The following is a 113,268-nucleotide window of genomic DNA, read 5'->3' on the forward strand; positions in this document are numbered from 1 at the left end:
CTCCCCGGCGCCCCGGCCGCGACCCGGCCGCCGGCGCCGCCGCCGGGGGGGGCCGACAGCGGGACGCCGCCCGCCACGCCCGGGAAACGGCCTCCGGCCAGGGCCTGGACGGCTCCGCCCGAGGCCGCCGGCCGGGCCTGCCCACCCGCCGTCATGGCGTGCCGGGCCGCTGTGCCCGCCTGGCCCGGGGGTGGAGGGATGAGAACCGTTCAGTCGCGGGAAAACGCAGGTGGGCGGCCCTGTCGGCGTTCCTGACCCGGGCGAGGGAGTGGCGCGCGGCCGGCCCGCCTCGGGTCCGCGCGGCCCGATCGCGGGATCGCCGTACGGCGGCGTCCTTCCGAGCGGCCGTCTCCGGCCGGCCACGGTCTGCTGCGGCCTCCCTGCGGTCGCTGCTCGCGCGGGCGGCCTTGAGCGTGGCTTGCCGCGATGGACCGTTCCGAGGTCGCGGGGCGGGTGAGACGTCAGGCGGGTGGCGGGGTTTCACCCCTTCTGCGTGTTTTGCATCACATTTCGGCTTCCGGGCGTGTCGCAGCCCCTTTTCGCGCCCGGAGCACCCGTTCGACGGCCTGATGCGCTCAGAAGCCTGCAGTGTCGGGCGCGTCCAGGCGCGGGACGCGTTCAGGAGCGGGTGCGGCGCCAGCGGTCCACGGCTTCGACCGTCAGGAAGGCGTCGAAGACGGACTCCATGGCGCCGATCAGCGAGCCGCGCCACCCGAGGGCCGAAGGCGCGAGCCGGGGCGGCCGGTCGCGGCGGATCGTCATCAGGCCGCCTCCGAATCCCTCCATGAGCGCCGGCAGCGCCCGCGCGTGCAGGTCCACGCCGAACCCCGACAACGTCACCACCTCAGGGTCGTGCGCGTTCACCAGGGCGGCGACGCCCCGGCCGAGCGCGCCGGCGCAGGACGTCACCGCCCGCACCGCGCTCTCGTCACCGGCCGCCGCGCCGGTGAGCAACCGCTCGGCCTGGTCGCGGCCCCGGCCGCCGCCGTGAGCGAGGCCGAGGTGGCGCAGCAGGGCGTTCGTGCCCACCTCCTGCCCCCAGCACCCGCGGGCCCCGCACATGCAGGGCGCGTCACCGCCGGTGAGCGGCATGTGCCCGAACTCGGCGCCGATCCCGGCGGCCCCGCCCAGCGGCCGGCCGTCCACGATCAGCACCCCGCCCAGGTCGAAGTCCACGTGCAGGTGCAGCCCCACCGCGACGCCGCGCAACTCGCCCCGCCGCGCCTCGGCCAGCCCCGCGAAGGCCGTGTCGTTGCCCACGACGGGCGGCTCGGGAAGCCCGAGCAGGCCGGGCACGTCGACCGAGCTCCATCGCAGGTGGGCGATGTCGACGAGCCCGCCGGGGCGCACCGGGCCCGCGAGGGCCACGCCGGTGCCGACGACGCGGGGGGCCAGGTGTTCGAGACGGCTCCTCAGCGCCGCGCCGAGGGGGACGAGCGCGCCCTCGGGCGTCCCGTCGTGCGGGCGCACCTCCAGGACCGTGGCCCGGCCGCCCAGCTCGCACGCGGCCAGCTCCCAGGCGTCCTCCCGCACGTCCACCGCCAGGGCGAGGGGGCCGTACGGGTGCGGGCCGGGCACCTGCGTCGGCCGCCCGCGCCCGTGCTCGGCGGCCGGCTCCTCGTGCAGCAGAGCGGCCTCGGCCAGCTCGCCGACCAGGACGGACGCCGTGCCGCGGGCGAGGCCGAGGTCGCGGGTGAGCCGGGAACGCGTCAGGCTCGCCCCACAGTCGTGCACGGCCCGCAACAGCCGCACCCGATTGTGCGCCCGCAACGCCCCACTGGTCGTCGCCCCGCCGGCCGTCGTGCCGCTCGTCGCCGAGCCGATGGCCGGACGCGTCACGGACGCCGTGCCGGGTTTCGCGCCAGGACCCGACGCCAGGCTTGGGGGCGGGGGTGGGTTCGGGGTCATCGCCATTGTGTCATCCTCACATCCATGATTATGCTCTTGCCGTGAACATAAGTCTTGCGGTTGCCAGACGTGCCCGTATCGCGGTTTTCGGTTACTTCTTTCTGGCGGGGTTCGTGATGGGGTTGTGGGCCGCCGGCCTGCCGTCCCTCAACGACCGGCTCGAGCTCGGCCCCGCGCGGCTCGGCAGCGTGCTGCTGCTGATCTCGGGGGGCGCGCTGGTGTCCATGCTGGTCGCCGGCCCGCTCGTGGACCGGTGGAGCAGCCGGGCCGTCTGCTGGTTCTCCGGGCCGGTGTCGGCCGCGGTGCTGCTGGGGCCCGCCCTCGCGCCCGGGTACCCGTGGCTGGCCGTGCTGGCCGTGGTGTTCGGCATGGGGCTGGGCGTGACGGAGGTGGCCATGAACACCCACTCCGTCGAGGTCGAGCACGCCTACCGGCGGCCGATCATCTCCGCGTTCCACGGGACGTGGAGCCTGGGCGGGGCCGCCGGCGGCGGGCTGACGGCACTGGTGCTGCAGGCGGGGCTGGACGCGCAGGCGCTGCTCGTGGTGGCGGCCGTGGCGGTGCCGTTCGTGTACATACCGTTCGCGCGGCTGCTCCTGCCCGCGCGGGCGTCCGCGTCCGAGCCTGAGCCGGAGTCCGGGGCTGGGGCCACGTCCGGGTCCGAGGACGGGGCTGCCGGTTCCCAGAGTGACGGGCGTGGCGGCTCCAAGTCCCGGGGCGGCTCCGGGCTGCGGTGGGGGCTGGTGGCGATGCTGGGCGTGGCCGCTTTCGCGGGGCATCTGAGCGAGGGCGCCGCCATCGACTGGGCGGCGCTGCACGCCCGCTGGGTGCTCGGCACCGACCCGGCCGCCGCGCCCATCGCGTACACGATCTTCTCCGTCGCCATGACCACGGTCCGGCTGCTCGGCGACCCCATCCGGGGGCGGCTCGGCTCCGTGCGCACGATCCAGCTCGCCGGCCTGCTCGCCACCTGCGGCTACGCCTTCGTGCTGGTCTCGCCGCTGCTCGGGGAGGCGCTGCGGGTGGTGTGCGCGTGGACCGGGTGGGCGCTGGCGGGCGTGGGGCTCGCCACGGTGGTACCGGTGATCTTCAGCGCGGTCGGGGCGGCGGGCGGCCAGGTCGGCCGGGCGCTGTCGCTGGTGACGGCGTTCGGCTACAGCGGGATGCTGGTGGGGCCCGCCGTGCTGGGGTACGTCGCGGAGGCGTCCTCGCTGCCGGTGGCGCTGTTCGTCCCGGCGGTCCTCGCGGCGGTCGTCGCCCTGACGGGCGCCCCAGCCATCCGCGCACTCGACGCCGAGCACCCGCGTGTGGCGGTTCCCGTCCGTACCTGACGGTCTCCGGCCGCCTTCGCCACGCTCCCGCCCGTGTCCGACGGTCCGCGGGCCTCCCGTGTCCGACGGCCCGCAGCCACCCATCTTTTACGGCAGGCACGCGAGCCCCCACCCGCCGACCGTGGCCGGTGACCTTCCAGGGGGACGCTCCTCCGCCTCACCGGTCGCCCGCCGTGACGCGCGCCCGGTCACCGGGGCCGTGGTGACCCATCACCACGGCCCCACGTGACCCGTTTGTGCCGATTCCATGACCGATTCCCTGCCAAAAGCGCGTCCTGTTCGTCAGGTATCGCGTTGACCTGGCGTTATGTGATCGTGACTTGACCCTCGTGTTGCGTCCAGGTTTCATGTCCGAAACGCCGTAAACGTTTACAGAAGCACGCGGGAAACGTTTACGATCCGGGAAGGACGACCTTGGCACAGGGACCCACGATCACCACGATCGCCGAGCGCGCGGGCGTGTCCATCGCCTCCGTCTCGCGGGTGCTGAACGGCCTGCCCACCCGGCAGGAGACCGTGCGCAAGGTGATGGCCGCGGCCGAGGAGCTCGGCTACGTGCGCAACGCCGTCGCCCGCTCGCTCAAGTCGCGGCGCACCCATCAGGTCGCGTTCGCCATGGCCGACGTCGGCAACCCGGCGTACCTGGCCATGCTGCGCGAGATCCAGCCGGTGCTGAAGGCCGCCGGATACCGCCTCGTGCTCCACTCCACCGGCGCCGTCGTCGCCGACGAGATCGACGTGCTGCACAGCCTCGGCGAGCGCTACGTGGACGGCATGATCATGGTGCCGCTGCGTGTCACCGAGGCGCACCTGCAGATGCTGGCGGCCGCCCGCGCGCCCGTCGTGGTCATCGGCTCGGTGCCCGAGGGCACGCCCGTCGACAACGTGCGGGCCGACTCCCGTACCGGCGTGCGGCTGGCCGTCGACCACCTGCACGGGCTCGGCCGCCGCCGCATCGCCCTGGTGAACGGCCCGACCGACACCGTGCCGGGCGCGGCCCGCGGCGCCGCCTACCGGGAGGCGCTGGCCGAGCTGGGCCTGCCGTACGACGAGGACCTGGTGGAGATCGGCGACTTCTACCGGGCGGAGGGCGCCCGCGCGGTCGCGGCGCTGCTCAACCGGGTGGGCGACGTCGACGCGCTGCTGTGCGCCAACGACCTGATCGCGCTCGGCGCGCTGGACGTGCTGCGCGCGGCCGGCAGGCGCGTGCCGGAGGACGTGGCGGTGGTCGGCATGGACGACACGGACCTCGCCGCGGCCTCGTGGCCGTCGCTCACCAGCGTCTCGCTCGGATCGGCCGAGCGTGGCCGGGCCGCCGCCGAGCTGCTGCTCGACCGGCTCCAGGAGGGCGAGCACGAGCCGCGCGTGGTGACCGTGCCGCCCCGCCTGGTGGTGCGCGCGTCCACGACGCCCGAGCCGCCGGCCGTGAGGCGCGAACCGGAGCGACGCACCGGCACCGGTTCCAGCCCCGGCACCAGCATCGGCACCGACGAAGAGACCAGGACCACGGAAGGAGGGGGCACGTCATGACGGCGACCGCGACCAGGTCCGCGCCGCCCACGCCGCCCGGGCGGCGGGCGCGCCGCAGGGGGATCTCCCGGCAGACCCGCGAGATGTGGGTGCTCATGCTGCCCGCGCTCGTGCCGGTCCTGCTGTTCAGCGTGGGGCCGCTGCTGTACGGCATCGGGCTGGCGTTCACCGACGCGCGCAACACCCGCAACCACGAGACGAGCTTCGTCGGCCTGGAGAACCTCACCGAGCTGCTGACCGCCGAGGACTTCTGGTCGTCGTTCCGGATCGGCATGATCTGGTCGGTCTCGGTGACCGGCCTGCAGTTCCTCGCCGCCCTGGGCCTGGCGTTGCTGCTCAACCAGGATCTCAGGTTCCGCGGGGTGGCCCGGGTGCTGGCGGTGGTGCCGTGGGCGATGCCGCCGGTGGTCATCGGCCTCATGTGGAAGCTCGTCTACCACCCCGACGCCGGCATCCTGAACAGCCTGCTCGGCACCCACGTCAACTGGCTGGCCGACTTCTCGTACGCCCTGCCGGCGATCATCGTGGTCGGCGTCTGGACCGGCATGCCGCAGACGACCGTCGTGCTGCTCGCGGGCCTGCAGAGCGTGCCGAGAGAGCTGTACGAGGCCGTGGAGGTGGACGGGGCGGGCCGCTGGCGCAAGTTCTGGAACATCACGCTGCCCCAGCTCAAGCCCGTCATCGTGGCCATCACCTCGCTCGACTTCGTGTGGAACATCAACCAGTTCGGACTGGTCTACGTGCTCACCCAGGGCGGGCCGGGCGGCCAGACGCGGCTGCCGATGCTGTTCGCCTACGAGGAGGCGTTCCGGTACCGGTTCGCCGGCTACGCCTCGATGCTCGGCCTGGCGATGGCCGTCGTCGTGCTCGCGGTGCTCGGCGTGTACCTGTGGCGCCAGATGAGGGAGGCCAAGTGACCACCACCCGCGGAGCGGCCGCCGGGGTGCGCCGCGTCCCGCAGTACCTCGCCCTGCTCGCCTACGTCGTCTTCCTCGCGTTCCCGCTGCTGTGGCTGCTGTCCACGGCGCTGAAGACGCCGCGCGAAATGGCGCTGGCCGACCCGACGTGGATCCCGCGCGACCCGACGCTGGCCAACTTCGCCGACGCGTTCGGCGAGCAGGACCTCGTCGGCGCGGCCACCCGCAGCCTGGTCGTGGCGCTGGCCGGCAGCCTCGTCACGGTGCTGATCTCGCTGCCCGCCGCCTACGCGATGGCCCGCTACCGCGGCCTGGTCAACCGGATCGCCATCGGGTGGGTGCTGGTCAGCCAGGTCTTCCCGTTCATCCTGATCATCATCCCGCTGTTCATGATCCTGCGGGACCTGGAGCTGGTGAACACGCTGCCCGGCCTGGTGGTCGTGCACGTGACGTTCACGCTGCCGTTCGCGCTGTGGATGCTCCAGGGGTACGTGCGCGCGGTCCCGGCCGAGCTGGAGGAGGCCGCGGCCGTGGACGGCGCCGGGCGGATCACCACCATCGCCCGCGTGGTGGCGCCGCTGCTCGCCCCCGGCGTGGTGGCGACGCTGCTGTTCTCGTTCATCTCGTCGTGGAACGAGTTCCTCTTCGCGCTCGTGATCCTGCAGGACCCCGACGTGATGACGCTCCCCCTGACGCTGGTGCGCTTCACCGGTCCGGAGGGAGTGGCCCGGCTCGGCCCGCTGGCCGCGGCATCGCTCATGGCGACCATCCCGAGCCTGATCTTTTTCGCAATCATCCAGCGGCGACTGAAGTCCGGTCTGATGGCCGGCGCCGTCAAGGGCTAGTAGGAGGCTCTCATGCGTATGAAGTCCGCTTTGGCGGCGGCAGCGATCGTCGCGCTGGCCGCCGGCTGCGGCAGTGGCGGCAGTGGCGACAAGGGCGGCTCCGCGGCCGAGCCCAGCGAGCCGGTCAAGCTCAACTTCCTCAGCCTGGCCTGGCAGAAGGAGTCGGTCGCCGCCAACAAGCAGATCGTCGACGAGTGGAACAAGGCCAACCCCAAGATCCAGGTCACCTACGTCCAGGGCAGCTGGGACAACGTCAACGACCAGCTCGTCACCCAGTTCGCGGGCGGCACCGCGCCGGACGTCATCCACAACGACTCGCCCGCGCTGTCCGGCTTCTCCTCCGACGGCTACCTGCTCGACCTGTCGGACAAGCTGCCCGCCGAGCTGAAGGGCGACATCCCGCAGAAGTCGTGGGACACCGTCACCTTCGACGACGGCAAGGGCAAGCAGGGCGTGTACGGCGTGCCGTTCCTGCAGGAGTCGCAGGTCATCATCGCCAACAAGAAGCTCCTCGACAGCGCCGGCGTGCGCATCCCCACTCCCGACAACCCGTGGACGTGGGACGAGTTCGCCGAGGCGAGCAAGAAGATGACCAAGGGCGGCACGTTCGGTGTGGCCTGGCCGATGAAGTCGCCGGTCAACAAGACCCTCAACCTGGCGCTGAACTTCGGCGGCACGTTCTTCCAGACCGCCGACGGCAAGACCACCGTCAAGGTCGGCCCGGAGGAGAAGCAGGTCCTCCAGCGCATCCACGACCAGCTCTACACGGACAAGTCGGCCGACCCGGCGGCACTCGGCCAGGGCACGGCCGACCCGCTGCCCGCCTTCTACGCCGGCAAGTTCGCCCTGCTGCCCGCCGGTGTCTACCTGCGCCAGCAGGTCGCCGAGCAGGCGCCCAAGGACTTCGACTGGGTGACGCTGCCGCCGCTGAAGGGCACCACCTCCGACCAGGGCGCGGTCTCCCAGACCCTGTCGGTCTCGCAGGACAGCAAGCACCCGGACGAGGCGCTGAAGTTCATCTCCTTCTTCCTCAACCCGGCCAACCAGGCCAAGCTCGCCAAGGGCGACTGGCTGCTGCCGACGTCCGTCAAGGCCGCCGCCGACCCGTCGATGACGGCCAAGGAGAACGGCTGGGACGTGGCCACGGCCTCGGCCAAGAACCTCGTCGTCGCGCCGTTCCTCAAGGTCAACGGGTTCGACGAGTGGAAGAGCAAGGTGGCCACGCCGGCGCTCCAGGAGTACTTCGCCAACAAGATCACCATTGACGACCTGGCGAAGAAGCTCGTCGAGGACGGCAACAAGGTGCTGGAGCGGTACCAGAAGTGACGTATCGCCACCGGGCCCGGGGGTGTCTGCTCGGCCTCGCGGCCGGCGACGCCCTCGGGGCGCCCGCCGAGAACCTCACGCCGTCGGAGATCCGGCGGCGCTGGGGCCGGCTCACCGAGATCGAACGCGGCGGCACCGACGACACCGAGTACGCCATCTTCGCCGCCTCCCTGCTCGTCCGGCACGGGCACGGCCTCACCTCGGCCGACGTGGCGGCCGCCTACCGGGCCGAGATCCTGCCGCGGATCACCGGCCCCATGCGCGGGGCCGGCTTCTCCGAGCTGGGGACCGTCGAGGCGCTGCGCCGCGGCCTCGAACCGCCGATGACCGGCCTGGTCCACCAGCACGGCTGGTCGGACGGGCTGGCCATGCGGGCCGCGCCGTACGGGATCTTCTGCCCGGGCGACCCGGCCGAGGCGGCGCGGCTCGTGGAGGAGGACGGCCGGGTCAGCCAGTCCGGCGAGGGCATCCTCGGCGGGCGGGCCGTCGCGGGCGCCGTGGCCGCCGCCATGGCGGGGCTGCCGCCGCGCGAGGTGGTGGCGGCGGCGCTGTCGGTGGTGCCGCCGGACTCCTGGACGGCCCGCGCCATCGAGCGCGCGGTCACCGCCCTCGACCGCGACACGGACCGCGACACGAGCGCCGGTTCGGCCGGTGATGCCGCCGGTGATGCGGACAGTGATGCCGCCGGTGATGCGGCCGGTGATGCGGATCGTGGGGAGACGGCGCTGGTCGAGGCGCTGCACGAGGCCGTCGTGGTCCGGCACTACCCGTGGACCGACGTCGCGCCCGAGGCCGTGGCGCTCGCCCTGGCCGCCTACCTGACCGGCGGGGGCGACGTGGAGGCGTCCGTGACGTTCGCCGTGGGCCTGGGCCGCGACGCCGACACCATCGGCGCGATCGCCGGCGCGATCGCCGGCGCGGGGCAGGGCGAGGACGGCGTACCCCAGCGGTGGGCCGCCCGCATCGGCCCGGTCGCGGGCACCTGCCTGCCCGTGGTGGCCGGCCGGCACGTCCTGACCGTCGCCGACGAGCTCACGGACGCCGCGGCCCGCCACCGGCCGGGCGCGGAAGCGGGCGCCGTCGCGCCGTCCGCCGCGAGCGACGATCGGGAGGGCCCGCGGGCGAGCGCACCAGTGGACCGACCGGGCGGCCGAAGCCGTACGGCGAAAGGACTGTAGAGACCATGTCGGGGGACAGAATCCGGGGGGCCTTCGTCGGGCTCGCCGTCGGTGATGCCGCGGGCTGGCCCGCCGGCAGGCACCGCTCCGCCCTGCACGCCCCGTGGAGCAGACGCCTCCACCGCGAGCTCGACGCGTTCGCCGAGGAGCACCGGGTCACCACGCTGCCCGTGCCGTTCGCGCTGAACCAGCCCGTCACCCCGCTCGCGCTGGGCCCGTCCGACGACGCCGAATGGCTGGCCTGGACGGCGCTCACGATCGACCGGCCGCGCGCCGGGGCGTTCCGCGAGCTGGGCCCCGACGTGCGGGCGCGCATCTCGGTGGCCACCGCGCTGGACAACCTCGCCCGGGGCGTCGAGCCGCCCGCCAGCGGCCACGACAACCCGCACCACTTCGACGACGCCGCCGCCGTGCGGGCCGTCGCCTTCGGCGCGCTGGGCCGCGACCCCGGCGAGGACGCCCGGGTCACCAACGCCGGCGACGGCGTGCTCGGCGCGCTCGCCATGGCCGCCGCCGTGGCCGCCGCGGTCGCGACCGGGTCCGCCGGGGACGCCGTCCGGGCGGCGCTGGACGTCCTGCCCGGGGACACGGCCATCGGGCACAACGCGCGTCTCGCGCTGAAGGCGGCGCGCGCGGCCGGCGACCCGTTCGCCGCCGTGCCCGCGCTCGACGCCGCCCTGCTCGACCACGTCTACAGCTACGCGGTGGGCGCCGCCCTGACGGTGCCCGTCGCGCTGGCGCTCGCCGAGGTGTCGGGCGGCGCGCTCGGCCGGGCCGTGCCCGCAGCCGCCTGCCTGGCGCCGCTGGCCGACTCGGCGCCCGCGCTGACCGGCGCCATCACGGGGGCGTGCGGCGGGTACGAGGCGATCCCGGAGGGGTGGACCGCCTCGGCCCGCACGCTGGCCGGCTGTTGCCTGCCGAGCCTGGCGGGGACAGATCTCATCGAACTCACGGAGGAACTCGCATGACGCCGCTCGCAGACCAGCCGGCAGGCCGGCCCGCAGACCTGCTCACCGACAAGGCGATGGGCTGTGTGGCGGGAGCGGCGGTGGGCGACGCGCTGGGCGGCGCCACGGAGGGCTGGACGCCGGAGCAGATCACGCAGAGGTACGGCGGGCCGGTCGAGGGCATCGTGCCGCCGTTCAACGAGGACTGGCGCAACGCCCGTCCCATCGCCCCGTACCACAAGGGCGACGGCCACATCACCGACGACACCCTGATGACGCACGCGCTCATCCGCGTCTACGAGAAGGTCCGGGGCCACCTGGACGCGTACGCGATGGCCGAGCACCTGGTGCCCGAGCTGATGGGGGAGCGGCGCTGGATCCCCGAGCTGGAGGCGGAGGCGCTGCCGCTGCACCGGATCTTCCTCGCCGAGAAGTGGATCGTCACGCGCCTGCACTACGGCCACGTCGACCCGCGTGAGGCCGGCGCCGGCAACATCGTCAACTGCGGCGCCGCCATGTACGTGGCGCCGGTCGGCGTGGTCAACGCCGCCGACCCCGACGCCGCCTACGCCGAGGCGATCGACCTCACCGGCGCCCACCAGTCCAGCTACGGCCGCGAGGCCGCGGGCGTGATGGCCGCCGCGGTCGCCGAGGCCATGCGGCCGGGCGCCACCCCCGACTCGGTCGTGGCCGCCTGCCTGCGGCTGGCCAAGGACGGCACCCGGGCCGCCATCGAGGCGGTCTGCGAGGCGGCGCGCGGGCTCGGGCACTGGGAGGGGTCGTTCGAGACGCTGCGCGCCGCGATGCGGCCCTACGACACCGTCGCCGACACCTACCGCGACCAGGGGCTCGGGGCGCGCCGGCCGAGCCGGGTGCACAGCATCGAGGAGTTGCCGCTCGCCCTGGGGTTCCTCGTGGTGGGCAAGGGCGACTTCCGGGAGACGGTGATCGGGGGCGTCAACTACGGGCGCGACGCCGACTCCATCGCCTCCATGGGCGGCGCCATCGCGGGCGCGCTCGGCGGGCTCGCCTCGGTGCCGTCGGAGTGGGTCGAGGAGATCGGGCGGGCCAGCCGTACGGACCTGGTGGAGCCGGGGCGGGCGATCGCCGGGGTGGCGCGGCGCGTCCACGCCGACGACCTGGCCCGCCGCCGCGCCCACGAGAGCGCCTTCGCCGCCCTGGCCGCGGGCGAGGCGGGCGACGCCGCGGACGCCGGGGAGGGCGGCGCGTGATCCGTCTCACCTGGGTGCAGCCCGAGGACCTGGTGGGGCACGAGCTGCGCCAGGCCGCCGAGGACGGCAGGGACGTGCGGGACATCGCCGCCCGCTGGCGCGAGGCGGGCGGCCACGACGCGCCGCCGCGCGCCGGCGCGTCCGAGCCGGGCGCGGCGCTGCTGCGGCCGCTGGCCGAGCGGCTGCTGGACGAGCTGGCCGCCGTACCGTCGCCGCTGGACGAGCCCACCGACCTGGACGCCGTCGTCGCCGCCACCCCCTCCTGGCCCGCGCGCCGCGACAGCCGCCCGGTGGACCCGGCGCGGCTGCTGGGCGCCTGGCAGGGGCGGGCCGCCGGGTGCGTGCTCGGCAAGCCGGTGGAGAAGATCCCCCGCGAGGGCGTCAGGGAGATCGCCGAGGCCACCGGCAACTGGCCCGTCCGCCACTGGTTCACCGCGCGGGGACTGCCGGCCGAGGTGGCCGCCCGCTGGCCGTGGAACCGGCGCAGCGCCGTCAACTCGCTCGCCGAGAACATCGACGGCGTCCCGGAGGACGACGACCTCAACTACCCGCTGCTCGCCCTGACCGTGCTGGAGCGTCACGGCCGCGGCTTCACCACCGAGGACGTGGCCAGGCTGTGGCTGGACGAGCTGCCCGCGGGCCGCACGTTCACCGCCGAGCGCGTCGCGTACCGCAACCTGCTGTCCGGCGTCGAGCCGCCCGAGACCGCCACGCACCGCAACCCGTTCCGCGAGTGGATCGGCGCGCTCATCCGGACCGACGTGTACGGATGGGTCAACCCGGGCGACCCGGCCACCGCCGCCGAGTACGCCTGGCGCGACGCCCGGCTGACGCACACCGCCAACGGCGTCTACGGCGCGATGTTCGCCGCGGCCCTGTGCGCGCAGTCGCTGGTGGCGACCTCCGTGGAGGAGGTGGTGGCCGCCGGCCTGTCGGTCGTCCCGCCCGGCTCGCGGCTGCACGACGCGGTACGGCGGGCGGCCGAGGACGCGTCGTCCGAGCCCGACTTCGAGCGCGTCCTCGACCGCCTGCACGAGCGGCACGCCGGCCTGCACTGGGTCCACACGATCAACAACGCCGCCCTCGTCGCCGCGGCCCTGATCCACGGCCGGGGCGACTTCACCGCCACCATCGCGGGGGCCGTCGCCGGCGGCTGGGACACCGATTCGGCGGGGGCGACCGCCGGCTCGGTCGCGGGGGCGCTGAACGGCGGCGTGCCCGAGCGGTGGAGGATGAGGAACAGCCTGGCCAGCAGCCTGACCGGGTTCGACGGGATCGGGCTGGACGAGCTGGCCCGACGCACGGGGGAGTTGATGACGGCATGATCTCGGTGTTCGGCAGCGCGAACATGGACCTCGTCGCGTACGTGGACCGGGCGCCGAAGCGCGGCGAGACGGTCACCGGCCGCATGTTCCGCACCGTGCCCGGCGGCAAGGGCGCCAACCAGGCGATCGCCGCCGCCCGCGCGGGCACGGAGGTCGCCTTCCTCGGCGCGGTCGGCGACGACGGGTTCGGCGCGGAGATCCGCGAAACGCTCGCGGTCGCCGGCGTGGACGTCGAGCGCCTGCGCCAGGTGCCGGGCCCCAGCGGCATCGCGCACATCGTGGTGGACGACGACGGCGGCAACTCGATCATCGTGGTGCCCGGCGCCAACGGCCTGGTCACCGCGCCCGGCGAGGAGGAGCGCGCCGTCATCGCCGCCTCCCGCGCCGTGCTGCTCCAGCTCGAACTGCCCATGGAGGCCGTCATCGGCGCGGCCCGCGCCGCCCGCGAGGCGGGGGTGCCGGCCGTCCTCACCCCGGCGCCCGCCCAGCCGCTGCCGGACGAGCTGCTGGACGCCGTCGCGCTCATCGTCCCGAACGAGCACGAGGCCGCCGCCATCACCGGCGCCGCCGACCCCGGCAAGGCGCTGTCCCGCCTGCTCGAACAGGTCCCCGAGGTCGTGATCACGCTCGGCTCCGAGGGCGCCCTGTACGGCTCGCGCTCGGGCGAGCGGCTGCGCGTCCCGGCCGTCCTGGTGGAGGCCGTGGACACCACGGCGGCGGGCGACACGTTCGTCGGCGCGCTCGCCGTGGCCCGGGCGGAGGGCCGGCCGGCGGAGGAGGCGCTGCGCTTCGCCTCGGCTGCGGCGGCGCTGTCGGTGCAGCGGCAGGGCGCCAGCACCTCGATGCCGAGCCGCGCGGAGATCGACGCCGCTCTCTAGACTGCTCCCTCATGATCACGATCATGAGGGAGAGCCGATGAGACGGCGACGGCTGTGGGTGACAGCGGCGGTGGCCGTCGCGCTCGTGCTGGTGGCCACCGGCCTGTACCGGCTGGTCAACTCGCGTACGTACCAGGTCGCCGGCGAGCTGGTGTCGCGGGTCGACACGACGGAGAAGGTGGTGGCCCTGACCTTCGACGACGGGCCGGACGAGCACGCCGCCGAGGTGCTCGCCGCCCTCGCCGCCGAGCGGGCCAGGGCGACGTTCTACGTCGTGGGCTCGCAGGTGGAGAAGTTCCCGAAGGAGGCGGCGGCGCTCCTCGCGGCGGGCCACGAGCTGGGCAACCACACGTACACGCACCGCAGGATGGTGTTCGTCACGCCGGGCACCGTCGCGGACGAGGTGGGGCGCACGAACGCGCTCATCCGCGCCGCCGGGCAGCGGGGCGAGATCACGTTCCGGCCGCCGACGGGCAAGAAGCTCGTCGCCCTGCCGATGTACCTGGCCGAGCACGGTCAGCGGACCATCATGTGGGACGTCGAGCCCGACTCCGGCAAGACGCCCACGGCGGACGAGATCGTGGCGGAGGTGCGGGCCCGGACGCGGCCGGGCTCGATCATCCTGCTCCACCCCTGGTACGGGAGCGGGGCGAACACGCGGGCGGCCATCACGGGCGTGGTGTCGGCGCTGCACGCCGAGGGCTACCGGCTCGTCACGGTCTCAGAATTGCTGGCGAAGGGGCGGAAATGATCGGATTCACCCCGCCGCCCGCCACATCAGCGGGGCCGGCGGGGGCAGGTGACCGCTCATGAGCGACAACCACGACGAACGTCCCGAGAATCTGCCCGACACCGTGACCGGACTCAACGCGGAGAGCGACGTCGTCGCCGAGCGGTCCGGCGCCGGCACGTCGCGCTCCGGCCGCCCGATCCCCGCCGATCCGCCCGAGGCCCAGTCCGCCTCCGACACCGACGCGGGTGCCGATGCCGGTGAGGAGGCCGCGGCGGAGCCGGATGGGGAGCGGCAGACCGGTGGTGCCGGAGAGGAGCCGGAGGTGCGCCCCGACGCCGGCCCGACCGGCTGACCACCGCACCCCGGAACGGCCCGTGCCGGTCGGGCGGACGGCCCGTGCCGTCAGGCGGGCGCCCCGGGACGGCAGGCCGGCGTCAGGCGGACAGGTGGTGGGCGCACTCGTCCCGGTAGCGCAGCGTCAGCTCCCGCACGCGGCCCGGGTCCGCCAGCACGGCGCGGGAGACCGACGGCACCACCGTGTGCCGTACCGGATGGAACAGCCGGGCGAGGTCGGCGGGTGAGACCCCGTGCGGGCCGACGCCCGGCACGAGGACGGGACCGTTGAGACGGTCGAGAGGGTGGCCGGCGGACGCGCGAGCGGCATCGCCCGTCGAGCCGGCGACCCCGCTGACCGCCGAGCCGGCCGCCGCGCCGATCACCACGCCGACCGGCCCGAGCGGCGCCCGGCCCGCGTTGGCCGCCTCGACGCCCGCGAAGACCTGCCCGGCCAGAGACTCCTGGAACCGCGCCGCCTCCGGGCCGGAGGCGCCCGCCAGCACGAAGACGCCCGCGTCGTTGGCGACGGCCGAGGTGATCGCCCCCTCCAGCGCGCCGAACCCGAAGTACGGGCTGAGCGTGACCGCGTCGACCGCGAGGGGGCTGCCGTGGTCGAGGTACGCCTCGGCGTAGGCCGCCATCGTGGCGCCGATGTCACCCCGCTTGGCGTCCAGGACGACCAGCGGGCCGGCCTGCCGCAGGTCGGCGATGACCGACTCCAGCACGGCGACGCCGCGGCTGCCCCAGCGCTCGAAGAACGCCGGCTGCGGCTTGACCACCGCCGCCACGTCGCCCACGGCGTCGGCCACGGTCCGGCTGAAGCGCTCCAGCCCCGCCGGCGAGTCGTCCAGGCCCCACGCGTGCAGCAGCCCCGGGCTGGGGTCGATGCCCACGCACAGCGGACCGTACTTGTCGAGCCTGGCCCGCAGCCTGGTCCCGAACGGCTCATTCATCGCCCAGCCCCCCTCGTGAACGTTCGCAGAGTAATCCCCGCCGGTCGGGCGCGGAAGATTTCCGACGCCGCCGGTATGGGACGACGGCGGGGACCCCTCTGCTCACATCCAGGCCGTGGAACCGTCCGGGCGGGTCGGCACCTTCCGGTCCCAGCGCACCCAGTCGTCCTCCCGGAGGGCGTCCTCGTCGATCTCGACGCCCCAGCCCGGCCGGTCCGGGCGCAGTTCGAGATGCCCGTCCACCGGCAGGTAGGGATCGGGGCACCACGACACCTCGTCGGGTTTGTACTCCAGGATGGCGAAGTTGGTGGCCACCGCCGCGAAGTGCACGTTCGCCGCGGTGGCGAGCGGTCCGAGCGGGTTGTGCGGGGCCACGGGGACGTAGTGCGCGTCGGCGATGGCGGCGATCTTCAGCAGCTGCGTCATCCCGCCGACCACGCAGATGTCGGGCTGCACGATGTCGGCTCCCTGAGCCGTCAGCAGCGCGAGGAACTCGTGCGGCGAGTACAGCGACTCGCCCGTCGCCAGGGGCACGGCCAGCTCCGACCTGATCCGCCCCCACGCCGGGAGGTGCTCGGGCCGGATGGGCTCCTCCAGGAAGAGCGGCTGGTGCGGGGCCAGGGCGGCGCCCAGCTCCACGGCCTGGCGGGGCTCCCAGAGGCAGGCGTGCGCGTCGAAGGCGAACTCCCACTCCTCCGGGTGCCCGGCCCGGACCCGGCCGAAGTACGCGCCGAGCTCGTTCGCGACCAGCCCGGACCGCACCCGGTTCGGGTCACGGCGGTACGGGCTCAGCTTGAACGCGGTGAACCCGAAGCGCTCGTGCAGCGCCGCGGTCCTGTCCTGGAGCTCGGCGGGGTCGGGCGCCGAGTACAGGCCGGCGTAGACCCGCACCCGGTCGCGTACGGCGCCGCCGAGCAGCCGGTAGACCGGCACGCCCACGGCCTTGGCGGCGATGTCCCACAGCGCGAGGTCGATCGCGGCGATCGCGGCCAGCCCGAGGGCCCCCTGCGGGAAGCGGCAGGACTGCAGCAGGAACTGGTTGACCCGGCTCGGGCTCCGCGCGTCCATGCCCTTGACCTGCTCGAACAGGTAGTCGAGCAGCGGCGGGTAGGCCAGGTCGGGTCCGTGGTTGTAGACCTCGGACCAGCCCGCGGTGCCGTCGTCGGTGGTGATCCTCACCAGGATCCGGGGGCGGTCGCCCACCCGCTGGCGGAAGGTCTCCAGTGACGCGATCCTCATATGCGCAGCTCCGTCCCCAGCTCGGGCACGGCCGAGCGCCACGGGCTGATCGACTCGGCCACCTCCGCCGCCACGGCGGCGGTCACCGGATGACTGGGCGGGCGCACCTCGCGTCGGCACAGCCCCAGCTGGTGCATCGCCTCCTTGACCACGGAGACGTTGTCGGCGGCGCGGTCGCGGGCCCGCAGCTCCTCGAAGTGCCTGATCCGCCGCCATACCCGCGTCGCCGTGTCGTAGTCGCCGTCCCGCAGCGCGGCGAGCATCTCCAGCGACACGGCCGGGGCCACGTTGACCAGCCCGGAGGTGAACGCCCGCGCCCCGGCCTGCCAGTAGGCGGGGGCGTACGACTCCGCCAGGCCGGCGATCCACAGCAGGCCGTCGCCCGCCCGCGCCTTGGTCGTGGCGAACACGACCGGGTCCGGCACCGAGTACTTCAGCCCGACGACGTTCGGGGCCCGCTCCACGAGCCGGGCGATGTCGGCGCCGGACACCGCGGTGGTGCTGAGGTACGGCAGCACCCCGAGGTCCGGCACGGCGGCGGCGATCGCCGCGTTGTACTCGACCCATCCGCGCGCCGACAGGTACGGCAGCACGGGCTGGTGGATCATGATGGCGTCCGCGCCGGCGTCCCGGGCGAAGCGGGCGTCCGAGACGGCGGTCGGCACGTCCAGCCCGACCCCGGCGACGATCGTCGTCGTGGCGCCGCGGGCGGAGACGACGCTGGCGAGAGCGGCGCGACGCTCGCCGGGGGTCAGCGCGTAGAACTCGCCGGTGTTGCCGTTCGGGGTCAGCGCGGTGATCCCGTTGTCGACCAGGCGGCGGGCCAGCGCCACGGCCCGGTCGTGGTCGATCTCGCCGTCGGCGGCGTAGGGCACCACGGGGATGCCGATGACGGTGCTGAGCCGCTCCTTCAGATCCGCGGTGTCCAGGTCCGCGGTGCTCGGACGGGCGCTCATGACGTGGTCCTCTCGGGAGACGGGGGAGCCGTTCCGGCGGGCTCCGGCGATGGGGTGACGGGCCTGACGCGCACCCAGAACAGATAGATGGCCGCGCTGACGAGACAGCTCGCCGCGGCCCCGACCAGCGGGCCGACGTAGGAGCCGCTGCCGGCGCTCAGGAACAGGCCGATCGCGATCGGGCTGATCAGGTTGCCGAGCTGGGAGCCGAAGTTCTGGAACCCGGCGATGGAGCCGACGCTGGCCGGGGACGACGCCACCTCGGCCGGGAGGCTCAGGATCGCGGCTCCCGCGAACGAGTGGGCGGCGCTGCTGACGGTGAGCACGACCATCAGCAGGACGTTGCTCTCGATGAACGGGGCGAAGCCGATGCAGGCGCTCAGCCCGAGCCCGGAGACGATCGGGATCTTCCTGGCGGCGTTGGTCGACATCCCCGACGCCAGCATGCGGTCCGAGGCGATGCCGCCGAGCACGGTGGCGCCGATGGCGATGAGCGCCGGGATGGCGCCCACCATGCCGAAGTCCTCCTTGCTGAACCCGCGGTCCTTGAGCAGGTAGCTCGGGTACCAGGTGAGGAAGAAGGCCCCGGCGAGCGAGCGGAAGACGTACCCGGTCATCAGCGCCCACACCTGGTTGTCGCGCAGCAGCCGGCCCCACGGCACCTTCTCGCTGGACGCCCCGTCGGCCGTCCCGCTGTCCGTCGCGTCGCCCTGGTCGGAGCGGATGTGGGCCAGCTCCTCGGCCGAGACCCGCGGGTGCTGCTCCGGGTGCCGGTAGACCAGGCGCCAGCCGATGAGCCACGGGATGCCGAGGACTCCGATGACCAGGAACGACAGGCGCCAGCCGCCGAGGACGGCCAGGGCCGTCACCACCGGGACGGACAGGGCGGTGCCGATCTGCTGGCCCATGTCGAACAGGCTCGACGCGAACGCCCGCTCCTTGCGCGGGAACCACTGCGAGACGACCTTCACGTTCGCCGGCTGCACGGGCGCCTCGCCGACGCCGAGGCCGAGCCGGGACACGATGACCCAGCCGAAGCTCTGCGTGAGGGCCATCAGCGCCGTCCACACCGACCACCAGCCGACGGCCATCGGATAGATCACCCTCGGGCCGAACCGGTCCAGCAGCCAGCCGGACGGGATCTGGAACAGGGCGTAGGTCCAGAAGAACGCCGAGAGCAGGACGCCCTGGACGGCGGGGCTGATCTCGAACTCCTCGGACATGAACGGCATCGCGACGCTGAGCGCCGCGCGATCGAGGTAGGCGATCGTCAGGCCGAGGGCCGAGAAGCCGACGATGGTCCACCGCATGCGGCTGCGGGCGCGGGCCGACGGCGCGCGCGTCGGCGTAGAATGGGTCATGGTTGCTCCTCTGACGGGGGTACCAGAGACGCTCCTTGAGGGAGCGTGTGTGTTCTCAGAGACGCGGCCCGGGATCTTGGCGGAGAACGGGCCGCTTCTCGCGCTTCATCGGGTGGCTGCTTCCCTCCTCAGGTGCCTGGCCACGAAGCCTTCGATGTGCCGGCGGACCAGTGTGGCCGCGCCGTCGCCGTCGTTCTCGCGCACCTTGGCGAGGATCGCGGCGTGCTCCTCGGCCTCCTCCTCCCATGACGGGCTGCGCGACCACGACGCGGCTGACACCAGCGCGGTCTGGTCCCGGAGCCCGTCCAGGGTGCGGACGAGAAGCGGGTTGCCGCAGCCCGCGTAGAGACCTCGGTGGAAGTCCCGGTTGGCGATGCTGCGCTCGGACGCGTCGGCGGCCTGCGAGGCCCGGTCGAGGGCCTGCGCCGCCTCGGAGAAGTCGGCGGCGGCGGCGACGCTGCGCCGCACCGCCTCCGGTTCGAGGAGCAGGCGCATGTCGTAGACCTCCAGCGCGTCCTCGTCGCTCAACTGCCGGACCGTGGTGCCGGTGTAGGGACGGATGACGACGAGCCCCGTGCTCTCCAGCGCCTTGAGCGCCTCGCGCACCGGTGTCTTCGAGACGCCGAACTGGCCGGCCAGGTCGCTCTCGACCAGGGGGGTCCCCGGCTTGAACCGGCCGTTGAGTATCGCCGCCTTGATGGTCTCCAGCACGTGTGCCGTACGGGACGGCAACGCGCCGGGACTGAAGACTGGCATCGCCACGAAGACTCCTCCTGAGCTGGCGCATCATATGCGATGTATGAGATGCGACTTTAGGACTAATCTGGGCATACGGCAAGGAAACGATGCCGTGACGTGACCGAAACATCCTCCAGCCGGCCGAGCGCCTGTCTTGTCCGGCTCGCCGCGGGGTAGATCACCCTGCATGTACGAGATCGCCCGCCGGACGCTGACGCTCGGCACCGAGCCGCCGCACGAGGTCACGGTCACGATCGGCGTGCCCGTGGAAGAGCCCACGGGCGAGTGGTCGTGCCCGTACCGGATCGACGGGCTGGCCGGATGGGAGCACGAGCGCAAGGTCACCGGCGTCGACTCGCTGGAGGCGGTGGACCTGGCGCTCGCCATGGTCCGGGCCGCGCTGGCCGGCTCCCACGAGGCCAAGGAGGGGATGCTCACCTGGGACGAGGAGCCGGACGGCCGCCGGCCGCGGACCGTGTACCTCTCCTGGGACAAGGACCACGACATCGCCTACCTCGCGATGAAGCACGAGATCGTGCCGGGTGAGGCGGTGCGCCAGGAGACGGCCGGCCGGGCCGTGCTCGACTACGGCGCCTCCGGTGAGCTGCTCGGCGTCGAGCTGCTGGACGCGGCGACGCTCCTCCCGCCCGAGCTGCGGCTCTAGACGTCCCGCCCGTTCCGGACGCGTGCCTCCTCGTTCAGCGTGCCCGCTACGTGTCCCGGGCCGTGGAGCGAGTGCCGCCGGACAGCAGCCACCGCCAGCGCGGCACCTCGAACACCACGGTCGCCACGGCCAGCACCGACACGACGACCGCCACCGCCGCCGGCCAGGCCACCCACGACGCCGCCACCGCGGCCACGAGCTGGAGCAGCACCAGCAGGATCGTCACGAACCCCGGCACGGGCACGATCACGCTCCGCTTGTCGCCCGGCGTGGAGAACAACGTCGGCAGCCCGATCAGCACGACCACCGACAGGACGGCCAGCGCGACGGAGTGGGGGGCCAGAGCCCACGGGGTGGCGACCCAGGCGATCAGCTCGGTGGCGAAACGCAGCGCGGACCCGGCGGGATCGTCCTGGCGGACAGGAGTGGACACGCGGGCACCCTACAGCCACGCCGTGGCCGGCCGGCAGGCGCCCGCCTGCACCTGTCGGAGGGCACCGTACGCAACTACCTGTCCTCGGCCATCGGCAGGACCCGCACCCGCAACCGCGTCGAGGCCGTCCGCCACGCCCAGGCGCAGGGCTGGCTGTGACGCCCCCGGGACCGCCCGGCCCCGCCGGGAGCCGCCGCCGGGAAGGAGGCGGCTCCGGCGAGGTGAGGGGGCCTAACGACCGCTGGTCACCCCGTAGTACTGGAGGGTCTGCACGGACGGCTTGGCCGTGACCTGCGCCGCCGAGGTGGCCTTGGCGACGACGGTCCCGCCGCGCGACGCCGACGCGGAGACGGCGCCCGTCGCCAGGGGGAAGGTCTTGGCCGAGACGCCCGCCGGCGCGGTGTACGTCTGCTTCTGGCCGCCCACCGTGACCGTGACGGACGCCGAGGCGGTCAGCATCGTCAGCACCTCGACCGTGTCACGCGCCGCGGTGCTGCCGCCGCGCAGCTTCATGAGCTTGGTCTGCGCGTAGGCCGGCGGCGCCGCCGCCGGCTGGACGCGGTGGGTGACGTACAGGACGTCGTTCGTCACCTTGGGGCAGCCCAGCTTGAAGCAGGTGAGGTAGTAGGAGCTGATGTCCAGGTACGTCCAGCCGTTGTTCGCGGACGGGGCGAACTGGGTGCCCTCGGAGTAGTCGTTCCAGGTGGTGAGCTGGACCCAGTCGGCGCCGCCGTCGATCGCGCCCGTCCAGGTGAGGCGGAGGTTCTCGGTGTTGCTCGCCTCGTCGTAGACGCCCTGGTTGGGGCGGGAGTCCTGGGCCGACACCGGCTGCATCCAGATCTTGCCCATGGTGTGGGCACGGCCGATGTTGGTGGACAGGCCGGCGTTGGCGGTGGTGTTGCGGTTGCCCCAGTTGGAGAAGCCGTAGCTGATGGAGGCGAATGCGTCCCGGTTCTTGTTGAAGTCCAGGAACGTCGGCACGAGGGCGACCTTGATCCCGTGGGCGGTCTCCATGGTCTTGATCCAGGCGGACCACCAGGCGGCGGTGCGGTTCTCGGCCTTGAACGGGGCCACGACCAGGCGCCCGTCCGCCAGCTTGTACACCGAGGACGACGCGGCGAGCTTGGCCAGCGACGACGCGAGCGTGGCGCTGTCGACCGAGGCCAGGCCGTTCATGTCCGGCATCAGGACGATCCGGAAGCCGGGGTCGACCGCGGCGGCCGCCTTGACCAGGTTCTGCACCCTGGTCCAGTTGTTGCTGGAGACGGACAGGATGTCCACGGTGAACCCGTCCAGGCCCGCCGCGATCGCCTGCCGCACCTCGGTCTTGAGGTCCTCGACCGCGTAGTCGCCGGTCAGCGGTGACCTGCCGATCGGCCGGTCCCGCAGCAGGCCGCCGTACGCGGAGTGCTTGCCGCTCTCGCCCTCGGGCTTGAGGTAGTTGCGGGCGTAGTAGTCGCTCGCCGGGGCCTGGTTGTCCAGGGAGATCGGGTACGGCGGGAAGTAGTGGGCGAACACCTTCCTGCCGGAGGCGCGCAGCTTCGACGCGGACGCCAGGGTGAACGGCAGCGGGCCGTCCGTGCTCTCGCCGCCCTCGTCGTCGCCGGTGGTGCCCTCCGTGTAGGTGACGGTGAGGCGGGGGCCGTCGCCGGCCGTGGCCTCGGCCGAGTGGAAGACCGCCTGCGCCCCGGCCGTGCCGGTGATCGCGAACGCGTAGGCGCCGTTGCCCGTGAACGCCCCGGAGACGTCGAGCTGGACGTCCTGGCCGCCGGTCAGGCCCTTGGCGGTGGCCAGCGTGGCGCCGAGCGCCGGCCGGTTCGCCCAGGTGGCGGTGTCCGACCACGTGCCGCTCACCCTGCGCGCCGCCACCGAGCTGTCGGTGGTGCGGGTGGCCTGGAGCTTGAGCGTCAGCTTCACGTCGGTCGCGTTCGCCGGCAGGCCCGCCACCGTGAACCTGACCAGTGCCTGCCGCTCCGCGGCCGCCTTGCCGTCGCAGGTGCTCGGGCAGGCCGACAGCCAGGTGTGGGCGGCGTGCTCCTGGGACGGGCTGGCCTGGCTCAGGTAGGTGTCCTGGCTCACGTCCACGGTGACGCTCCTGGGCGCGGCCTGGGCCCCGCGCGCGGCGGTGACGCCCCTGGCCGCCTGGACGCCCAGGGGGGCGCCGGCCTCGGCGTACGCCTGGGGTGCCGTCCCGGCTCCCGCTCCGGCGACCACCACGACGGCCGCCAGCCACGCGCGTAAACGGTTGGGCATCGATCCTCCACTGATCCACGAACCCCGGCCCCGTGATCATGGGCCGTCCTTCAGGGATCAAGACTGGGGCATGTGGGATTCGGTCGCCCGGCATTCCCGATATTTCATGACCACTGGAACGATCTAGCTGGGAACTGTGACCTCCGCCCACATCGCGCGGGTCAGCCGGCGGGCCGTTCCTCCAGCTCACCGGTGCCCTCCCACCGGTCCTGCGCGGCCATCACCTCGTCCGCGTGGTCGAAGGCCCACTCGCCCAGCCGCTCGATCGGCTCCAGCAGGCTCCGCCCCAGGCCGGTCAGCTCGTACTCCACGCGGGGCGGCGCCTCGGCGTACGCGTGCCGCACCACCAGGCCGTTGGACTCCAGCCGGCGCAGCGTCTCGGTGAGCACCTTGGGGCTGACCCCGCCGATCGCCGCGCGCAGCTCGCCGGGCCGCCGGGGCCCGTGCCGCAACGCCCACACCACCACGGCGCTCCAGGTGTTGGCGATCAGGTCGAAGGCCAGCCTGGCCTGGCAGTCGGCGAGGAACACCGTTGACCCCCTCGATACGCACCGAATGGTGTGCGACGGCCTTCGTACCGTCGTCCCGTCACACTTCTACACGGTTGGAGCGCAACATGCGGATCGGCATCCTGGGCGCGGGCGGCATGGCCGACGCCCTCGGCACCCAGTGGCATCGCGCGGGTCACGAGGTCATGATCAGTGGCCGCGACCCGGAGAGGACCGTCGCCCAGGCCGCCCGGATGACCCGGGCGGCACAGGCCCGGGAGCGGGAGGTGCTGACGGGCACATTCGCGGAGGCGGCCGCCTTCGGCGACGTCGTGATGGCGGCCGTCCTGGAGGCGGGCCTGACGGACGTGCTCGCGGCGGCGGGTACGGCGCTGCGCGGCAAGCCGCTCATCGACGTGACCAACGTCCACCCGGACGCGTACGACCCCACGCGTCCGATCGCCGGGGCGGCGGCGGATCTCACAGGGGCACATGTTGTGAAGGCGTTCAACCTGTGCCACGTGGACGTGTGGCGCATGACGCCGCCGGTCTTCGACGGCAGGCCGCTGGCCGTGCCGCTGTGCGGGGACGACCCGGCCGCCCTGGAGCCGGTACGGCGGCTCGTCACGGACCTCGGCTGCACGCCGCTGGACGGCGGGGGACTTGCCAGGGCCACCCTCCTGGAGGCCACGGCCGCGTTCGTCATCGGCCTGTGGTTCGCCGGAGCGGACGCCCAGGCCATCCTCACCCCGAAGGAGCACGCCGGGGTGTGAACCGAACCCGTCAGCCCTGACGGGCGAGGTGGTCGGCGTGGCGGATCGGCTCGGGAAGCCGGTAGCGGGGCGACAGGCGCAGCGCCTGCTCCGTGGCCGTCTCCAGGGAGATGCGATGACCGGGGGAGACGTACACCGGCTTGACCCCCTCCCGCGTGCGGACGGCGCGGCCCACCGTCGAGCCGTTCAGCGTGATCGGCGTCCATGCCCCGCGCTCCGGCCCGGGGGTGGCGTGGTCGCCGACGAACGGGGTCTTGCCCACCCCCATCGCCGGCAGGCCGGTCAGCACGCCCAGGTGGCAGGCCAGGCCGAAGCCGCGCGGGTGCGCCACCCCGTACCCGTCGCACACCAGCAGGCCGGGCGTGGTCGTCAGGCGTTCGAGGGCCCGCACCAGCGCGGGCAGCTCCCGGAAGGCGAAGAGCCCGGGAACGTACGGGAACCGGGCCTCGTCCTCGACGGTCACCTGCTCCAGCACCGTGAGCGTGGCGGCGTCGAGGACCACCACGGCCGCGCGCACCCGGTCGTCGCCGTCATAGTGGACGTCCAGGCCCGCCACCGAGGTGAACGTCGTCGGTCCGGTGAGCTCGACGTGCGGGCGCAGGCGGTCCTGGATGGCCTGCGCCTCCTCGGCGGTGGCCGGCCACGGGTGAAGCTGGTTCACGAGCACATGATCAATCTAGCCGGGCGGCGGCCGGCCTCCGCGTCCGGAGGCCGGCCAGTCTGTCGTGTAGATCTACCGGAATGTCAGCAAGCAACCCGGCTTCGGTGACAAAACGGACAGCCCCTAGCATGTCCTGGTGATCGTCGGAGACGTGCTGGGGCTGCTCGGCGTCGGCGTGGCGGCCGGGGTGGTCAGCACCGTGGTGAGTCTCGCCTCGATCGTGTCCTATCCCGCGCTGCTCGCCTTCGGTCTCCCGCCGCTCGCCGCGAACGTCACCAACACCGTGGCCCTGCTGTTCACCGGCCTGGGCGCGGCGGCCGGCTCGCGGCCGGAGCTCGCGGGGCAGGGGAGCCGGGTCCTCAGGCTGGGCTGGATCACCGCGCTCGGCGGCGCGGCCGGCGCGACCCTGTTGCTGATCACGCCGTCGCGGACGTTCGAGCTGATCGCGCCCTGGCTCATCGGCGCCGCCTCGCTGCTCCTGGTCCGCCCGCCGTCGGCGCGCAAGCACGCCGAGCACGGGACCCTGGCGAGGATCGCGCTGTTCGTCGTGGCGATCTACATCGGCTACTTCGGCGCGGCGGGCGGCATCCTCATGTTCGCGGTGCTGTCGGCGATGCTCGACCAGGCGCCGGCCCGGACGAACGCGGTCAAGAACGTGCTGTCCGGGCTGGCCAACACGGTCGCGGCCGTGGGGTTCGCGCTGTTCGGGCCGGTCGACTGGGGGGCGGTGGCGCCGCTGGCGGCGGGATTCCTGCTGGGCGGGTGGCTCGGACCGAAGATCGCCCGGCGGCTGCCGGGGCACAGCCTGCGCTACCTCGCCGCCGCCTGCGGCCTGGCGGTCGCCGCCAAGCTCGGGTACGACGCGTACGCCTCCTGAGCGGCCCACGTGCCGACCTGGGCGGGGCTGCGAGCCGCCCGGCGGGTCCGCGGGCGGCCGCGCCGGGCGGAGCGGTCCGGGGTCAGGCGACGAGCTTGGCGAAGCGGGTGGCGACCTCGCGCCAGATCGGCGTGGAGACCGGCTCGTCGGCCACCGCCCCCGCGTACACCTCGTCGGGGTCGAACCCGGCCACCTCCCACGTCCGGATCCGCTCCGGCAGCACCTCGGGATGGAACTGCACGCCCCACGCCGCCTCGCCCACCCGGAACGCCTGGTACGGGCAGCGGTCCGTCTCCGCGAGCCACACCGCGCCCGGCGGCAGGGCCGTGATCGCGTCCACGTGGTGCTCGATCGCGGGCACCACCTCCGGCAGGTCGCGGAACAGCGGGTCGGCCGCCGTCTCCGGCCGCAGCGTGACCGGGACGCTGCCGTTCTCCGGCGCCCCCGCGTCGCCGGTCACCTCTCCGCCCGCCACCTCGGCGAGCAACTGCCCGCCCAGGCAGATGCCGAAGAACGGCACCCGGCCGGCCAGCGCCTGCCTCACCAGCCCCCGCGTGGGCGCCAGCCAGGGGGCGCGGTCGTCCTCGCTGGGCAGATAGCCGCCGCCCATCATGAGCATCGCGTCGTGGCGGAGCGTCCCGGGCACGGCCTCGCCGTCGTAGGCGTGGACGACGTCCAGCCGCAGCCCCATGTCCTCCAGCCAGCCGCCGAACCGGCCGGGGCCGCCGCTCCTGCTGTTCTGCACGATCAGGACGTCACGCATGGCTGGTCACCGGCCTCCTGTGGGCGTCGGGGGAGAGGGGCGCCGGCCTCCGGCAGGCGTGGGGAGGGAGGTGCGCCGGCCTCCGGCGCGCGTCGGGGGAGCGGGTCACGTCAGTCCCGCGGCGGTCGCGGTGTGGCGCAGCAGCAGGGCGGTGGTCACCGGGCCGACGCCGCCGGGCACCGGGGTCAGCGCGCCCGCCCTGCCGATGACCGCGCCGAAGTCGACGTCGCCGGTCAGGCCGCCGTCGGCCGTCGGGTTGGTGCCGACGTCGATCACGACCGCGCCGGGCGCCACGTGCTCCGCGCCGATCAGCCCGGCCCGGCCCACGGCCGCGACCAGCACCTCGGCGGTGGAGGTGACCGCGGCCAGGTCGCGGGTGCGCGAGTGGCAGACGGTCACGGTGGCGTGCCGGTCGAGCAGCAGGTGCGCCAGCGGCTTGCCCACGACGGTGGACCGGCCGACCACGACGGCCCTGGCGCCCCGCAGCTCGACGCCGTGCCGGTCGAGCAGCGCCATCACCGCGGCGGCCGTGGCCGGCGCGAACGCGGGCAGCCCGGCCGCCAGCCGGCCGAGCGACAGCGGGTTGGCTCCGTCGACGTCCTTGGCCGGGTCGATCGCGCCGGCCAGTTCCTGCGCCGAGGCGCCCTCGGGCAGCGGGGTCTGCAGCATGACGCCGTGGACCGAGGGGTCGGCGCTGAGCCGTTCGAGCGTGGCGCGGATGCCCGCCACCGGGGCGGCGGGGCCGAGGTCGACGATGTCGCAGGCGACGCCCACCCCGGCGGCGGCCTTGGCGATGGAGCGCACGTACCACAGGGACGCCTCGTCGGCGGTGGCCACCACGACCGCCAGCCTCGGCGCGGTCTCGGCGGCCCGCACGAGCCCGGCGACCTCCTCGCGGAGCGCGGCGGCGAGCTCCCGGCCGCGCAGCTCCACCCCGTTCGCGGGGGTCCCGGTCATCGGGCGAGGTCCTTGCGCACGGCCGCCGTGACCCGCTCGGCCCGGGCGACGGCGTCGTCCACGCCCGCCAGGCGTCCGCGCAGCGCGTCCAGCACCCCTTCCTCCTTGATGCCGCCCATGTTGACCTCGACGTTGACGCGGGCCGTGGTGAGCGCGGCCCGCGCGGCCTCGGCGGCCGCGGCCACGTCGGTGACCACGTTGGGGTTGCCGATCGGCAGCAGCGTCTCGCACAGCTCCACCAGCCGCGCGGCCGTCTCGGCGACCCGGGCGGGCGGCTCGGCCGCGCCGGCGAGGGCGGCGGCGATGGCCGCGCTCCGCTCCTCGCCCTTGGGCAGCTTGTACGCCTCCGTCACGGCCGTGAACGCCGCCGCGTCCTCGGCGGCCAGGCCCAGGGCCCGCTCGCGCAGGGTGTCGGTCTCGGCCGTCACCGCGGCCACGGTCTCCGCGTGCCCGGCGTAGCGGTCGCCGGTGCTGTAACGGGCGACCATGCCCAGCAGCGCCGCCGCCTGGGCGGCGTGCAGGGCCGCGGTCGCGCCGCCGCCGGGCGCGGGCTCGCGGGCGGCCAGCCGTTCGAGGAAGTCGCCGATCTTCATGTCGCGCATGGCGGCATTCTGCCAGCCCGCCGCATCCGGGCTCGCGCCGGACCGCGGGCCCGGCGCGTCACTGCCGGCGGGTCACTCCCGGTGCATCGGCCGGGTCGTGTCGTCGGCCACCTGCCCGTAGGGCGACGGCCCCTGGGACGAGGGCCCGTACGACGACGGACTGGGGGCTCCGTGAGACGGTGCCCCGTACGCCTCGTAGCCGGACATCCCGTACGCCGATGTCCCATGTCCCGGCGTCACCACCGGCGGACGCCGCGAGCGCCACCGCGACGGGAACGCCGACGCCGCGAGCAGCAGGACCCCCACCACCAGGAACATCCCCGTGTACCCCAGCGTCAGGTACCCCGTCCGCATCCACCCCGGTACGAACAGATCCGTCACGGACGAGACGGACAGGATCTCGGCGAACGGCAGCAGCCCGTAGAACGTGAACCCGATCCCGCCCAGTAGCGAGGCGACCGGCGACAGCCGCGAGGAGGCCAGCAGGGCCAGCAGCACACCGGCCACGACGATCGCGGCCACCCCGGTCCACGAGATCCGGAACTGCTGGATGCTCAGCGAGACCTCGCCGACTCCGTACATCAGGGCCACGGCGACCAGCGGTGGCAGCAGGACTCCGGCGACCACTCCCAGTACATGACGCACACCGTTGGACATGACGCCCCAACCCCCGTCGTCCGGTCAGGGCCCCAACCTACCGCGTGGATTCCCGCACGACGAGGTCCGGCTGGAACATGATCTGCTGGTGCGCGTGCGTGTCGGGGTTGTCGCACTCGTCCAGCAGCAGCTCGGTGGCCACCCGGCCGAGCTGGTAGGTCGGCTGCCGGATCGACGACAGCGACACCGTGGAGGCCGAGGCGAAGTCGATGTCGTCGTACCCGATCAGCGACACGTCGTCGGGCACCCGCACGCCCGCCTGGAGCAGGCCCCGCAGCATGCCGAGCGCCAGCAGGTCGTTGGCGCAGAACAGCGCGTCGGGCAGGGTGCCGTCGGCCAGCAGCTTCTCGGCGGCCTGCTGACCGGCCTTGGCCGTCATCGCCGGCATCGCGATCTCGCGCAGCTCCGCCGGGTCGCGCCCGGCCGCGGCCATGGCCTGCTCGGCGCCCCGCCGCCGTTCCTGGCACTGCCGGATGGCGGGGGGCCCGGTCACGTAGCCGAGCCGCCCGGCCCCGCCGCGCAGCAGGTGGCCGGCCGCCATGGCGCCGCCGGTCACGTCGTTGACCGCGACGGCGCACTGGGTGGAGCGCTCGGCCGGGTGATCCACGAGCACCACGGCGATGCCCCGCTCGCGCAGCCGCTCCAGCCGGCCGGGGTCCTCGTCGGAGGGCGTGATGAGCACGCCGCGCACCCGCTGCTCGGCGAAGACCAGCAGGTTGCGCTCCTCCTTCAGCCGGCTGCCCGAGGAGTTGCCCAGGATGACCGCGTAGCCGCGCTCGCTGGCCATGTCCTCCACGCCGGCGGCGACGTCGGTGAAGAACGGGTTGCCGATGTCGATCACCGACAGCCCGATCGTGCGGCTGTGGCCGGCCCGCAGCGTGGAGGCCGAGCCGTGCCGGACGAACCCCAGGTCGCGGATGGCGGCCTCGACGCGGGTACGGGTGCCGCCCGCGACCTTCTCGGGGCGGTTGAGCACGTTGGACACCGTCCCGGGCGACACGCCCGCCCGGGCCGCGACGTCCTTGATGCTCACTGTGGCCATTCACGCCCCCGGGGCTCGTAGGTGCGCACGTCCGCGCTCCGCCGTACCAGATCCCGCATCTCGGCCAGGTCGCCGACCAGGCCGCGGGCTCGCGCCTGCACCAGCGCGTTGCCGAGGGCGGCCGCCTCGACCGGGCCCGCGACCACCGGGAGCCCCGTCGCCTCGGCGGTGAGCCGGCACAGCAACGCGTTGCGCGAGCCGCCACCGACCACATGGACGACCTCGACGGGCCGCCCGCTGAGGCGGGCCGCGTCGTCGACGGCCCTTTTGTAGGCGAGGGCGAGGCTCTGCAGGATGCATCGTACGGCCTGCGCCCGTCCCTCCGGGGGCCGCTGCCCGGTACGGGTGCAGTAGGCGTCGATGCGGGCGGGCATGTCGCCCGGCGGCAGGAACGACGGGTCGTCGGGGTCGATGACCGCGTCGGTGCGGGCGTGCTCGGCCTCGGCCAGCAGCGCCTCCAGGTCGGGGTGGTCCCAGACGCGCAGGCACTCCTGGAGGATCCACAGGCCCATGACGTTGCGCAGGTAGCGGACGGTGCCGTCGAGGCCGGTCTCGTTGGTGAAGTTGGCCAGCCGGCTCTGCTCGGTGAGCACCGGGACGGGCAGCTCGACGCCGACGAGCGACCACGTGCCGCACGAGATGTAGGCGAAGTTCGGGCCGGTGGCGGGCACGGCCACCACGGCGGAGGCGGTGTCGTGCGAGGCGACCTGGGTGACGACCGTGGAGTAGCCCAGCTCGGCGGCCACGTCCTCGCGCACAGGACTCGACTCGGCGTCGGTGATCGGCGGCAGGATGCGGCGGGGCAGGCCGAGCCGGTCGACCAGGTCCCACGCCCAGTCGCGGCGGGTCACGTCGTACAGGCCGGTGGTGGAGGCGTTGGTGCGCTCGGCGGCGATCCGCCCGGTCAGCCAGTAGCCGATCAGGTCCGGGATCATCAGCAGCGTCTCGGCCTCGTCGAGCCGCTCGCGCAGGAGCTGGTTGACCGTGGTGAACGGCAGGAACTGCAGCCCCGTCACCTCGTACGGGTCGATCCGCTCGGTGACCTCGGCCGTGCGCGCGTCGCGGTAGTGGACCGGGTTGCCGATCAGCCGGCCCGTGGCGTCGAGCAGGCCGTAGTCCACGGCCCACGAGTCGACGCCGGCCGACTCGGCGGGCCCCGCCCTGCGCAGGCCGTCGAGCACGCCCTGGTACAGGGAGAGGATGTCCCAGTGCAGGGTCCCGGCCACCCGTACCGGCCGGTTGGGGAAGCGGTGCGCCTCGGCGAGCTCGATCTTGTCGGCGGTGATGTCGGCGGTCATCACGCGCCCGCTGGAGGCGCCGAGGTCCACAGCGGTGAATCGCATGCGCTGATTAAAACGTATCAATCACAATGGCGCCATAGCGGAGGGCGACCCATTGACGGCCGCAGGCGCAGCGCCTACATTCCGGAAACATCCTGTTAAAACGTTTGTCGCGCGGAGGATGTATGGGCGCTCACCCCACGCTCGCACTCGCCGGCGTCAGCAAGTCCTTCGGCGCGGTCCGGGCGCTACGGGACGTCTCCATCGAACTGCACGCGGGCGAGGCGCACGCCCTCGCGGGCGAGAACGGGGCGGGCAAGTCCACGCTCGTCAAGACGCTCGCCGGGGTCCACCGCCCCGACCAGGGCAGGATTCTGCTCAACGGCGAGCCCGTCGTCTTCTCCGGACCGGCCGACGCCCAGCAGGCCGGCGTCGCCGTCATCTACCAGGAGCCCACGCTCTTCCCCGACCTGTCCGTCGCCGAGAACATCTTCATGGGCCGCCAGCCCCGCCGCTCGCTCGGCCGCATCGACCGCGCCGCCATGCGCGCCGAGACCCGCGAGCTGTTCGGCCGGCTCGGCGTCGCCCTCGACCCCGGCCGCCCCACGCGCGGCCTGTCCATCGCCGACCAGCAGCTCGTGGAGATCGCCAAGGCGCTCTCCCGCGACGCCCGCGTGCTGGTCATGGACGAGCCGACGGCCGCGCTGTCGGGCGCGGAGGTCGCCCGCCTCTTCTCCGTCGTCGAGGCGCTGCGCGAGCACGGCTGCGCGGTCCTGTTCATCTCCCACCGGCTCGACGAGATCTTCGCCCTCTGCCAGCGCGTCACCACGCTGCGGGACGGCCAGTGGATCGCCAGCGAGCCCGTCGCCGGTCTCACCCACGACGACCTGGTGCGCCGCATGGTCGGCCGCGATCTCGGCGCCCTCTACCCGAAGCAGGCGGCCGCCGTCGGCGACGTCGCCCTCAAGGTCGAGCGGCTGACCCGCGAGGGCGTCTTCACCGACGTCTCCTTCGAGGTGCGGCGCGGCGAGATCGTCGCCCTGGCCGGGCTCGTCGGCGCCGGCCGCAGCGAGGTGGCCCGCGCGATCTTCGGCATCGACCGGTGGGACGCCGGCACGGTCACCGTGGACGGCCGCGAGCTGCCGCCCGGCAGCCCCACGGCCGCCATGGGCGCCGGGCTCGCCCTCGTCCCGGAGGACCGCCGCCAGCAGGGCCTGGTCATGGAGATGTCGATCGAGCGCAACATCGGCCTGACCGGGCTGCGCTCCCTGCGCCGCGGCCCCACGATCTCACGGCGGGCCGAGCGCGACCGGGCGGCGGACTGGGCGGCACGGCTGCGGCTGAAGTTCGCCCGGCTCGGCGACGGCGTCGGCGTGCTGTCCGGGGGCAACCAGCAGAAGGTCGTGCTCGCCAAGTGGCTGGCCACCGAGCCGTCCGTGCTCGTCGTGGACGAGCCGACGCGCGGCATCGACGTGGGCACCAAGGCTGAGGTGCACCGGCTGCTGTCGGAGCTGGCCGGCCAGGGCATCGCCGTCCTGATGATCTCCTCCGACCTGCCCGAGGTGCTCGGCATGGCCGACCGGGTGCTCGTCATGCGCGAGGGCCGGCTGAGCGCCGAGATCCCGCGCGCCGAGGCCACCGAGGAGAGCGTGATGCACGCCGCCACGAGGAGGGCCGCATGACCGCGACCACGGTGCCGGACCAAGGGCCGGACCAGGGGCGCGGCCGGGAGCTCGGGGCGCGCGGCGCCCGCGCCCTGGTGGACCTCGTCTTCCGCGCCCGCGAGCTGAGCCTGGTCGTGGCGCTGGCCGTGCTCGTCGCCGTGACCGCCGGGGTCAACGGCAACTTCCTGTCCGGCCAGGGCATCGAGGACATCCTGCTCAACACCGCGATCCTGGCCCTGCTGGCCGTCGGCCAGTCGATCGTGGTGATCACCCGCAACATCGACCTGTCGGTCGGCTCCGTGGTGGGGCTCGTCGCGTTCGTCACCGGCGACGTGCTCGCCCGCGGCGCCGGGATCGTGCCGGCCGTGCTGCTCGGCGTGGCCATCGGCGCCGCCTGCGGCCTGGTCAACGGCCTGCTGGTCAGCTTCTGCCGGGTGCCCGCGCTGGTCGTCACGCTCGGCACGCTGTACGTCATCCAGGGCCTCGACCACTACCTCGCCCACGGCCGGCAGATCAACGCGGTGGACCTGCCGCCCGCCCTGCTCGCCCTGGGCAACGGGGCCGTGCTCGGCGTGCCGTACCTGCCGCTCATCACGCTCGTGGTCATGCTCGCGGTCGGCGCCTACCTGCGCGCGTACCCGAGCGGCCGGGAGTTCTACGCGATCGGCTCCAGCCCCGAGGCCGCCCGGCTGGCCGGCGTGCCCGTCCGGCGGCGCGTGCTGGCCGCCTACCTGGTCAGCGGCTGCCTGGCCGGCCTCGCCGGGGTGCTGTGGCTGGCCCGGTTCGGCACGGTCGTCGGCGACTCCGCGGGCGGCTGGGAGCTGCTGGTGGTCAGCGCGGTCGTGGTCGGCGGCGTGGCCATCACCGGCGGCGTCGGCAGTGTGTACGGCGCCGCGCTCGGCGCGCTGCTGCTCACCACGATCGGCAGCGCGCTCGTCGTGCTGCGGGTCAACCCGTTCTGGCAGCAGGCCGTCACCGGAGCGCTGCTGCTGCTGGCCATCAGCGTCGACCGGGTGCTCGCGATCCGCGTCGCCCGCCTGCTCAGGAAGGGGAGCCGCCGATGACCCGGGTGCTGCGCTGGGACGTGCTGGTCGGCGCGCTGCTGGTGGCCGTGTTCGCCGCGGGCTCCTTCTCCGTGCCGGGGTTCGCGACCGTGGACAACCTGTCGTTCGCGCTCGGCGACCTCGGCGAGATCGCGCTCATCGCGCTGGCCATGACCCTGCTCGTGGTGGCCGCCGAGGTGGACCTGTCGGTGGCCTCAGTCCTCGGCCTGTCCAGCGCCATGGTCGGCGCGCTGTGGGACGGCGGCATGGCCATCGAGACGATCATCCCGCTGGTCGTGCTCACCGGAGCCGTGTGCGGCCTGGTCAACGGGCTGCTCGTGACGCGCCTCGGCCTGCCGTCGCTGGCGGTCACGATCGGCACCCTCGCGCTCTACCGCGGCCTGGCGTACGTGGTGCTCGGCGACCAGGCCGTCGCCCAGTTCCCGCCCGCCTACACCGCGCTCGCCGTGGACGACGTGCCCGGCACGCCCATCCCGTACCCCGTCGCCCTGTTCGTCCTGCTCGCCGCCGTCACCGGCGTCGTCCTGCACGCCACCGGCTTCGGCCGCGCCCTGTACGCCATCGGCGCGCAGGAGCAGGCCGCGTTCTTCGCCGGGATCCGGGTCAAACGGATCAAGCTGGTGCTGTTCACGCTCTCCGGCACCGTCGCCGCGTTCGCCGGCGTCGTCTTCACCCTCAGGTACGGCTCGGCCCGGGCCGACAACGGCCTCGGGATCGAGCTGGCCGTCATCGCCGCCGTGCTGCTCGGCGGCGTCGACTTCGACGGCGGCAAGGGCACCCTCGGCGGCGTCATCGCCGGGGTGCTGCTCATCGGGCTGCTGCGCAACCTGCTCATGCTCGGCGACGTCTCCACCGAGATCCAGTCGATCGTCACCGGGCTCCTCCTCATCGTGTCGGTGCTCACCCCCCGCCTCGTCTCGCTGGTCAGGCCCGTCCTGAAAGGAACCCCATGACCCCGATGCGTCTCACAGCCGTGGTCGCCCTGCTCGCCCTGGGGGCCGCCGCCTGCGGCGGCACCACCAAGTCCAGCGTCACCTCCGCCCCCGCGCCGGCCCCCGCCTCCTCCTCGGCCGCCGCCAAGGCCGACCCGAACGCCCCCCTCAAGGAGGGCATCAAGCTGGCGTTCCTCCCCAAGCAGATCAACAACCCGTACGAGACCATCGTCGACAACGCGGGCATCGAGGCCGCCAAGGAGTACAAGGGCGAGGCGAAGGAGGTCGGCCCGTCCGACGCCTCCGCCTCCTCCCAGATCTCCTACATCAACACGCTCACCCAGCAGGGCCACGACGCGATCCTCATCGCCGCCAACGACGCCAACGCCGTGTGCGGCCCGCTCTCGACGGCCCGCGCCAAGGGCATCAAGGTCGTCTCGTACGACTCCGACGCCGCCCCCGAGTGCCGCGACCTGTTCATCAACCAGGCCAGCTCCGAGGAGGTCGGCCGCAGCCAGGTCAGGCTGCTCGCCGACCTGATCGGCAAGAAGGGCGAGATCGCCATCCTGTCAGCCACGGCCAACGCCACGAACCAGAACACCTGGATCAAGTACATGAAGGACGAGCTGGCCAAGCCCGACTACAAGGACATGAAGCTGGTCAAGGTGGCCTACGGCGACGACGACGACCAGAAGTCGTTCACCGAGACCCAGGGCCTGCTCCAGGCGTACCCGGACCTCAAGGGCATCATCTCGCCCACCACGGTCGGCGTCTCGGCGGCGGCCCGCTACATCTCCGGCTCCAAGTACAAGGGCAAGGTCGTGCTGACCGGCCTCGGCACGCCCAACCAGATGCGGCAGTTCGTCAAGGACGGCACGGTCGAGAAGTTCGCCCTGTGGAACCCCAAGGACCTCGGCTACCTCGCCTCCTACGCGGCGGCGGCGCTGGTGTCCGGCCAGATCACCGGCGCCCAGGGCGAGACGTTCAAGGCCGGCAAGCTCGGCGAGCGCACGATCGGCGCGAACGGCGAGGTCATCCTCGGCCCGCCGTTCACCTTCGACGCCGCCAACATCGACCAGTTCGACTTCTAGCGGTCCCCCAGGACCGCTCTCCCCGGTCCCCGCCGCCCGGCGGGGACCTCACCACGAGTCAGACCAGCGAAGGCGAGGGCCAGTGAAGGTTCGGAGGGTGCCATGCGGCGCGTGTGCTTCCTGCTGAAGGTGCGCGAGGACCGTCTCGACGAGTACCGCGAGCGGCACGAGGCCGTGTGGCCCGACATGCTCGACGCCCTGCGGACGGCCGGATGGGGCAACTACTCGTTGTTCCTGCGCGAGGACGGCCTGCTCGTCGGCTACCTGGAGACCGACGACTTCGAGGCCGCCCAGCGGCGGATGGCCGAGACGGACGTCAACGACAGGTGGCAGGCCGAGATGGCGCCGTTCTTCGAGACGGGCCGGGCCGACGAGGCGTTCGCGCCGCTGGAGGAAGTGTTCCACCTTGACTGAATCAGGACAGAGTGAATCGGGGAAGGCATTGATCAAGGAAGAGCTGCGCCGGCAGCGCATCGAGACGCCGTCGTGGGCGTACGGCAACTCCGGCACCAGGTTCAAGGTGTTCGCCCAGCAGGGCGTGCCGCGCGACCCGTACGAGAAGCTGGCGGACGCCGCGCAGGTGCACCGCCACACGGGCGTCGCGCCGACCGTCGCCCTGCACATCCCCTGGGACAAGGTCGACGACTACGCCGACCTGGCCCGGCACGCCTCGGAGCTGGGCGTGACGATCGGCGCCATCAACTCCAACGTGTTCCAGGACGACGACTACAAGCTGGGCAGCGTCACCCACCCGGACCCGGCCGTGCGCAAGAAGGCGCTGGGCCACCTGCTGGAGTGCGTGGACATCATGGACCAGACCGGGTCCGACACGCTCAAGCTGTGGTTCTCCGACGGCACCAACTACCCCGGCCAGGACGACATCCGCTCGCGCCAGGACCGGCTCGCCGAGGCCCTGGCCGCCGTCTACGAGCGGCTCGGGGAGGAGCAGCGGTTCCTGCTGGAGTACAAGCTGTTCGAGCCGGCCTTCTACATGACGGACCTGCCGGACTGGGGCGCCGCCTACGCGCACTGCCTCAAGCTGGGCCCGAAGGCGCAGGTCGTGGTCGACACCGGCCACCACGCGCCGGGCACCAACATCGAGTTCATCGTGGCGTTCCTGCTGCGCGAGGGGAAGCTCGGCGGCTTCGACTTCAACTCCCGCTTCTACGCCGACGACGACCTCATGGTGGGCGCGGCCGACCCGTTCCAGCTGTTCCGCATCATGTGCGAGGTGATCCGCGGCGGCGGGTACACCGACGAGACCGCGTTCATGCTCGACCAGTGCCACAACATCGAGCCCAAGATCCCCGGCCAGATCCGGTCGGTCATGAACGTTCAGGAGGCGACCGCCAAGGCCCTCCTCGTGGACCGTGACGCGCTGGCCGCCGCGCAGCGCGAGGGCGACGTGCTCGGCGCCAACGCCGTGCTCATGGACGCCTACAACACCGACGTCCGCCCCCTGCTCGCCGAGCTGCGCGAGGAGATGGGGCTGGACCCGGACCCGATGGCCGCGTACGCCAGGTCCGGTTACTTCGACAAGATCGCCGCCGAGAGGGTCGGCGGCGCGCAGGCAGGGTGGGGAGCCTGATGCAGGCCGTACAGGAACTGCTCGAACGAGCACACGCGCTGGGCGCAGACCCGCGCAACACCAACTACGCCGGGGGCAACGCCTCCGCCAAGGGCAGCGAGACCGACCCGGTGACGGGCGAGCAGGTGGAGCTGATGTGGGTGAAGGGGTCCGGGGGCGACCTCGGCACCCTCACCGCGGCCGGGCTGGCCGTGCTCCGGCTCGACCGGCTCCGCGCGCTGACCCGGGTCTATCCCGGTCCCGAGCGCGAGGACGAGATGGTCGCCGCGTTCGACTACTGCCTGCACGGCAAGGGCGGCGCCGCGCCGTCCATCGACACCGCCATGCACGGCCTCGTCGAGGCCACGCACGTGGACCACCTGCACCCCGACTCCGGCATCGCCATCGCGACCGCCGCCGACGGCCCCGAGCTGACCGGCCGGATCTTCGGCGACCGGGTCGTGTGGGTGCCGTGGCGGCGGCCCGGCTTCCAGCTCGGCCTCGACATCGCCGCCATCAAGGAGGCGAACCCGCAGGCCATCGGCTGCATCCTCGGCGGCCACGGCGTCACCGCCTGGGGCGCCACCAGCGAGGAGTGCCAGGCCAACTCCCTGGAGATCATCCGCACCGCCGAGCGGTACATCGCCGAGCACGGCCGTCCCGACCCGTTCGGCCCGGTCGTGCACGAGCCGCTGGCCGAGGAGGCCCGCCGCCGCCGCGCGGCCGAGCTGTTCCCGGTGGTGCGCGGCCTGGCCAGCACCGACGCGCGGCAGGTCGGCCACTACACCGACTCGCCCGAGGTGCTCGACTTCCTGGCCCGCGCCGAGCACCCCAGGCTCGCCGCGCTCGGCACGTCCTGCCCGGACCACTTCCTGCGCACCAAGGTCGCGCCGCTCGTGCTGGACCTCGCGCCGGACGCCCCGCTGGAGGAGGCCGTGGCCCGCCTGCGCGAGCTGCACGCCTCCTACCGCGAGGAGTACGCCGCCTACTACGCCCGCCACGCCACCCCCGACTCGCCGCCCATGCGCGGCGCGGACCCGGCGATCGTGCTGGTGCCCGGCGTCGGCATGTTCAGCTTCGGCAAGGACAAGCAGACCGCGCGCGTCGCCGGCGAGTTCTACGTCAACGCCATCAACGTGATGCGCGGCGCCGAGGCCCTGTCCCGCTACCAGCCGATCGCGGAGTCGGAGAAGTTCCGCATCGAGTACTGGGAGCTGGAGGAGGCCAAGCTGCGGCGCATGCCCGCGCCCAAGCCGCTGGCCGGCCGGGTCGCCCTGGTCACCGGCGGCGGCTCCGGCATCGGCGCCGCCACCGCCCGCCGCCTGGCCGCCGAGGGCGCGTGCGTGGTCGTCGCCGACCGCGACGTGGCCGCCGCCGGCAAGGTCGCCGCCGAGCTCGGCGCCAAGGCGCTGCGCGCCGAGGACGTGGCGATCGCCGCCGAGGCGGACGTCACCTCCGAGGAGCAGGTCACCGAGGCCGTACGGCAGGCGGTCCTCGCCTTCGGCGGCGTCGACCTGATCGTCAACAACGCCGGGCTGTCCCTGTCGCGCTCCCTGCTGGAGACCACGCTCGGCGACTGGGACCTCCAGCACGACGTCATGGCCCGCGGCTCGTTCCTCGTCTCCCGCGAGAGCGCCCGCGTGCTCATCGACCAGGGCATGGGCGGCGACATCATCTACATCTCCTCGAAGAACTCCGTCTTCGCGGGGCCCAACAACGTCGCCTACGGCGCCGCCAAGGCCGACCAGGCCCACCAGGTACGGCTCCTGGCCGCCGAGCTCGGCCAGTACGGCGTGCGCGTGAACGGCGTCAACCCCGACGGCGTCGTGCGCGGCTCCGGCATCTTCGCCTCCGGCTGGGGCGCCAACCGGGCGGCCGTGTACGGGGTGGAGGAGGAGCGGCTCGGCGAGTTCTACGCCCAGCGGACGCTGCTCAAGCGCGAGGTGCTGCCCGAGCACGTGGCCGCGGCGGTCTTCGCCCTCACGGGCGGCGACCTGGCGCAGACCACCGGCCTGCACATCCCGGTCGACGCGGGCGTGGCCGCCGCCTTCCTGCGCTAGCAGTCTTCCGCGGCGCACAGCGGTGCCGCCGGCATATGATCCGTCGCCGGCGGCACCGCCTCCCTCTGTCCCCGAATCCCGCTACCCCCCAAAACGGCTCTAACACCCCAGGAGGCACGATGCCGCTCGAACGGATAAACGCACCCCGGACCAAGGTCGGGCTCGTCGCCGGCGGGCTCGGCGCGTACTGGCCGCAGTTCCCCGACCTGCTGCCCCAGCTCCAGCGGTCGTCCGCGCGCGTGTCGGAGCGGATGGGGGAGCTCGGCTGCGACGTGGTGGACGTCGGCTTCATCTCCGACGCCCAGGAGGGCGCGGTCGCGGCGGAACGGCTGCGCGAGGCCGGCTGCGACATCATCGTCGGCTTCCTCACCACCTACATGACCGCCACCATGCTGCTGCCCATCGCACAGCGCAGCGGCGCTCCCGTGCTGCTCATCAACCTGCAGCCGACCGAGTCGATGGACCACGACACCTTCGACACCGGCCAGTGGCTGGCCTACTGCGGCGCCTGCCCGCTGCCGGAGATGGCCAATACCTTCACCCGGGCCGGCATCCCGTTCCGCTCCGTGTCGGGCTACCTGGAGGACCCGCGCGCCTGGGAGCGCATCGAGCGGTGGGTCAAGGCCGCCGGCGTGCGCGCGGCGCTGGGCAAGGGCCGCCACGGGCTGATGGGCCACCTGTACCCGGGCATGCTCGACGTCTCCACCGACCTCACGCTCGTCCCCGTCAACTTCGGCGGCCACGTCGAGGTCCTGGAGTTCGACGACCTGCGCGTACGGGTGGAGAAGGTCGGCGACACCGAGGTCAAGGAGCGCGTCGAGCTGGCCCGCGAGGTGTTCGAGCTGGCCGACACGGTCGTGCCCGAGGACTTCGAGTGGGCGGCCCGCGTCTCCGTGGGCCTCGACCGGCTGGTGGAGGACTTCGACCTGGACAGCCTCGCCTACTACCACCGCGGGCTGGACGGCGAGATCCACGAGCGGCTCGGCGCCGGCATGATCCTCGGGGCGTCGCTGCTCACGGCGCGCGGCGTCCCGGCGGCCGGCGAGTACGAGCTGCGCACCTCCCTGGCCATGCTGATCATGGACCGGCTCGGCGCGGGCGGCTCCTTCACCGAGCTGCAGGCGCTGGACTTCCTGCGCGGCCACGTCGAGATGGGCCACGACGGCCCCGCCCACCTGGCCATCAGCGCCCGCCGTCCGCTGCTGCGCGGCCTCGGCGTCTTCCACGGCAAGCGCGGCTGGGGCGTCTCGGTCGAGTTCGACGTGGCGCACGGGCCGGTGACGGCGTTCGGGCTCATCCAGCGGCGCGACGGCAGGTTCGCGTTCGTCGCCTCGGAGGGCGTGACCGTGGACGGCCCGCACCTCAAGATCGGCAACACGACGTCGCGGGTCGACTTCGGCCGCGACCCGGGGGAGTGGACGGACGCGTGGAGCGCCTCCGGCATCTCCCACCACTGGGCCCTCGGCACCGGCCACCGGATCGGCGAGCTGCGGGCGCTGGCGGACCTGCTGGACGTGGAGCTGGTGGAGATCTGATTCCTCCCAACTCTCTGTGAACCGGGCGGCCGGGTCTTCATCCGGGTCCGGGGGCGGGGCAGAGTGGGCCTCATGAGACCAGCGATCCTCACGACCGCACTCAGCGCCCTGCTGCTCATGCCCCTCACGGGTGGCCCGGCCTCCGCCGAGACGGCGGCTGCGCCTGTGACGCGGGCGCAGGTGACCACCACCGGCCTGCCGGACGGCTTCGCTCTGCCCGACGGCTTCCAGCCCGAGGGCATCGCGATCGGCCCCGGCCCCGTGGCCTACCTCGGCTCGCGCGCCACCGGCTCCCTCTTCCGCGCCGACCTGCGTACCGGCAAGGGGGCGGTCTTCAGCCAGGGGCCGGGCACGCCGTCCCTCGGCATCAAGGCCGACGGGCGGGGCCGCCTGTTCGTCGCCGGGGGCACCGGCGGCGACGCCCGGGTGGTGGACGCCCGCACCGGTGAGGTCCTCAGGTCGTACAAGCTGGCGAGCGCGCCCACGTTCGTCAACGACGTCGTGCTCACGGGCGGCGCCGCCTGGTTCACCGACTCCGCCGGCCCGGTCCTGTACAAGCTGCCGCTCGGCCGCGACGGCTCGCTGCCCGCCGAGGCCGTCAAGGTGCCGCTCAGCGGCGCCATCCGGTACGCCGCCGGCACCAACGCCAACGGCATCGTGCCCTCGCCGGACCGGCGGTCGCTGCTCGTCGTGCAGTCCAACACGGGCAAGCTCTTCAGGGTCGATCCGTCCACCGGCGTCACCACGGAGACGGACCTCGGCGGCGAGACGCTCCTGAACGGCGACGGCCTGCTGCTGTCGGGCCGCACCCTGTACGCGGTGCAGAACCGGCTCAACCAGATCGCCGTGGTGCGGCTCGGCCAGGACGGCTCGTCGGGCCGGGTCACGCGCCGGCTGACGGACCCGCGCTTCGACGTGCCCAGCACGGTTGCGTCCTTCGGCGACCGCCTCTACCTGCCCAACGCCCGCTTCACCACCCCGCCGACCCCGGACACCCCGTACGCGGTGGTGTCCGTCCGCGCCGGGAACTGACCGCGCCCGGGATCCGGCCGCGCGGAGGGCGTGGCCGCAACTGTGCTGTGCCGACGGGGTCAGTGGTTCCGGCGGCGTCGGTGGTAGGCGTAGGTGACGGTGGCGAGCAGTGGTCCCCACAGCAGAAGCGGGAGGTAGCAGAGGTAGAAGACCGCGGCCTCCCAGCCGCCTGCCTGTGTGGGGAAGTCCGCGGGAATGGGCTCGCCTCGAAGGGTGACTCCGGCGAACTCAGTGACGAAGGCGGCGGTCCACAAGACCGTAAGGATCACGGCGCCGAGTGTCGCGGGGATGACAGCGGCCGGCGTCGGCACTCTGCGGCCACGCAGCCAGGGAATCCAGCGCGGGAACCGCTCACCCCAGGCGGCGACCAGCCCGACGGCGGTGAACGCGACCAGCTCCGACAGGATTGACAGGAAGACGATGTACACCCGCTCGCCGACCCCGATCCCGTCGTCGAACACGGCCGGGAGCCGCCAGAGGCTGGACGGCAGCACGGTGAACGGGACGGCGTAGGCGGCGATCCGTGCCCAGCGGGGGACCCCGGCCACCGGGGTGTGGGCGGCCCTCCATGCGGTACGCAGCCGCCCGGTGATCACCGGCGAATCGGTCGGAGCGGTCATTGTCGATTCTTCTGTTCCGGCGGTCGCCGCGGGCGACGGCGCAGCGCCGCGTATCCGATCAGTTCTCGTCATGCCGCTCACGCTAGGAACGGCCGGGCCGGACTGCCTCCCCCTGGCGAGGGAGTGCCTCCGGCGAGGCGTCGGCTAACGTCGGTCGTCGTGAAGCGCCATATTGCCCAGGCCGTGCGGGCCGGGATCTACCAACTGCTGGGCGCTGCGCTACTGACGCCGGTCGCCGTGGCGCTCGGCCTGCCGATCCTGGCCGAGCTGACGCCGGGGCGCGTGCTGGTGTTGTGGGCGACGTGCCTGCCCGCCTCGGTGTTGCTCGCCATGGCGCCGCTGATGCGGCGTCTGGAGGTGGCCGCGCTGTCGGAACTGCTCGACGTCGACGTGCCGAAGCGGGCCGACCGCATCTACATGGTGGCTCTGACCAGCCTGCACCTGTACGGCGGCGCCACGCTCAGCGCGGGCGTGCTGGCGTTGTCTCCCGGGCTGGTCCCGCTCGGCGGACTGTGGCGCGAGGCGCCCGGCGACCGGGCCGAGGTGCTCCTGCTGGCCGCCGCCACGCTGGCCGCGATGGTCGCCGCGGGATTCGGCCAACGCTGGGCGGCGCGCCGGCTGCTGCGCACCGAGCCGTCCCGTGTGATCGACGAGCTCGGCCGCCGCCAGACGCTCGGCCTGGAACTGCACGACTCCGTCGGCCACGCCCTCAGTGTCGTCCTGGTGCAGGCCATGGCCGCCCAGGCGGCGCTGCAGCGAACCGAGCCTGCGCTTGCCGTACAGTCTCTCGACCATCTGACGGCGACCGCCCGCCACGCTCAGCAGGACCTCGACGTGCTGCTGAGCGTGCTCGACGACGGCATCACGGCCGAGGGCCCCACGCTGGAGGCGCTCGACACGCTCACCCGCGGCCTCGACGTGCACGCGAGCGTCGACCACCTCGACAAGATCCCGGCCGCAACCTCACGCGCGGCCTTCGCCATCGTACGGGAGGCGCTCACCAACGCCCTGCGCCACGGGCGCGGCCCGGTCACGCTCGCCCTCGCCGTCGGCGCCGACCTGATCCTGACCGTGGACAACGCGACCGCAGGCACCTCCGGCGAGCAGGGGCGCGGTCTGACCGGCATGCGCATGCGGGCCCGCCTGGCCGGCGGGACGTGCACCTGGGAGGAGGAGGGAGGGACGTGGCGCGTACAGGCGAGGCTGCCGCTGTGATCCGGGTCGTCCTGGCCGACGACGAGAAACTGATCCGTTCGGGCTGGACGACCATGCTGTCCCTCCACGACGACATCGAAGTGGTGGGTGAGGCAGCCGACGGCCGCGAAGCCGTCGAGGCCGGCGCCGGAGCCGACGTCGTGCTGATGGACATCCGCATGCCCCGCATGGACGGCCTGGCCGCGACCCAGGAGCTCGCCCGCCGCTCCCCGGCGACGCGCGTCATCGTGGTCACCACGTTCGAGAACGACCAGCTGGTCTGGGGCGCCCTGCGCGCCGGCGCCGCCGGCTACGTGCTCAAACGCGCGCCCGCCGACGAGCTGGTGGAGGCTGTCCGGCTGGTGCACACGCGCGACGCGGTGCTCTTCCCCGACGCACTGCGCCGCATCGCCTCCCCGCATCTCGGCATGGCCAAGCCGCGCGTGCCGGTCGAACTGACCCCACGCGAGCTGGACGTCCTGCGGCATATCGCGCTCGGGCAGAACAACGCAGAAATCGCGGCTACCCTGCACGTCACCAAGGAGACGGTCAAAACGCACGTCGGCAATGTCCTGGACAAGCTCGGCGCCCGCGATCGCACCCAGGCGGCCGTCCTCGCCTACGAACTCGGCCTCGTCTTCGCCGGCGCCCGAGCGCATGCCCTCAGAACGGGCGATTCCTGACGGTCATCGACCCATCCTCGCCGCCTCGGCGTGTCGCGGGAGCCCTGAGGCGGATCCCGGCCGCGCGGTGGCGCGGCCGGGAGGGGCTCGCGGCGACGTCGAGCGGGAGGCGGGTCTGACGGCGGCTCGGGCCCGCCTTGAGGCGTACGAGCGCGGTCATCAGCTCAGCGAGATGCGCCGGTCGATGGGCGTCACCCAGGCGGAGCTGGCCGAGGCGCTCGGGGTCAGCCAGGGGCGGGTCTCCCGCATCGAGAGCGGTGAGGTGTCCGGGATCGACGTGGTCCGCGCTTATGTCACCGCCCTCGGCGGCACGGTGGACATCGTCGCCACGCTGGGCGGCCGTACGTGGAAGGTGGCCTGACGCGGCCAAACCCCGGCCGCGCGGAGGGCGCGGCCGGGGCCGGTGGTTACTTCTTGATCGTGTAGCTGTCGCCGTAGACCTTCCAGGTGAGCGGCGGGTCGAGGTCGAGGTTGCCGTTCTTGAGGAAGACCCGCTGCGCCGTGTCCACGCGGCTGGTGTCCTCGTGCGCCTCCTCCGCCTTCATGGCCGCCTTGCGGGCGTCCAGGAACGCGTTGAGGTACGTCGTCTCGTTGCCGCCCTGGGCCGGGGTCTTGGCCTTGGCCAGGGCCGACTTCCTGATGCCGCCGAAGCTCAGCTTGTCGGTGCCGGGGCCGTGCATGACGATCGCGTCGTAGTAGACGAACTGGCCGAGCGCCCGCAGGCCGTCCTGCTTGGCCTGCTTGACGGCCGGGTTGAAGTAGACGCGGTCGCGCTCGTCGTTCTGGGCCTGCTGGAAGACCGCGTCCTTGGCGGCCGTCTTCCAGTCCTTGGTGAAGTTGGGGTCGAGGCCCTTGTGGGAGTCGCTGCCGTTGACCTTGCGCAGCGCGGGAAGGTACTTGGCGAGCACGTTGCCGGGCTTGCGCTCGGTGTAGAACTCGACGAGCTCCAGCATGTCGTTCGTGCCGGAGCAGAAGCCGATGATGCCGCCGGTGTAGCCGCGCCCGTCGTCGATGTCCTCGATGTAGCCGTACTGGGCCTTCCAGTCGAGCGACGAGTTCTCCGCGCTGGACACCAGCTGCATGGCGATGTCCTTCTTGTGCGGATCGGTCAGGTCGACGGGCGCCTGGAGCGTCAGCGCGAGCACGGGCGCCAGGACGGGGGCGAGGAGGGTGGTTAACACATGCGCTCCTGTGAGCCGGGGTTCGTTAGGAAGCCTTCCTAACGAACTGGACACACAGGAGTCAAGGGGTTCACCGAATCCTGTGGAGTACCGTCACGGCCGCAACGCCGCGAGCTGCTGCGCGAAGGGGACCACCGGCTCGGCGTCCGTGCTGGTCACCGTGCTGGTCAGCCTGCTGGTCCGCGCCGTGGCCGCGCGGCCCGACACCAGCTCCGCCAGCTCGCCGGCGGCCCGCCCGATCCGCTCACCGAGGACGTCCGTAAAGGCATCGCCCCCGCCGCCCCAGTCCTCCGAGGCCGCGTACACGGCCGTCGGCGCCACGATCGCGCGCAGGTACGCGAACAGGGGGCGCATCGCGTGCTCCAGCGCCAGTGAGTGCCGGGCCGTGCCGCCCGTGGCGGCGATCAGCACCGGCTTGCCCGCCAGCGCGTCCGGCTCGATGACGTCGAAGAACGACTTGAACAGGCCGCTGTAGGAGGCGGTGAAGACGGGCGTGACCGCGACCAGCCCGTCCGCACCCGTGACCGCCTCGACGGCCTCGCGCAGCCGGGCGCCGGGGAAGCCGGTGACGAAGGCGTTGGCGATGTCCACGGCCAGGTCGCGCAGCTCCACCACGCGCACCTCGACCGGGGCCGGCTCGCCCGCGCCGGTGGAGTCCTCCAGGTGGCGGCGGGCCGCCTCCAGCAGGCGGTCGGCCAGCAGGCGGGTGGAGGACGGCTCGCTGAGCCCCGCCGACACGGCGACGAGCTTCATGGTCACACTCCTGTCGTTCGCGTTCGAGGGAAAAGTCAGACGGCGGACGGCTGGGCCGCCGTACGGGAGGCGTGCGTGGGGGCGTCCGGCACGCTCTCCGGGCGGTCCTTGGCGAACTCGCGGCGCAGCACCGGCACGACCTCCTCGCCGAGGATGTCGAGCTGCTCCAGCACGGTCTTCAGCGGCAGCCCGGCGTGGTCCATGAGGAACAGCTGCCGCTGGTAGTCGCCGAAGTGCTCGCGGAAGGTCAGCGTCCGGTCGATGACCTGCTGCGGGCTGCCCACCGTGAGCGGCGTCTCGGCCATGAAGTCCTCCAGCGAGGGCCCGTGGCCGTACACCGGGGCGTTGTCGAAGTACGGGCGGAACTCGCGGACCGCGTCCTGGGAGTTCCTGCGCATGAACACCTGCCCGCCGAGGCCCACGATCGCCTGCTCCGGCGTGCCGTGGCCGTAGTGGGCGTACCGCTGCCGGTAGAGGCTGATCAGCTTGATGAAGTGGTCCTTCGGCCAGAAGATGTTGTTGGCGAAGAACCCGTCGCCGTAGTACGCGGCCTGCTCGGCGATCTCCGGGCTGCGGATGGAGCCGTGCCACACGAACGGCGGCACCCCGTCGAGCGGGCGCGGCGTGGAGGTGAAGCCCTGCAGCGGCGTGCGGAAGCGGCCCTCCCAGTCCACCACGTCCTCGCGCCACAGCCGGTGCAGCAGCGCGTAGTTCTCGACGGCCAGCGGGATGCCCTGCCGGATGTCCTGGCCGAACCACGGGTAGACCGGACCGGTGTTGCCGCGGCCCAGCATCAGGTCCACCCGGCCGTCGGCCAGGTGCTGGAGCATGGCGTAGTCCTCGGCGATCTTGACGGGGTCGTTGGTGGTGATCAGCGTCGTGGACGTGGACAGGATCAGCCGCTCGGTCCGCGCCGCGATGTAGCCGAGCATCGTGGTCGGCGACGAGGGCACGAACGGCGGGTTGTGGTGCTCCCCGGTCGCGAACACGTCGAGGCCGACCTCCTCGGCCTTGAGGGCGATGGACACCATCGCCTTGATGCGCTCGTTCTCGGTCGGTGCGCGGCCCGTGGTGGGGTCCGTGGTCACGTCGCCGACGCTGAAGACGCCGAACTGCATCTTTAGTCACCACCTATGACAGTTGAAACTTTAACAGCTACGTCAGCGCGACGGCGCCCCGGCTTATTCCACCATGATCGTGGGGCCGAGGCGCCGTCGACGGGTGGGCTCTGGCGGGTGGGGGAGAGGCCTCCCGGCGGAGTCCGTCAGGCTCCGCTCCTCGCCCTACTCGTCGTCCTCGTCCTCGTCCTCGTCGTCTTCGTCTTCGTAGCCTTCGTACTCGTAGTCGCTGAGATAGTCGTAGAGCTCGTCGACCAGGGGCGAGCCGTCGGCCCACCACGGGGTCCTGTGCATGCGCCGGCCGCCCTGGACCAGCGCGGGATCGACGGCGTCCATCCAGGGCTGGGGCCCTTCGTCCTCGAGCTCATAGTGGTCCAGCTCGGCGAGCGAGCTGATCTTGGGGACGGGGACGGTCTCCCGCTGACGCTTCACCATCCAGGTGTTGCGGAAGAAGTCGAACCGCAGGTGGTAACAGTCGTCGGTCTCGGAGAAGAGGATCGGCGGGACGAGGAAGTGCTCCGTGCCGACGGTGGCCGCCACGTCGATGTAGTTGGCGGGAATCCCGCCGGCGTTCCAGCACGCGGCGAAGTTCACCGGGGTGAGCGACTCCTTGCCCAGCACGTGGATCTGGTTGCCGCGGATCACGAACTTCTCCGGGTCGAGGACCACGTCCTGCCCGAGCATCAGGATCGGCGCCGGCATGATGTGTGCCTTGGCGAAGCTCTGCGCGCGCTCGTTGAGGTCGACGATCTCGTCGAAGCGCGTGGGGTCGAACTGGCCCAGGTCGTGGAACGGGCAGCAGACACCGTCCGTCAGCTCCGACTCGGGGAAGAGGAGGGACTTGTCGAACGGCGCCACGGCCGGCGCGGGGGCGCCGCCCTTCTCCTTGAGGAAGGCCGGGATCCAGGCGTCGTCCTCGGCCTCGATCACGGCCGGCTCACACGCGTCACGGAAAACGGTCTCGCCGAGCTTGCAGTTGAAGTAGTCGAGCAGCGTGATCGCGGCGCACTCGGCGAGCGTCAGCCCGTCGCTCTTGGCGAACCAGAAGTCGTAGCCGTTGGCGACGAAGTGCACGCCGCGGAACTGTTTATGGAGGTAGGGCTCGCGCGCGGGTCCGCGGGTGAGGCCGTTCCAGTGGGCGGCGGCGACCTGGTTGTAGCAGGCGTCGGCGTGGCGCGCCAGCTCGGGGGCGAAGACGCTCTCGCCGGTCAGGTAGCAGGCCTTGCTGAACAGCGCGCCGATCTCCGGGTCGTGGGCGACCTGGGGGTCCTCGGCGAAGATCAGCTCGGTGCGGAGGAAGACCTTGCGGCCGTCACGGAAGGGCGCGCCTTCGTGCTCGTACCGCTGGTCGAAGACGACGCAGGTGAAGCTCTCGATGTCCGCGACCGCCGCGCCTGCGGTGAGGTCGAGCGCGGGCTCCCCCGTGCCGCCGGTGAGGTAGAGCAGCACCGTGTAGCGGGAGATGTGCCCGCGTGCGGCGTCGTAGTACGGAGTGTCGCGGTGACGGTGGAAGTTGGCGTCGCCTGGCTCGAAACGGTTGCAGCGGAACACCGGGTTGACGTGCGAGAAGCCGTCGAGCATCGGCTCCGGCATCGCCTTGCGCATCGCCTCGGTGAGCGCCTCGGCGAGCAGCGCCGAATGGAAGATGAAGCGTTCGCCGCCGCGGGTGGCGGCATTGAGCGGCGGGATGTAGAGGCCGAGCGTGTCGAGACCTTCGAGGCGGGCGCGGCCGGCGTCCGGGAGCCGCAGCGACGACGCGTACGCGTCCTTGGCGAGCTCCACGGGCTCGCTCAACTCCAGCTCCAGGGGGGCGTCCGCGAACCAGCGGTCGAGCGGCACGATGTTCTCGAACGTGCGGAACGACAGCTCACGCGGATCGACGAAGACGGCGGCCAGGTGGGGCGCCAGTTCGCTGGGCCGCGCGAACCGCTCGCGCGCGCCTTCGTCGATGCGCTCGGCGTCGACGAAGCGCACCGCCTTGAAACGCGCGGTCGGGTGCCAGGAGATCCCCAGCCCGTCCAGCGTCGCGGCGGGCTCCGTGTCCGTCGCGTCGACCTCGGCGAGGTAGCGGGCGACCTCGTCCGCGGGGGCCTGACCGGCCGACAGGGCGAAGAAGCGGTCGCGGAGTCGGATGCTCACACGCTCCTCCAGAAGCTGCGCAGGGCGGCCGGAAGCTGCGGGGCGTTCGCCAGGACCTGCACACCGGCGTCCTCGACGTCGCCGCCGTAGAGGAACAGGCGCTTGAGCGAGCCGGCGAACGACGCCTCGGCCAGGGCCCGCGCCCCGGCCGGGCCGATCCGGTTGTAGCGGAGGTCGAGCTCCTCCAGCCGCTCGAGACCCGCCAGGGCGCGCACGCCCTCGGCGGTGAGCCGGTTGCACTGAAGGTGCAGGCGCCGGACGCCGCGGAAGGACGGGGACGCGCACAGGGCCGCCACGCCGGCGTCGCCGACACCGCAGTAGCGCAGGTCGAGCGTCTCGATCCGGCCGTCCGAGGTCGCGGCGGCGAGTGCCTCCGCGCCGGGATCGCCGATGCGGAGGTACGCGAGGCTGAGCTCGGTGAGCCCGCCGAGGCCGAGGTCGGCCAGGGCGCCGGCCTCGTGGGGCGGCGGTGGCAGCGGCACGTCGTGCTCGTCGAAGTCGGGCTCGTCGCTGTAGTACTCCGCGTCCTCGTCCTCCGCCTCGGCACCCGGCCTGATGCGCAACCCGGTCACCAGGCGGCCACGCAGGGCCTGTGCGATGAGCGCCGGCGCCTGCTCGGACCATTCGACGACGACCTTCACGGCGAACCCGTGCCGTCGCGTCTCGACGCTCACCCCGGGCGGCAGCTCCGCGTCCCACCGCTCCTGGTGCTCCTCCACCAGCAGATCGATCCGGCGCCTGAGGTCGTCCCGGTCGGCGGGCCGCGCGTGCGCGTGGCGGTGCTCCAGACGGATCAGCTCGCCCCGGGCATCGCCCCGGTCCCGCAGCCGGCCACCGTACGCGCCCCACGTCACCTCGTCGTCGGGGCGCTCACGTAGCCTTTGTTCTAAGGCCTTCGCTTCCATGCGGGCACTCTAGGGGCACTCACTGACAATCGGACCTCGCCGCCGTGGAGGCGCTGGTCAGGCTTCGATGGCGCTGTCGGGCTCCAGGCGGCGCTGTCCGGGCTGTGGGCGGCACTGTCCCTGCTGGTGAGCGCTGTCTAGGCGCGGGCCGCCGCGAGGGCGTTGATCGCGGCCGGTCCGAGGATCCGCTCCGGCGCCCCGTGCTCGGCCACCGTGATCATGGCCTGCCCGATCTGCTCGGTCGTCGTCACGCTCGCCGGGAACACCCTCCTGAGCAGCGGGAACAGCGGCGCCGTCACCACGTACGCCAGCCGGTACCAGCGCGTGCGCGACGTGGCGCCGTGGACCGGCTGGATGTAGCCGGGGCGGAACATGTACGCCTCCAGCGGCAGCTCCAGCAGCGCCTCCTCGGTAGCGCCCTTGACCCGCGCCCACATCGCCCGGCCGCCCGCGTCGGTCCCGGCGCCCGAGACGTACACGAAGGTCGAGCCGGGGTTGAGCCGGGCCAGCGCGGTGCCGGCCGCCAGCGTGAACCCGTACGTGACCCGCCGGTAGTCCTCCTCGCTCATGCCCGCCGAGGAGACGCCGAGGCAGAAGAAGCACGCGTCGTGACCGGCCAGCTCGTCCTCGATCGGGGTGAGGTCCAGCAGGTCGGCGTGCGTCACCTCGCGCAGCTTGGGGTGGGAGCGCCCGGTGGGGGCGCGGCCCACCGCGAGCACGGACTCCACCCGGTCGTCCTCCAGGCACTCCCGCAGCACGCCCTGCCCGACCATGCCGGTCGCGCCGAAGACGATGACTTTCATCCGGGCTCCGTTCCGAGCGGAATGTCACGCGCTCGTACCGATCATCCCAGGCTCGGCGCCGTCCGGCACCCCACCCCTGGGCCGCGACCGGGGGGACCCCGGCCCGGTGGCCGGTAAAGACGGCCGGATCCGGCCTGTGCGCGGGCCATCCCCGCGGCGCGCCTTCTCGCTCATCATGGGCGCATGTCACCCGAGGCGATTCACCAGCAGCAGCGGCTCGCCGATCCCCCCGAGCCCACGTCCGAGCCCGCTTCCGTGCCGACCGTCGAGCCCCCGGCCGAGCTCCCCGCCGGCCCCGGCGCCACCCGCCGCCGTCGCGTGGGCGCCCGCGTCCTGGTCGCCGGCCTCGCCGCCGTCGCGCTGACCGCCGCCGGCGTCGCCGTCTTCCAGTACGCCCGCGCGCACGCCCCGCGTCCCGCGGACGGCGGCACCCCGCCCTGGCCGGTCCCCGCCGACCCGATGCCCGGCATCAGGGCCGCCGGCCTGACCCCCGGGCCGATGGGCCACGCCGAGCACTACCACGCCCACCTCAGCGTCTTCGTCGACGGCGAGGAGGTCGAGGTGCCCGCCGACATCGGCATCGTGGACGAGGAGATGACGCCCCTGCACACCCACGACGACCGCGGCGTCATCCACGTCGAGCCGCACACCAAGGGCGAGTCCTTCACCCTCGGCCAGGTCTTCCAGCAGTGGGGCGTCACGCTGTCGGCGGACCGGATCGGCGCGCTGAAGGCGGACGCCGGCCACACGCTGACCGCCGAGGTGAACGGCCGGGCCGTCGCGGGCGACCCCGCCGCCATCGTCATCAAGGCCCACGAGCAGATCTCGCTCGTGTACGGCAAGCCGGACCCCTCCTTCAAGGCGCCCTCGACCTTCACCTTCAAGCCGGACGAGTGAGCGTCGTGGCCTCCGGGGAGGGCGGGCGCGCCCTTCCCGGCAACGGTCACGTAACGCCATTGCATTATTAATAAAATACCAATAATGTCTCCCACCAAGCCGGAACCCGAGGTCAGGCGTTCCGTTGGAAGGGAGTCAGCATGGGATCGAAGATCTCCCGGGCGGCGAGGATCGCGGCCGCGGCCGCCGCGATCGGCCTCGCCGCGGCGTGCGGCGGAGGCGGTGAGCCGGTCGGCACGCCGGCGGGCGGCGGAGCGAGCGGCGATCCGGCCAAGCCGGTGACGCTCACGTTCTGGTCGTGGGTGCCCGACATCCAGAAGGCGGTCGACCAGTTCAACGCCTCCCACCCCGGCGTCAAGGTCAACCTGGAGACCATCACCCCCGGCCCCGACGGCGGATACGCCAAGATGCTCGCCGCGGTGAAGGCGGGCAACGCCCCCGACGTGGCGCAGGTCGGCTACGACTCCCTGCCCTCGTTCCTCGTCAACGGCGCGCTGCAGGACGTCACCGAGTACGCCGGGGACGACGCGGCGAAGTTCGTCGACTGGCAGTGGCAGACCGGCGTCTTCGGCGGCAAGGTCTACGCGATCCCGCAGGCCAGCGGCCCGATGGGCTTTTACTACCGCAAGGACCTGTTCGACAAGTGGGGCATCGAGGCGCCCAAGACCTGGGACGACTTCGCCGCGGCCGCCGCGACCATCCGCAAGAAGGACAAGGACGCCTACATCTCCACGTTCGCCGCCAACCAGGCGCCGTGGCTGATCTCCCTGGCGCAGCAGGCGGGCCAGCAGTGGTTCGGCACCGAGGGTGACTCCTGGAAGGTCACCATCGACAACCCCGACACCCGCAAGATGGCCGCCTTCTGGCAGAAGCTGCTGGACGACAAGGTGCTCAAGACCGAGGCCGACCTGTCCAACGCCTGGTACAAGGACCTGCAGACCGGCGGCATCGTGGGCTGGATCGGCGGCTCCTGGGGCGACGCGATCATCCGCGGCAACGCCCCCGGCACCTCCGGCAAGTGGGCCGTCGCCCCGATGCCGCAGTGGCCCGGCGCCACGGCGTTCACCTCGGCGAGCTGGGGCGGCGGCTCCTCCTCGGCGATACTCAAGGGCACGAAGAACCCCGCCGCGGCCACCGAGTTCGCGGTCTGGCTCAACAGCGACCCGCAGAGCGTCAACACGCTCCTGTCCGCCGGCTACGGCTGGCCGTCGGTCAAGGACACCAGCAAGGTCACCAACCTGCAGAAGGACGACACCGTCTTCCCCTTCTACGGCGGCCAGAACATCTGGGACGTCTTCAAGGAGTCCGACGCGGCCGTGACCACGGACTGGCGCTGGCCGCCGGTGAGCGACGCCCTCTACGCCACGCTCACCGACAACGCCAAGGCCGCCGTCCAGGGCCAGGGCACCCTCACCGACGCCTTCGCCAAGACCCAGCAGGCGATGGTCGAGCAGCTCAAGGCCAAGGGCCTGAGCGTCGTGACGGGCGGCTGACGGTGGCGGGGGTGCTGCAGCGGACACCGGCGGGCACGACGGGCACGACGAGCACGTCCCGGCGGCGCCCCCGCCGTCCCCGGGCGCACGTGGCGGTCTTCGTCGTGCCGTTCTTCGTCGCCTTCGCGCTCTTCTACCTGGCGCCGATCGGCTACGCCGTCCACCAGAGCTTCTTCCGGCTCACCAGCAGCGGCCTCGGGCTGACCGAGCCGGTGCTGGAGTTCGCCGGCCTGGGCAACTACGCCGCCGCGCTCACCAGCGAGGCGTTCGTGGCGAGCATCGGACGGGTGCTGGTGTTCAGCCTCGTCGAGGTGCCGGTCATGGTGGTCGCCGCCCTGGCGCTGGCCCTGCTGCTCGACTCGGCGCGGGCCCGGTTCCGGGCGTTCTTCCGGGTGTCGTTCTTCCTGCCGTACGGCGTGCCGGGCGTGATCGCCTCGCTGCTGTGGGGCTTCCTGTACGTGCCGCAGACGAGCCCGCTCATCGACGTGCTGGCCGCGGCGGGCCTGCCGCACGACTTCCTGTCGCCGCAGACGATCCTGCTGTCCATCGCCAACATCGCCACCTGGCAGTTCGCCGGCTACAACATGCTGGTGCTGATCGCCGGGCTGCAGGCCATCCCGCAGGAGCTGTACGAGGCGGCCCGCGTCGACGGGGCGAGCGAGCTGCGCATCGCCTGGCACGTCAAGGTGCCGCTGGTGCGGGCGCCGCTGATCCTCATCACGGTGTTCACGCTCATCGGCACGCTCCAGCTCTTCGTCGAGCCGCTCATCCTCAAGCCGCTGACCACGGCCATCAACAGCGACTACACGCCCAACCTGGCCGCCTACAACCAGGCTTTCGGGCAGGCCAACATCCACCTCGCCTCGGCGGAGGCCACCCTCATCGCCATCATGGCGTTCGTGATCTCCTTCGGCTTCCTCCGGCTGGTCAACAGGAAGGGGCGGAGGGCGTGGTGACCCGGATGAGGCCGGCCACGGTGGTGGTGCTGGCGCTGCTGTTCGCCGCGGCCGTCTACTTCCTGCTGCCGGTCGTGTGGGTGCTCGTCGCGTCGACCAAGAGCACCGCCGACCTGTTCGGCACGTTCGGCCTGTGGTCGCCGCGCCCTCAGCTCGGCGCCAACCTCGGCCGCCTGTTCGGCACCGGCGACGGCCTGTTCGGCCGCTGGATCCTCAACAGCTTCCTGTACGCGGGCCTCGGCGCCCTGGCCGCGACCCTGCTGTCGGCCGCGGCCGGCTACGCCCTGGCCAAGTACCCCTTCCGCGGCCGGGAGGCCCTGTTCAACCTCGTCCTGGCGGGCGTGCTGGTGCCCTCGACCGTGCTGGCGCTGCCCACGTACCTGATCTTCAGCGAGGCCGGCATGACCGGGTCGTTCTGGTCGGTGCTGCTGCCCAGCGTGGTCAGCCCGTTCGGCGTCTACCTCGCCCGCATCCACGCCCACGCCGCCATCCCCGACGCGCTGCTGGAGTCGGCCCGGCTCGACGGGGCGGGGGAGTACCGCATCTTCTTCCGCATCGGCCTGAAGATCATGAGCCCGGCGCTGGTGACGATCTTCCTGTTCCAGTTCATCGGCATCTGGAACAACTACTTCCTGCCCCTCGTCATGCTGTCGGACCAGCGGCTCTACCCCGTCACGCTGGGCCTGGCGCTGTGGAACTCCCAGACCTTCCGCGACCCGGCCTTCTTCGAGCTGACGGTCACCGGAGCCGCCGTGTCCGCCCTCCTCCTCGTCCTCACCATGGCCTCGCTCCAGCGTTTCTGGCGCGCCGGCCTGACCGCAGGGAGCGTCAAAGGTTGAACATCCTGCCCGTGCTCAACGACCGGATCGGCTTCGGCGCCGACTACAACCCGGAGCAGTGGTCGCCCGAGGTGTGGCGCGAGGACGTCCGCCTCATGCGCGAGGCCGGAGTCAGTGTCGTCACGCTCGGCATCTTCTCCTGGGCGAGCGTCGAGCCCGCGCCCGGCGCGTACGACTTCGGCTGGCTGGACGAGGTCATGGACCTGCTCGGCGCGGCCGGCATCGCCGTCTCGCTGGCCACCGGCACCGCCTCGCCGCCCGCGTGGCTGTCCCGGCTCCACCCCGAGACGCTGCCGGTCAACCGCGACGGCGTGCGCCTGTCGCCCGGCTCGCGCCAGCACTACTGCCCCAGCTCCCCGGTCTACCGCGAGGCCGCCGCCGGCCTCGCCGAGCGGATGGCCGAGCGCTACGGCACGCACCCCGCGCTCGCGCTCTGGCACGTCGGCAACGAGTACGGCTGCCATGTCCAGGAGTGTTACTGCGACGTCTCCGCCGACGACTTCCGGCGCTGGCTGCGCGAGCGCCACGGCGACCTCGACGGGCTCAACGCCGCCTGGTCCACCACGTTCTGGTCGCAGCGCGTCACCGACTGGGCCGAGGTGCTGCCGCCTCGCACCGCGCCCACCCTGCGCAACCCCGCCCAGGAGCTCGACTACCGGCGTTTCAGCTCCGACGCGCTGCTCGCCTGCTACCGGGCCGAGCGGTCCGTCCTGCGCGAGCTCACCCCCGGCGTGCCCGTCACCACCAACATCATGGGCATGTGGGAGCCGGTCGCCGACTACGCCTCCTGGGCCCCCGACTTCGACCTGGTCGCGCTCGACCTCTACCCCGAGCCGAAGGACCCGGCCGCCGCCGTCGACGCCGCGTTCTTCCACGACCAGATGCGCTCGCTCGGCGGCGGCCGGCCGTACCTCATGATGGAGACCGCGACCAGCGCCATCAGCTACCGGCCGCCCAACCGGCCCAAACGGCCCGGCCTCAACCGGCTGTGGAGCCACCAGGCGGTGGCCCGCGGCGCCGACGCCGTCATGTACTTCCAGTGGCGGGCCTCGCTGGGCGGCGCGGAGAAGTTCCACTCCGCGGTCGTCTCCCACGGCGGCCCGCACGACCGGATCTTCCGCGAGGCCGCCGCGCTCGGCGCCGAGCTGGGCGGGCTGGACGGCGTGGCCGGCACGCGTGTGCCCGCCGAGGTGGCCGTCGTCTTCGACTACGCCAACTGGTGGGCGCTGGAGCTCGACGCCCGGCCCGCCGAGCTGCGCGTGCCCGAGCGGGTACGCGCCCACTACGCGCCGCTCTGGCACGAGAACGTCACGGTCGACGTGGTCCCGCCCGCGGCCGGCCTGTCCTCGTACAAGCTGGTGATCGTGCCCAACCTCTACCTGTGCGACGACGCGGCGGCCGAGGGCCTGCGGCGGTACGTCGAGGACGGCGGCCACCTGCTGATGTCGTTCTTCAGCGGGATCGCCGACGACTGCGACCGCATCCGGCCCGGCGGCCACCCCGGCGCCTTCCGCGACCTGCTCGGGCTGCGCGTGGAGGAGTTCTGGCCGCTCAGCGACGGCGAGCGGCTCGGCCTGTCCACCGGCGGCACCGCCGACCTGTGGGCCGACCACATCGTGCCCGAGGGCGCCGCGGTCCTGGCCGCCTACACCGACGGCCCGCTCGCCGGTCTCCCCGCCGTCACCCGCCACGCCTACGGCCGGGGCAGCGCCACCTACCTCGGCACCCGCCCCGGCGAGCATGTCATGCGCGACCTCGTCCGCGACACCCTGCGCCTGGCCGGCGTCGAGCCCGTCCTGCCCGGCCTGCCCGCGGGTGTGGAGGCGGTCCGGCGCGGCGGCCACGTGTTCCTGCTCAACCACAACGACCATCCCGTACGCGCGGCCGGCGCCGAGCTGGCCCCGCTCGACGTCGCCGTCGTCCCCCTCGGGGAGGCGGAGTGAGCGGCCGGTTCGCGGGCCGGAGCGCCGTCGTCACCGGCGGCGCCTCCGGCATCGGCGCGGCGACCGCCCGCCGGCTCGCCGCCGAGGGCGCGTCCGTGCTCGTGGTGGACGTCGCGCCCAAGGGGACGGTGGAGGAGGCCGGCTACCTGCGCGGCGACGTGGCGGCCGAGGAGACCTGGGACCGGGTCGCCGCCCGGGGCCCCTTCGACGTGATCGTGAGCAACGCCGCCGTCGCCGAGGTCGCGCCCGCGCACGAGACGAGCCTGGAGTCGTGGAACCGGCAGCTCGGCGTCGGCCTCACCGCCGCCTTCCTGGCCGCCCGCCGGCTGCTGCCCCCCATGGCCGCCACCGGCGGCGCCATGGTGATCACCTCCTCGGTGCACGCCGTCGTGGGGCTGCCGGGCCATCCCGCGTACGCCGCCGCCAAGGGCGGGCTGACGGCGCTCACCCGGCAGCTCGCCGTCGAGTACGGCCCGGCCGTGCGCGTCAACTGCGTGCTGCCCGGCCCGATCATGACCAGGGCGTGGGATCGGGTGGACGAGCGGGGCCGCGCCGACAGCGTGCGCGCCACCGTGCTCCGCCGGTTCGGCACCCCGGAGGAGGTCGCCTCGGTCATCGCCTTCCTCGCCTCCGAGGAGGCGTCGTTCGTCACCGGAGCCTGCCTCACGGCCGACGGCGGCTGGAGCATCGTGAAGGAGTCGGCGTGATGGCCGCCTACAGCGGGCGCGGCCTGCACGGGCAGACCGTCGAGGCGATCGCCGCCATGATCTTCGGCGGCGAGTTCAAGGAGGGTGACGCGCTCGACGTCGTGGCCCTCCAGGAGCGGCTCGGCGTCAGCTCCACGGCGCTGCGCGAGGCGATGAAGGTGCTGACCGCCAAGGGACTCATCGGGGCCAGGCCCAAGCTCGGCACCCACGTGCGGCCCCGCGCCGACTGGAACCTCCTCGACGGCGACGTCATCCGCTGGAAGTTCGCCGGCCGCCCCGACCCCGGATTCCTGCACGACCTGCATGAGCTGCGCTCGATCGTCGAGCCGTCGGTCGCCCGGCTCGCCGCGCGCCGCCGCACGCCCGAGCAGTTGGAGGAGCTGCGGGAGGCCCTCGACCGCATGGCGGCGGCGGACGATCCCGTCGCGGCCGACCTCGACTTCCACCGGGTGCTGCTCGCGGCGGGCGGCAACGAGCTGCTCGTCCGCATGGACGTCGTCATGGGCGCCGGCCTGGCCGGCCGCGACCGGCTCGTCCACGCCTCCAACGGCGGTGACGACCCGGTGCCGAGCCACCTCGCGGTGCTGGAGGCGATCAGCCGGGGCGACGCGGAGGCGGCCGAGGCGGCGATGCGCGACCTGCTCGCCAAGGCATGGCGCGACGTGGAGGAGCTGCTGTGAGGCCGCGCGACGTGGAGGAGCTGCTGTGAGACCGCGCGACGTGGAGGGGTTGTTGTGAGACGGCGGCCGGGAAGGACCGGTATGGGGGAGCAGGCTTGAAGATCGCCAGGATCGAGACGTTCCTGGTCCCGCCGCGGTGGCTGTTCTGCCGCGTGGAGACGGACGACGGCGTCGTCGGGTGGGGCGAGCCGGTCGTGGAGGGCAGGGCCGAGGTCGTCCGCGCCGCGGTCGACGTACTCGCCGAGTACCTCGTCGGCCAGGACGCGCTGCGCATCGAGGACCACTGGCAGGTGCTCACCAAGGGCGGCTTCTACCGGGGCGGCCCCGTCCTGTCCAGCGCGGTGGCCGGCCTCGACCAGGCGCTGTGGGACATCGCCGGCAAGCACTACGGCGCGCCCGTGCACGAGCTGCTCGGCGGCCCGGTCCGCGACCGCGTCCGCGTGTACGCGTGGGTCGGCGGCGACGACCCGGGCGAGCTGCGCGAGGAGATCGACAAGCAGGTCGAGGCGGGGTTCACCGCCGTCAAGATGAACGGCTCCGGCCTGCTGCCGCGTCCCGTCACCGGCGCGGACCTGGCAGCCGTAGTCGCCCGCGCGGAGGTCGCCCGAGCCGCGCTCGGCCCCGGCCGCGACTTCGCGATCGACCTGCACGGGCGGGCCTCCGCGGCCGACGCCCGGCGCATCATGGCGGCCGTCGCGCCCCTGCATCCCATGTTCGTGGAGGAGCCGCTCGCCCCGGGCCTGCTGCACCGGCTGGGCGACCTGACCGCCGCCACCGAGGTGCCCGTCGCGCTCGGCGAGCGCCTCTACTCACGCTCCGACTTCCTGCCGGCGCTCACCTCCGGCCTGGCGGTGGCCCAGCCCGACATCTCCCACGCCGGGGGCGTCTCGGAGGTCCGGCGCATCGCCGCGCTCGCGGAGACGTTCGACGTGCAGATCGCGCCGCACTGCCCGCTCGGCCCCATCGCGCTGGCCGCCAGCCTCCAGGTGGGCTTCGCCACGCCCAACTTCCTCATCCAGGAGCAGAGCGCCGGCATCCACTACCACCAGGACACCGAGTTCCTCGACTACGTGCTCGACCCGGCGCCGTTCGCCTTCACCGCGGGCCACGCCCACCGCACGTCGCTGCCGGGGCTCGGGGTGGTGGTGGACGAGCGGGCCGTACGGGACGCGGACCGCCGCCCGCACGCCTGGCGCAACCCGGTGTGGCGGCACGAAGACGGCTCGATGGCGGAGTGGTGACGACCATGGATCTTCTCGACCTTCTGCGCCGGAGGCGGTTGCTGGCCATCGTGCGCGGCCGGGACCCGGAGGCCGCGGTCCGTACCGCGCACGTCCTCGTGGAGGAGGGGATCGACGTCCTGGAGGTGTCGCTGAGCGGCGCCGGGGCACTGGAGGTCATCGCCCGCGTCCACACGGAGCTGGGCCGGTCCGTCACGCTGGGGGCGGGCACGGTCCTGACGGAGGCGGAGGCGGACGCGGCCCTGGCGGCGGGGGCGCGTTTCGTGGTGACGCCCGCGCTGAGCGCGGGGGCAGCCCGCGCCCTGTCGCTGGGGGTGCCCGCCCTGGTCGGGGCGCTGACGCCCACGGAGGTGTGGCAGGCGTGGGAGGCGGGGGCCACGGCCGTCAAGGTCTTCCCCGCCTCGCTGGGCGGCCCCGGCTACCTGGCGGCGCTGCGAGACCCGTACCCGTCGATCCCGCTGGTCCCGGTCGGCGGGGTGACGGCCGCCCAGATCCGCCCGTACCTGGCGGCGGGGGCACCGGCGGTGGGCGTCGGCTCGCCCCTCACGGGCGACGCCCCGCACGGCGGCGACCTGGACGCCCTCCGCACCCGCGCCCGCCACTTCCGGCAGGAGGCGGCGACGCCATGACGGCCCGCGCCGACGGCCCCGGCCATGCCCTCTGACCCACGCCCTCAGCCCGGTCACCCCACCCCGGCCGGAGAGCGCCCACAGACCGCTTCCGCCACGCCGACCGGCGGACCACGACAGCCCCACCCCTCCACACGGGTGGGGGAGCGACCTGGAGAGGTCCCCACCATGCCCACCGCGACACGCCCAACCCCGGCTCTCGACCTCCTCACCCTCGGTGAGGCGATGGCGTCCCTGCACGGAGGCGGGCCGTTGCGGCTGGGCGGCAGCCTGGAGTTGTCGATGGCGGGCGCCGAGGCGAACGTGGCGATCGGCCTGGCCAGGCTCGGCCACGCCGCCCGGTGGGCCGGAGCCGTCGGCGACGACGAGCTCGGCCGCCTGGTCCTGCGCACCCTCCGCGCCGAGGGCGTCAACGTCGACACCGCCAGAACGGACCCCGACCACCCGACCGGCCTGCTCATCCAGGAGCGCAGGGTGGCGACGATCACCCGGGTCCACTACTACCGCGCCGGCTCGGCGGGCTCCCGCCTGACGCCCGCCGACGCCTCGGCCGCCCTGGCGGACCGGCCGAGGATGCTGCACGTCACCGGCATCACCCCGGCGCTCGGCGCCGGCGCCGCGGCCACGGTCGCGCACGCCGTACGGCAGGCCCGCGAGCTGGGCGTCCGGGTGTGCCTGGACGTCAACCACCGGGCCAGGCTGTGGGATCGCGAAACGGCGTCGCGGGCGCTGGCGGACCTGCTGCCGTACGTGGACGTGCTGGTGGCCTCGGCCGACGAGCTGCCCCTGGTCACCGAAGGGGGCACGGCCGCGCTGCTGGCGGCCGGGATCGGCGAGGTGGTCGTCAAGCACGGCGCGGCGGGTGCGGAGGCGTGGGCGGCGGACGGCGGACACGCCACGTCGGGAGCGGTGCCGGTGCGGGCGGTGAACACCGTCGGCGCGGGCGACGCGTTCGTGGCCGGCTACCTGTCGGGCCTGCTGGACGATCTGCCGTTGGGGGAGCGGCTGCGGCGCGGGGTGACGGTGGGCGCGTTCGCGGTGGCGTCCGACGGCGACTGGCACGGCCTCCCCGACCGCTCGGAGCTGTCCCTGCTCACCCTGGAGGACGGCGAAACCGTCCGCTGAGCCCGCGAATCCGGGGGCGCCGGCCCCGCACCGCCGCATCCGGGGGCTCCGGCTCTCGCACCGCCGGTTGCGCGGCAGGAGACGTGCTCTGCAGCTCAACCGGACGTCAGCCAGGCAGCCGCGGACATGGTCGCGTACAGCAGCACGCGCCGGGCGGCACCCGCCGGCTCGAACAGGAGGAGCTGAGGCTTGAGCAGGGAAGCTGGTTACCCGGCCGACACGGTGACGTCTCCGGAGCCCGCGGTCAGCGAGATCTTGCGCGGTGAGGAGTTGTCGTCCTTGACCGAGATGCTCGCGTCACCGGAGTCCACCTTGGTGTACACGTCATAGGTTTCGTCGGGGACGGTGAGCGCGGCGTTGCCCGAGCCGACCGACAGCTCGACGCTGTCAGGCGCGACCGCGTACTTCAGGTCGATGTCGCCGGACCCTGTCTCCGCGAAGAGCTTCTTGCCGCCCAGGCCGTTGCCGGCGATGTCGCCGGAGCCGGCCTTGAGGTCCACGGGGCCGGTCAGTGACCTGAGCGTCAGGTCGCCCGAGCCGGCGTCCAGGTTGACCCGCAGCCCCTTGGGGATCTCCACCTTGTAGTTGACTCCGCAGGAGCCCCACGAGCTTTGGCAGTCGTAGTAGACGGACAGCGTGTCGCCCTCCACCTTGTGTCCGGCCCGCGGCTTGTCGTTGCTCCAGTAGAGCGTCTCGGTCACGCTGACGTACGCCGCGTTCGACTCGGTGACGGTCACGTCCCCGTTCCCGCTTCTGAGGTGAAGCTGCTGGACCTTGTCCTTGACCTGGTACGTGCCGGTTTCCTGGTTCTTCGGGTTGCCGATGGCGTCCAGGCCGCATCCGGTCAGCAGCATCGCGGAGGCCAGCAGGCCGCTCGCGATCGCGATGATCTTCATGCCGTCCATCCTGTCCGGCAGTACCCGGACCTGCATCAGGGATGTCCCCGACGGCTCCCCGAGGCGACCCCCACCCTTCGCCCCGAGAACGCGTAGACCTCCGGTCCTAGGTCCAAAGTCCCGGCCGTACTGACCGGGCGTCCGATCCCGTGGACCGCGGCGAGCGGCATAGTCGTACCGAAGACAGCGCAGAACACGCAGGGAGGGGAGGGGCGATGACCGGACCGGACGGACCGAGCCCGGGCGCCGCCCACCCCAGTGCCCTCAGGGGGTGTGCCAACAAATGTCCGCCGGTCCCGGTGCAGCCATGACAGGCCACCGAACCACGCACGGACGAAAGGCATACCCATGTCCACATCTCAGTCCCCGGCCCGCAGCCGCCGGCCGGGATGGAGCCTCGCGCTGCTCGCGCTCGGGCACCTGATCATCAGCCTCGACTTCACCATCATCTATGTGGCCCTACCCGACATCGCCGCCGATGTCGGCTTCACACCGCACACCCTGCAATGGGTGGTCACCGCGTACGCCATCCTCTACGGAGGCTTCCTGCTGTTCGGCGGTCGGCTGTCCGACCTGATGGGACGCCGCCGGATGTTCGTGCTCGGCATCGCGCTGTACGGCGTGGCCTCCGTGCTGGGCGGCCTGGCCACGGCGCCGGCGGTGCTGCTCGCCGCGCGCGCCTTGCAGGGCCTCGCCGGCGCGGTGCTGTTCCCTGCGGTGCTGGCCCTGGTCAACACAGCCTTCGCCGAGGGCAGGGAGCGCAACCGTGCGCTGACGGTCTGGGCCATGGCGGGCGCCGGTGGGCTCACAGTGGGCTCACTGGCCGGCGGGATGCTCACCCAGGCCCTGGGCTGGCAGGCCGTGTTCTACGTCAACGTCCCGCTGGCCGCCGCGGGTGCCGTCGCCGCCTTCGCCCTGCTGCCCCCCGACGGCCGCGTCACCAGAGGAAGCGTCGACGTGCCCGGAGCCCTGACCGGTACCGCGGGCATCACGCTGTTGATCTTCGCGGTCGCGCACGGCTCCGAGGTCGGCTGGGCACGGGTCGAGGTGATCGCCGCGGCCGTTCTCGCGGCGGTCCTGCTGGCCACATTCCTGCGCGTCCAGGCCCGCGGTCGGACGCCGCTGATGCCGCTGCGGCTGTTCCGCAACCGCGCGTTCAGTGGAGCGGTCGTGGTCATCCTCGTCTTCGGGCTGACGATGCAAGCCGTGCCGTACTTCCTGACCCTGTACTTCCAGGACGTCCTTGGCTTCAGCGCCCTGGAGACCGGGCTGGCGTTCCTTGGCCCGACCCTGTCGATCACGGCCGGCAACTTCCTCAGCGAGCGGCTGATCCACCGCTTCGGCACCCGGAGCACGCTGATCAGCGGCATCGTCGGCAACGCCGTGGGCGCCGGGCTCCTGGCCCCCGGCATGCACGCGGACGGATCCATCCTCACCGTCCTGGCCGGGGTCGTCGTCATCGGTCTGGGCATGGGCATCACCTACGAGGCCATGTGGATCGCCGCCGGCACCGGCGTCTCGGCGGACGAACAGGGCCTGGCCTCCGGGGTGGCCTCCACCGCGCTGCAGGTGGGAACCGCCGTGGGGCTGGCGGTTCTCGTGGCCGTCGCCAACCACGACATCGAAGGGCCGGCCGGGCAGGCCCTGCGCGCCGCCTCCGCCGAGGGAATGCGCGCCGCCGTCTACGTCCTCGGCGCCGTCATGCTGACGGCTGCCCTGGCCGCCCTCAGGCTCCCCGGTCCGCGTGCCCGGGTCGCCGCAGCCGCGCCCCAGCCCGTCACCGACCCGGACGCCGCCGACCTGCGCGCCGCCGGCTGACAGCGTCCGCGGCTCCGGCGTCCGGTTGCCACCGCCCTACCTCACCTCGTTGTCCGCGGCTCCGCGGGGGCCCTTGGCCCGGCGCGGGTCCGGGTCGACGGGTGCGGCGGGGCGGTGGCGCGTGGCGGCCGGAGGCACTCCACGCTGCGCCAGGTGCCGTGCACCGTGTAGCTCGACGACCATCGCGATCAGTACGGCAGGAATGACCTGCGCCAGTAAGCCTGCGTGCGAGCCGCGATCCCCCGCGTCGTCACTGCGCCGCTACCGGCACGAAGCCCGTGCCCGCGCGGTAGTGGGGCGACTGGTGGCGGAAGTACGTGTTGTACACCTCGCAGTACCGCCCTCCGCGAGCCAGCAGCGTCGCGTGGTCGCCCTCCTCGACGATCCGGCCATGGTCGAGAACGATGATCCGGTCGACGTGCTCGATCGTGGACAGCCGGTGGGCGATGACGATCGAGGTGCGGCCGGCCAGCACCACGTCCAGGCCCTCCTGGATCTGCGCCTCCGTGAGCGGGTCGACGCTGGCCGTGGCCTCGTCGAGCACCACGATGGCCGGGTCCTGGACGAGGAGCCGGGCCAGGGCCACGAGCTGCCGCTGCCCCATGGACAGGGAGCGGCCGTGCTCGCCCACGTCGGTGCTCAGCCCGTGGGGCAGGGCCTCGACCCAGTCGCCGCCGCCGACAGCCGTCGCCGCGGCCAGCACCTCCTCGTCGGTCGCGTCGGGTCTCGGGTAGCGGATGTTGTCGGCGACCGTGCCGCTGAACAGGAACGGCGCCTGCGGGACCGCGCCGATCTGCCTGCGGTACGCGCCGAGCTCCAGGGTGCGGATGTCGTGGCCGTCGATCAGCAGGCGGCCTTCCTGGAACTCGTAGAAGCGGGTGATCAGCTTGCTGAGCGTGGACTTGCCGGCGCCCGTGTGGCCGACCAGCGCGACCGTCTCGCCGGCCTCGATGACCAGGTCGAAGTCCCGCAGCACCGGAGTGGCCGCGTCGTACCCGAAGGTGAGCCGCTCGAACTCGATGCGCCCAGCCACCCGGCCGACGACGCGCGCGTCGCTCTGCACCACCCGCGGCGGCGCGTCGATGAGGGCGAACACCCGCTCCGACGCCGACAGCCCCTGCTGGAACTGCGACCAGAACGCGGCGATGGACGTCAGCGGGAACCAGAACAGCGCCACGCCCTGCAGGAACAGGTACCAGTCACCGGCCGACAGCCGCCCGCCCAGCACCGCCGTGCCGCCCAGCTGCACCAGGGCGACCGTCGCCAGTCCCGCCACGAGGAACAGCACCGGGAAGATCGACGAGAACACGAAGCCCTGTCGCAGCGTCACCCGGTAGCTCTGCTGGTTGATCGGCCGGAACTCGTCGTAGACCTGCCGCTCCTGCCGGAAGTTCTTGGCCACGGCGATGCCGCCCATGGTCTCCTGCAGGTTGGCGTTGACGCGGCTCAGCGACCGCTGCGCCCGGCGCGTGCTGGTGCGGGCGATCCGCCGGAACAGCAGCGCGATGCCCACCACGACAGGCACCACGAGCAGCGTCAGCAGCGCCAGCTCGACGCTGCGCACGAACAGCATGACCGTCACGAGCCCGACCATCAGCACCTGGCTGATCAGGTCCATCGTCAGCGTGGAGACCGTGGCGAAGTCGTCGGTGTCGGAGGTGACGCGGCTGACGATCCGGCCCGACGGCGTCTCGTCGTAGAACGACAGGTCGCGCTGGAGCACGGCGTCGAACGCGTCCTCGCGCAGGCGCAGCACGACGTCGCCGGTGACCCGCGCGCTGTACCACTGGCGGACGAAGTTGAACACCCAGCCGAGGCCGCCCGCCAGCAGCAGGCCGAGCGTGAGCCGCCAGCCGGTCTCGGCGATGGTGCCGTCCTCGATGGCGTCGAGGCCCCAGCTCGCCACCAGCGGCATGGCGGCCTGGCTCGCGGAGCCCAGCACGATCATGGCGGCGACCAGCGCCATCGCCCCGAGCTTCGGCCGGAAGTAGGACAGGATGCGGCGCAGCAGCTCGCGGTCGCCGTAGGTGCGGTCGTAGTCCTCGGCGTCGAGGCCGTCCATGATGAACCCCATCAGCGCACCCCTCCCTGCTCGCCGGCCATCGCCTGGCCGTTCTCCTCCAGCACCCCTTCGGCGTCGAGCTCCGGTCCTCCACCGTCCGGTCCTCCACCGTCCGGTCCTCCACCGTCCGGTCCTCCACCGTCCAGCCCTACGCCGTCCAGCTCCACTTCGTCGTAGTGGGAGAAGATCCGGCGGTAGAGGCGGCTGCGGGCGATCAGCTCGTCGTGCGTGCCGTAGTCGGCCAGCTCGCCGCGTCTCATCAGCAGCACCTTGTCCGCCCAGCGGATCTGGGAGAGGCGGTGCGTGATGAGCAGCGTGGTGCGGCCCTCCTGGATGCGGCCGATCGCCTGCTGGATCTTGTCCTCGGTGGCGGAGTCGATGGCGCTGGTCGAGTCGTCCAGCACCAGGATCGCCGGGTCGGTGAGCAGGGCCCGAGCGATGGCCAGGCGCTGCCGCTGGCCGCCCGACAGCGTGACGCCGCGCTCGCCGATCACCGTGTCGTAGCCGTCGGACAGCTCCGAGATGAACTCGGCCGCCTGCGCGTCCTCGGCCGCCCGTACCACGGCCTCGCGGTCGGCCCGCTGGCCCAGGCTGAAGGCGATGTTCTCGGCGACCGACCGCGAGAACAGCACGATGTCCTGCTCGATGGTGGAGATCTGCGAGCGCAGCGAGTCGAGGTCCCAGTCGCGCACGTCGACGCCGTCGATGAGGATGCGGCCCGCGGTGACGTCGTAGATGCGGGGGACGAGCTTGGTGAGCGTGCTCTTGCCGGAGCCCGTCTCCCCGACGATGGCCACGGTCTCGCCCGGCCGCACGGTGAACGACACACCGCGCAGCGCCGGCCCGCCCTTGCCCTCGTTCTCGTCGTAGCCGAAGCTCACGTCCTCGAAGACGATCTCGCCGGTGACGGGCGCGGCGTGGCCGTCGGCGGGCTGCGCCAGCTCGCTCTCGGACGTCATGATGGCGAGGATGCGGCGCGAGGAGACGATGCCGATCTGCACCAGCGAGAACGTGAAGGTGGACATCTGCGTGGGAAAGCCCAGCATGCCCATGAGGCCCATGAACGCGACCAGCTCCCCGACGCTGATCACCCCGGACCCGTGCAGCGCCAGCCCGTGCCACAGCGCTCCCGCCATCGCGAACGCGAACAGCAGGGTCGGCAGGTAGCGGGCCTGCACCAGGCCGTTGCGGGCGAAGGAGTCGCGGTAGCGGCGCGCGTGCGACCGGAAGCGCCGCCGCTCCTGCTCCTCCTGCGCCGTCACCTTGATCACCTCGATGCCGCGCACCGCCTGGTTGAGCGCGGCGTTGAGATCGCCGAACTCCTCCCGCATGCGGGTCGCCACCGGGTTGAGCCGCCGCATGTAGTGCCAGAGCGCCGCCGCGAACACCACGGCGAAGATCCCCGGCACGAGCAGCAGCCGCGGGTTGATCGCGCCGATGAAGAACAGGGGCACGATCCCGCTGAGCCCGGAGTCGACGATGAGGTCGAGGCCGGGGGAGACCATGGTGGACAGCTGCCGGATGTCGTTGGCGGCCCGGGCCATCAGGTCGCCCACCCGCTGCCGGTTGTGGAACGTCTGGCTCTTGCCCAGCAGGCTCACGTAGAGCTCGTCACGGGCGTCGCGCTCCAGCCGCTTGGCCAGCACCTCGCTGGACAGCCGCGCGACGAGGTCGAACACGCCGCGCGCCAGCACGATGGCGAGCAGCGCCAGCGCGACCAGCCGCAGCGCCTCCGCGGGGTCGCCCCGCTCGCCCAGCACGGCGTCGAACGCGCCGCCGGTCAGGGACGGAACGGTGGAGTTGAGCACCACCATCACGAGCGACCCGCCGAGGAATCCCATCAGGTGGACGTAATGGCGGCGCAGATGCGACCACAGCCAGCGGACCGGGCCGCGATGGTCGTGGCGGGTGCCGGAGACGGAGAACTCCGGTGTGCTGACAGCGGTCACAGGCGAAGCTCCCCGAGGCGGCGGCGGACGTATATCGAACCTGCTTTCTATCACCGCCCACCGACAGTTTCCCACGGCTTTTCTCGAGCGTCCCGGCGGGCGCCACCGCTCCGATGCCACGCCGTCGGAGGTACGGGGACCGCCCCGACCAGGCGGATCTCCTGGTCCGGGCGATCTCCGGTCAGGCGGATCTCCGGTCAGGCGGATGGAGGAAGCTGTCCGCGCACCCACCCGGGATCGGGGTTGACGTACGGCCTGCCCGCCAGCACCACGGTCGGCACCGTCTCGTCGCCGCCGGTGGCCGCCCGCACCGCCGCCGCTCCGGCCGGGTCGCGCCAGATGTCGACCCAGTGCGCCCGGCGGGCGCCGCGGCCCAGCCGGATCCGCAGGCGCAGGCAGTACTTGCAGCCCGGCCGCCAGTAGACGACCGGCCGGCCGTCGGCCGCGCTGCGCCGCTGCGCCTCCACCGCGCCGATCGACCTGGGGAACGCCAGCGGGGAGTACAGCCAGGCGAGCCCCAGGAACGCTGCCACCACCACGACGGCGGCGCCGGGGGACCCCTCCGCGATCCGCGCGGTCGCCACCACGACACCGCTGACCACGAACAGCATCGGCAGGCCCCAGGCACGCATCACGATGAGACAGGCTATCGGTGACATGACGCGACGGATCACGGACCCGGACGTGAACACGAAGCGCTGAGCTTGCGGCGGGGCGGGCGATCCCTCGCATCCAGGGGATTGGGACAACAAGGTCTGGCGTCACTGAAGTCGGGAGCCGGGCCTGCGAGTAACCCGGTCTTGCGCGGGCCCTGGGCCGCGGTCGCCTTCTGCTGTCGAGGAGGCTGGGCGTGCGATGCGGCGTTCGGCGCTCAGCAGGTCACCGCTTCTGAGGCGTCGATCGGGATCTTCGGCATGGCGTTGACAATCTTGGTTTCCAGTACTGCGGTGGCAAGGCCTTGCCCCTCCGGGCCACCGCCCGGCGGCTCGAGCAGGACACTGTGGCCGAGGAAACGGTAGGTGCCGGGCTCGAAGATCAATTCGGCGCGCTCCCATCCTTCTGGGCCCTGATACCTGATCAAGGCGCCGACGCCCTTTCGTCCGGCCAGGTCGGTGAGGTCGATGCGCATGGTGGCGTTGGGCATCCGGGACAGCGCGCTGAGCACCGCCGCACGCAGGCCGGGACCGGGAAAGGGGTTGGCGGCCAGCGTGACGAGACGGCTCATCACCGTGCGCTCGACGAGCCCCTCGATCTGCTCCTCGCTGCGCGGCGCCGCGCCGGGCTCAGGCCGTTCGTTCCTGACCGAGACCTCGGCGTCCGCGCGAATCCGGGTGAGCAACTGGTCCGGGTCGGCGGGCAGCTTGCCGCCACCGGTCGGCGAGAGCACGTTCACGGCGCACTTCCCGGCGCGCTGGAACTCGGCTGTGCCGGGGGTCTCCATACTCGCCGGGACCTGGCCGGTGCGCACGCGCGACTTGCCGTAGGTGAGACGGGTCAGCGCGCCGTCGGGATCGGAGACGGGAATCCAGTACTCGCGGTTGATCTCCTGAGTGACCTCCGAACGGCTGTCGCGACCCCATACGGTCATTCTGCTCTCGTCCGTGCGCTTGACGTAGAGGATCTGGCCCGGCCGTGGCTCCTGTTGCCGACCGGCGGCAGTGGCCGCCTCCTGGAGCAGTTCCGCCGCGTTGGCCGGGGTCGCACCACCGTCGGCACCGGTCAGGAAGGCGACTGCGGCGACGGCCGCCGCCAGGCCGACCGCGGCCGTCCTCAGCAGGAGGCGGTGCTTGCCAGAGCCGTTATGAGGCATTCGTTCCGCCACCGCCTCGGCTGCGAGCAAGTCCTTCGCCTTGGCGGTGGCCGAGGCGGACGGGCCGGACAGCGCGTCGTGGAACGTCTTGATCTCCTGCAGGTCATCGGTCATGACGACTCCTCGATGGTGATGGACGTGCGGAGTTTCCTGCGGGCCCGGTTGAGCCGCGAGCCGACGGTGCCGCGCGGGACGCCGAGCGCCTCGGCGATCTCCTCATAGGTGAGCTGAGCGCAGGCCACCAGCAGCAGCACGGTCCGGTCACCGGGTGAGAGCGCGGCCAGACCGGCGGCCAGGTGCGGCTGCATGACGGCAGCCGCCACCCGCTGGACCACACGCTCGTCGTGGCTCACGACGTCGGTGACCTCGGCACTCCTGGCAAGGGCGCGGTACCTGCGGGCCTCGGCGCGCCGGTGACCGTCCACCAGATTGGAGGCGATGCCGTACAGCCAGGCCCGGGCATCGGGGCGGGACAAGTCGTAGCGCGCACGGCTGCGAAAGGCCCGCAGGAACGTCTCCGCGGCGATGTCGTCCGCCACCGATTCTCCGAGACGGAGGTGTACGTAGCGGTGGATGGCCTCGTGGTGCCGGTCGAACAGCGCACCGAACCGCTCAGGACGGCGTAGTGACACCTCGATGAGTTGTGCGTCGGTCTCAGCGGTTGGCGGAGCCGACTGCGGAGGGGGAGCTGGCATGCCTGCCCTTCGAAGAAGAACCATGGACACGCCTACTTCGCCGTTCCCCTGATTCGTATTCACCCCCGGCAGATCATTCCAACACCTGTATGGTGCCCCGGTCGGTGGCGTACGGGGCTGGGGACTGATCCCCGGTCGTCTCCTTGCCCAGGAACGTCAACTTCATGATCGATACCTCCGCTGGAGCTTCGCCGCACTTTGCTCGACTCCGCGATCGTCGGCCCAGGCCGGAGCTACGTCACCCCCTCGCCGGGAGAAGTGACTGTCAGGGGGTCAGCACAATGTCAGCACCCGTGCTGACAACAACCATGATCAGCCCCGAACAACAAGAAGCCCCAGGCTCCCGGCCTGTGCCGTGAGCTGGGGCTATGATTCCTGTTTGACCAGGTCGGACCTGGTCTGCTATGTAACCTGGTGGACGATACTGGGATTGAACCAGTGACCTCTTCCGTGTCAGGGAAGCGCTCTCCCGCTGAGCTAATCGTCCTTTGCCGAGGTGGAGACGGGATTTGAACCCGTGTAGACGGCTTTGCAGGCCGCTGCCTCGCCTCTCGGCCACTCCACCGAGCCGGAAGCTCCGAGCGGAAGACGGGATTCGAACCCGCGACCCTCACCTTGGCAAGGTGATGCTCTACCACTGAGCCACTTCCGCGTCGCCGCCGCTGTGCTGCGGTGACGAGAGAACTCTAGCGAATCCTGGCCGAGTCCCCAAACCGGAGGTCGCCGACCTGCTCCGCGTACCAGATGACGGTGGCGGCGTGCTCGGCGATCTGGCGCAGCGTCCAGTTGGGGCCGCGGGGGACGTCCCAGGCGTCGGGGACGGTCGCGTAGCGGTTCACGTACGCCTGGGCGAGGCGGGGCCAGCGGGCGCGCGCCTCGGCGAGGTCCAGTTCGGTGAAGCGGGCCCAGTCGGCGTCCAGCGTCACCGTGCGGCCGTGCCAGGTGTCGGGGGCCGGAGCGGCGCCGGCGAGCAGGGCTTCCACCTCGGCGAGGTGGTCGATGAGGTGGTCCTGGATGCGCCGGGCGGCCTTGGAGGGGGTCCACAGGTTGTCGGCGTCGGTCAGGATGGGCCTGCTGTCCCAGGCGAGCCAGGTCTCGGCCAGAGCGAGGCAGCGGTCGACGGAGTCGGCAATGAGGAGTGCGGGGTTCTCGGTGGTCATGCCGCCGATCGTGCACCTGAAGCGTTCAAACGGCCGTCGAAGCGTCCCGGTCGCGGGACGTGTCCCCGGGCAAGCCGTTCTCCGGGCAGACGTCGGCATCGCGGACCTGGACGCGCTGGAGCGGTACATGCACGACCCGGTGCACATCGAGGGCGACTACACGATCATCCCGCGGGTGGAGAGGCTGGCGCCGGCGCGCCTGTCGGACGACCTCGACCCCGAGCTGGCCGGCAAGGTCATGGCGCTGCACCTGAGGAAGGCGGAGACGTACCCGGACTGGGGGCGGCTCGTCGAGTCGGTCTCGGGCGGGCGGATCCCCAGCAGCGCCTGAGCCGGCCCGGGATCACCGCATGACGACGTCTTCTTTGCCCGTGCCGGCCGTGGCGCATACCCGGGCGGAACGGCTCCCGGGACATCCTTGAGCTGACGACCGGGCCGGCCGCGCGACAGGAGAACGATCATGGGACAGCTCGACGGCAGGACGGCCGTCGTCACCGGCGCCAACAGCGGGATCGGGCTGGCGGCGGCCCGGCGGTTCGCGGCCGAGGGCGCGCACGTGTTCGTCACCGGCCGCCGCCAGGAGGCGCTGGACGCCGCGGTGACCGGGATCGGCGGGAACGTCACGGGCGTCCGGGGCGACGTCGCCGACCTCGACGACCTCGACCGGCTCTACGCCGCCGTCGCCGAGCGCGGCCGCGGCATCGACGTGCTGCTGGCCAACGCCGGCGGCGGGGAGCTCAGGACGCTGGAGCAGGTCACCGAGGAGCACTTCGACCACACCTTCGGCACCAACGTCAGGGGCACGCTGTTCACCGTCCAGAAGGCGCTGCCGCTGCTCAACGACGGCGCCTCGGTGATCCTGACCGGCTCGGCCGCCGCCGTGCGGGGCCAGGAGGGGTTCAGCGTGTACGCCGCCTCGAAGGCGGCCATCCGCTCCTTCGCCCGCACGTGGGCCAACGAGCTCAGGGGCCGGGCGATCAGGGTCAACACCCTCACGCCCGGCCCCGTCGACACGCCCGGCGTCACCGGCCTGGTCCCCACCCCGGACGAGGCCGACCGCCTCAGGGAAGCCCTGGTGGGCCTGGTGCCGCTCGGCCGGATGGGCACGCCCGAGGAGACCGCCTCGGCCGCGCTGTTCCTGGCCTCCGACGAGAGCAGCTTCGTCACGGGCGCCGAGCTGTACGTCGACGGCGGCATGAACCAGATCTGACCGTCACAGTCTCAGGTGTGGCCGCCGTTCACCGTGACGCGCTCGCCGGTGACGAACGAGGCCGCGTCCGAGGCGAGGAACGCCACCGTGGCGGCCACGTCCTCCGGCGTGCCCATCCGGCCCAGGGGCACGTCGTCCCGGTAGGCGGCGATGTCCTCGGGCCCGTGGTGGGCGTGCCGTTCGACGGGGATCCAGCCGGGCGCGACCAGGTTGACCGTGATGCCGTGCGGGCCCAGCTCGCGGGCCCAGGTCCGGGTGAGCCCGAACTGCGCCGCCTTCGCCGCCGTGTAGGCGGACATGCCGGGCAGGGCCCGGTCGACGATGTCGGAGCCGATCTGGATCACCCGGCCGCCGCCCGCCGCGCGCATGCCGGGCAGCGCCGCCCGTACGAGCAGGGTGGGGCTCTTGACGAAGAACCGGAGCTGGTCGAGGTGCGCCTCCCAGGTGAGGTCCTCGACGGGCACGGCGGGCTGGGGGCCGGTCGCGTTGAGCACCAGCGCCGTCACGGGCCCGAGCCGGCCGGCGACGCGCTCCACCAGGGCGGGGGCCTCCGTGTCGTCCGTGACGTCCGCCGCGAACGCCTCGGCGGCGCCGCCGTCCGCCCGGATCCGCTCCACGACCGCGCCTGCCTCGCCGGCGCTGGAGCGGTGGTTGACCGCCACGGCCCACCCCTCGGCGGCCAGCCGCCGCGCGATCACGCCGCCCAGCCCGCGGGACGCCCCGGTGACGAGGGCCACCCGCCCTCCGTTCGCTGCCGTCAAGGAGAACACCTCCGAACTCGCCGTACGATCTTCGAGCCTAACCGCCGGGTCCCCGCGGCGGCATCCTTCGTCCGGCGGCGAAACATTCCGGCGCTAGGGTCGAGACATGGCAGCAATGGAGCACGTCGCGGCCGACGCCGACATCGCGCCCGTCGCGGCGCTCATCGCCGACCCGACCAGGGCCGCCATCCTCACGGCCCTGCTGGGAGGCCAGGCCCTGGCCGCCGGGGAGCTGGCGCGCATGTCGGGCGTGAGCGCCGCCACCGCCAGCGCGCACCTGTCCCGCCTGCTGGAGGGCGGGCTCGTCGACGTCGTACGGCAGGGCCGCCACCGCTACTACCGGCTGGCCGGGCACGAGATCGCCGAGGTGCTGGAGGTGCTGGCCAGGGTCGGCGGACGGCCGCCCGTGCGGTCCCTGCGCCAGTCGCGCCAGGCCCGCATGCTGGAGGAGGCCCGCACCTGTTACGACCATCTGGCCGGCCGGGCCGGGGTCGGCCTCCTCGACGGCCTGCTTGAGGCCGGCTGCCTGAGCGGGGGAGAGGTGACGCCCGAGGGCGAACGCCTCCTGGGCCGCCTGGGCGTGGACGTCGAGGGGGCGCGCCGGACCAGGCGCCGCTTCGCCCCCGACTGCCTGGACTGGACCGAGCGGCGGGCCCACCTCGGCGGCTCGCTGGGCGCCGCCATCACCGCCGTGCTGTTCGAGCGCGGCTGGTGCGCCAGGGGGCCGGTCCCCCGAGCGGTGAGCGTGACCGAAGCGGGCAGGGAAGGGCTGACGGCGCTGTTCTCCGGTAAGGAGCTAACATCGCATACGCCAGTTACCTGAACGAGAGAGAACACCATGCGCGACAACGGAGTCGTGAACGTCGGCCCGGAGCCCCTGACCTTCGACGACGTCATCCGGGTGGCCCGCCACGGCGCCGCCGTCCAGCTCACCGACGACGCCGTCGCCGCGGTGTCGGCCGCGCGGCAGCGCGTGGACGAGCTGGCCGAGAGCCCCGTCCCCGCGTACGGCGTCTCCACCGGCTTCGGCGCGCTCGCCACCCGCCACATCGACCCGGCGCTGCGCGCCCAGCTCCAGCGCTCCCTGGTCCGCTCGCACGCGGCCGGCAGCGGCCCCGAGGTGGAGCCCGAGGTGGTGCGCGCGCTCATGCTGCTGCGCCTGCACACGCTGGCCACCGGCCACACCGGCATCAGGCCGACCACCGCGAAGACGCTGGCCGGGCTGATCAGCGCGGGCATCACGCCCGTCGTCCACGAGTACGGCAGCCTCGGCTGCTCCGGCGACCTGGCACCCCTGGCGCACGTGGCGCTGGCCCTCATGGGCGAGGGCCCGGTCCGCGACGCCTCCGGCCGGCTCACCTCGGCGGGCGAGGCGCTCAAGCAGGCCGGCGTGGAGCCCGTCGAGCTGGCGGCCAAGGAAGGGCTCGCGCTGATCAACGGCACCGACGGCATGCTCGGCATGCTGATCCTGGCCATCGACGACCTCACCCGCCTGGTCAGGACCGCCGACGTCAGCGCCGCGATGAGCGTCGAGGCCCTGCTCGGCACCGACCGCGTCTTCGCCCCCGAGCTGCAGGCGCTGCGCCCGCACCCCGGCCAGGCGCGCGCCGCCGCCAACATGACCAGGATCCTGGCCGGCTCGGCCATCATGGAGAGCCACCGCGACCCCAACGCCTGCACCCGCGTCCAGGACGCCTACTCCCTGCGCTGCGCCCCCCAGGTCGCCGGCGCGGCCCGCGACACGATCGCCCACGCCGCCAACGTCGCCACCTGGGAGCTGGCCAGCGCCGTCGACAACCCGGCCGTGCTCGCCGACGGCCGCGTCGAGTCCAACGGCAACTTCCACGGCGCCCCCGTCGCCTACGTGCTGGACTTCCTGGCGATCGTCGCCGCCGACCTCGCCTCCATGTCCGAACGCCGTACGGACCGCTTCCTCGACGTCGCCCGCAACCACGGCCTGCCCGCGTTCCTGGCCGACGACCCCGGGGTCGACTCCGGCCACATGATCGCCCAGTACACGCAGGCCGCCATCGTCTCCGAGCTCAAGCGGCTGGCCGTGCCCGCCAGCGTCGACTCGATCCCCAGCTCGGCCATGCAGGAGGACCACGTCTCGATGGGCTGGTCGGCGGCGCGCAAGCTCCGCCGGTCCGTCGACGGTCTCACGCGCGTGCTCGCGGTCGAGGTGCTGACCGCCGCCCGCGGGCTCGACCTGCGCGCCCCGCTCCGTCCCGCGCCGGCCACGGCCGCCGTGGTCGAGGCGCTGCGCGAGACGGTGCCCGGCCCGGGGCCGGACCGGTTCCTGGCGCCGGAGATCGACGCGGCGGTCCGCCTGGTGGCGGACGGCTCGGTGATCAGCGCCGTGGAGTCGGTCACGGGCCCGCTCGACTGACCTCCACGGCCCGGGTCAGGGCAGGGCCACGATGAGGTCGACCTCCAGCAGCAGCCCCGGCATGAACAGCCGGGGCACCTCCACGGTGGCGCTCGCCGGCGGCGTCCCGGTGATGTACTTCCGCCGCACCGCGCCGTACTCCGCCCGCCGGTCCATGTCCGTCAGGTACGTCCTGATGAACGTCACGTCGTCGAACGTCGCCCCCTGGTCGGCCAGGATGCGCTCCAGGCTCCGGAAGACGTGCTCCGACTGGGCGGTCATGTCGTCCTCGCCCACCACGCGGTGCCGCTCGTCGAGGGCGGCCTGCCCGGAGACGTAGAGGGTGTCGCCGGCCCGGACGGCGTGGGAGTACATGCCGTTCGTGGGCGGGACCGTCGGCGGGTTCAGCGGCACGGCCCGCCGCCCCTGCCGCGCGCCCGCGACGTGGCCGGCGATCGCGGTGAGGTCACGCCCGCCCAGGCCGGCCGCCTCGGCCTCCTGCAGCCGCCGGCGGGCCGCCGTGGCCAGCGACGCCTCCGGCCACGCCGCCAGCGCCAGGTCCTTGGCCGCGAGCCCGAGCGCGTACCGGGTCTCCCGCGACGGGACGCGCAGCCGCTCGGACACCGCGCCGAGCGGGGTGCCCGCGAGCACGTCCGCCAGCGCCTCACGCGGCACGCCGTGCGCCTCGCCGTACGCGAAGGTCTCGGCGACCAGCACCTGGGCCGGGACGATCGCGCTCATGACGGCGACCTTCACGGCCGCGCCCGCGCCCAGGGGCCCGCACGCGCGCACGGTCCCGAACACCGACAGCACCTCCCGCAGCCCGGCAACCACCGCCCCGTCCCCTGCCGGGGGTCCGTCCAGCCCTCCGGCGAGGACGGTCAGCGTCCCCTCCGCCGCCGGGCCGACACTGCCCAGCACGGGCGCGTCCACGAGCCCGGCGGACGCGGGCAGCAGCGCCCGCAGCTCCCGCACCGCCTCCGGGCCGATCGTGGACATCTCCACCACCGTCGCCCCGGGAGCCAGTCCCGGCAGCGCGGCGGTCAGCACCTCCCGGACCGCGGCCGGGTCGCGCAGCATCGTGACGACGAGCGCGGCTCCCCGCACCGCCTCGGCGGCCGTGACGCCCGTCCCGCGCCGCCACACCGTCACCTGGTGGCCGGCGTCCACGAGCCGCCGGGCCATGGGGACGCCCATCCGTCCCTGTCCAAGAAAAGCGATCTTTCCCTCGAAAGCAGTCATGGGCCCAGTGAACCGGGCTGCGAGGGATTCCACCACCGACTACATTGCATGGCAGCCATGACTGACACGAATGCCTTCGACACCGCCACCCTCCGGCTGTTCGACGAGGTGGCGCGCAACGGCTCGTTCACCGCGGCGGCCGAGCTGCTCGGCTACACCCAGTCCGCGGTCTCCCGCCGGATCGCCGCGCTGGAGCGCGCCGCCGGCGGCCCGCTGTTCGAGCGCCTGGCCCGTGGCGTACGGCTCACCCCGGCGGGGCACGCGCTGCACAGCCACGCCGGCGCCGTCCTCGACCGGCTCGAACGAGCGGGGGAGGAGCTGACCGCGATCCACGGCGGCAGCGGCGGCACGCTGCGCGTCGGCGCGTTCGCCACGGCCAACGTGGACCTCGTGCCGGGCACGCTCAGGCGGTTCGCCCGTGCCCGGCCGCGCGTCGAGCCGCGCGTGCTGGAAGGGCTGACCTCCCGGCTGGTCGAACGCCTCCAGGCGGGCGCGCTGGACATCGCGGTGATCAGCGATTACCCGGCCGGCCTGCCCGCCGGCTTCACCCTCCGCGAGTCACCACGGGCCGAGCCCCAGGGCGCGCGTGGGGATGACGCCGGTCCCGGGAAGGCCGTGCTGCTGCGCGAGGACCGGTTGCTCGTCGCGCTGCCGCGCGAGCACCGGCTGGCCCGCGAGGACGCCGTGGACCTGCGCGAGCTGGCGGGCGAGCCGTGGATCGAGGCCGCGCCCCGCGGCCAGCCGACGCTGCTGACCGCGGCCTGCGCCGCCGCCGGGTTCACCCCGCGCGGCGGGCTGCGGGTGGCGGAGTGGACGGGGAAGTTCGGGTTCGTCGCGGCCGGGCTCGGCGTCACCCTCGTACCGGAGCTGGCGGCCCGCGGCGTGCCGCCCGCCGTCGTGCTGCGCCCCCTGCGCGGCCCCGCTCCCGCGCGGAAGGTGTACGCGGCCGTGCCCGGGACGCCGCTGCCCGCGGCGCTGGAGTTCCTCCGGCTGCTGGGACAATGGGAGCCGTGCACGACTCCTTCGCCCACGTAGGCGGTGTCCTCGCCACCGGCCTGCGCGACCTGACCACCGACCTCGCCGCGCTCGACGGCGACGGCTGGTGGGCGGTCGTCGCCGACTACGAGGGCAAGGCGACGTGCGCCCGCTTCGACCACGTCCGTCCAGCGCCGCTGCCCCCGCCCCGCCGCCCCTGGCACGGCCCGCCGCCCGGCCGGTGGCGCAGCTCGCTCGACCGGGCCGCCTACGAGCGCGGCGTCCAGGCCATCCGCGACCACATCGAGCGGGGCGAGGTCTACCAGGCCAACCTGTGCCGCGTCCTGACCGCGCCGGTGCCGGACGACGCCGACCCGCTCGCCCTGGCCGCCCGGCTGGCCGCGGGCAATCCGGCCCCGTACAGCGCGGTGATCGACGTGCCCGGCACGACCGTCGTGTCCGCCTCGCCCGAGCTGTACCTGTCGCGCGAGGGCGACGTCGTCGAGTCACGCCCCATCAAGGGCACCGGCGCCACCGCGGCCGACCTGCTCGACAAGGACCGCGCCGAGAACGTCATGATCGTCGACCTGGTCCGCAACGACCTCGGCCGGGTCGCCGAGGTCGGCTCCGTCGAGGTGCCGTCGCTGTGCGCGGTCGAGGAGCACCCCGGCCTCGTCCACCTCGTCTCGGCGGTACGCGCCCGGCTGCGGCCCGGCGCGGGCTGGGCCGAGCTGTTCGCGGCCACGTTCCCGCCCGGCTCGGTCACCGGGGCCCCCAAGTCGTCGGCGCTGCGGATCATCAATCAGCTCGAACCCGAACCCCGGGGGCCGTACTGTGGGGCGGTGGGCTGGGTCGACGCCTCCCGACGCAGGGCGGCGCTGGCCGTGGGCATCCGCACGTTCTGGATCGCCGCCGGCGAGATCCGGTTCGGCACGGGCGCGGGCATAACCTGGGAGAGCGATCCCCGGCGTGAGTGGCTCGAGACCGAGCTGAAGGCGTCCAGGCTCATCTCACTGGCATCCTCAGGAGGCACTGCATGAACATCCCTGTCTGGGTCAACGGGGAGCTGATCGACCCGCAGCGGGCGACCGTCTCGGTGTTCGACCACGGGCTCATGGTCGGCGACGGCGTGTTCGAGACCGTGAAGATCGTCCATGGTCGCGCGTTCGCCCTCACCCGGCACCTCGACCGGCTCAAGCTCTCGGCCCAGCGCATGGACCTGCCCGAGCCCGACGTCGAGGCCATCGCCGAGGGCATCGGCAAGTGCCTGGCCGCCGCCCCCGCGTGGGCGCTCGGCCGCATCCGCATCACCTACACCAGCGGCCCCGGCCCGCTCGGCTCCGACCGCGGCGACCAGGGCACCACCTCCGTGGTCATCGTGGACGAGCAGAAGCCGTTCCCCGTCACGGCCGACGTCACCGTCGTCCCCTGGCCGCGCAACGAGCGCGGCGCGCTGGCCGGCGTCAAGAGCACCTCCTACGGCGACAACGCCAAGGCCCTGGCCTACGCCAAGGCGCGCGGCGGCGGCGAGGCGATCTTCGGCAACCTGGCCGGCGACCTGTGCGAGGGCACCGGCTCCAACATCTTCATCGTCCGCGACGGCCGGCTGCTCACCCCCACCCTCCGGTCCGGGTGCCTGGCGGGCGTCACGCGGGCGCTGACGCTCCAGTGGTGCGGCGGCGAGGAGGCCGACGTGCCGCTGTCGGCCCTGTACGAGGCCGAGGAGGCGTTCCTGACCTCGACCACGCGCGACATCCAGCCGATCAGGCTCGTCGACGACACCGAGCTGCCGATCGCGCCGGGCCCGATCACGGCCAAGGCCATGCGGGTCTTCGCCGAGCGCTCGGCCGGCGACCTCGACCCGTGACGCCCGGCCCGTGACGCCCCGCACCCGGGGCGGCCGCGCGAACGGCCGCCCCGGGCGTCCCCGGGCCGACGACCGCTGTCAGTACGTCTTCTGCGTCTGCACGTTGAAGTCGTCCATCTTGACCTTCTTGGCGGGGTCCGTCAGCGGGTCGTCGATGGAGATGACGTCCAGCCCCTCGCGGATGTCGCTGGAGTAGATGTAGCCGTTGTAGTAGTACGCCGACCACGAGCCCGCCACCGGGTCGTCGCCGCCGTCCGGGTACGGCCCGCGCTCGAAGAAGCCGATCTCCTTGGGGGCGGAGGAGTCGGTGAAGTCCCAGATCGACACGCCGCCCTGGTACCACGCCTGCACCATGACGTCCTTGCCCGGCACCGGCACCAGCGAGCCGTTGTGGGCGACGCAGTTCTCGTCCTTCTGCTGCTCGCGGGGGATCTTGAAGTAGCCGCGGCGTTCCAGCCGGCCGTCGACGATGTCGTAGATCGCGTTCGCGCCCTTGGTCTGCGGGGTGGTCCGGTCGCAGGTGGGGGCGCCGCCGCCGCCGAGCTCGTCGCTGAAGACCACCTTGGTGGCGTCGTCGTTGAACGTGGCCGAGTGCCAGATCTGGAAGTTGGTCTCGTCGCGGATCTGCTGAAGCACCCTCGGGTTCACGGGGTCGGAGATGTCGAGCAGCACCCCGTCGCCGAAGCAGGCCGCGGCGGCGAGCTTCTTCTCCGGGTAGGCGGTGATGTCGTGGCAGCCGCCGCTGCCCTCCTGGCGCTGCGGGAAGATGCTCGGCTTCGCGACGACCCTCGCGGACCGAGGATCTTTGGTCGGGATCTCCACGACCTGGATGACCTGGTGGTCCGGCGTGCAGGTCGCCGCGTCCGACTCGGAGCCCGGGGAGGAGACGTACACGTACAGCGTCTCGCCCTGCGGCACCATGGTGTGCGTGTGCGAGCCGCACTCGGTCGCCACCGCCGAGACGTACCTCGGGCGGGCCTTGTCGCTGATGTCGAAGATGCGCAGGCCCTCCCAGGCGCGCGTGTCCTCGTCGGAGTCGCAGCCAGCGTCGCTACGGGGCTCGTCCACTGACAGGATCAGCAGGTCGCCGTGGACGGAGACGTCGTTCTGCTGGGCCGGGCACGCCACCTGGCTGACCGTCTTCGGCTTGGCCGGATCGCTGATGTCGTAGACGGAGAACCCGCCGAAGTTGCCGACGAACGCGTAGTCTCCCTGGAAGGCCAGGTCGGTGTTCCAGTCCATCTCGTTGTTCAGCGGCGCCGAACGCGGGACGTTGGCCACGAGCTTGACGTTGGGGCTGGTCATCACGGCGTCGTCGCCCGACCCCTGTGAGGTGTCTCCGGAGCGCGATGTGGACCCGCCGGGGTCCGGTCCCCATCCGCACGCGGACACGAGCAGGGCGACCGCGCACAACACCGCCCCCCGAGCCTTGGCAGAGATCACGCACGTACCTCTTGTCTTGTGTCCGAGTATGGAAGCTATGTCAGCACGATTCCGGTTCGTTCAGCACCTTGTCGTAATTATGGCGATATTGGCCGTGGCGTCGTGCGCCGAGCAGCCGGAGCGGCCGGCGGCCGTGGGGACGGGGGCGCCGGTGATCGTTCCAGGAGAGCCGGGGGCTCCGGACCGGACGGCCATGCCAGGGGAGCGCGTCGGCCAGGCCGACCGGGAGCCCGGCGCGGCCGACGTCCGCTTCGCCGAGGGCATGATCCCGCACCATCGCCAGGCCCTGGAGATGACGTCGCTGGTGGCGGACCGTACGCGGAACCCCGTCGTGCGCAGCTTCGCCGCGCAGATCGCCGCCGCCCAGCGGCCGGAGATCAGCGTGATGACGGCGTGGCTGACGAACCTCGGCCGGTCCGTGCCCGCGGGCCACCGGCACGGCCCGGAGGGCTACGGGATGGCGACGCTGGAGGAGATGAACGCGCTGCGCGCCGCCCGCGACGCCGCCTTCGACCGGCTGTTCCTGCGCCTGATGATCAGGCACCACGAGGGCGCGCTGAGGATGGCGGGAGAGCAGCTCTCCGGCGGGCGCGACGTGGGCATGCGGCGCATGGCGCGAGACGTGTACGCGGGCCAGAGCATCGAGATCGCCCGCATGAGGAAGACGCTGGAGGCGCTACCCGGCCTGTAGGGGGTCCTGGGGGTTCAGGAGGGCCAGAGCATGTTGGTCAGCTCGGCGTCGAGGTCCATGAAGTCGGTCTCGCGACCGGCCGGCACCTTCTCGTACGTGCGGTGCAGGAACTCGGTGAGGGGCGTCAGCGGCACCTCGAACAGCGCCTGGCCGAACGGGGAGGTCAGGCTGATGTGCAGGGTGCGCTCGCCGTCGGAGCGTGCCGGCCACACCTGCACGTCGCCGTCGCCGACGCGGCGCACGATGCCGACGGTCAGCAGCTCCCTGGCGAAGATCCACTCGACCGGTTCGTCGTTCCCCACGTGGAAGGCCATGCGGATGGCGTACGGGTCGTCGGCGGTGTAGCTGAGCCCGGCGAGCAGGGGGACGGTCGTTCGGTCGGGGACCACAAGCCGAAGGCCAAGCTCGGCGGAGACGGTGGTGCTGTTCATCGTCAGCCAAACCTTTTCGTCGTAGGTCCCCTCTTCGGGGCTTTCACTGCTCTGACGGACTTCGTCCTGAGCTATGACGCGGAACGAAGAAACCTGTAGGAAAGATTCCGCTTCCAGGGCCTTCTGTAACGCACCTCACAGCTGGACATTCGGGCATCTATCTGGCCAAACGGCATCTGTCGGCTGGTATTTGCGAGGGCTTTGCGCGCCCTCAGGTCGGCTCCGGCGTAATCCTTCATGAACGTTTCCGGAGAAAAGATCACGATCGGCTCCTACCGGAACACGTCGATGGTATGCCACCGACCCGCTCCGCCGATGGGCAACCACCCCCTTTCCCTCGAATCCCCGTCCCAGTCCGCCTCCCGGCGCGCCGCCGCTTCGCCAGGTGGTCCCGGAGTGCGGTATGGTTTTCCCGTCGGCGCCGCAAGGGGCCGCCAGGGCGGGCGATTAGCTCAGCGGGAGAGCGCTTCGTTCACACCGAAGAGGTCACTGGTTCGATCCCAGTATCGCCCACCGGCTCAAAGGCCGCTTCCGATCCGGAAGCGGCCTTTTTTGATCTTCTGGATGCCTGACCGAGTGACCAGGACCCGCGGCCGGCCTGGCGCGCCGATCGTCGGCGTCACCGACAGTCGCCGCGACCGCTCGTGCCGCTACCGAATATGAACGGCAACCGGCAAGGAGCTTAACGGTTCTCGCCGCCCGTTCCCCCTGTTGATCACGGCTCTTACGATCATGCCGCATCGATGGTCATACCTCTCTCAGAGGTGCGCGAATCGGAGACCGAAGAGTGGCATTGAACCGCGCCCGCGTCCGTCGGACGACCCCGGCAGACCGGGCCATCGCCGCTGTGCTGTCCGTAGGGCTGGCCGTAACCGTCGCGGACATTCCCACGGCGTACGCAGACACCCCCTCCCCCCAACCCCCATCGGCGGCCGTCCCGGCCGACCCCTCCACCGCTCCGGCCGGGCGCAGCGCGCCCGATGAGAGCTCGGCCAGGCTCACCGCCCGGCTCACCGGCAAGCGGGTCGAGATCGAATCGGCACGTACCGAGACCTCCTCCACCTACGCCAACTCCGACGGCTCCCTCACCGAGGAGATGTTCGCCGGGCCGGTCAGGGTGCGCGACGGCGCCGGGTGGAAGCCCGTCGACCTCGCGCTCACGACGGCCGCCGACGGCACGGTGACCCCCAAGTCGCACGGCAGGGCGCTGCGCATCGGCGGCGGCCGCGGCGCCAAGCAGGCCGCGACCGCCGGGACCGACCTGATCAGCGTGGCCGCCGGGGACGCCCGCGTGACCCTGCGCTGGCCGGGCGCGCTCCCGTCGCCGCAGGTGTCGGGCGAGACCGTCACCTACCCCGGCGTGCTGCCCGGCGCCGACCTGACGGTCACCGCGACCAGGACGGGCGCCGAGCAGTTCCTGCTGGTCAAGCAGCGACCCGCCACCCCGCTCTCCTACCGGCTCAGGCTGGACGCCCCCGGGCTCACGGCCCGCCAGGCCAAGGACGGCGGCGTCGAACTGGTGGGCAAGGGCGGCAAGGTCGCCGCGACCGTGCCCGCGCCCGTGATGTGGGACGCGCGGGTGGACCAGTCCTCCGGCGAGCACCCGCATCGCGCGCCGGTGAAGATGGAGGTGTCGGGCAAGGACCTCGTGCTCACGCCCGACCCGGCCTTCCTGAACGACCCCGCCACCGCCTACCCGGTCACCGTCGACCCGTCGGTCAACGTGGGCGAGGTGTTCGACACGTTCGTGCAGCAGGGCTACAACACCGACAATTCCGCCTCCACCGAGCTCAAGCTCGGCAACAACGGCAGCGGGCAGATCGCCAAGTCGTTCATCACCTGGAACACCTCCGGCCTGGCCGGGCGGAAGATCCTCTCCGCCACGCTCAACCTGTGGAACTTCCACTCCTGGTCGTGCACGGCGAAGAACTGGGAGGTGTGGAGCGCCGACCAGGCCTCCACCTCCAGCCGATACCCGGGCCCCGCCATGGCGGGCAAGTACGCCACCTCCAGCCAGACCAAGGGGTTCAGCTCCAGCTGCGCCGACGGCTGGGTCAGTGCCAACGTCGCGTCGCTGGCCCAGTACTGGGCGGACAAGGGCTGGGCCAAGTCCGGCATGGGGCTGCGCGCCTCGGACGAGTCCGACCCGTACGGATGGAAGCGGTTCAACTCCGGCAACGCGGCCTCGCACCCGCCGTACATCGCGGTGACGTACAACTCCTACCCGACCACGCCGCTCTCCGTCTGGACCAGCCCGAACAGCGAGGTGAACGGCGTCCTCGCCACCAGCACGGTGACGCCGCGGCTGTTCGCCCACGTCGGCGACGCCGACGGCGGCAACGTCCGCGCCAAGTTCGAGGTGTACGACGGCAGCACGGCGGTCATCACCGGCCTGTACGGCACGTACGTGGCCTCCGGCGGCTTCTCGGAGGCCGCGGTCCCGGCCGGCAAGCTGGCCAACGGCCGCACCTACACGCTCAAGGGCTGGACCAACGACGGCTCGCTGGACTCCAAGCAGGTGCAGTCCCGGCAGTTCACCGTCGACACCACGCGGCCGCCCCTGCCCAAGCTGACCAGCGGCTCCCACCCGGACTCCGGATGGCACGGCGACACGGGTGAGCCGGCCTCGTTCACCGCCACGCCGGCGAACTCCGACGTCGTCAAGATCGCCTACCGGCTCGACGACGGTGACACGGCCACGGCGGCCACGACCGGCGCGGCCGTCACGTTCACGGTGACCCCGCAGGCCGCGGGGCCGCACTCGCTGACGGCCTACGCGCTGGACCGGGCGGGCAACGCCTCGGAGGCGGTGACGTACCGCTTCAACGTCGGGGCGGGCGCGCTGGCCGCGCCGGCCGACGGCACGCGGACGGCCCGCCGCGCCGAGCTGGCCGCGACCGGGCGCGGGGAGTACGACCGGGTGACCTTCCAGTGGCGGCGCGCGTCGACCGACGACTGGGCCGACATCCCCGCCGCCCAGGTGCTCGGCACCGACGGCAAGCCGCTGACGGCCTGGCCGGTCGCGGCGAAGGTCGCCGACGGCACCGCGACGGTGTCCGGGCTGACCTGGAACCTGGTCGACCAGCTCGGCGGCGACGGTGCCGTCCAGGTCCGCGCCGTGTTCGCCAACGCCGCGGACTCGGCGAGCACGCCGGCCGCCGACGTGGTCGCGGATCGGCAGGCGTCGGGGGCCCAGACGCAGAACGTGGGGCCGGGCAGCGTCAACCTGCTGACCGGCGACTTCCGGGTGGAGGAGAGCGAGGCCGAGCTGTTCGGCCTGGCGCTGTCGAGGACGATCTCCTCGCGCGACCCGAAGGCCGGCGCCAGGATCGCTTCGCAGGCGTCCCCATTCGGCCCCGAATGGTCGGCCGGCGGCGTGTCGGACGTCGCCGACTCCGAGTACGCGGCGCTGCGCGAGACCTCCGCCAGCTCCGTCGAGGTCACGCTGGTGGACGGGACCCCCATCCAGTTCACCAAGACCCGCGACGGCTGGAAGCCGGAGGAGGGCGCCGAGGACCTGACGCTGACCGGCTCCTACACGCTCAAGGACGCCGACGGCGTGGTCACCACGTTCACCAAGCCCGCGGGCGCGACCTCGTACCTGCCGGCCACGACCACCCCGCCCGGCGCGAACAACATCACCCGCTACGTCTACGAGGCCGCGGGCGGAGCCCAGCGGCTCAAGGCCGTCATCGCGCCCACCAGCGCGGTGTCCGACCCGGGCGCGGACTGCGCGCTGCCCTCGCCCAAGCCCGGCTGCCGGGTGCTGGAGCTCGTCTACGCCACGCAGACCGGCGGCGGCGACTACGCGGGCCGGGTCAAGCAGGTGCTGTTCCGCGACTCCGGCACCCCCGTGGCCGTCGCGCAGTACGCCTACGACAGCGCCGGCCGCCTGGCCCAGTCGTGGGACCCGCGCATCACGCCGGCGCTCAAGACGGCCTACGGCTACGACACCGGCGGCCGCCTCACCTCGCTCACCCCGCCGGGACAGCTCCCGTGGACGTTCGTCCACGACGCCGACGGCAGGCTGACCAGCGCGGTCAGGCAGGCGCTCAAGCCGGGCACGGCCGACCAGACGGAGGGCGAGAACCGCACCTCCATCGTCTACAACGTGCCGCTGGACAAGGCCGCCGGCGGACCTGCCGACCTGCGGCCGCAGCACACCGCGGCGTGGGGGCAGCACGACAACCCCACCGACGCCACCGCCGTCTTCCCCGGCGACCAGATCCCCGACGGCCACTCCTGGACCAGGGCCACCGTCACCTACCTCGACGCCAACGGACGGCAGGTCAACCAGCTCACGCCGGGCGGTCACCTGTCGGCCACCGAGTACGACAAGTTCGGCAACGTCGCGCGCGAGCTGTCGGAGGGCAACCGCGAGCTGGCGCTCGGCACCTCACCGCGCCTGGCCGAGCTCGGCATCTCCGGGCTGCCCACGGCCGAGCGGGCAGAGCTGCTGTCCAAGCGTTCGACGTACAACGACGACGGCACCCGGGAGCTGGAGACCCTCGGCCCGCTGCACGTCGTGTCGGTGGGCGGCGAGGCCGCGGCGGCCAGGGAGCACACCGTCAACACTTACGACCAGGGGCGTCCCGGCGACGCGCCCACCAAGGACCTGGTGACGAGGACCGAGGTGAGCGCACGCCTGCTCAGCGGCGAGGACCGGGACACGCGGGTGACCGCCACCGAGTACGACTGGGCGCTCGGCAAGCCACTCAAGACCGTCAAGGACCCCGGCGGGCTGAACCTGGTGACGGCCACGTCGTACGACGGCGACGGCAACCCCGTCAGGACCGTGCTGCCCAAGGGCAACGACGCGGCCACCACGATCACCACGTACTACACCGCCTCCGGCAGCGCGCCGTGCGGCGGCAAGCCGGCGTGGGCGGGACTGGTGTGCCGGACGGAGCCCGCCGGGAAGATCACCGGAGGCGGCGACAACCCCGACGAGCTGCCTACCGCCGTCACCACCTACGACCGCTACGGCAACCCGCTGACGGTCTCCGACACCGCCAACGGCGTCACCCGCGTCACCAACACCGCCTACGACCCGGCGGGACGCAAGATCCGCCAGTGGATCACCGGCGGCGTCGGCGAGGCGCTGGGCGCCATGGTCACGGTGTACGCGCCCGACTCCGGCCAGGTGGCCGAGCAGCAGCGCCTGGACGCCGCGGGCAACGTCACCGAGCGGATCGTCATCGCCTACGACCGGCTCGGCCGGCGGATGTCCTACACCGACGCCGACGGCGGGGTGACCAGAACGGAGTACGACCTGCTCGACCGGACCGCCAAGGTGACCGACTCCGCGCCGTCCACCGTCACCTACGGCTACGACATCGCGGCCGAGCCGCGTGGCCTGGCGGTGACGATGACGGACTCGGTGGCGGGAACATTCACCGCCCGTTATGACGCCGACGGGGAGTTCGCCTCCGGCGACCTGCCCGGGGGCGTGCATCTGAGCGTGACCGACGACGAGACGGGCGCCGACGTCTCGCGCGTCTACACCAAGGACGGGCTGGACCAGCCCGTGCTGAGCGAGCAGGTCACCGAGTCGGTGCACGGCCAGTGGGCCGCGGACGCGCGCGGCGACGCAGGGTACGAGCGGGCTTACGGCTACGACAAGGCGGGCCGCCTGACCTCCGCCAGGGAGTCGGCGGGCGGCGTGTGCACGCTGCGCCGCTACGCCTTCGACGACAACTCCAACCGGACCCGCCTGGCCACCCAGTCTCAGGCGGACACGTGCCCGGAGGCCGACGACGCCGCGGCGACGATCACCTCCTACGCCTACGACTCCGGGGACCGGCTGGTGGGCGACGGCTACCGCTACGACGCGCTCGGCCGTACGACCGCCCTGCCGGGCGGGACGACGTTCGACTACCACGTCAACGACCTGGCCCGCCGGCAGACCGTGGGCGGCCAGGCGATGACCTGGGCGCTGGACCCGGCCGACCGGTTCAGGTCCACCGCCACCGCGGCCGGCACCGTCGTGAACCACTATGGGTCCGACGGCGACTCGCCGCGCTGGAGTGCCGAGCCCGGCGGCAAGGTGCTCAGGAACGTCTCCGGCTTCGACGGCGACCTGGTGGCCATCACCGCGGCGAACGGCGACGTCCGCCTGCAACTGACCACGCTGCACGGCGACGTCGGCACCGAGTACACGCCCGGCACCGAGACCGCCACCGTCGTGGACGCCGACGAGTACGGGGTGGCGCGCGGCCCGGCCCGCAGGTACGGCTGGCTGGGCGGCAAGCAGCGCGCCGCCGACACCCTGGACGGCACGATGCTCATGGGCGTGCGGCTCTACAATCCGTCGCTGGGCCGGTTCCTGCAGCTGGACCCGGTGCCGGGCGGCAGCGCCAACGCCTACGAGTACTGCTCGGGCGACCCGGTCAACTGCACAGACCTGGACGGCAAGTGGGGCTGCGGCTGGTGCCGCAAGCTCCGCCACAAGGCCCGGCACGCGTGGCGCCGGGCCAAGGTCCACTACCGGGCGTTCCGGTACGGCTGGAACACCCGCAGGGGCTTCGGCGGTTTCGTCCACCGGTGGGCGAGCAGCGGCCGGCGCTGGGTCAGCCGGGGATCCTTCATCGTCGGCGTGGGCTTCGGCACCTACAGCTGTCTCCGCAGGCGCACCCTGAGCGGCTGCGCCAGGGCGTACTGGGAGAACAGCGCGATCGGCGGTCTGTCCGGTGCGTTGTACGGCATCGGCCGCGTGGGATGGCGGGGCCGCCACTGGTGGCGTCGCGTACACCGGTGACACACCTGGGTGGATGAAGGGCCAGGGAAGTGCCTTTCCAAGCCAGGAAAGGCACTTCCAGGACGTGTCTCTCTACGGCCGGCACCTCGGGCGACGGCCCGGATCGGCTGACCCTCGGAATCCGTCCAGCCCGGCCTCCCGCCGGCGCGGAGGTCTCCGGAGCGGGCTGAGACCAGCCGGCTGCGGCCGGTCGTCACTCCGCCGGCCGGACCGGGCCTTCCCACCTGAGGTCCGGCAGGTTGACCACGATCGCCTCCTGCGAGCTCCGGGCGATCACCACGACCGCCTCCACGTCGGGGTCCGGATTCTCCTCACGGTGGGGGACGAACGGCGGCACGAAGATGTAGTCGCCCGGCTTCGCATCGATCCGCACCTCGTGCGGCTCCTCGGCGTCCAGGTCGAGGAACACGAACGACGGGGTGCCGCTGACCACGTAGATCGCGGTCTCCGAATCGCCGTGGTGATGGTTGAGGGAGACGGTCGAGGGCGCCACGTGGGTCTGGCCCATCCACAACCGCCTCGACCCGACGGTGGCGCCGCTGATGGCGGCGCGCCTGTGCATGCCGCCGGTCTGCGCGGTCTCCGAGGTCAGGCCCGTGGGCGCCACGTGGTGCAGCCTGCGGTGGAACGGGTCTTCGGGAAGAACGACGCTCAACTCTCTCTCCTCCTGGCGGTCACGAGCGGGCGCCTGACGGCTCCCGCGCCGGTCAGGCCAGTCTCGCTCCTCCGTCGCCGATCCGCTCGCGACAGCATGGCCCGCCGAGGGCATAATGTGATCTCTCGCACGTCTCCCGGGGTGAGGATCGCACGTGAGGCGAACGACTGCCGCGCTGGCCGTACTGGTGCTGGGGGCGACCGCCTGCGCCGGCTCGCGCCCGGCCGGTGAACCCCGCGCGAGCTCTTCCGGGCCGGCCGGCGGTTCCGTGCTGGCCGACAAGGTCGCCGAGCCCGCCACCGTCACGCCCGGCTCCTGCCCCGGGGCACCCCGGGCGGCCGACCAGCTGCGGCCGGTCGAGGTTCGCGGCTCCGGGTGGCGGCTGGTCTCGCTCGACGACTCACAGGGCTACCTGTCCGACGGCACCGTCACGTCGGACGGCACGCTGTGGGCATTCCACGGCACGCCCGACGCCATGGGGGACCACCTGGCGGCCCGCCGCTGGGACGGCCGGGCGTGGACCCGGCTGCCGCAGGTGCCGGGTGCCCGTGGCGCGGACCAGGCGCTGTCGGCCGTCTCCCGCGACGCGGCCTGGATCGTGACCCACGCGCCGGGCAAGGAGGACGGCACCTACGGCCCCAGGACACTGTCGGCCTGGAACGGCACGGCGTGGCGGACGGCGCCGCTCGACCTGCACCCGGCCTCGGACAGCCTGCGGACCTCGGCCGGCGGGCCGTGGGTGGTGGCCGGAGACCGGTCGATGCGGTGGAACGGCACCCGGTGGCAGTCGGCCCCGCTGCCCGCGCCCGCCCGCACGCTGGCCGGCACCGACGACGAGCCCTGGGTGGTGGGCGAGCTGCCCCCCGACGACACGGACAGCGACAAGTCGCGCGTCGCCCGGTGGACCGGGCGCGCCTGGCAGGACGTGCCGTTGCCGGAGCTGAAGCTGCCACCGGACGCCGAGCCGCAGCACGGGGACGACGGCACCGGCTTGCCGCGGGTGGCGGTGCGGACCGGTCCCGCCGAGTTCTGGGTGCTCGGGAGCTTCCAGTGGCTGGAGCATGACCGCGAGGACCTGGAGGACGTCTTCCCGGCCCGGCCCATGGCGATGCGCAACGTCTCCGGCGTGTGGACGTGCTTGTGGGGACCGACGGGAGAGCCCGGCTTCGGCGACGCGGTGCCCGACGGAAGCGGTGGCCTGTGGGCCGTCACGGACCGGGACGACGGTCCGCGCAGCAGCCTGTGGCATCTGGCGGGCGGGCGGTGGACGCGGGAGTCCCTTCCCGTGCGGGACGGCGGCCAGGCGCGGGTGTACGACCTGGCGGCGCGCGACGGCACGATCTACGCGCTCGGCGCGGTCGTCCGGAACCCTCCCCGGGAAGGGCGGGCGGCGCTGTGGCGGCTCAGCCGCTGAGCGGCGCGATATCGTCCCTACCACGATCGTCGGAACGACTCCGGAGGACTCCGTTGCCCTCGCTGCATGACTTCATGACCTGGGAGCCGCTGCTGCGGCTCCTGAGGGCGGGCAACGTGGACAGGTCGGCCGCCCCGGGCGGCCATGTGGCGGGACGGATCGGCCGCCACGCATGGAGTGTGCCGCTGCCGCGGCGATTCCCGCGGCCCGGCCAGGCCCTCCAGGCCGAGGACATGCGGGAGGAGTTCGACGCGGTGGGGCGGGTGCAGAGCGCGCTCGTGGACGCCGGGGCCGACGACGTCTCGTTCGTGGCGGAGATCCGGCCGGCCGGGCGGACCGTGCTGCACCTCCTCGATGCCGGCCCCGCCGTGGAGGCCGGCTTGGGGCCGCACCCGGGCTCGCTCATCCTGGTCGAGGGCGCCGTGCCGGAGCCCTGGCGCCGCCTTCCCGAGCCGGTGCCCGGGGCGGTGCCGGCCCCGTCGGTGGATCTGGCGTTGCTGGAACGGACGCTCCGCGAGCGGATCCCCGGCGCCACCGGCGCCACCGAGGCGGAGATCGCCGCCGCGGAGGCGCGCCTCGGCGTCACGCTGCCCGACGAGCTCAAGACGCTCTACCGGGTGACCCGGGGGCGATGGGAGGACTGGGGCGACGACCACGCGGCGGCAGGCCGCGTCGTCGAGGCGGTCGGCTGCGAGCTGTTCCCCCTGGATGCCCTGTACATCGCCGACGCGGCCTCCCGTCCGTGCCCGTGGCGGTTCGGGGCGACGGCGGCGGTCGTCACCCCGCCCGACGCCGTGGTGCAGGGGCTGGTCGGCTCTCCCGGCTGGATCGTCTTCGGCGACAACGGCGGCGGCGACCGGATCGCGGTCGACCTGACACCCGGCCCAGGCGGAGACCTGGGACAGATCATCGTGATCGGCCACGAGGACGAGATCGGCGCCGACCTGCTCGCCGGCTCCCTCACTGACCTGGTGGTGAACCGGCGCGGGGACTGGCACTCCGGCGGTCACGGTGACCAGCCGCCGGCCGTGGCCAGGGTCAACATCCGGAGCCTGACGAGCGTCCACGCCGCCGTCCACCCCGCCCTGGAGGTCCTGAGCATCGGCGTCCGGGACGGTGAGCCGCTCAGCCTCGCCCCCGTCACCGGCCTGCCGCGCCTGCGGACCCTCACCGCCTACCCCGGCACGCTCGCCGACCCTCTGGAGATCGCCAAGCTGACCAGGCTGGAGTTCCTGGCGCTCGGGCCGGAGGAGTGGCGCGCCCTCCTCGACGCCGGAGCCGTCCCGCGCGGTCTGTCGGCTGCCGCCATCGAGGTGCACGGCGATCGGCACCCGCTGCCGATCGTGGCCATCGCCAACGAACTCCTCGCCCTCTGGGGCCGCCCCCCGATCACCCGGACCGTCCTCGAAGGCGACCTCGGCCCCGTCGCCTAGTCAGCCGTGGCGCGCTCGGCCGGCGCCCGCATTTCGTCATGCGGCCGAAACCTTGACCACTATGGGCTTCGGTTCATGGTGACGGCGTCGGCCGGACGGGTTCACCGGTGCCGAGCCACTAGCGTGTGGCGATGACGTGGACCAGCACGGACTCCTCCGGGAACAGGGGCGGCACGGCGATGCCCGAGCCGGCCAGCGCCGAGCCGGGCAGGGCGAAGCCGTCGCCCATCCAGGCCGGGGCCGTCCCGTGCGTGGTCACGGGCATGAGCGGACGCACCGAGTAGACGGTCGCCGGGTCGAGGCCGGGCAGCCGGATGCGGCCCGGTGGCCAGGTGGACGGACGGTCCACCATGGCGATCTCGTAGATGGCCTCGGTGCCGTCGGCGGCGACGACGCCATGGGCCTGCACGCTCTCGGGGGCGTCGTCGACGCGGACCATGGCGCCGGTGTGGAGCAGGTGGCGGTGCTGCTTGTGCAGGGCGATCCAGGCGGCCAGGTCGTCGAGCTCGCCGTCGGTGAGCGTGGTGAGGTCCCATTCGATGCCGTAGTGGCCGAAGAACGCGGTCGCGGCGCGGAAGGGCAGATCGTGCCGGCGGCCGGTGGTGTGGGAGCGGTCGGCGCCGATGTGGCTGCCGATCAGCTCGGGCGGCAGCAGTTGTCCGGTCCAGCGCATGATCTGCCGGCGCTCGGCCGGGTCGATGCAGTCGCTGGCCCAGACGCGGTCGGTGCGTTGCAGGATGCCGAGGTCCACGCGCCCCCCGCCGCTGGAGCACGACTCGATCTCCAGGCGCGGGTGTTCGGCCCGGATCTCGTCGAGCAGCCGGTAGACGGCGTGGGTCTGGGCGTGCACGGAGGCCCGGCCGGCCCGGAGAGTGGAGCCGGCGTCCACGAGGTCGCGGTTGTGGTCCCACTTGACGAAGTCGAGGTCGTACTCGCTGATCAGGGCGAGCAGCCGTTCCTTGATGCAGGCGTAGGCCTCGGGGTTGGTGAGGTCCAGGACCTGCTGGTGCCTGGCGGGCGGTGGCAGGCGGTCGCCGGTCCGCACGATCCAGTCGGGGTGGGCGCGGGCCAGGTCGGAGTCCGGGTTGATCATCTCGGGTTCGAGCCAGAGCCCGAACTGCATGCCGAGCTTCCTGACCCGGTCGACCAGCGGATGCAGCCCGCCGGGCCAGACCTCCTGGTCGACGTGCCAATCCCCGAGTCCGGCCCGGTCGTTGCGGCGGCCGTTGAACCAGCCGTCGTCGAGCACGAACCGCTCCACCCCGACCCGGGCGGCGCGGTCGGCGAGGCTGGACAGACGGTCCAGGTCGTGGTCGAAGTAGACGGCCTCCCAGGTGTTGAGCACGACGGGCCGGGGCGAGGACGGATGGGAGGGACGGGCGCGCAGGTGGTCGTGGAAGCGGCGGGCCGCCTGGTCGAGGCCGCGGCCGTAGGTGGCGTAGAGCCACGGCGTCCGGTAGGTCTCGCCGGGCGGCAGGATGATCTCGCCGGGCAGCAGCAGCTCACCGCCGCCCAGCATGGTGCGGCCGGTGGAGGTGCGTTCGGCGTAGTGACGGTGGTTGCCGCTGAAGCCGACGTGCAGGCCCCAGGCCTCGCCCCGCTGGAAGCCGAGGTCGGGGGTGCCTGCCAGCAGGACGGTGGCGGCGTCGGCGCCGGTCCGGCCGCGGCGGTTCTCCCGCAGGTGGGTGCCGACGGTGAGGGGGCGGCGCTGGGGGACGCGTTCCTTGGCCCATCGTCCGGCCTGGTCCAGCAGGTCGGTGGGCGTGCCGGGGACCGCGAAGGCGAGATTCAGCGCGTCCAGGGTGTAGGGCAGCTCGTGCTGGTTGCGCAGGTCCGCCTGTGCGCGGAGAAGGCCGGAGCGGTCGAGTTCGACGACGATCGTGAGGGTGAGGCGGGCGTGCTCGTCCCGGCCGGTGGCGGTGAGGGTCTGCCCGGCCTGCTGGTAGGTGACGCTGGTGAAGGCGGGGGACCAATTCTGTCCCTGGTGGTGGCCGGACAGTCCGGGCATGCCCATCCAGCCGGTACGGGCCTCCGGCACCAGCGAAGTCCGTACGGGCACGTCGACGGTGTTGTCCGGCCGGGGGCGCAGCTCGGCCGCGAGGTGCGCCAGAGCTTCGTCGTCGAGCACGCCCAGGTCCGGCCCCCAGTGCAGGATGGCGGGCAGGGCGTCGGACGGGCATTCGATGACCACGGACACGCCGGCGGCCCTGAAGTGAAGGATCTGCATGAACGGCTTTCTGTGAGGCGAAGTGGAGGTCGTGCGCTGCGTCAGCCTTTCAGCCCTCCGCTGAGCAGGTCGAGTCGCCAGAAGCGCTGCAGGAGCAGCAGCAGGGCGATGAGCGGGATCACCGACACGGCGGCGCCCACGATGGCGATGCCGTACAGGGCGGGCTGGCCCGAGCCCTTGCTGAGCAGGGTGTAGAGGCCCACGGTGATCGGGAACTTCGTCTCGTCCGACAACATGATGTACGGCAGCAGGAAGTTGTTCCAGGTCCCGACGAACTGCAGCAGGAAGATCGTCACCATGCCCGGCATCATCATGGGCAGCCCGATCGAGGCGAGGATGCGATGCTCGCCGGCCCCGTCGATCCGGGCCGCCTCCATCGTCGCGTCGGGGACGGACGCCATCGCGTACACCCTTGCCAGGTAGATGCCGAACGGCGAGATGAGGCCGGGCAACAGGACCGACCAGTAGCCGCCCACCAGGCCGATCTCGGACATGATCAGGTATTGCGGGATGGCCAGCGTCATGCCGGGCACGAGGACGCCGGCCAGGATGGCGTAGAACAGGATGCTCCGGCCGCGGAACTCGTACTTGGCCAGGGCGTACCCGGCCAGCGTCGAGATCAGGGTCGAGACCGCGGAGCCGGCGACCGCGTACAGGGTGCTGTTGGCCGCCCACCGCAGGTAGAGGCCGCCCCCGTAGGTGAACAGATCGCCCAGGTTGTCCAGCAGGCCCGTTCCCGGGGCGAAGGTGAACGTCGAGAACAGCTCGCCGCTCGACTTGGTCGAGGCCACGAGCACCCAGGCGACGGGCACCAGGCAGTAGACCGAGCCGAGGAGCAGGACGAGAGTGGGAAGGATCTGGGCGCGCCGGTGCGGGAGCACGTGGCCGGCGGCACTCACTGCATGCCTCCGAAGGCGCGCCTCTGGGTGACCTTCAGGAGCACGACCGAGAGCACGAGGGTGCCTGCGGCCAGCAGGACGGAGGCGGCCGAGGCCAGCGGCAGGTCGTCCCTGATGAAGGCGTTGCGGTAGATGTGCATCAAGGGCACCCAGTCCTGAGAGATCTCCGTGGTCATGGGTCTCACGGTGGTCGGTTCGCCGTACACCTGTAGCGTTCCGATCAGCGCGAACAGCCCGGTGAGCACCAGCGCGGGCGCCACCAGCGGGATCTTGATCCGCCAGGCGATCTGCCACTCGGAGGCTCCGTCGATGCGCGCCGCGTCGTACAGCTCCGACGGGATGCCGCGCAGCGAGGTGAAGATAATGATCATGTTGAAGCCGACGCCGCCCCACACCGCGATGTTGGCCAGCGACGGGTAGATGCCGCCCGCCCCCAGGAACGGGATCTCGCCCAGTCCCAGCTCCCGGGTCAGGTAGCTGAACGGGCTGGTCGAGGGCAGGTACATGAAGCCCCACAGCAGCGAGGCCGTCACGCCCGGGACGGCGTACGGGATGAAGATCGCGGTGCGCGAGAACCTCCTGGCCCGCGACCCGGCGTGGTCGAGGAGCAGCGCGAACAGCAGCGCCGGCCCGAGGGTGAGCGGCACGCTGAACAGGCCGTAGAGGGCGAGCCTGCCGAAGCCGGCGAAGAACTCGGGGTCGGTGAGCGTGCTGACGTAGTTGTCGAGCCCGACGAAGGCCTCCTCGCGCGTGCCGAAGACGCCCTTGCCGGTCAGCCGCAGGCCGCGCGCACTGAGGTAGATCGCGTAGCCGATGGGGATCGCCAGGAAGGCCAGGAAGAGCAGCACGGCGGGCGCGACGAACAGGTACGGCGCCCGGGATCTGCGCTCGGCCCCGGTCACGGCGGTCATGGGCCCGCGACCTTGAAGCCGGTGGCCTTCATGTCCTGCACCACGAGGTTGTGCGTCTTGGTCAGCGCGTCCCTCAGCGGAGTGTGGTTCTTGATCGCGGCGGAGAGGGCGTCCTGGTACGCGCTCTTGGCGGTGTTGACGTTCGGACCCCAGCTGATGTGCGGGATCGTGCGCTGGGCCGCCTTCGTGGCGATGTCCCAGTAGTCCTTCTGGTTCGCCGTCAGCTTGGGCGGCGGACTGCTGCTCGCGGCCTTCTGCCCGGCCAGCGACGCCGGGTACTCACCCAGGGAGATCTGGACGTCGTACGCCGTCTTGTTGGTGTTCATCCACTTGGCGAACGTCGCCGCGGCCTCGGGATGCTTGGAGGCCTTGGTGACGGTCAACGCGGAGCCGCCCTGGAAGGCCACCCGGTCGTCGCCCGCCTTCCACTGGGGGAGAGGCGCGATGGCCCAGTCGCCCGCCTGCTTCTCCGCGATCCCGTACAGCACTCCCGGCGCCCACAGGGCGCTCGGCCAGGTGAGGATCTTGCCCTTGTTCAGCTTGTTGTTCCACTCGGGGGTGAGCAGCGGCTCCGCCTTGACGAGGTCCTTGTCGATGAGCCCCTGCCAGAAGTCGGCCACCTCAAGGGAGGCCTGGTCGGCGATGCCCACCGTCCACGTCTGGTCCTGGACCTTCCACCAGGAGGCGCCGGCCTGCTGGGCCAGCCCGGCGAAGTTGCCGAACTCCGCCGGCGCGAAGGTCGCGAGGTAGGCCTCCGGGTCCTTCTTGCGCACGTCCGCCGCGACCTTCGCGAAGTCCTGCCAGGTGGCGGGCGGCTCGATCTTCAGCTCCTGGAAGCGCTTGTTGTTGTAGACCAGGACCATCGGGCCGACGTCCTGCGGCACTCCGTAGACGGCGCCGTCGAAACTGGTCAGGTTCCACACTTCCGGGCTGAAGGCATCCTTGATGTCGCCGGTGTACGCGGAGATGTCGGCCAGTGCCCCGGCCACGATCAGGGAAGGCAGGGTGTCGTATTCCATGCAGGCGGCGTCGGGGCCGTTGCCTGCCCGGTTCGCCGTGAGGAGCTTGGTCGCCGTGTCCGTGCCGCCTCCCACGTCGGTGTGTTTGACCTGGATGTTCGGGTGGGCCTTGTTGAACGCCTCGACGTTGGCCTTCTGGGGCGAGCCCCAGCACCAGAACTCCAGCGTGACCGGCCCGGTGTTCGCCGCCGGCGTGCCGGCGCCCCCGGGCGTGCCCGAGGAGCAGGCAGCCAGGACGGCGGCCGTGCCGAGCGCCGCGATGGAGCCGCCGAGCCTTGAGATACGCATCCGTGCCTCCTTCACTGCGAAGCGACCTGGCTTCGCAACAAAGCCAACCTAGAGACAAGGTGAGAGCTATGTCACTACCTATCCGCACTTTTCAGGGATTCTGCGGTGCAGATGCGACAGTCGGATGGACATGCTAGTTTCGCGACAAAGCCAACGTGGGAGGGCCGGAGCCTGATGGAGCTTGAGTCCGGGAGCTGGTCCGGCATGTGGGACGACCTGCCCGACGCGGCGCGCTCCATCGTCAAGGAGCTGATCATCCACGGCCCCGCGTCCAGGACCGCGCTGGCCAGGACCCTGCGCCTGTCGACCGGCAGCCTGACGAGACTGACCAAGCCCATGGTCGACGCCGGACTCCTCGTCGAGGGCGACGTGGTGCACGACCCGGTCAACGGCCGCCCGACCCGCCCCCTGGACGTGGCCGCGGGCGAGCACCGTTTCTTCGGCGTCAAGCTGACCGCGGACCACGTCCACGCCGTCGTCACCGACCTGCGCGCCCAGATCGTCGCGGCCCGCGACGAGCCGATCTCCGACCACACTCCCGAGGCCGTGTGCCGCCAGGCCAGGCGGCTGCTCGACGAGCTGTCCGGCGGCGGGAAACCGCCCGTCGGCGCCGGTGTCACGCTCGGCGGCGACGGGCGCTCGGCGGTCCAGCTCGGCGGTGGGCGACTGGTCGACTCGTCGTATCTCGGCTGGCGGCGGGTGCCGTTCAAGTCGCTGCTGGAGCAGGCTCTGGGCATCCCGTGCGTGGTCAAGAGCGACGTGGCGGCGCTGGGCCACCAGCATCACTGGTTCGGGGCGGCCCGCGGGTTGCGCGACTTCGCGCTCGTCTCGATCGGGGCGGGGATCGGTTACGCCCTCGTCGTGCACGACCACCTGGTGGCCGCGACCGAGGCGGACCTCGGCATGTTCGCCCACCTGGTGCTGAACGGCGGCGGGCCGATGTGCCCGGAAGGCCACCGCGGCTGCGCCGCCGCGTACCTGTCCAGTGAGTCGATCGTGACCGCCGCCGGACAAGGCCTTCGGCGAGCGGTGACGTACGACGAGGTGATGCGCCTGGCCGCGGGAGGGGACAAGGTGTGCCTCAGCGTCGTCGGCGAGGCCGCGGACGCTCTCGGCAGGCTCATCGCGCACATCGCGACGCTCTCCATGGTCAAGAGGGTGATCGTGGCCGGCGAAGGCGTCGAGCTGGCCCGCGTCGCCAAGGACGACCTCTACCGGGCCCTGAGCGCGAACCGGCGCGGCGTGCCGGACTCGGCCGACGTGATCATCGAGGCGGACGACTTTCGCGAATGGGCCCGCGGCGGCGCGGTGGTCGCCATCCAGAGCTTCGTCACCGGCAGCGACTAGACCGCGCGACCCCCTCGTGCGCCAGGCGCGGGTCAATCTCGCCACCGGGGGGTCTTCGCCTGATCCCTGGCTGCGTGAGCGGCCCGCGATCCGTCATCGCACCGCCGGAGCCGGTGGCGCACAATGGAGCAAGCCGCCTCAACCCGGACCTCGGGTACGGGGTGTGGCCCCACCCCCTCCAGCTGCGAACGCCCCGTACAGGACGGATTCGATGTCAGATTCAGAGTTCCCCCTCGTCCAGTTCATGAGGGAGGGTTTCGACCCGGTGGCGGAGCTTGCCCGCATCCGTAGCGAGCATCCGGTCTTCCCCATGGAGATCCCGGGCGGCCAGACCGTGTACCTGGTCACCCGCTACCACGACGTGCGGTCCGTGCTGGGGGACCACGAGCGGTTCAGCAACGACTTCGGCAACGTGATCGGGCTCGGCTCCAACCAGGAGGACCCGGGCGGCCTCGGCTTCCGCGACCCGCCCGAGCACACGCGGCTGCGCCGCTATCTCACGCCCGAGTTCACCATGCGCCGCCTGCGCCGGCTGGAGCCGCGCATCGAGGCCATGGTCGAGGAGTACCTCGACAGGATGGAGGCCGCGGGCTCACCGGCCGACCTGGTCGAGTCGTTCGCGCTGCCCATCCCGTCGCTGGTGGTGTGCGAGCTGCTCGGCGTGCCGTACGAGGAGCGCGCCGACTTCCTGCGGATCAGCACCAACCGCTTCGACCTCACCGCCGGCCCCGAGGCGTCCCTGCAGGCCGTCAACGACGCGATGACGTACCTCACCGACCTCGTCGCCCGCGAGCGGCTCGATCCCGGCGACGGCCTGCTCGGCCGGCTGCTGCGCGAGCACGGCGACGAGCTCGACGACCGCACGCTCGCCAGCATGGCCGACGGCCTGCTCACCGGCGGCCACGACACCAGCACCAGCATGCTGTCGCTCGGCACCCTCTGGCTGCTGGAGAACCCCGAGCAGGCGGCCAAGGTGCGCGAGGTGGACGGCCACGTCAACGAGGTGGTCGAGGAGCTGCTGCGTTACATGACGGTCGTGCAGGTCGCCTTCCCGCGCTTCGCCCGCGAGGACCTGGAGCTGTACGGCCACACCGTCAAGAAGGGGGAGATGGTCCTCTGCTCCCTGACCGCCGCCAACCGCGACCCGAGCCTCGGCGACGACATGGACGAGGTCAAGCCGTACCGTGACACGGCCGGCTCCCACCTGGCCTTCGGCCACGGCATCCACCGCTGCATCGGCGCGCCGCTCGCCCAGATGGAGATGCGCATCGCGTTCCCCGCGCTGCTGCGCCGATTCCCCGGCCTGCACGTGGCCGGCGAGGTGCCGTTCAGGGCGCTGTCCATCGTCCACGGCGTGGAGAAGCTACCCGTCGCCTGGTAATCGGGTTACGTTCACAAGTGTGAACGAGCCCGCCATCGACCTGACCGCGGTGAGCGCCGTCGTGTTCGACACGGACGGCGTGGTCACCGACACCGCACAGAGCCACGCGGCCGCCTGGAAACACGTCTTCGACGCCTTCCTGCGCGGCCGCTCCGCGCCCTTCGACATCAGGGACGACTACCTGCGCCACGTCGACGGCCGGCCGCGCCTCGACGGGATCCGCACGTTCCTCGCCTCGCGCGGCCTGGAGCTGGCGGAGGGCTCGCCCGACGACGAGCCGGGCGAGCCGACCATCCACGGGCTCGGCCGGGCCAAGGACCGGCTGTTCGTCGCCCAGGTGGACAAGTACGGCGTCGCCGCCTTCCCCTCCACGGTGGCGCTGCTTCACGAGCTGCGCCACAGGGGCGCGCGCACCGCGGCCGTCTCAGCCAGCCTGCACGGCCGCAAGCTGGTCACCTCGGCGGCCGTCACCCACCTGTTCGACGTGCTCGTCGACGGCCACGACGCCGCCCTGATGAACCTGCCCGGCCCGCCCGACCCGGCCCTGTTCCTGGAGGCCGCCCGCCGGCTGGCCGTGCCCCCGGCGCGCACCGCCGTGGCCGAGGCGGCGCTGCCGGGCGTGGAGGCCGCCCGCAAGGCCGGCTTCGGCCTGGTCGTCGCGGTCGGTCGCCCCGCACCGGAGCAGGGGGCGGAGCAGGCGAGCCGCGGTGAGGAGCTGCGCGAGCGCGGCGCGGACGTGGTCGTGGCCGACCTGGACGAGCTCACCGTGCGCGGGAGGGTCCTACCCTTGAGCACGTGACCGTGCTCATCGACCCCCCGAACTGGCCCGGCCCGCGCGGCCTCATGTGGTCGCACCTCGTCAGCGATCACTCCCTGGAGGAGCTGCACGCCTTCGCCGCGCTGCTCGGGGTGCCGGGGCGCGCCTTCGACCGCGACCACTACGACGTGCCGGAGACGGTCCACGGGCGGGCCGTCGAGCTCGGGGCCCAGGCGGTCAGCTCGCGGGAGCTGCTGCGCCGCCTGATCGACTCGGGCCTGCGCCGCCGCAAGCGCCGCGGTCCCGTGCCCCCGGCTGATCAGGCGACCGGGTTCATCACCGTCCGTGATCACCGGTTCCAGGGATCCGATGCCCGGAGACCGGGCACCTCGAGGAAAGGTGAACGATGACGGACGCCCGACCCCCACAGTCCCCGGTTCCGGACGATGACGTGGACCAGGCCCTGGCCCTTGTCCTGAGGGAGATCGGCGCAGCCTCGTTCACGCTCGCCCTTCACGACGCGTTGAGCATGGCTCGGCGCGGTGACCTCCGGCGACTCGCCACCTGCTTGGAGGCGATGACGCCTGGCCGGCTCGCCGAGGTGGCCGCCGCCGCGCGGCTGCTCAGCGCCGAGGCCGAGCAGGCGCTCGTCAGGAGGGGCTCGTAACGGCCGGGCGTCACTCACCGGCCCGCGGGAGGAGCGGCCGCTCGCCGTCAGCGCAGGCCACGCTGGTACGGGTCACGGGAACCGGCCTGGGGATCTCGGCGCTTGCCCCGGCGTCAGCGGGGACGCTGCCGTGGGTGAGCCCCACGGCAACGCCCCCAGGTTCGCTATCGGCGCTGGAGATGAGGCTTGCTGGGATCGGGTGTTTCCGCTGATCCGCCGGTCGTGTTGACTGGTGGGTGATCAGTCGGCGCAGCTTGCGCCGCTGTCACCGTGAGGGGGTCGCGATGACCCTGGGTGCAGAAGGGACGAACGTCGCCGCGCGCGCCGGTCCGAACGGCCAGGAGCCGCGCTGCGATCACATCGACCTGCTCCCGGCCGTGGAGCCCGGGAAACACGAATGCACGCAGTGTCTGGCCCAGGGCCGGGCCTGGACGCGCCTGCTGATGTGCCTGACCTGCGGGTGGGTGGCCTGTTCCGACGATTCGCACGGCGGCCACGCCCGCGCCCACTACCAGGAGACCGACCACCCGGTGGCGGCCGCCCTGGAACCACGCTCGACCTGGCGCTGGTGCTACGTCCACCGGCGGAGCGTGTGAGCGAGATGAGAGAGATTCCGTGACCATCGCTGAACAGCCGGCGAGACACCGGCAGGACTATGACGGGGCCTCACCGTTCCCCGGGGCGGAAGACCACGCCCCGGCCGGCCGGGGCCAGGTGGCGCTGATGACGGCGATCGTCGTGCTGCCGTTCATCGCGCTCGGCATCGCGATCTTCCTGGCATGGGGGCGGGGGATCGCGCTCGCAGACCTGCTGCTGGCCGCAGGCTTCTACGCCGTGAGCGGGCTGGGGGTGACGGTCGGGTTCCACCGGCTGATCACCCATGGCTCGTTCACCGCCCGGCCATGGCTGCGGGTGGTGCTGGGAGTGGCCGGGTCGATGAGCTTCCAGGGCAACGTCATCGACTGGGTGGCGGTGCACCGCCGCCATCACGCCTTCACCGACCGGCCGGGCGATCCGCACTCTCCTTACCGGTACGGCACCAGCCTGCGCGGGCAGCTTCGGGGGCTTGCCCACGCCCATCTGGGCTGGATGTTCACCGACGACACGACCTCAGCTGAGCGCTACGCCCCGGACCTGCTGGCCGACCCGGCCATGGCCCGGGTGGCGCGCGCCTTCCCCGCGCTGTGCGCGTTGTCGCTGGCGCTGCCGTTCCTGGCCGGCTGGACGATCACGGGCACCCTGTACGGCGGGCTGACCGCCTTCCTGTGGGCCGGCCTGGTCCGCATCGCGCTGTTGCAGCACGTCACATGGAGCGTCAACTCCCTGTGCCACGTCATCGGCAGCAGGCCGTTCAGGACCCGCCGCCACGACCGCTCCACCAACCTGTGGCCCCTGGCCCTGCTGTCCTTCGGCGAGAGCTGGCACAACGGCCACCACAGCGAGCCCACTTGCGCCCGTCACGGCCTCGGGCGCGGCCAGATCGACCCGTCCGCCGGCCTGATCCGCCTGTTCGAACGGCTGGGCTGGGCCACCGACGTGCACTGGCCCGATCCGGGCCGCATCCAGCGCCGCCGCGCCGAACCCCTCCGGCAAGCCCGCGCCCCGTCCCGGGAGTGACCCGTGTCCCTTACGGGCCGCCCCTGGCATGGCCCGAGCGGTCATCGGTTCGGGTGATAACCGGAGCCGATGACGCTCGTTTCCCCCTGCCGGGCCGGGGAGCACACTGAGGCTCCAAGCCGCTGATCGCGGCGATTATCCGCCCGCACGAGGTCATGGCCGCCTTGGGGTTCCCCCGGGCGACGGCCGAGCCGGGCGGTGAAGGGAAAGCGCGATGAGCATGAGATGGGAAATCGGCAACAAGCTCCAGGCTCTCAAGGGCTGGGCCAGGCAGCGCCTCGGCCGCACCACCGGCGACCGGAGCCGGCAGAGCGCGGGCAGGGCCGATCGGGTCGCGGGCAACCTGAAGCAGGCCGGTGGAAAGATCAAGGACGCCTTCAGACGTTGATCCCTCTTCGGCGGGCCGCTCCGGCGGGCCCAGGCCGCGAGCCGCAGCCCCGTGAGAGCCAGAACCTTCCCCGGGGCTCCACATCGCATGAGGAAACCTAAAGTGGTGGAAGACGGCCCGGTTCGGTGCCGCCCAGTCGGGGGAGGGGGCGGGCATGGAGCTACGTCAGCTGCGCTATTTCGTAACGCTGACTGAGGAGCTGCACTTCGGCCGGGCCGCGGCCCGGGAGCACATCGTCCAGTCCGCCCTGAGCCAGCAGGTGCAGCGGCTCGAACGCGAGCTGGGGGTGCGGCTGCTGGACCGCAGCACCCACCACGTCGACCTGACCCCGGCCGGCGCCGCCTTCCTCGTCGAGGCGCGTCAGATCCTCGACCACGTGAGCCGGGCCACGCAGGCCGCACGCAACGCCGTGGCGTCATCACCCACACTCCGCGTCGGCATCATCGACGCGGGTTACGACACCATGCCGCAGATCCTCCGCGAGCTCCAGCGCGGTCATCCGGAGATCACGATCCACCAGGTCGAGGCGAGCACCCCCGAGCAGTACCGGCAACTGTCCGACGGCCGCCTCGACATCGGCATCGGACCCGCCTCCGCGACCCTGACCGTGGTGACGTCCAGGCTGATCCGGCTCGATCCGCTCGGCGTGCTGGTACCCGAGGGCCACCGCTTCGCGGGCATGGACGGCGTACCCGTCGCCGCCCTGGCCGACGAGCTTCTGCTGCTCGGCGAGGAAGAGCAGACGCCGGAGCTCAACCGGTTCGTCGTCGAGCTGTGCCGCTCGACCGGATTCGCGCCCACCCTCTACGAGGGAACCGTCGAGAGCACCCGCGCCGCCGCCGACCTCGTGCTCCAGCACCGCTGCGTGCACTGCGTCCCCTCCTCCTTCCGCAGCTCCAACCGGCCGGGCACCATCTGGCGGCCCCTGACCGAGCCCGTCACGCACTACCGCTGGTCGCTCCTGTGGCACGACGCCAACCCCTCGTCCCACCTCGCCGCCGTCATCAACAGCGCGAGACAACTCGCTCAACGGCTCGGCTGGCTGCGACCCGCGGAGCCGGGACCGTTCGCGGACGTTCCCCAGCTTCTGCGCCAGGGCGACGAGATCGCCTGAGGACGCGTGAACGGAGAAGCCCTGAGCTCTAGCCCGCCGACAGGGACTCCAGCTCGGCGCGCAGGTTCGCGCGCGCCCGCTCCTCCCACAGCTCGTACGCCACGGGGGTCCGGTACAGCCGCGGCGCCGCCAGCAGCCGCCCCAGCACGGCGGCCCGGCCCGCCCTGAACGGCTCGTCGGCCACGTGCGCGTACTCCTGCCGGACGCGCGCCGCGTACTCGTCGTACGCCTGCCGGCTCGGGGAGCCCAGCACCGCCAGGTCGGCGTCGCACAGCACCTCCCCGTTCGCGTCGCCCGGCGCCACCCGGTCGTGGGCGGCCGTCAGCCGTACCAGCCGGGCCACCTCGGCGACCCGCGCGGGCGGCACCCCGCACCGGGGCAGCCGGGCCTGGGCGAGCTGGGCGCTGCGCTCCTCGTCCCAGCCGGGCCGGCCGTCGTACACGGCGTCGTGGAACCACAGGGCCAGGCGCACCGCGACGGGATCGTCCGCCGCGCCCGCGAGCCGGTCGGCGGCGGCCAGCACGGCGGTCAGGTGGTCGAGCGTGTGGTAGCGGCGGTGCGGCTCGCTCCAGCGGGCCACCAGCTCCGCCCGGGTCGCCAGCGCCGCGGGGGAGCGGCCCGCCAGCTCCGTCCAGCCGTCGTCCATGCGCCTCATCCTAGGAGTGTCCTGGCGGACGGACTCGGGCTCGGCGGTCGGTCCTCTTCGCGGCCGCCGCCGCCGAGCCGCTCCATCGCGAGCGCCGACTCTTACGAGGACGCGTACTGCGCCGCGTACTCCCGCGACGGCGGGATCGGTGTGATCACGTCCACCAGGACGCCGTTCGGGTCGGCGACGATGAAGTGGCGCTGGCCGAAGTCCTCGTCGCGCAGCGGCAGTTCGGGTGCCAGGCCCTCGCGGACGACCAGGCGTTCCCACTCGGCGTCGACGTCCTCGACCTCGAAGTTGATCAGGAGTCCCGCGACCGGTCGGCGGTAGGCGGGGGGAAGCGTCGCGTGCTCATGGTCGAGCAGGGCGAGCTCGTACGGTCCCCGGCGCAGGCTGACGTACCAGTCGGCCTCGAAGGTCACCTCGTAACCGAACAACCGGACGTAGAAGTCCTTGGACGCGGCGAGATCGGCCGTGCACAGCACCGGATACACGCTGCTCAGCCTCATGTGCTTCCTCCTCATCCGTTCACATACCAGCGGTATGCGGGAGTACGCTATTTGAGATACCGTCGGTATGTCAAAGGGGATAGAGTGACCAGGACGGAGCAGAAGGAACGCACCCGCCGCACCTTGCTCGCCACGGGCAGGCGCCTGTTCGCGGCCAAGGGCTATGCCGGGGTGGGGCTGGCGGAGATCGTCGGCGAGTCCAGCGTCACCAAGGGCGCCCTCTACCACCACTTCAGCGGCAAGACCGACCTCTTCCGTGCCGTGCTGGAGGAGGTGCAGCGCGAGGTGGCCGACCGGGTGGCGGCGGCGGCCGACGCGCAGGGCGACCCGTGGGCGCAGCTGAAGGCGGGGTGTGCGGCGTTCGTCGCGGCCGGCGCCGATCCGGAGGTGCAGCGGATCATGCTGATCGACGGTCCCGCCGTGCTCGGCTGGAACGAGTGGCGCGCGATCGACGAGGCGACCAGCGTCCGGCACCTGACCGACGCCCTGACCGCCCTCGTCGTGGACGGGGCCATCCCCGCCCAGCCAGTCGCGCCGCTGGCCCGCTTGCTGTCGGGCGCGATGAACGAGGCCGCCCTGTGGGTGGCGCAGTCCGCCCCGGCCGAGCTGGCCGACACCCAGGCGGCGTTGTCGCGCCTGCTCGATGCCCTGCGCGGCTAGAGCACATCGGGAATGTCAGCACACGTCCAGGAACGCGGTCACCCCTTCTTGGTCGATGAACCCTCTGTCGGAGACCTCTTTGCTCACGGCCACGACACGCCGTTGATCACATACTTCGGGACAGGCTCCAGAGGGCCCGTCCCGGCTCGCCGCCGTGCGGCCGTCAGCGGGTCAGCTCGGCGGAGGGGCCGCCGGGCACGCGGGTGCGGCCCAGGTCGGCGCGGCGACCGGCGGCGGCCCCGTCGTGGTAGCCGGTGCCGCTCATCCGGGGCACCGTCACCCGGATCCGCGGGTAGCGCGCCGCGACCGCCCGCTCCACCTCCGCCCGCCGGTCGGCCAGCATCAGGGCCGTGCCGGCGCCCGCCGGGTTCCCGTCGAGGTGGTCGGCCTCCGCCCGCTCCTCGGCCTCGCGCAGCAGCCGGTACACCTCGTCGGCGAAGCCGAGCATCCACGAGCGGCGGTAGGCGCGGGCCGCGACGGCCTCGGCCGGCGGGCGGGTGCGCCCCAGACCGGAGGCCATCTGCAGCAGCAGCGACGTGGCCAGCAGGTCGGCCCGCTCCAGGTCGGCGGCGAAGCCGAAGATGTGGACCCGGTGCCCGCCGTCACCGCGCCCGATGAGCAGCGGCCGGCAGCGCACGGCCTGTGCGACCAGCCCGACGAGGCGCGCCTTCTCCCGCGCCCACGGGGCGGGCAGGGTGACGATCCGGTCGCCGGGCGCCTGGCGCGGCTCATCGGGGTCGAGGGCGTCGATGCCGTACTTGGCCATGAGCGCCGAGGCCGCCGCCATGAACGTGGCGCGTTCGTGCTCGTTGTCGGTGCGTTCGGCCTTGGCCAGGAGCTTCCTGACCCGCTCCAGCGTGCGCTCCCTCAACCGGCCCCCCGCGCCCTCAGGACTTGGCCAGCACCCGCCCGTCGGCGCCGAGGGCCGGGAAGGCTCCTGTGTCGACGATGCCGTGCTGCTGGTACAGAGCCTCGATGAGGGCGTGCGCCTCCGGCTCCAGCTTCCACAGGGCACGATACTGGCGCGCGGTGGCCAGCGAGATGCCGATCTGCTGCGCGATGTCGATCGTGCGCGGCACGATGCCCTTGGCGATCTGCCGGTCCCAGTAGTCGCGGGCGGCCCGCATGAGCGCGGCCCGCTGGGCGGTGTCGACGACCTGCGGGGTGGCGTCGAGCACGGTGACGTCCTCGTCCTCGTCCTCGACCAGCTCGGCCAGCGCGGGCGGCAGGGCGGGACGGGCGGGGACGGGATGGTGGTCGGCGTTCGGCTCCCACGGCACGCGCGGGTCGGCGTCGATGAGCGCCGTGGTGTTGTACAGCGCGGCGATCTGGGCGAGCAGCGCCTCCTGGCGGGCCGGGTCGACGGCCAGGCCGGTGTGCTCGACGGCCTGGTCCATGGCCTTGTCGAGCCGGGCGAGCGCGGCGCGCAGCTTGCGCTCCGACGCCCCGCCCTCGCGCAGCGCCTTGGCCTTCTTGGCGGCAAGCGCGACGCGGGTGAGCCGCCGGTGCGCGTCCACCTCGCTCGCGGTGCGGTCGCTCACCTCGGCCAGCCCCATGCGGACGAGCAGCCGCTCGGGGGTGAGCCGCCAGTTGATGCGGCCGGTGCCGCGGATGCGGTGCCGCTCGATGGCCATGCCGCGCTCCCACAGCCAGGCGGCGACCAGCGGCGCGGCGAGCCGGAAGAGCGCCTCGGGCAGGCTGCGGGCGTCCATGCTGGACAGCACCGCCGTCAGGCACGTCAGCGCCCACACGGCGATGCCGTCGATGCCGGCGGAGAAGTTCTCGCGCATGTTGCGGCGGGCGCGCACGGCCGAGGTGATGATGGCCACCTCGATGAACGCGAACAGCAGCAGCCGCAGCGGCCCGTCGAGACCGAGCACGTCACCGGAGAAGCGCCACATGCCCTGCGCCGACACGCCGGTCGCGATGGACGCGGCCACGACCGTCAGGATGTCCTCGACGGGACGCGGCGCGACGTAGCGGGCGACCAGGAACGCGCCGGCCCGCCACGCCACGCGGACCAGCAGGAACGCCAGGCCCAGGGCGGCCAGGACCAGCAGCGCGATGACAGCGGTGGCGAACGGCTTTTCCGTGACGAAGGCGGCTATTTCCTCGAATGTGGGCATCAGTCACTGTCCGTGGGGGGCTACATACTCCGGCGGTCCAACGACGAGATCATTGCAGAATGTCGCCATCTTGTACGCCAAACAGCCGCTGCCGCCCCATTTTGCCCATGTTTATCGAAGCTTGTCATGCATCCCGTCAGCCTCAGGCCCCGGCGAGCGTCTCCGAGACGAGCGCCCGCGCCTCCTGCTGGACCTCGGCCAGATGCTCCGGCCCCCGGAACGACTCCGCGTAGATCTTGTAGACGTCCTCGGTGCCCGACGGCCGCGCCGCGAACCAGGCGCTCTGCGTGGACACCTTCACCCCGCCGAGCGCCGCGTCGTTGCCCGGGGCCCGCGTCTGCACCGACGTGATCGGCTCCCCGGCCAGGGCCGTGGCCGTCACCTGGTCGGCCGACAGCCTGCCCAGCACCGCCTTCTCCTCGCGGGTGGCCGGCGCGTCCACCCGGGCGTAGGCGGGCTCGCCGTAGCGGGAGGTCAGCTCGCGGTAGCGGGCGCTCGGCGACTCGCCCGTGACGGCCGCGATCTCCGAGGCCAGCAGCGCCAGGATGATGCCGTCCTTGTCGGTCGTCCACACCGACCCGTCGCGGCGCAGGAACGACGCCCCCGCGCTCTCCTCGCCGCCGAACCCGAGCGACCCGTCCAGCAGCCCCGGCACGAACCACTTGAACCCGACCGGCACCTCGAACAGCCGCCGCCCCAGCGACTCGGCCACCCGGTCGATGATCGAGCTGCTCACCATCGTCTTGCCCACCCCGGCGCCCCGCGGCCAGCCGTCGCGGTGGGCGTACAGGTAGGAGATCGCGACCGCGAGGTAGTGGTTGGGGTTCAGCAGCCCGCCGTCGGGCGTCACGACGCCGTGCCGGTCGGAGTCGGCGTCGTTGCCGGTCGCGATGTCGAAGCGGTCGCGGGCGTCGATCAGCGACGCCATCGCGTACGGCGACGAGCAGTCCATGCGGATCTTGCCGTCCCAGTCGAGCGTCATGAACCGCCACGTCGGGTCCACCAGCGGGTTGACCACGGTCAGGTCCAGCCGGTGCCGATCGGCGATCTCGCCCCAGTAGGCCACGCTCGCCCCGCCCAGCGGGTCGGCGCCGATCCGCACCCCGGCCGCGCGGATCGCGTCGAGGTCCACCACCGACGGCAGGTCGTCCACGTACGCGCCGAGGAAGTCGTGGCGGCCCGCCTCCCGCCGCGCCCTGGCGTACGGCACGCGGCGCACCCCGGCCAGGCCGCCGGCCAGCAGCTCGTTGGCCCGGTCCTGGATCCACGAGGTGGCGCCGGTGTCGGCCGGTCCGCCGTTCGGCGGGTTGTACTTGAAGCCGCCGTCGGCCGGCGGGTTGTGCGACGGCGTGACCACGATCCCGTCGGCCAGGCCGGACGAGCGGCCGCGGTTGTGGGTGAGGATCGCGTGCGAGACGGCCGGCGTCGGCGTGTAGCCGTCGCGGGAGTCCACCAGCACCTCCACCCCGTTGGCCACCAGCACCTCCAGCGCCGACACCTGGGCCGGCTCGGACAGCGCGTGCGTGTCCGCGCCGAGGTACAGCGGCCCGTCGGTGCCCTGCGCCGCGCGGTACTCGCAGATCGCCTGGGTCGTGGCCACGATGTGGTCCTCGTTGAAGGCGGTGTTGAGCGCCGACCCGCGGTGCCCGGACGTGCCGAACGCCACCCGCTGCCCCACCTCACCGGGGTCCGGGTGCAGCGCGTAGTAGGCGGTGACCAGCCGGGCGACGTCGACGAGGTCGGCGGGCTGAGCGGGCTGTCCGGCGCGATCGTGGGTCATGTTCCCACCTTACAAACGCCTCCGGCGCGCCCCCCGGCGATCTCCCGTGTCGCGCGGCGGACCGTCCCGGTCCCCGCGGTTAGACTCGCGATCACCAGACCAGAATGGAGCTCGGTGGCCATGCGCATCGGATTGTTGCTGAACGAGACCACGGGACCGGATCCGCTCAAGGACCTGGGCGACAGCATCGCCGCGGCGCGCGACGACGGCTTCGCCTCGGCGTGGCTCTCGCACATCTTCGGCCTCGACGCGCTCACCGCCCTGGCCGTCGCGGGCGCCCGCACGCCCGGCATCGAGCTCGGCACCGCCGTCGTGCCGACCTACCCGCGCCACCCGGCCGCGCTCGCCCAGCAGGCGATGACCGCCAACGCCGCGCTCGGCGGGCGGCTGGTGCTCGGCATCGGCCTGTCCCACCAGGTCGTCATCGAGAACATGTTCGGCTACAGCTTCGAGCGCCCGGCCCGCCACATGGCCGAGTACCTCGACATCCTGCTGCCCGCCGTCCGCGGCGAGCACGTCCGCGCCGAGGGCGAGACGCTGAAGGCCGACATCCGGCTGAGCACCCCCGGAGCCGGCCTGCCGGTCCTCATCGCCGCCCTCGCGCCGCGCATGCTCAAGCTGGCCGGCTCCCGCGCCGACGGCACCGTGCTGTGGATGACCGGCCCCAAGACCGTGACCGAGCACGTCGTGCCCGCCATCACCGCCGCCGCCGAGGAGGCCGGCCGCTCCCGGCCGCGCGTCGTCTGCATGCTGCCCGTCTGCGTCACCGACGACGCCGACGCCGCGCGCGCCCGCGCCGACGAGGTCTTCGCCACGTACGGCCAGCTCCCGTCCTACCGGGCCATGCTCGACAAGGAGGGCGTGTCCGGGCCCGGCGAGGTGGCCATCGTGGGCGACGAGGACTCCGTGCGCGGCCAGATCGAGGAGCTGCGCCGGGCCGGCGTGACGGACTTCGTGGCCTCGCCGTACTCCAAGCGCGACCGCACCCTCGCCCTGCTCCGCCGGCTCCTCTGACGGCGCGTCGGGGGCCCCGCCGGGAGGCGCCCGCCTAGACTTCCGCAAGGTGAAGCGCTTGCTGCATGGCATCGACGTGTCCAACTGGCAGGGCCGGGTCGACTGGGCCCACCACGCCGGGGAGGGCGTCGCCTTCGCCTTCGCCAAGGCCACCGAGGGCGGCGACTTCACCGACAAGTTCTTCAGCCGCAACTGGCAGGGCATGCGCGAGAACTGGGTCGTCTGCGGCGCCTACCACTTCGCCCGG

At 72.6% G+C, this 113,268-nt stretch carries 105 protein-coding genes, 4 tRNA genes and 1 pseudogene (1 of these 110 only partly in view); 63 read left to right on the top strand and 47 right to left on the bottom strand.

Going from position 1 to position 113,268, the window contains the following annotated elements; all coding sequences use genetic code 11:
• Positions 1–618 precede the first annotated feature (618 nt).
• Positions 619–1,839, bottom strand: a complete 1,221-nt coding sequence (locus tag AB0H64_RS28305) for an ROK family protein (protein WP_357630377.1) — start codon at positions 1,837–1,839, stop codon at positions 619–621.
• A gap of 110 nt (positions 1,840–1,949) precedes the next feature.
• Between AB0H64_RS28305 and AB0H64_RS28310 the strand changes: the two genes are divergently transcribed.
• The 12 genes from AB0H64_RS28310 to AB0H64_RS28365 all read left to right on the top strand — a co-directional run bounded on the left by AB0H64_RS28310 (position 1,950) and on the right by AB0H64_RS28365 (position 14,502).
• A complete protein-coding gene (locus tag AB0H64_RS28310; RefSeq protein ID WP_357630380.1) occupies positions 1,950–3,239 on the top strand; it encodes an MFS transporter in 1,290 nt (429 codons plus the stop codon).
• Between the two features lie 414 nt (positions 3,240–3,653).
• The gene (locus tag AB0H64_RS28315) at positions 3,654–4,769 is read left to right on the top strand and encodes a LacI family DNA-binding transcriptional regulator (RefSeq protein ID WP_357630382.1); all 1,116 of its coding nucleotides are present in this window, start codon (positions 3,654–3,656) and stop codon (positions 4,767–4,769) included.
• Complete coding sequence (locus AB0H64_RS28320; protein WP_357630385.1) at positions 4,766–5,686, top strand: sugar ABC transporter permease; 921 nt, start codon at positions 4,766–4,768, stop codon at positions 5,684–5,686. Before AB0H64_RS28315 ends, AB0H64_RS28320 begins: the two co-directional genes overlap by 4 nt.
• Complete coding sequence (locus tag AB0H64_RS28325) at positions 5,683–6,531, top strand: carbohydrate ABC transporter permease (protein WP_357630388.1); 849 nt, start codon at positions 5,683–5,685, stop codon at positions 6,529–6,531. The genes AB0H64_RS28320 and AB0H64_RS28325 overlap by 4 nt, the downstream gene beginning before the upstream one ends.
• A 12-nt stretch (positions 6,532–6,543) precedes the next feature.
• Positions 6,544–7,857 carry a sugar ABC transporter substrate-binding protein gene (locus AB0H64_RS28330; RefSeq protein ID WP_357630390.1) on the top strand — a complete coding sequence of 438 codons (1,314 nt, stop codon included), beginning with the start codon at positions 6,544–6,546 and terminating at the stop codon, positions 7,855–7,857.
• Positions 7,854–9,035 (top strand): ADP-ribosylglycohydrolase family protein, encoded by a 1,182-nt coding sequence (locus tag AB0H64_RS28335; RefSeq protein ID WP_357630393.1) that lies wholly within the window; start codon positions 7,854–7,856, stop codon positions 9,033–9,035. Before AB0H64_RS28330 ends, AB0H64_RS28335 begins: the two co-directional genes overlap by 4 nt.
• Positions 9,036–9,040: 5 nt before the next feature.
• Positions 9,041–10,003 (top strand): ADP-ribosylglycohydrolase family protein, encoded by a 963-nt coding sequence (locus tag AB0H64_RS28340; protein ID WP_357630395.1) that lies wholly within the window; start codon positions 9,041–9,043, stop codon positions 10,001–10,003.
• Entirely contained in the window at positions 10,000–11,214 is a 1,215-nt protein-coding gene (locus tag AB0H64_RS28345; protein WP_357630397.1) for an ADP-ribosylglycohydrolase family protein, read from the top strand. The genes AB0H64_RS28340 and AB0H64_RS28345 overlap by 4 nt, the downstream gene beginning before the upstream one ends.
• Positions 11,211–12,539 carry an ADP-ribosylglycohydrolase family protein gene (locus AB0H64_RS28350; RefSeq protein ID WP_357630400.1) on the top strand — a complete coding sequence of 443 codons (1,329 nt, stop codon included), beginning with the start codon at positions 11,211–11,213 and terminating at the stop codon, positions 12,537–12,539. Before AB0H64_RS28345 ends, AB0H64_RS28350 begins: the two co-directional genes overlap by 4 nt.
• Positions 12,536–13,417 (top strand): ribokinase, encoded by an 882-nt coding sequence (gene rbsK / locus AB0H64_RS28355; RefSeq protein ID WP_357630402.1) that lies wholly within the window; start codon positions 12,536–12,538, stop codon positions 13,415–13,417. Before AB0H64_RS28350 ends, rbsK begins: the two co-directional genes overlap by 4 nt.
• Positions 13,418–13,454: 37 nt before the next feature.
• Entirely contained in the window at positions 13,455–14,168 is a 714-nt protein-coding gene (locus AB0H64_RS28360; protein WP_357630405.1) for a polysaccharide deacetylase family protein, read from the top strand.
• Between the two features lie 58 nt (positions 14,169–14,226).
• Positions 14,227–14,502 (top strand): hypothetical protein, encoded by a 276-nt coding sequence (locus AB0H64_RS28365; protein ID WP_357630407.1) that lies wholly within the window; start codon positions 14,227–14,229, stop codon positions 14,500–14,502.
• An 82-nt stretch (positions 14,503–14,584) separates the two neighbouring features.
• Here the strand turns inward: AB0H64_RS28365 and pyrF are convergent, their stop codons facing one another.
• From pyrF to AB0H64_RS28390, 5 genes are all read right to left on the bottom strand, one after another.
• The gene (gene pyrF, locus AB0H64_RS28370) at positions 14,585–15,439 is read right to left on the bottom strand and encodes an orotidine-5'-phosphate decarboxylase (protein ID WP_357630409.1); all 855 of its coding nucleotides are present in this window, start codon (positions 15,437–15,439) and stop codon (positions 14,585–14,587) included.
• A 102-nt stretch (positions 15,440–15,541) separates the two neighbouring features.
• Positions 15,542–16,678 (bottom strand): mandelate racemase/muconate lactonizing enzyme family protein, encoded by a 1,137-nt coding sequence (locus tag AB0H64_RS28375; protein ID WP_357630412.1) that lies wholly within the window; start codon positions 16,676–16,678, stop codon positions 15,542–15,544.
• Positions 16,675–17,634 carry a dihydrodipicolinate synthase family protein gene (locus AB0H64_RS28380; RefSeq protein ID WP_357630413.1) on the bottom strand — a complete coding sequence of 320 codons (960 nt, stop codon included), beginning with the start codon at positions 17,632–17,634 and terminating at the stop codon, positions 16,675–16,677. Before AB0H64_RS28380 ends, AB0H64_RS28375 begins: the two co-directional genes overlap by 4 nt.
• Positions 17,631–18,995, bottom strand: coding sequence for an MFS transporter (locus AB0H64_RS28385; RefSeq protein ID WP_357630416.1), 1,365 nt, complete (start codon positions 18,993–18,995; stop codon positions 17,631–17,633). Before AB0H64_RS28385 ends, AB0H64_RS28380 begins: the two co-directional genes overlap by 4 nt.
• A 105-nt stretch (positions 18,996–19,100) precedes the next feature.
• Positions 19,101–19,751, bottom strand: a complete 651-nt coding sequence (locus tag AB0H64_RS28390; protein WP_357630668.1) for a GntR family transcriptional regulator — start codon at positions 19,749–19,751, stop codon at positions 19,101–19,103.
• 169 nt (positions 19,752–19,920) lie between these two features.
• Here AB0H64_RS28390 and AB0H64_RS28395 point away from each other — a divergent pair, with 169 nt between their 5' ends.
• Positions 19,921–20,397 (top strand): DUF2283 domain-containing protein, encoded by a 477-nt coding sequence (locus AB0H64_RS28395; protein WP_357630419.1) that lies wholly within the window; start codon positions 19,921–19,923, stop codon positions 20,395–20,397.
• A 46-nt stretch (positions 20,398–20,443) separates the two neighbouring features.
• Here the strand turns inward: AB0H64_RS28395 and AB0H64_RS28400 are convergent, their stop codons facing one another.
• Entirely contained in the window at positions 20,444–20,830 is a 387-nt protein-coding gene (locus AB0H64_RS28400; RefSeq protein WP_357630422.1) for a hypothetical protein, read from the bottom strand.
• Positions 20,831–20,869: 39 nt separating this feature from the next.
• Here AB0H64_RS28400 and AB0H64_RS28405 point away from each other — a divergent pair.
• Positions 20,870–20,989 (top strand): annotated as a pseudogene (locus AB0H64_RS28405) (LuxR C-terminal-related transcriptional regulator); the annotation flags it as partial.
• 72 nt (positions 20,990–21,061) lie between these two features.
• Here the strand turns inward: AB0H64_RS28405 and AB0H64_RS28410 are convergent.
• Positions 21,062–23,083: an endo-1,3-alpha-glucanase family glycosylhydrolase gene (locus AB0H64_RS28410; protein WP_357630425.1), complete on the bottom strand. Its 2,022-nt coding sequence runs from the start codon at positions 23,081–23,083 to the stop codon at positions 21,062–21,064.
• Between the two features lie 161 nt (positions 23,084–23,244).
• Complete coding sequence (locus tag AB0H64_RS28415) at positions 23,245–23,613, bottom strand: helix-turn-helix domain-containing protein (RefSeq protein ID WP_357630427.1); 369 nt, start codon at positions 23,611–23,613, stop codon at positions 23,245–23,247.
• An 86-nt stretch (positions 23,614–23,699) separates the two neighbouring features.
• On the opposite strand from AB0H64_RS28415, the gene AB0H64_RS28420 reads away from it, so the two are divergent.
• Positions 23,700–24,344, top strand: coding sequence for an NAD(P)-binding domain-containing protein (locus AB0H64_RS28420; protein WP_357630430.1), 645 nt, complete (start codon positions 23,700–23,702; stop codon positions 24,342–24,344).
• Between the two features lie 10 nt (positions 24,345–24,354).
• Here AB0H64_RS28420 and AB0H64_RS28425 read toward each other — a convergent pair whose 3' ends face one another.
• Positions 24,355–25,011 carry an endonuclease V gene (locus AB0H64_RS28425; protein WP_357630433.1) on the bottom strand — a complete coding sequence of 219 codons (657 nt, stop codon included), beginning with the start codon at positions 25,009–25,011 and terminating at the stop codon, positions 24,355–24,357.
• A gap of 130 nt (positions 25,012–25,141) precedes the next feature.
• On the opposite strand from AB0H64_RS28425, the gene AB0H64_RS28430 reads away from it, so the two are divergent.
• Positions 25,142–25,882, top strand: coding sequence for a sulfite exporter TauE/SafE family protein (locus AB0H64_RS28430; protein WP_357630436.1), 741 nt, complete (start codon positions 25,142–25,144; stop codon positions 25,880–25,882).
• 82 nt (positions 25,883–25,964) lie between these two features.
• On the opposite strand, the gene AB0H64_RS28435 is transcribed toward AB0H64_RS28430, so the two are convergent.
• From AB0H64_RS28435 to AB0H64_RS28460, 6 genes are all read right to left on the bottom strand, one after another.
• Positions 25,965–26,645 carry a type 1 glutamine amidotransferase gene (locus AB0H64_RS28435; protein ID WP_357630438.1) on the bottom strand — a complete coding sequence of 227 codons (681 nt, stop codon included), beginning with the start codon at positions 26,643–26,645 and terminating at the stop codon, positions 25,965–25,967.
• A gap of 105 nt (positions 26,646–26,750) precedes the next feature.
• Complete coding sequence (locus AB0H64_RS28440; RefSeq protein ID WP_357630440.1) at positions 26,751–27,602, bottom strand: bifunctional 5,10-methylenetetrahydrofolate dehydrogenase/5,10-methenyltetrahydrofolate cyclohydrolase; 852 nt, start codon at positions 27,600–27,602, stop codon at positions 26,751–26,753.
• On the bottom strand, positions 27,599–28,204 hold the full coding sequence (locus AB0H64_RS28445; RefSeq protein ID WP_357630443.1) for a cyclodeaminase/cyclohydrolase family protein: 606 nt from the start codon (positions 28,202–28,204) through the stop codon (positions 27,599–27,601). The genes AB0H64_RS28440 and AB0H64_RS28445 overlap by 4 nt, the downstream gene beginning before the upstream one ends.
• A gap of 72 nt (positions 28,205–28,276) precedes the next feature.
• Entirely contained in the window at positions 28,277–28,861 is a 585-nt protein-coding gene (locus AB0H64_RS28450; RefSeq protein WP_357630445.1) for a hypothetical protein, read from the bottom strand.
• A 37-nt stretch (positions 28,862–28,898) separates the two neighbouring features.
• A complete protein-coding gene (locus AB0H64_RS28455) occupies positions 28,899–29,903 on the bottom strand; it encodes a substrate-binding domain-containing protein (RefSeq protein ID WP_357630448.1) in 1,005 nt (334 codons plus the stop codon).
• Positions 29,891–31,246: a rhamnulokinase family protein gene (locus AB0H64_RS28460; protein WP_357630450.1), complete on the bottom strand. Its 1,356-nt coding sequence runs from the start codon at positions 31,244–31,246 to the stop codon at positions 29,891–29,893. Before AB0H64_RS28460 ends, AB0H64_RS28455 begins: the two co-directional genes overlap by 13 nt.
• 122 nt (positions 31,247–31,368) lie before the next feature.
• Between AB0H64_RS28460 and AB0H64_RS28465 the strand changes: the two genes are divergently transcribed.
• The 9 genes from AB0H64_RS28465 (at position 31,369) to AB0H64_RS28505 (ending at position 42,128) form a co-directional block, all read left to right on the top strand.
• The gene (locus tag AB0H64_RS28465) at positions 31,369–32,865 is read left to right on the top strand and encodes a sugar ABC transporter ATP-binding protein (protein ID WP_357630453.1); all 1,497 of its coding nucleotides are present in this window, start codon (positions 31,369–31,371) and stop codon (positions 32,863–32,865) included.
• Positions 32,862–33,911, top strand: a complete 1,050-nt coding sequence (locus AB0H64_RS28470) for an ABC transporter permease (RefSeq protein WP_357630456.1) — start codon at positions 32,862–32,864, stop codon at positions 33,909–33,911. The genes AB0H64_RS28465 and AB0H64_RS28470 overlap by 4 nt, the downstream gene beginning before the upstream one ends.
• Positions 33,908–34,864, top strand: coding sequence for an ABC transporter permease (locus tag AB0H64_RS28475; RefSeq protein ID WP_310712427.1), 957 nt, complete (start codon positions 33,908–33,910; stop codon positions 34,862–34,864). Before AB0H64_RS28470 ends, AB0H64_RS28475 begins: the two co-directional genes overlap by 4 nt.
• Positions 34,861–35,934 (top strand): rhamnose ABC transporter substrate-binding protein, encoded by a 1,074-nt coding sequence (gene rhaS, locus AB0H64_RS28480; RefSeq protein ID WP_355438098.1) that lies wholly within the window; start codon positions 34,861–34,863, stop codon positions 35,932–35,934. Before AB0H64_RS28475 ends, rhaS begins: the two co-directional genes overlap by 4 nt.
• A gap of 102 nt (positions 35,935–36,036) precedes the next feature.
• Positions 36,037–36,348, top strand: a complete 312-nt coding sequence (locus AB0H64_RS28485) for an L-rhamnose mutarotase (protein WP_310712425.1) — start codon at positions 36,037–36,039, stop codon at positions 36,346–36,348.
• 28 nt (positions 36,349–36,376) lie between these two features.
• Positions 36,377–37,522 (top strand): L-rhamnose isomerase, encoded by a 1,146-nt coding sequence (gene rhaI, locus AB0H64_RS28490; RefSeq protein WP_357630460.1) that lies wholly within the window; start codon positions 36,377–36,379, stop codon positions 37,520–37,522.
• A complete protein-coding gene (locus AB0H64_RS28495) occupies positions 37,522–39,561 on the top strand; it encodes a bifunctional aldolase/short-chain dehydrogenase (protein ID WP_357630462.1) in 2,040 nt (679 codons plus the stop codon). Before rhaI ends, AB0H64_RS28495 begins: the two co-directional genes overlap by 1 nt.
• 119 nt (positions 39,562–39,680) lie before the next feature.
• On the top strand, positions 39,681–41,096 hold the full coding sequence (locus AB0H64_RS28500) for an L-fucose/L-arabinose isomerase family protein (RefSeq protein WP_357630465.1): 1,416 nt from the start codon (positions 39,681–39,683) through the stop codon (positions 41,094–41,096).
• Between the two features lie 72 nt (positions 41,097–41,168).
• Positions 41,169–42,128, top strand: a complete 960-nt coding sequence (locus AB0H64_RS28505; protein WP_357630468.1) for a superoxide dismutase — start codon at positions 41,169–41,171, stop codon at positions 42,126–42,128.
• A gap of 59 nt (positions 42,129–42,187) precedes the next feature.
• Here the strand turns inward: AB0H64_RS28505 and AB0H64_RS28510 are convergent, their stop codons facing one another.
• Complete coding sequence (locus tag AB0H64_RS28510; protein WP_357630470.1) at positions 42,188–42,748, bottom strand: hypothetical protein; 561 nt, start codon at positions 42,746–42,748, stop codon at positions 42,188–42,190.
• A 159-nt stretch (positions 42,749–42,907) separates the two neighbouring features.
• Between AB0H64_RS28510 and AB0H64_RS28515 the strand changes: the two genes are divergently transcribed.
• The 3 genes from AB0H64_RS28515 to AB0H64_RS28525 all read left to right on the top strand — a co-directional run bounded on the left by AB0H64_RS28515 (position 42,908) and on the right by AB0H64_RS28525 (position 44,986).
• A complete protein-coding gene (locus AB0H64_RS28515) occupies positions 42,908–43,963 on the top strand; it encodes a histidine kinase (RefSeq protein ID WP_357630472.1) in 1,056 nt (351 codons plus the stop codon).
• Entirely contained in the window at positions 43,960–44,625 is a 666-nt protein-coding gene (locus AB0H64_RS28520) for a response regulator transcription factor (RefSeq protein ID WP_357630474.1), read from the top strand. Before AB0H64_RS28515 ends, AB0H64_RS28520 begins: the two co-directional genes overlap by 4 nt.
• Positions 44,626–44,692: 67 nt before the next feature.
• A complete protein-coding gene (locus tag AB0H64_RS28525; RefSeq protein WP_357630477.1) occupies positions 44,693–44,986 on the top strand; it encodes a helix-turn-helix transcriptional regulator in 294 nt (97 codons plus the stop codon).
• Between the two features lie 46 nt (positions 44,987–45,032).
• Here AB0H64_RS28525 and AB0H64_RS28530 read toward each other — a convergent pair whose 3' ends face one another.
• From AB0H64_RS28530 to AB0H64_RS28555, 6 genes are all read right to left on the bottom strand, one after another.
• Complete coding sequence (locus tag AB0H64_RS28530) at positions 45,033–45,806, bottom strand: chitosanase (protein WP_357630479.1); 774 nt, start codon at positions 45,804–45,806, stop codon at positions 45,033–45,035.
• A 93-nt stretch (positions 45,807–45,899) separates the two neighbouring features.
• Positions 45,900–46,559, bottom strand: coding sequence for an FMN reductase (locus tag AB0H64_RS28535; RefSeq protein ID WP_357630482.1), 660 nt, complete (start codon positions 46,557–46,559; stop codon positions 45,900–45,902).
• A gap of 35 nt (positions 46,560–46,594) precedes the next feature.
• Positions 46,595–47,677 carry an LLM class flavin-dependent oxidoreductase gene (locus tag AB0H64_RS28540; RefSeq protein ID WP_357630485.1) on the bottom strand — a complete coding sequence of 361 codons (1,083 nt, stop codon included), beginning with the start codon at positions 47,675–47,677 and terminating at the stop codon, positions 46,595–46,597.
• Positions 47,678–47,842: 165 nt separating this feature from the next.
• Positions 47,843–49,816, bottom strand: a complete 1,974-nt coding sequence (locus tag AB0H64_RS28545) for a hypothetical protein (protein ID WP_357630488.1) — start codon at positions 49,814–49,816, stop codon at positions 47,843–47,845.
• Positions 49,813–50,721 carry a hypothetical protein gene (locus AB0H64_RS28550; RefSeq protein WP_357630490.1) on the bottom strand — a complete coding sequence of 303 codons (909 nt, stop codon included), beginning with the start codon at positions 50,719–50,721 and terminating at the stop codon, positions 49,813–49,815. Before AB0H64_RS28550 ends, AB0H64_RS28545 begins: the two co-directional genes overlap by 4 nt.
• Before the next feature lie 137 nt (positions 50,722–50,858).
• Positions 50,859–51,524, bottom strand: a complete 666-nt coding sequence (locus AB0H64_RS28555) for an NAD(P)H-binding protein (RefSeq protein ID WP_357630492.1) — start codon at positions 51,522–51,524, stop codon at positions 50,859–50,861.
• Positions 51,525–51,707: 183 nt separating this feature from the next.
• Here AB0H64_RS28555 and AB0H64_RS28560 point away from each other — a divergent pair, with 183 nt between their 5' ends.
• From AB0H64_RS28560 to AB0H64_RS28605, 10 genes are all read left to right on the top strand, one after another.
• Positions 51,708–52,421: a hypothetical protein gene (locus AB0H64_RS28560; protein WP_357630494.1), complete on the top strand. Its 714-nt coding sequence runs from the start codon at positions 51,708–51,710 to the stop codon at positions 52,419–52,421.
• 140 nt (positions 52,422–52,561) lie between these two features.
• Complete coding sequence (locus AB0H64_RS28565; RefSeq protein ID WP_357630497.1) at positions 52,562–53,914, top strand: sugar ABC transporter substrate-binding protein; 1,353 nt, start codon at positions 52,562–52,564, stop codon at positions 53,912–53,914.
• An 11-nt stretch (positions 53,915–53,925) separates the two neighbouring features.
• Positions 53,926–54,870 carry a sugar ABC transporter permease gene (locus AB0H64_RS28570; protein ID WP_357630500.1) on the top strand — a complete coding sequence of 315 codons (945 nt, stop codon included), beginning with the start codon at positions 53,926–53,928 and terminating at the stop codon, positions 54,868–54,870.
• A 5-nt stretch (positions 54,871–54,875) separates the two neighbouring features.
• A complete protein-coding gene (locus AB0H64_RS28575; protein ID WP_357630503.1) occupies positions 54,876–55,709 on the top strand; it encodes a carbohydrate ABC transporter permease in 834 nt (277 codons plus the stop codon).
• Positions 55,706–57,652: a beta-galactosidase gene (locus AB0H64_RS28580; protein ID WP_357630505.1), complete on the top strand. Its 1,947-nt coding sequence runs from the start codon at positions 55,706–55,708 to the stop codon at positions 57,650–57,652. The genes AB0H64_RS28575 and AB0H64_RS28580 overlap by 4 nt, the downstream gene beginning before the upstream one ends.
• The gene (locus tag AB0H64_RS28585; RefSeq protein WP_357630508.1) at positions 57,649–58,359 is read left to right on the top strand and encodes an SDR family oxidoreductase; all 711 of its coding nucleotides are present in this window, start codon (positions 57,649–57,651) and stop codon (positions 58,357–58,359) included. Before AB0H64_RS28580 ends, AB0H64_RS28585 begins: the two co-directional genes overlap by 4 nt.
• Positions 58,359–59,039 (top strand): FadR/GntR family transcriptional regulator, encoded by a 681-nt coding sequence (locus tag AB0H64_RS28590; protein WP_357630671.1) that lies wholly within the window; start codon positions 58,359–58,361, stop codon positions 59,037–59,039. Before AB0H64_RS28585 ends, AB0H64_RS28590 begins: the two co-directional genes overlap by 1 nt.
• A 95-nt stretch (positions 59,040–59,134) precedes the next feature.
• Complete coding sequence (gene dgoD, locus AB0H64_RS28595; protein WP_357630510.1) at positions 59,135–60,280, top strand: galactonate dehydratase; 1,146 nt, start codon at positions 59,135–59,137, stop codon at positions 60,278–60,280.
• 5 nt (positions 60,281–60,285) lie between these two features.
• Positions 60,286–60,909 (top strand): bifunctional 4-hydroxy-2-oxoglutarate aldolase/2-dehydro-3-deoxy-phosphogluconate aldolase, encoded by a 624-nt coding sequence (locus AB0H64_RS28600; protein WP_357630513.1) that lies wholly within the window; start codon positions 60,286–60,288, stop codon positions 60,907–60,909.
• Positions 60,910–61,077: 168 nt separating this feature from the next.
• Positions 61,078–62,034, top strand: a complete 957-nt coding sequence (locus AB0H64_RS28605) for a sugar kinase (RefSeq protein ID WP_357630516.1) — start codon at positions 61,078–61,080, stop codon at positions 62,032–62,034.
• A 206-nt stretch (positions 62,035–62,240) separates the two neighbouring features.
• On the opposite strand, the gene AB0H64_RS28610 is transcribed toward AB0H64_RS28605, so the two are convergent.
• On the bottom strand, positions 62,241–62,930 hold the full coding sequence (locus AB0H64_RS28610) for a DUF4097 family beta strand repeat-containing protein (RefSeq protein ID WP_357630519.1): 690 nt from the start codon (positions 62,928–62,930) through the stop codon (positions 62,241–62,243).
• 348 nt (positions 62,931–63,278) lie between these two features.
• Here AB0H64_RS28610 and AB0H64_RS28615 point away from each other — a divergent pair, with 348 nt between their 5' ends.
• On the top strand, positions 63,279–64,748 hold the full coding sequence (locus AB0H64_RS28615; RefSeq protein WP_357630522.1) for an MFS transporter: 1,470 nt from the start codon (positions 63,279–63,281) through the stop codon (positions 64,746–64,748).
• A 250-nt stretch (positions 64,749–64,998) separates the two neighbouring features.
• Here the strand turns inward: AB0H64_RS28615 and AB0H64_RS28620 are convergent, their stop codons facing one another.
• The 9 genes from AB0H64_RS28620 to AB0H64_RS28660 all read right to left on the bottom strand — a co-directional run bounded on the left by AB0H64_RS28620 (position 64,999) and on the right by AB0H64_RS28660 (position 72,424).
• Entirely contained in the window at positions 64,999–66,822 is a 1,824-nt protein-coding gene (locus AB0H64_RS28620) for an ABC transporter ATP-binding protein (RefSeq protein WP_357630524.1), read from the bottom strand.
• Entirely contained in the window at positions 66,822–68,759 is a 1,938-nt protein-coding gene (locus tag AB0H64_RS28625; protein ID WP_357630526.1) for an ABC transporter ATP-binding protein, read from the bottom strand. The genes AB0H64_RS28620 and AB0H64_RS28625 overlap by 1 nt, the downstream gene beginning before the upstream one ends.
• 197 nt (positions 68,760–68,956) lie before the next feature.
• Positions 68,957–69,391, bottom strand: coding sequence for a glutaredoxin domain-containing protein (locus tag AB0H64_RS28630; protein WP_357630674.1), 435 nt, complete (start codon positions 69,389–69,391; stop codon positions 68,957–68,959).
• A 239-nt stretch (positions 69,392–69,630) separates the two neighbouring features.
• Complete coding sequence (locus AB0H64_RS28635) at positions 69,631–70,683, bottom strand: CU044_5270 family protein (RefSeq protein WP_357630529.1); 1,053 nt, start codon at positions 70,681–70,683, stop codon at positions 69,631–69,633.
• A complete protein-coding gene (locus AB0H64_RS28640; RefSeq protein ID WP_357630532.1) occupies positions 70,680–71,201 on the bottom strand; it encodes an RNA polymerase sigma factor in 522 nt (173 codons plus the stop codon). The genes AB0H64_RS28635 and AB0H64_RS28640 overlap by 4 nt, the downstream gene beginning before the upstream one ends.
• Positions 71,202–71,676: 475 nt before the next feature.
• Positions 71,677–71,751, bottom strand: a tRNA-Val gene (locus tag AB0H64_RS28645).
• 7 nt (positions 71,752–71,758) lie between these two features.
• Positions 71,759–71,829, bottom strand: a tRNA-Cys gene (locus AB0H64_RS28650).
• A gap of 15 nt (positions 71,830–71,844) precedes the next feature.
• Positions 71,845–71,916: transfer RNA gene (locus tag AB0H64_RS28655), tRNA-Gly, on the bottom strand.
• 34 nt (positions 71,917–71,950) lie between these two features.
• The gene (locus AB0H64_RS28660) at positions 71,951–72,424 is read right to left on the bottom strand and encodes a hypothetical protein (protein ID WP_357630536.1); all 474 of its coding nucleotides are present in this window, start codon (positions 72,422–72,424) and stop codon (positions 71,951–71,953) included.
• Positions 72,425–72,551: 127 nt separating this feature from the next.
• Here AB0H64_RS28660 and AB0H64_RS28665 point away from each other — a divergent pair, with 127 nt between their 5' ends.
• Both AB0H64_RS28665 and AB0H64_RS28670 read left to right on the top strand, forming a co-directional pair.
• Positions 72,552–72,755: a hypothetical protein gene (locus tag AB0H64_RS28665; RefSeq protein ID WP_357630539.1), complete on the top strand. Its 204-nt coding sequence runs from the start codon at positions 72,552–72,554 to the stop codon at positions 72,753–72,755.
• 129 nt (positions 72,756–72,884) lie between these two features.
• Positions 72,885–73,634 (top strand): glucose 1-dehydrogenase, encoded by a 750-nt coding sequence (locus AB0H64_RS28670; RefSeq protein ID WP_357630542.1) that lies wholly within the window; start codon positions 72,885–72,887, stop codon positions 73,632–73,634.
• A gap of 11 nt (positions 73,635–73,645) precedes the next feature.
• Here AB0H64_RS28670 and AB0H64_RS28675 read toward each other — a convergent pair whose 3' ends face one another.
• The gene (locus tag AB0H64_RS28675) at positions 73,646–74,395 is read right to left on the bottom strand and encodes an SDR family oxidoreductase (protein ID WP_357630545.1); all 750 of its coding nucleotides are present in this window, start codon (positions 74,393–74,395) and stop codon (positions 73,646–73,648) included.
• A 106-nt stretch (positions 74,396–74,501) separates the two neighbouring features.
• Here AB0H64_RS28675 and AB0H64_RS28680 point away from each other — a divergent pair, with 106 nt between their 5' ends.
• Positions 74,502–75,218 (top strand): helix-turn-helix transcriptional regulator, encoded by a 717-nt coding sequence (locus tag AB0H64_RS28680; protein ID WP_357630548.1) that lies wholly within the window; start codon positions 74,502–74,504, stop codon positions 75,216–75,218.
• A 15-nt stretch (positions 75,219–75,233) separates the two neighbouring features.
• Entirely contained in the window at positions 75,234–76,784 is a 1,551-nt protein-coding gene (gene hutH / locus AB0H64_RS28685; RefSeq protein WP_357630550.1) for a histidine ammonia-lyase, read from the top strand.
• A 15-nt stretch (positions 76,785–76,799) separates the two neighbouring features.
• On the opposite strand, the gene AB0H64_RS28690 is transcribed toward hutH, so the two are convergent.
• Positions 76,800–78,005 (bottom strand): Rid family hydrolase, encoded by a 1,206-nt coding sequence (locus AB0H64_RS28690; RefSeq protein ID WP_357630552.1) that lies wholly within the window; start codon positions 78,003–78,005, stop codon positions 76,800–76,802.
• A gap of 57 nt (positions 78,006–78,062) precedes the next feature.
• Between AB0H64_RS28690 and AB0H64_RS28695 the strand changes: the two genes are divergently transcribed.
• Genes AB0H64_RS28695 through AB0H64_RS28705 form a run of 3 tightly spaced genes read left to right on the top strand, consistent with a single transcriptional unit; the run spans position 78,063 to position 80,847 of the window.
• Positions 78,063–79,040, top strand: a complete 978-nt coding sequence (locus tag AB0H64_RS28695) for a LysR family transcriptional regulator (RefSeq protein WP_357630555.1) — start codon at positions 78,063–78,065, stop codon at positions 79,038–79,040.
• Positions 79,016–80,020, top strand: a complete 1,005-nt coding sequence (locus tag AB0H64_RS28700) for a chorismate-binding protein (RefSeq protein ID WP_357630558.1) — start codon at positions 79,016–79,018, stop codon at positions 80,018–80,020. The genes AB0H64_RS28695 and AB0H64_RS28700 overlap by 25 nt, the downstream gene beginning before the upstream one ends.
• The gene (locus tag AB0H64_RS28705) at positions 80,017–80,847 is read left to right on the top strand and encodes an aminotransferase class IV (RefSeq protein ID WP_357630561.1); all 831 of its coding nucleotides are present in this window, start codon (positions 80,017–80,019) and stop codon (positions 80,845–80,847) included. The genes AB0H64_RS28700 and AB0H64_RS28705 overlap by 4 nt, the downstream gene beginning before the upstream one ends.
• A 78-nt stretch (positions 80,848–80,925) precedes the next feature.
• On the opposite strand, the gene AB0H64_RS28710 is transcribed toward AB0H64_RS28705, so the two are convergent.
• Complete coding sequence (locus AB0H64_RS28710) at positions 80,926–82,290, bottom strand: hypothetical protein (RefSeq protein ID WP_357630564.1); 1,365 nt, start codon at positions 82,288–82,290, stop codon at positions 80,926–80,928.
• A gap of 79 nt (positions 82,291–82,369) precedes the next feature.
• Between AB0H64_RS28710 and AB0H64_RS28715 the strand changes: the two genes are divergently transcribed.
• Positions 82,370–82,981 carry a DUF305 domain-containing protein gene (locus AB0H64_RS28715; RefSeq protein ID WP_357630567.1) on the top strand — a complete coding sequence of 204 codons (612 nt, stop codon included), beginning with the start codon at positions 82,370–82,372 and terminating at the stop codon, positions 82,979–82,981.
• Between the two features lie 14 nt (positions 82,982–82,995).
• Here AB0H64_RS28715 and AB0H64_RS28720 read toward each other — a convergent pair whose 3' ends face one another.
• On the bottom strand, positions 82,996–83,412 hold the full coding sequence (locus AB0H64_RS28720; RefSeq protein WP_175594684.1) for an SsgA family sporulation/cell division regulator: 417 nt from the start codon (positions 83,410–83,412) through the stop codon (positions 82,996–82,998).
• A 441-nt stretch (positions 83,413–83,853) separates the two neighbouring features.
• Between AB0H64_RS28720 and AB0H64_RS28725 the strand changes: the two genes are divergently transcribed.
• Both AB0H64_RS28725 and AB0H64_RS28730 read left to right on the top strand, forming a co-directional pair.
• Positions 83,854–83,925: transfer RNA gene (locus AB0H64_RS28725), tRNA-Val, on the top strand.
• Between the two features lie 334 nt (positions 83,926–84,259).
• Complete coding sequence (locus tag AB0H64_RS28730; protein WP_357630569.1) at positions 84,260–90,169, top strand: DNRLRE domain-containing protein; 5,910 nt, start codon at positions 84,260–84,262, stop codon at positions 90,167–90,169.
• A gap of 193 nt (positions 90,170–90,362) precedes the next feature.
• Here the strand turns inward: AB0H64_RS28730 and AB0H64_RS28735 are convergent, their stop codons facing one another.
• Positions 90,363–90,824 carry a cupin domain-containing protein gene (locus AB0H64_RS28735; RefSeq protein ID WP_357630572.1) on the bottom strand — a complete coding sequence of 154 codons (462 nt, stop codon included), beginning with the start codon at positions 90,822–90,824 and terminating at the stop codon, positions 90,363–90,365.
• A gap of 154 nt (positions 90,825–90,978) precedes the next feature.
• Here AB0H64_RS28735 and AB0H64_RS28740 point away from each other — a divergent pair, with 154 nt between their 5' ends.
• Together AB0H64_RS28740 and AB0H64_RS28745 are read left to right on the top strand one after the other, a co-directional pair.
• Positions 90,979–92,238: a hypothetical protein gene (locus AB0H64_RS28740; RefSeq protein ID WP_357630574.1), complete on the top strand. Its 1,260-nt coding sequence runs from the start codon at positions 90,979–90,981 to the stop codon at positions 92,236–92,238.
• A gap of 53 nt (positions 92,239–92,291) precedes the next feature.
• Complete coding sequence (locus AB0H64_RS28745; RefSeq protein ID WP_357630578.1) at positions 92,292–93,671, top strand: SMI1/KNR4 family protein; 1,380 nt, start codon at positions 92,292–92,294, stop codon at positions 93,669–93,671.
• Between the two features lie 118 nt (positions 93,672–93,789).
• On the opposite strand, the gene AB0H64_RS28750 is transcribed toward AB0H64_RS28745, so the two are convergent.
• From AB0H64_RS28750 to AB0H64_RS28765, 4 genes are read right to left on the bottom strand one after another with little or no spacing between them, the layout of a single operon-like run.
• Complete coding sequence (locus AB0H64_RS28750) at positions 93,790–95,898, bottom strand: alpha-galactosidase (protein ID WP_357630581.1); 2,109 nt, start codon at positions 95,896–95,898, stop codon at positions 93,790–93,792.
• Positions 95,899–95,939: 41 nt separating this feature from the next.
• Positions 95,940–96,797 (bottom strand): carbohydrate ABC transporter permease, encoded by an 858-nt coding sequence (locus AB0H64_RS28755; protein WP_357630584.1) that lies wholly within the window; start codon positions 96,795–96,797, stop codon positions 95,940–95,942.
• Positions 96,794–97,708, bottom strand: a complete 915-nt coding sequence (locus AB0H64_RS28760) for a sugar ABC transporter permease (RefSeq protein ID WP_357630587.1) — start codon at positions 97,706–97,708, stop codon at positions 96,794–96,796. Before AB0H64_RS28760 ends, AB0H64_RS28755 begins: the two co-directional genes overlap by 4 nt.
• Positions 97,705–99,015 (bottom strand): sugar ABC transporter substrate-binding protein, encoded by a 1,311-nt coding sequence (locus tag AB0H64_RS28765; RefSeq protein WP_357630590.1) that lies wholly within the window; start codon positions 99,013–99,015, stop codon positions 97,705–97,707. Before AB0H64_RS28765 ends, AB0H64_RS28760 begins: the two co-directional genes overlap by 4 nt.
• Positions 99,016–99,189: 174 nt before the next feature.
• On the opposite strand from AB0H64_RS28765, the gene AB0H64_RS28770 reads away from it, so the two are divergent.
• The 9 genes from AB0H64_RS28770 (at position 99,190) to AB0H64_RS28810 (ending at position 106,286) form a co-directional block, all read left to right on the top strand.
• On the top strand, positions 99,190–100,362 hold the full coding sequence (locus tag AB0H64_RS28770; RefSeq protein WP_357630593.1) for an ROK family transcriptional regulator: 1,173 nt from the start codon (positions 99,190–99,192) through the stop codon (positions 100,360–100,362).
• 211 nt (positions 100,363–100,573) lie between these two features.
• Positions 100,574–101,743, top strand: a complete 1,170-nt coding sequence (locus AB0H64_RS28775; RefSeq protein WP_357630596.1) for a cytochrome P450 — start codon at positions 100,574–100,576, stop codon at positions 101,741–101,743.
• Between the two features lie 19 nt (positions 101,744–101,762).
• Positions 101,763–102,542, top strand: coding sequence for an HAD family hydrolase (locus AB0H64_RS28780; RefSeq protein WP_357630599.1), 780 nt, complete (start codon positions 101,763–101,765; stop codon positions 102,540–102,542).
• Positions 102,539–102,910, top strand: coding sequence for a DUF4031 domain-containing protein (locus AB0H64_RS28785; RefSeq protein ID WP_357630602.1), 372 nt, complete (start codon positions 102,539–102,541; stop codon positions 102,908–102,910). The genes AB0H64_RS28780 and AB0H64_RS28785 overlap by 4 nt, the downstream gene beginning before the upstream one ends.
• The gene (locus AB0H64_RS28790) at positions 102,907–103,167 is read left to right on the top strand and encodes a hypothetical protein (RefSeq protein ID WP_357630605.1); all 261 of its coding nucleotides are present in this window, start codon (positions 102,907–102,909) and stop codon (positions 103,165–103,167) included. The genes AB0H64_RS28785 and AB0H64_RS28790 overlap by 4 nt, the downstream gene beginning before the upstream one ends.
• 284 nt (positions 103,168–103,451) lie before the next feature.
• Positions 103,452–103,763: a UBP-type zinc finger domain-containing protein gene (locus tag AB0H64_RS28795; protein ID WP_357630608.1), complete on the top strand. Its 312-nt coding sequence runs from the start codon at positions 103,452–103,454 to the stop codon at positions 103,761–103,763.
• 19 nt (positions 103,764–103,782) lie between these two features.
• On the top strand, positions 103,783–104,784 hold the full coding sequence (locus AB0H64_RS28800; RefSeq protein WP_357630611.1) for a fatty acid desaturase: 1,002 nt from the start codon (positions 103,783–103,785) through the stop codon (positions 104,782–104,784).
• Between the two features lie 214 nt (positions 104,785–104,998).
• Positions 104,999–105,172, top strand: a complete 174-nt coding sequence (locus AB0H64_RS28805) for a CsbD family protein (RefSeq protein ID WP_357630614.1) — start codon at positions 104,999–105,001, stop codon at positions 105,170–105,172.
• Between the two features lie 154 nt (positions 105,173–105,326).
• The gene (locus AB0H64_RS28810; RefSeq protein ID WP_357630616.1) at positions 105,327–106,286 is read left to right on the top strand and encodes a LysR substrate-binding domain-containing protein; all 960 of its coding nucleotides are present in this window, start codon (positions 105,327–105,329) and stop codon (positions 106,284–106,286) included.
• A 28-nt stretch (positions 106,287–106,314) separates the two neighbouring features.
• Here the strand turns inward: AB0H64_RS28810 and AB0H64_RS28815 are convergent, their stop codons facing one another.
• Together AB0H64_RS28815 and AB0H64_RS28820 are read right to left on the bottom strand one after the other, a co-directional pair.
• Positions 106,315–106,932 carry a metal-dependent phosphohydrolase gene (locus AB0H64_RS28815; protein ID WP_357630619.1) on the bottom strand — a complete coding sequence of 206 codons (618 nt, stop codon included), beginning with the start codon at positions 106,930–106,932 and terminating at the stop codon, positions 106,315–106,317.
• A 101-nt stretch (positions 106,933–107,033) separates the two neighbouring features.
• Entirely contained in the window at positions 107,034–107,441 is a 408-nt protein-coding gene (locus AB0H64_RS28820; protein WP_357630622.1) for a VOC family protein, read from the bottom strand.
• A gap of 84 nt (positions 107,442–107,525) precedes the next feature.
• Between AB0H64_RS28820 and AB0H64_RS28825 the strand changes: the two genes are divergently transcribed.
• A complete protein-coding gene (locus AB0H64_RS28825) occupies positions 107,526–108,101 on the top strand; it encodes a TetR/AcrR family transcriptional regulator (protein WP_357630625.1) in 576 nt (191 codons plus the stop codon).
• Between the two features lie 163 nt (positions 108,102–108,264).
• Here the strand turns inward: AB0H64_RS28825 and AB0H64_RS28830 are convergent, their stop codons facing one another.
• From AB0H64_RS28830 to pgm, 3 genes are all read right to left on the bottom strand, one after another.
• Positions 108,265–108,972, bottom strand: coding sequence for a DUF2786 domain-containing protein (locus tag AB0H64_RS28830; protein ID WP_357630628.1), 708 nt, complete (start codon positions 108,970–108,972; stop codon positions 108,265–108,267).
• A 16-nt stretch (positions 108,973–108,988) separates the two neighbouring features.
• Positions 108,989–110,227 carry a hypothetical protein gene (locus AB0H64_RS28835; protein WP_357630631.1) on the bottom strand — a complete coding sequence of 413 codons (1,239 nt, stop codon included), beginning with the start codon at positions 110,225–110,227 and terminating at the stop codon, positions 108,989–108,991.
• Positions 110,228–110,369: 142 nt separating this feature from the next.
• Positions 110,370–112,007, bottom strand: a complete 1,638-nt coding sequence (gene pgm, locus AB0H64_RS28840; protein WP_357630633.1) for a phosphoglucomutase (alpha-D-glucose-1,6-bisphosphate-dependent) — start codon at positions 112,005–112,007, stop codon at positions 110,370–110,372.
• Between the two features lie 120 nt (positions 112,008–112,127).
• Here pgm and AB0H64_RS28845 point away from each other — a divergent pair, with 120 nt between their 5' ends.
• Both AB0H64_RS28845 and AB0H64_RS28850 read left to right on the top strand, forming a co-directional pair.
• Positions 112,128–113,021: a TIGR03564 family F420-dependent LLM class oxidoreductase gene (locus AB0H64_RS28845; RefSeq protein WP_357630636.1), complete on the top strand. Its 894-nt coding sequence runs from the start codon at positions 112,128–112,130 to the stop codon at positions 113,019–113,021.
• Between the two features lie 49 nt (positions 113,022–113,070).
• Positions 113,071–113,268, top strand: partial view of a GH25 family lysozyme gene (locus AB0H64_RS28850; protein WP_357630639.1) — the 5' end (the start) only. The gene runs 408 nt beyond the window's last position; only the first 198 of its 606 coding nucleotides appear in the window; its start codon is at positions 113,071–113,073; its stop codon lies beyond the right edge, outside the window.

Origin of the sequence: Nonomuraea sp. NPDC050733 (assembly GCF_040654215.1) — a bacterium.
Classification (GTDB): domain Bacteria; phylum Actinomycetota; class Actinomycetes; order Streptosporangiales; family Streptosporangiaceae; genus Nonomuraea.

Bases quoted from the DNA above. Each gene is read 5' to 3' on its own strand.
- AB0H64_RS28320 (WP_357630385.1), top strand. From the start codon at position 4,766: ATGACGGCGACCGCGACCAGGTCCGCGCCGCCCACGCCGCCCGGGCGG.
- AB0H64_RS28330 (WP_357630390.1), top strand. From the start codon at position 6,544: ATGCGTATGAAGTCCGCTTTGGCGGCGGCAGCGATCGTCGCGCTGGCC.
- AB0H64_RS28340 (WP_357630395.1), top strand. From the start codon at position 9,041: ATGTCGGGGGACAGAATCCGGGGGGCCTTCGTCGGGCTCGCCGTCGGT.
- AB0H64_RS28345 (WP_357630397.1), top strand. From the start codon at position 10,000: ATGACGCCGCTCGCAGACCAGCCGGCAGGCCGGCCCGCAGACCTGCTC.
- rbsK (WP_357630402.1), top strand. From the start codon at position 12,536: ATGATCTCGGTGTTCGGCAGCGCGAACATGGACCTCGTCGCGTACGTG.
- AB0H64_RS28360 (WP_357630405.1), top strand. From the start codon at position 13,455: ATGAGACGGCGACGGCTGTGGGTGACAGCGGCGGTGGCCGTCGCGCTC.
- AB0H64_RS28365 (WP_357630407.1), top strand. From the start codon at position 14,227: ATGAGCGACAACCACGACGAACGTCCCGAGAATCTGCCCGACACCGTG.
- pyrF (WP_357630409.1), bottom strand. From the start codon at position 15,439: ATGAATGAGCCGTTCGGGACCAGGCTGCGGGCCAGGCTCGACAAGTAC.
- AB0H64_RS28375 (WP_357630412.1), bottom strand. From the start codon at position 16,678: ATGAGGATCGCGTCACTGGAGACCTTCCGCCAGCGGGTGGGCGACCGC.
- AB0H64_RS28380 (WP_357630413.1), bottom strand. From the start codon at position 17,634: ATGAGCGCCCGTCCGAGCACCGCGGACCTGGACACCGCGGATCTGAAG.
- AB0H64_RS28385 (WP_357630416.1), bottom strand. From the start codon at position 18,995: ATGACCCATTCTACGCCGACGCGCGCGCCGTCGGCCCGCGCCCGCAGC.
- AB0H64_RS28390 (WP_357630668.1), bottom strand. From the start codon at position 19,751: ATGCCAGTCTTCAGTCCCGGCGCGTTGCCGTCCCGTACGGCACACGTG.
- AB0H64_RS28395 (WP_357630419.1), top strand. From the start codon at position 19,921: ATGTACGAGATCGCCCGCCGGACGCTGACGCTCGGCACCGAGCCGCCG.
- AB0H64_RS28410 (WP_357630425.1), bottom strand. From the start codon at position 23,083: ATGCCCAACCGTTTACGCGCGTGGCTGGCGGCCGTCGTGGTGGTCGCC.
- AB0H64_RS28420 (WP_357630430.1), top strand. From the start codon at position 23,700: ATGCGGATCGGCATCCTGGGCGCGGGCGGCATGGCCGACGCCCTCGGC.
- AB0H64_RS28435 (WP_357630438.1), bottom strand. From the start codon at position 26,645: ATGCGTGACGTCCTGATCGTGCAGAACAGCAGGAGCGGCGGCCCCGGC.
- AB0H64_RS28440 (WP_357630440.1), bottom strand. From the start codon at position 27,602: ATGACCGGGACCCCCGCGAACGGGGTGGAGCTGCGCGGCCGGGAGCTC.
- AB0H64_RS28445 (WP_357630443.1), bottom strand. From the start codon at position 28,204: ATGCGCGACATGAAGATCGGCGACTTCCTCGAACGGCTGGCCGCCCGC.
- AB0H64_RS28450 (WP_357630445.1), bottom strand. From the start codon at position 28,861: ATGTCCAACGGTGTGCGTCATGTACTGGGAGTGGTCGCCGGAGTCCTG.
- AB0H64_RS28455 (WP_357630448.1), bottom strand. From the start codon at position 29,903: ATGGCCACAGTGAGCATCAAGGACGTCGCGGCCCGGGCGGGCGTGTCG.
- AB0H64_RS28460 (WP_357630450.1), bottom strand. From the start codon at position 31,246: ATGCGATTCACCGCTGTGGACCTCGGCGCCTCCAGCGGGCGCGTGATG.
- AB0H64_RS28465 (WP_357630453.1), top strand. From the start codon at position 31,369: ATGGGCGCTCACCCCACGCTCGCACTCGCCGGCGTCAGCAAGTCCTTC.
- AB0H64_RS28470 (WP_357630456.1), top strand. From the start codon at position 32,862: ATGACCGCGACCACGGTGCCGGACCAAGGGCCGGACCAGGGGCGCGGC.
- AB0H64_RS28475 (WP_310712427.1), top strand. From the start codon at position 33,908: ATGACCCGGGTGCTGCGCTGGGACGTGCTGGTCGGCGCGCTGCTGGTG.
- rhaS (WP_355438098.1), top strand. From the start codon at position 34,861: ATGACCCCGATGCGTCTCACAGCCGTGGTCGCCCTGCTCGCCCTGGGG.
- AB0H64_RS28485 (WP_310712425.1), top strand. From the start codon at position 36,037: ATGCGGCGCGTGTGCTTCCTGCTGAAGGTGCGCGAGGACCGTCTCGAC.
- AB0H64_RS28495 (WP_357630462.1), top strand. From the start codon at position 37,522: ATGCAGGCCGTACAGGAACTGCTCGAACGAGCACACGCGCTGGGCGCA.
- AB0H64_RS28500 (WP_357630465.1), top strand. From the start codon at position 39,681: ATGCCGCTCGAACGGATAAACGCACCCCGGACCAAGGTCGGGCTCGTC.
- AB0H64_RS28505 (WP_357630468.1), top strand. From the start codon at position 41,169: ATGAGACCAGCGATCCTCACGACCGCACTCAGCGCCCTGCTGCTCATG.
- AB0H64_RS28510 (WP_357630470.1), bottom strand. From the start codon at position 42,748: ATGACCGCTCCGACCGATTCGCCGGTGATCACCGGGCGGCTGCGTACC.
- AB0H64_RS28535 (WP_357630482.1), bottom strand. From the start codon at position 46,559: ATGAAGCTCGTCGCCGTGTCGGCGGGGCTCAGCGAGCCGTCCTCCACC.
- AB0H64_RS28540 (WP_357630485.1), bottom strand. From the start codon at position 47,677: ATGCAGTTCGGCGTCTTCAGCGTCGGCGACGTGACCACGGACCCCACC.
- AB0H64_RS28550 (WP_357630490.1), bottom strand. From the start codon at position 50,721: ATGGAAGCGAAGGCCTTAGAACAAAGGCTACGTGAGCGCCCCGACGAC.
- AB0H64_RS28555 (WP_357630492.1), bottom strand. From the start codon at position 51,524: ATGAAAGTCATCGTCTTCGGCGCGACCGGCATGGTCGGGCAGGGCGTG.
- AB0H64_RS28560 (WP_357630494.1), top strand. From the start codon at position 51,708: ATGTCACCCGAGGCGATTCACCAGCAGCAGCGGCTCGCCGATCCCCCC.
- AB0H64_RS28565 (WP_357630497.1), top strand. From the start codon at position 52,562: ATGGGATCGAAGATCTCCCGGGCGGCGAGGATCGCGGCCGCGGCCGCC.
- AB0H64_RS28575 (WP_357630503.1), top strand. From the start codon at position 54,876: ATGAGGCCGGCCACGGTGGTGGTGCTGGCGCTGCTGTTCGCCGCGGCC.
- AB0H64_RS28590 (WP_357630671.1), top strand. From the start codon at position 58,359: ATGGCCGCCTACAGCGGGCGCGGCCTGCACGGGCAGACCGTCGAGGCG.
- AB0H64_RS28600 (WP_357630513.1), top strand. From the start codon at position 60,286: ATGGATCTTCTCGACCTTCTGCGCCGGAGGCGGTTGCTGGCCATCGTG.
- AB0H64_RS28605 (WP_357630516.1), top strand. From the start codon at position 61,078: ATGCCCACCGCGACACGCCCAACCCCGGCTCTCGACCTCCTCACCCTC.
- AB0H64_RS28610 (WP_357630519.1), bottom strand. From the start codon at position 62,930: ATGAAGATCATCGCGATCGCGAGCGGCCTGCTGGCCTCCGCGATGCTG.
- AB0H64_RS28615 (WP_357630522.1), top strand. From the start codon at position 63,279: ATGTCCACATCTCAGTCCCCGGCCCGCAGCCGCCGGCCGGGATGGAGC.
- AB0H64_RS28620 (WP_357630524.1), bottom strand. From the start codon at position 66,822: ATGGGGTTCATCATGGACGGCCTCGACGCCGAGGACTACGACCGCACC.
- AB0H64_RS28630 (WP_357630674.1), bottom strand. From the start codon at position 69,391: ATGCGTGCCTGGGGCCTGCCGATGCTGTTCGTGGTCAGCGGTGTCGTG.
- AB0H64_RS28635 (WP_357630529.1), bottom strand. From the start codon at position 70,683: ATGACCGATGACCTGCAGGAGATCAAGACGTTCCACGACGCGCTGTCC.
- AB0H64_RS28660 (WP_357630536.1), bottom strand. From the start codon at position 72,424: ATGACCACCGAGAACCCCGCACTCCTCATTGCCGACTCCGTCGACCGC.
- AB0H64_RS28665 (WP_357630539.1), top strand. From the start codon at position 72,552: ATGCACGACCCGGTGCACATCGAGGGCGACTACACGATCATCCCGCGG.
- AB0H64_RS28670 (WP_357630542.1), top strand. From the start codon at position 72,885: ATGGGACAGCTCGACGGCAGGACGGCCGTCGTCACCGGCGCCAACAGC.
- AB0H64_RS28680 (WP_357630548.1), top strand. From the start codon at position 74,502: ATGGCAGCAATGGAGCACGTCGCGGCCGACGCCGACATCGCGCCCGTC.
- hutH (WP_357630550.1), top strand. From the start codon at position 75,234: ATGCGCGACAACGGAGTCGTGAACGTCGGCCCGGAGCCCCTGACCTTC.
- AB0H64_RS28690 (WP_357630552.1), bottom strand. From the start codon at position 78,005: ATGACTGCTTTCGAGGGAAAGATCGCTTTTCTTGGACAGGGACGGATG.
- AB0H64_RS28695 (WP_357630555.1), top strand. From the start codon at position 78,063: ATGACTGACACGAATGCCTTCGACACCGCCACCCTCCGGCTGTTCGAC.
- AB0H64_RS28705 (WP_357630561.1), top strand. From the start codon at position 80,017: ATGAACATCCCTGTCTGGGTCAACGGGGAGCTGATCGACCCGCAGCGG.
- AB0H64_RS28715 (WP_357630567.1), top strand. From the start codon at position 82,370: ATGGCGATATTGGCCGTGGCGTCGTGCGCCGAGCAGCCGGAGCGGCCG.
- AB0H64_RS28720 (WP_175594684.1), bottom strand. From the start codon at position 83,412: ATGAACAGCACCACCGTCTCCGCCGAGCTTGGCCTTCGGCTTGTGGTC.
- AB0H64_RS28750 (WP_357630581.1), bottom strand. From the start codon at position 95,898: ATGCAGATCCTTCACTTCAGGGCCGCCGGCGTGTCCGTGGTCATCGAA.
- AB0H64_RS28760 (WP_357630587.1), bottom strand. From the start codon at position 97,708: ATGACCGCCGTGACCGGGGCCGAGCGCAGATCCCGGGCGCCGTACCTG.
- AB0H64_RS28765 (WP_357630590.1), bottom strand. From the start codon at position 99,015: ATGCGTATCTCAAGGCTCGGCGGCTCCATCGCGGCGCTCGGCACGGCC.
- AB0H64_RS28770 (WP_357630593.1), top strand. From the start codon at position 99,190: ATGGAGCTTGAGTCCGGGAGCTGGTCCGGCATGTGGGACGACCTGCCC.
- AB0H64_RS28775 (WP_357630596.1), top strand. From the start codon at position 100,574: ATGTCAGATTCAGAGTTCCCCCTCGTCCAGTTCATGAGGGAGGGTTTC.
- AB0H64_RS28790 (WP_357630605.1), top strand. From the start codon at position 102,907: ATGACGGACGCCCGACCCCCACAGTCCCCGGTTCCGGACGATGACGTG.
- AB0H64_RS28795 (WP_357630608.1), top strand. From the start codon at position 103,452: ATGACCCTGGGTGCAGAAGGGACGAACGTCGCCGCGCGCGCCGGTCCG.
- AB0H64_RS28805 (WP_357630614.1), top strand. From the start codon at position 104,999: ATGAGCATGAGATGGGAAATCGGCAACAAGCTCCAGGCTCTCAAGGGC.
- AB0H64_RS28810 (WP_357630616.1), top strand. From the start codon at position 105,327: ATGGAGCTACGTCAGCTGCGCTATTTCGTAACGCTGACTGAGGAGCTG.
- AB0H64_RS28815 (WP_357630619.1), bottom strand. From the start codon at position 106,932: ATGGACGACGGCTGGACGGAGCTGGCGGGCCGCTCCCCCGCGGCGCTG.
- AB0H64_RS28820 (WP_357630622.1), bottom strand. From the start codon at position 107,441: ATGAGGCTGAGCAGCGTGTATCCGGTGCTGTGCACGGCCGATCTCGCC.
- AB0H64_RS28835 (WP_357630631.1), bottom strand. From the start codon at position 110,227: ATGCCCACATTCGAGGAAATAGCCGCCTTCGTCACGGAAAAGCCGTTC.
- pgm (WP_357630633.1), bottom strand. From the start codon at position 112,007: ATGACCCACGATCGCGCCGGACAGCCCGCTCAGCCCGCCGACCTCGTC.
- AB0H64_RS28845 (WP_357630636.1), top strand. From the start codon at position 112,128: ATGCGCATCGGATTGTTGCTGAACGAGACCACGGGACCGGATCCGCTC.